Origin of the sequence: Methanolinea mesophila, assembly GCF_017873855.1 — an archaeon.
Lineage (GTDB): Archaea > Halobacteriota > Methanomicrobia > Methanomicrobiales > Methanospirillaceae > Methanolinea_B > Methanolinea_B mesophila.
On record NZ_JAGGKR010000001.1, the window covers coordinates 2,121,281 to 2,236,623 of the forward strand.

A 115,343-nucleotide genomic window follows, 5' to 3' on the forward strand; every position below is an offset into this window, starting at 1 on the left:
CGGCCCCGGCATCGGTCATCGCCTCGGCCCTGGACCGGACGTCAGCGGGCCGGGTAAAGGAACCGGAAAAAAAAGATTCGGGGCTGCAGTTGATCACACCCATCAGCCGGACGGGCGCCCCGCCCCCGACGGCCATCCCGTTCACACGACACGGGAACATATGATCCTTTTCGCGGCCGTGAAGGTGTTCTCCATCAGGGTGGCGATGGTCATCGGCCCGACGCCTCCCGGCACCGGGGTGATGGCCGCCGCCTTCTCCGCGACCCTGTCGAAATCGACGTCGCCGCAGAGCTTCCCGTCCACGTGGTTGATCCCCACGTCGACCACCGCGGCGCCGGGTTTCACCATCTCCGGCCCGATGAACCGGGCCTTCCCGATGGCGCTCACCAGGATGTCCGCCCGGGCGAGTTCGCCCGCAAGGTCCTTCGTCCTGCTGTGGCAGATGGTCACCGTCGCGTCCCGGTTGAGGAGGAGCGCCGCCATCGGCCTTCCCACGTCGATGCTCCTCCCGGCGACGACCGCGTGCGCTCCGGAAATATCGATCCCGTACTCGTCCAGGAGGGTGATGATGCCCCGGGGGGTGCAGGGGGCGAACACGGGGTGACCGGAGAAGAGTTTGCCCAGGTTGAACGGGTTATAACCGTCCACGTCCTTGCCGGGGGCCACCGCTTCGATCACCTTCTCCGTGTCGATCCGGCCCGGCATGGGGAGCTGGACGAGGATGCCGTGGATATCCTGGTCCCTGTTCAGCCTCCGCACCGCGTCGAGGACGTCCTCGGTGTTCGCGGTCTCCGGGAGCTCGATCCCCACCGAGCCGATATGCACCCGCTCGCAGGCACGGTGTTTCATACGGACGTACATCCGGGACGCCGGGTCGTCACCCACGATGACCGTGGCGAGCCGGGGGTACAGCCCGGACTCGTCGATCTCCTCCTTCAGGAGGTCAAGACGTTTCTCCGAGACTGCTTTTCCGTCCAGTATCATGTCACTCGGGATAGAGGGGGTACTTCCCGGCGAGCTCCTTGACCTGCCCGCCGATCTTCGAGATCGCGGTCTCGTTCCTGATGTCCTTCAGGATGGTGGCGATCCATTCGCCTATCTGCCGCATCTCCTGCTCTTTCATTCCACGGGTGGTGACCGCGGGGGTTCCGATGCGGAGCCCGCTGGTCACGAAGGGGCTGCGGTTCTCGTTCGGGATGGTGTTCTTGTTCACGGTGATCCCCGCCTTCCCGAGCGCGACCTCGGCCTCGAGCCCGGTGATCCCCTGGGCGGTCAGGTCGAGGAGGATGAGATGGTTGTCCGTCCCTCCGGAGACCAGCCGCAGGCCGTGGTTGTCGAGCACCTCCGCCATGGCCCGGGCATTCTTCACGATCTGCCGGTTGTAGTCGGTGAACGAGGGACGGAGCGCCTCCTTGAAGCACACCGCCTTTGCCGCGATGATGTGCATCAGGGGACCGCCCTGCATGCCGGGGAAGACCGCCTTGTCCACCATCTGTGCGTTCTCGCTGCTGCACATGATAGCCCCGCCCCGCGGGCCGCGGAGGGTCTTGTGGGTGGTGGTGGTGGTGTAATCGACGATGCCGACGGGGTTCTCGTGGATCCCGGTGGCGCAGAGCCCGGCGATGTGGGCGATGTCCGCCATGCAGCGGGCGTCCACCGAATCGGCGATCTCCTGGAACGCCTTGAAATCAATGGTCCTCGGGTAAGCGCTGGCCCCGCAGACGATCACCTTCGGGCGCACCTTCTTCGCTATCTCGGCCACCGCGCCGTAATCGATGGTCTCGGTCTCGAGGTCCACCCCGTACTGGGTCACCTTGTAGAGCTTCCCTGAGAAGCTCACCGGCGAACCGTGGGAGAGATGTCCTCCCTGGGAGAGGCTCATGCTCATCAGCGGGTCCCCGCACTCCATGGTCGCGAAATAGATGGCCATGTTCGCCTGGGTCCCGGAATGGGGCTGTACGTTGGCGTGTTCGGCACCGAAGAGCTGCTTCAAGCGGTCCCTCGCGAGGTTCTCCACCACGTCGTGGAACTCGCACCCTCCGTAGTACCGCTTGCCGGGATACCCCTCGGCATACTTGTTGGTCATGATCGAACCCATCGCCTCGAGCACCGCCCGGCTAACCAGGTTCTCCGAGGCTATGAGCTCCAGCCCGTACGTTTGCCGCATCCGTTCCATATCTATCACGTCTGCGACATCGCGATCTGTGGTGGCCAGATAGGACATGTAGATAAGAGTCGACCTGATCAGGTAATACTTTTTCTTCCCCCCGGAAAAAATTCCCCTTAATATGGCGTTTATTTATCGTATCGCACCGGTAACGCGGCTGATTTCCACGATCGCGGACACCGCCCGGCTGTTCCTTAGGATCGTAATCACCGGGATTCGGGAAGTTACAGGTGAAAAATGGCCGGATTCCCGATACAAAGCAGCATAATTATTATAGGGAATAACTCGCATGATTATCAATATGGGCTCTAATATTGCCGGATGATGCCAGGGGGTACTCACAGAGGGGAGCTCACGAGGAGAAAGAGAAGGATATGGAGATCATAAAAGACAAGGAGAATGCAATCCCGGTGGAGGACCGCGTCGCCAGCCTTGAAAAGAAGATGAAGGATATGGAAGCGCTGGTGAAGGGACTGACCGAGGAGTTGCTGGACTTAAAATCCATCGCCATGCGGCTGAACAAGGTGAGCGAGGAGCGCAGGGCCGAACTGCGCATGTCCAAGGCGCCCGCCGCGGCACCCGGAGGGCAGAGCACCGTGGTGGTACCGAGGAAACCCGCCACCCCGCCCCAGGTCAGGACTCCTGCGGCTCCCCCGGTCGAGCCCGAGAAGATGGACATGATCATGCAGCCCGACGGGACCCTCAAGCCCGAGAAGAGAAAATCGAGCGATTACATCGTGGCCTCCGCGGCGTACACCAAGAAGAACAAGCCGGGCCAGTCCGGCGGAAAATCCAGTGATCTTATCGTAGCCGAAGAGGAAGAGTCAGAGAAGAAGTAGGGGAGCCCGGCCATTGCATATCACCTCGCTGGAGATTGACAACTTCAAGTCATTTGTAAAAAAGACCAAAATACCCTTTTACGATGGCTTTACGGTAATCTCCGGCCCGAACGGCTCGGGAAAAAGCAATATTATAGACAGCATTCTCTTCGTCCTCGCGCTCTCCGGTTCCCGCACCCTGCGGGCGGAGAAACTCACCGACCTCATCAACCTCAACTCCGGGAAGAACACCGCTGAGGTCACCATCACTTTTTCGGACGGCACCAGGATACGGCGCCGTATCAAGCGGACGGAGAACGGATATTACAGTTATAACTACCTCAACGACCGGGTCTGCAAGCAGGCGGACGTGACCGCGTTCCTCTCCCAGTTCGGGATCGTCCCCCACGGCTACAACGTGGTGATGCAGGGGGACGTCACCCGGATCATGGAGATGAGCGATTACGAACGCCGGAAGATCATAGACGAGATCGCGGGGGTGGCCGAGTTCGACGCCAAGCGGGACCAGGCCCTCCAGGAACTCGAGGTGGTCCGGGAGCGGATCGAACGCGAGGAGATGATACTCCACGAACTCGCCGAGCGGATGGAAGAACTGGCGAAGGAGAGGGAGCAGGCCCTCGCGTACCGGGAATGGCAGGAGAAACTTGACTATTACCAGTCCTGCCGGGCGGCAGCGAGCCTCCGGGACAAGGAGAAAGAACTCGGGTCCCTCGCCAGGCTGATCGTCGATCAGCAGACTGCGCTCTCGGGAATTCTCTCGGATCGGGCCCTCGAGGAGCACGAGATCTCCTACCTCCGTGCCGATCTGAAAGAGATCGACGACCAGATCAACGAGAAAAGCGGCTCCGAGTACCTGCGCCTGATCGCGGACCTCGAGGAGGCCAAGGGAAGCATAAAGGTATCAGAACAGAGCATCTCCCGCCTGGAGAAAGAACGGGGGACGGTTCTCGAGTCCATCAACCGGTGTTTCGTGGACATGAAGCGGGCCGAGACCCGGGTCGCGGAGCTCACCCAGTCCATCCGGGAGCTCTCCATCGACCGGACGAACCTCGCCATGGAAGCGGCTACCGCGAGGGCGCGGGTGGAGAAGATCCAGGGGGAGCTCGAGAAGGAGAGCAAGGACACCGAGGGGGCGAGGGACGAGCTCTTCGCCCTGATGAAGGAGGTGGAGGAGAAGAGAGCGGGACGGTCTTCGGTCCTCCACCAGCAGGACATGCTCATCGAGAAGAGCCGGATGCGCACCTCGGAGAAGGAACGGCTGGAGGAGCGGCTCCGGGTGCTCGACGAGGACTCCGGGGCCCAGGCTGCCCAGGCGGAAGAGTTCGCCCGCCAGGTGAAAGCCCTCGAAGAGGAACGCGAGGACCTCGACCGGGAGCTCTCTGCCCTCGAAGGCGCGGTGTTTGCCCGCCGGTCGACCCTCGAACGGGCGAGGAACGAGTTAAAGGTCGTCGAGCAGGAGGTCATCCGTCTGGAGGCCCAGCAACAGGCCCGCGGGGAGGGAGGCTCCCGGGCGATGGAGGCGGTGATGGGGATGGAAGGGATTTACGGCACCCTTGCCCAGCTGGGAAAAGCCCCGCCGGAATATTCCACCGCACTGAACGTGGCTGCGGGAGGAAAGCTCCAGTATGTGGTGGCGAAGGACGACGGCAGGGCGGCCGGGGCGATCTCCTACCTCAAGGACCAGAAACTCGGCAGGCTCACCTTCCTCCCCCTGAACAAGATGCGGCCGCCCGAACTCCCCAGGCTGAAGGAGGAAGGGGTGATCGATTACGCGGTCAACCTCCTGGAGTTCGAAGCCGCCTATGCCGATGCGTTCCGGGTGGCGCTCGGCGGCACCGTGGTAGTGAAGTCGCTCGACCGGGCCCGCGCCCTGATGGGGAAGTACCGGATGGTCACCCTGGAGGGCGAGCTCGTGGAGAAGAGCGGCGCCATGACCGGCGGGTCGTTCAAGCGGCCCGTGAAGGGGTTCGGCGCTGCGGTGGAGGACGAGATCGGCAGGCTCCGCGCCCAGCTCGCGGAGATGGCGGAAGAGGTCCGGGAACTGGATCAGGGCGTGACCCGGGGCACCGCGGCGATAGAGGAGCAGCGGGCGAAACGGAACGAGATCACCCAGAACCTGGACCGTTCCCGTATGATGCGGGAAGAGTTCACCCGCCGAAGGGAGGGGTATGCCGGGGAGAAAGATGCGGTCAATGCCGATCTCGCCCGGATCGCGGAGGAGGTGAAGACGGGTGCGGCGGAGCTCGCCGCGCTCGAGGCATCCCTCGACGCAATGACCGAGGAGATCACCCGGGTAGGGAAGAAGATCGACCAGATCAAGAAACGACTGGACGACACTGCCATTCCGGCCCTCACCGACGCGCTCGAGAAGAAGCGGAGAGAGCAGGAGGATGTCGAGCGCCGTCTGCGGAACAAGGAGTCGGACATCGGCGACCTCTCCAGGGAACGCCAGCACTTCTCTACCCGGGTCGAGGAGCTCCGTGCGGAGAACGAACGGTATAACGAGAAGAACCGGGAGATCGATGCCGAAGTCGCGGGGGCGAAGGAACAGATCGAGGCGGCGCGGGAGAAGATCGGGGAGATCGAGGAGCGGCAGAAACAGTTCTCGTCGGAACTCGCGGAACTCCGGGCCCAGCACGACCGGGTCGCGGAGTCCATCGGCGCATCGGAGAAGAAGATCCTGGAGTTCGATGCGGCGGCAGAGAAGGTGCGGATCCAGGTCCAGGCGCTCGAAGAGCGCCAGGCAGCCCTTGCCGCCGAGATCGACCTCCTCAGGGCGGAGGTGGGTGACATCACCACCGACCTCACCCTGCAGGAGATCGAGGACCACGTCGCCGAGGCGAGCCTCGCCATCCGGAAGATCGGGGCGGTGAACATGCTCGCCATCGAGGAATACGACCGGGTCCGGGTGCGGGTGGACGAACGCACCGAGAAGAAAGAGGTCCTCTCCCGGGAACGCACCTCGCTGATCGAGCGCATCGAGCACTTCGAGAAGATGAAGTACGAGGCGTTCATGGAAGCGTTCCGGGCAATCGACGGGAACTTCCGTGAGGTGTTCGCGAGGCTGACCAGCGGGAGCGGGCACCTGATCCTGGAGAACGAGGAAGACCCGTTCGCGGGAGGGCTCTCGTTCGCGGTGCAGCCCCGGGACAAGCCGGTGCACCTCCTCTCCGCGCTTTCGGGCGGGGAGAAGTCGCTCACCACGCTCGCGTTCATCTTCTCCATCCAGCAGTACATCCCTGCACCGTTCTATGCGTTCGACGAGGTGGACATGTCGCTCGACGGGTCGAACGTGGAACGAATAGGGGATATGATCAAGGAGCTCTCGAATACCTCGCAGTTCGTGATCGTCTCCCTCCGAAAACCCATGCTCGAAGGCGCCGACCGGTTGGTCGGGGTGACCCTCCTCCCGGACAAGAGCACCTTCGTGACCGGCATCAAAGTAAATGACTGAAGAACCGGTTGAGATCCTGGTCCAGATGGCGGAGCGGGGCGAGATAGACCCGTGGAACATCGACATCGTCGAGGTCACCGACCGGTTCCTCTCCGAGCTCGAGCGGAGGAGGGAACTCGACCTGCGCATTTCAGGCCGGACCCTGTTCTTTGCTGCGATCCTCCTCCGGATGAAGTCCGAGGCCCTGGAGATGGGGGAAGAGGAGGAAGAGGGCGAACCGCTGGAAGACGAAGACGGGGACCTCTTCTCGTTCGGGGACGATGACGAGGAGCCGGGGACCTCACGCGAATCCGGTCCCATCGACCTCCTGGAACGGGAGATATCCCGGCGGCTCGACCGGAAAAAGCTCCGGAAGAGCCCGATCACGCTCTTCGAGCTGATTATCGAACTCAAGAACGCGGAAAAAGAGCAGCGTCGCCGTCACCGGTTCCGCTCCCCGTTCAGCGAGCTGATCACCGCGGAGGACGTGGTCGCCATCGCCCACGACGAGGAATACAAGGAGACCGCAGAGGCGGTGATGGAGCAGTGCGAGGACCATCTCGCAGGGGAGGAGGTCATGACCCTGCGGGAGATCGCTGCGCTGCTCGGAAAAGGGCTGCTTGACATCTACATCCCCCTGCTGTTCCTGATGTCCGAGGGCCGGGTGATGCTCTGGCAGGAGGAGTTTTTCGGTGAGATCTTCGTGCAGGCTTCCCGGGTAGAAGCAGAGTGAAGAGGGGGGGCCTCGGCCGGAAACGACCTCTTTATCATGGATACAAATCCGGCCTCTTCCTGATGCACCTTTTTTCATCATGGTCACCGGGGAAGCTGGACTTCTCGGCGGCATTCAGGTGAATCATCTTTCACTCTTGGGTTGCAGGTATGGAGAATTTTTTTCTGATTTCTCTGAACCGGGATTTTACCGCTACGAGTGTAACGACAAGAGCCGGGAGGATAAAACAGCCTCCCGGGATGGGACAACCTCCGCACCCGGCGCCACACGAACCCGGCAGTAAAAGTGCAAAAGGAGATACCGCGCTCGCGACAACGAACGCCCAAAACCCTCGGACGCTGCCTTTTCCCTGACCCGGGGGTGTCATCGTTTCCTTCCGTATTCATATGCCGCGTGTGGGCAGGCATTCGTGCATTCCTGGCAGGCGATGCATAAATGGGAGTCAACGGATTTATCGGCCGATATTGCCCAGGTCGGGCAGAAAACTTCGCATTGTGAGCAATTTTGGCACCTTTCCGCGTTATGGAATACCCGGTACATCCCGGCCCGCTTGCCTGCGGAATGGGACAAGTTCGAGAGGACACCGAGTGGACAGAAAAAGAGACACCACCCCCTCCCACCTGACATAAGAACTCCCCCAATGACCAGCCATGATATCAGGGCAATAAGTGAGCCGGTATGCCAGTATGAAACGGAGGATAACTGGCCGGTGAGGCCATTGGCGATGTTCTGGAGCACTGACGAGGTGCAATAACGGCAACACACACTGCTAAGGGATGCAATCCGGTACCCCACGATTACCGATACCGCAACGAACCCGGCAAAGAATCCATACCTCAGTCCCTTCGTTATCAGGGGATCTTTGATCCTGATTCTGTAATAATCGGGAAGCGGCGTTATCCTGCTTAAACATTCGCTCAATGAACCTACAGGGCAAAGCCATCCGCAGAATACCGGGCCGACAAAAAAAGCAATCAACACGACTCCAAGGATGAATGCAGCCGCGACGGATCCGAGCAAGGCATACCACCTCCCTCCAAAAAGCCAGTCTATTGGCATCCTGTAACACATGGTGTGAAGTGTTGGAGATGCCATATTGCCGGTGACACCGTAAGCAAGTCGTGCAATCACTGCGAAAGGCCCTACAAACAGGAAGAAACCCAGGATAAGTGCGAGATACCGCCAGCGGTTGTTGCGAATTGTACTGACGGGATTCCTCAATGACATTCGCCTCCTGTCGTATTTACGGTGTCTTTGCCGTTTACAATGGTTATCGGAAGGAAAGTGAGCATTTCGCCGCTGTCAGCATCGGAAAAGAGCAGGCCGCCTTCGCACACCACTTCGTTATAAAGCCGGTCGCCCGGTATCTGGAAAAACCAGTCGATTCCAAGATTGCCGACGGATTCCCCGGGGGGGAGCGGTTCCAGGAATGTGCGTGTATCGGGGTCGTAGGGAAGATTGGCGCTCATCTCCCAGCGTACCGGGATCGAAATATTCACGAGTTCCACCCTTATCCTGACAGGTGTTTTCCCCACATTGGTAATGGTGTGAGTTGAAATTCCCTCGATGTCTGGATTCAGGACTTTCTTCAGGTTGCCCCGCTGCTGCAGGTCTATCATGATCGGCGCCATCTCGATAGGTGCTCCTCCCCCCCTGACGATGGTGGACTTGGAGATAACACCCCCTGGTACTGCTACCTTGAAGTGGACCATCTCAGATTTCCCAAAATCGCTCGCATACGCTGCTGCTCCGAGAGTGAGAAAAAATGTGAATAACACGGCGATAATGATAATGCCAAATTTTTTCATGTCTTTTCCTCTTCGCAAAATTCACTCCGACTGCTCGGCACTGGAGGGCTTCATCCGGTTTAACTAAAAATAAGACAGAAATTATATAGATATTTCCTGGAATGCGGATATGCGTTGGGCGATATCACTCCCCGGATATACTATCAATCTCCGGGAATAACCGCGATGCACACCTCAATGAAGAATTCTTACCGGGCGGACGACTGTCGAACTACCCGGCAAAGCGTTGTTGAAGTCTTTATTCCGCAGGACTTCCTGATGCCGGAGTGGCGGGTGCAAATCTGGCGGGAGGAGTGTTTCGGGGGGATCTTCTTGCACACTTCCCGGAAAGGAGATCAGGATAACTCGAAGAGGGGGCCGGGTGTAAGAGACGGGCGGGTCGTTCCGGTTCGGAACATGATGCCGCTGCAGAGTGAGGATTCCGATTCCGGTCGCCCTTGTTTGTTTAATCCGATCTCCGGCATCCGCTCCGACCGAGACAAAAGGGGAAAAAGGAAGAGATTTTCAGGCCTGCTTGAACCACGCCTTGACCTGCGGCTGGAACAGGTACCAGAGGATGATGATGTCGATGATGATCCCGATGACGGCCGAAGCGGTGTTGGAGAGGATGGACAGGAGGTTGATGATGACGCCGATGATGGTGAAGATGACTCCCACAGGCCAGACCCACGGCCAGCCCTTGAAACAACCGATACCCAGGAACAGGAAGACGAGGCCGATGACGACAAAAATCACGCCGACCGCGGCACCGATCGCGCCGAGTCCTATAATCGCCAGTGCTGCACCGCCGACGGCTCCTCCGATGACGGTAAGGATGCCGGCAATAAACCAGAGAATTCCGATAATCGTAACCCCGAGGGGGCGAGCTTGATCTGCCATACAGCAGAGAGTTCATTTCCCTAATATATATAGATATGACGTGTTTTTCGAAGATATCGGGATGAGGGTCCTGAATTTATCCTCAAATCCCGTTGGATATGCGATCCGTGACTCCGATCCGTCTCAAACGAAAACGGACTCCGGGGCCCGGAAGCCTTGCAGGCTACGGGCTCATTCTCCCGCATTTTCTGTCAATCCCGGATCCTGATTTTGAGGCAGGCACCAAAACGGTTCAAGCGTTGCATCCTGCATGCGTGAGGTTCCTGCACACGCACAAATTCAGGAGATCAGGTTTCACGATGGAAGCGGGGTCAAAATATGGTTTTCCGACATCCCGGATCAATCTGGCGGAAGTTTCCATATCCTGGTAAGGCCTCCTGTTGGTGGCAAAGGCTGGGGGCAGCACTCTGAAAGGTCCGCCCCACCGGCCCCCGGGTTATCCGGGAAGGGAGACGCCGCCCTGGACGGCCGGGTCCCGGTTTAGTCCGGGACCGTGTCACCACGTCGCCTGCGGGGGAGCTCTCCCCGTCATCCGGGACTCGTGGGGGCGGAGCGTCATATTGCCTGCGATGCGGACTCCAGAGCGATCTGCGCGAAGACACGTGCCGCCGCGAGGTCCCCGCGTGCGCGCGAGGAGACCTCGTGCATGCGCGGGATCGCCGCATTGGCCGGAAAATTGCTGTCGGGACACTCTACTTCCCTGGTTCTTCCGGCGCCCGGGGGTCGGGAGACCCCCTCAAGGATCGCGGTTTCCGGGGAGATATCAATGCAGATTATCTGCGCGGGAGAACAGGAACTGCGCCAGGCCCGTTGCCGGCCTTCAGGCAATTTATCACGGATGTGGGTTCCAGATCATCACAGTTCCCCCCATAAAATGGAAATTTCCGATATCAAAGCAAAATTCTTTGATTTTTCCGCATCAACCCCAAGTATCAAGACTTATATACCAGTCGTGAGAACATAATATGGCTCCGGGGATGTCTGGAATACGACGCAATATGCGCCGTGTTTCGGATTCCGGATGAGGAACGCGTTCGCAAGGTTAATAACCTTCCGCGGACAACATGTGTATCCTCAAGTGAGTGAGGAACGTGGTCGCAAAGGTTAATAACCTTCAGCGGACAACATGTAGATCCTCAAGTTGCGATGAAGAACCGGATGAACAAGGACGATTCCGGCTCTGATGCATGATTCACCGTTCGCGGTGAACAAGTCCCGAACCGCGCTCCGTTCAAGGATCGCGGGGAGGATCAGGCCCGCCCGGAAACGGGAAAGGGAATGATTAAATACTCACAGCACTAACACTATTACCCTCTGTGATGGAGAACCAAGCTCCCCGGCAAGACCGGTTTTGGTTCTGACGCTGGTACTGGCAATGCGGAAATTTGTTTAGTAACCGCTAATTCCTCGAGAAAAAAAAGTACTTCAATAGTGTGCATTTACATTCTGGTTGATCCTGCCAGAGGCCACTGCTATCGGGGTTCGATTAAGCCATGCGAGTCGAGAGGTGTAAGACCTCGGCATACTGCTCAGTAACACGTGGACAATCTACCCTAAGGAGGGGGATAACCCCGGGAAACTGGGGATAATACCCCATAGGTTACAGATGCTGGAATGCACTGTAGCTCAAAGGTCCGCCGCCTTAGGATGAGTCTGCGGCCGATTAGGTTGTTGTTGGGGTAACGGCCCAACAAGCCTTTGATCGGTACGGGTTGTGAGAGCAAGAGCCCGGAGATGGATTCTGAGACACGAATCCAGGCCCTACGGGGCGCAGCAGGCGCGAAAACTTTACAATGCGGGAAACCGTGATAAGGGAACCCCGAGTGCCCGTAAATTCGGGCTGTCCACCAGTGCAAATAACTGGTGAAGAAAGGGCCGGGCAAGACCGGTGCCAGCCGCCGCGGTAATACCGGCGGCTCGAGTGGTGGCCACTATTACTGGGCTTAAAGCGTCCGTAGCTGGGTTGTTAAGTCTCCTGGGAAATCCACCGGCTCAACCGATGGGCGTCCGGGGGATACTGGCAGCCTAGGGACCGGAAGAGGTGAGAGGTACTCCAGGGGTAGGAGTGAAATCCTGTAATCCTTGGGGGACCACCTGTGGCGAAGGCGTCTCACCAGAACGGCTCCGACAGTGAGGGACGAAAGCTGGGGGAGCAAACCGGATTAGATACCCGGGTAGTCCCAGCCGTAAACGATGCGCGTTAGGTGTATCGGTGACCACGAGTTACCGAGGTGCCGAAGGGAAACCGTGAAACGTGCCGCCTGGGAAGTACGGTCGCAAGGCTGAAACTTAAAGGAATTGGCGGGGGAGCACCACAACAGGTGGAGCCTGCGGTTTAATCGGACTCAACGCCGGAAACCTCACCGGATAAGACAGCTGGATGATAGCCGGGCTGAAGACTCTGCTTGACTAGCTGAGAGGAGGTGCATGGCCGTCGTCAGTTCGTACTGTGAAGCATCCTGTTAAGTCAGGCAACGAGCGAGACCCACGCCAACAGTTGCCAGCTCGTCCTCCGGGATGGTGGGGACACTGTTGGGACCGCCTCTGCTAAAGAGGAGGAAGGAATGGGCAACGGTAGGTCAGCATGCCCCGAATTATCCGGGCTACACGCGGGCTACAATGGACAGGACAATGGGTATCGACACCGAAAGGTGAAGGCAATCTCCTAAACCTGCCCTTAGTTCGGATTGTGGGCTGCAACTCGCCCACATGAAGCTGGAATCTGTAGTAATCGCGCCTCAACATGACGCGGTGAATATGTCCCTGCTCCTTGCACACACCGCCCGTCAAACCACCCGAGTGAGGTCTTGATGAGGCTGCGGTATACGCCGTGGTCGAATCTGGGTTTCGCAAGGGGGGTTAAGTCGTAACAAGGTAGCCGTAGGGGAATCTGCGGCTGGATCACCTCCTAATGAAATTTCGGGGAGCGGTTGCTGAACAAACCGTAAAATAGCCGGTATCAGCGAGAATACGAACAGGGGGCTCATAGCTCAGCTGGAAGAGCGCGGCGTTTGCAACGCCGAGGCCATGGGTTCAAATCCCATTGGGTCCACTTTCGATGCACCTGGAGATGCGAGTCACCAGGGAAGGGTTGAGGGTCATCTGACCCGACGAAGCCGTGTAAAGGTTTGCACTCAGGACGTTATATGGGTTTGACGGAATACCAGTCTAAGCCTGTCAGTGGATGGCTCGGTTCGAGTGCCGAAGAAGGGCGTGCCAAGCTGCGATAAGCTCCGGGTAGACGCATGGAGTCTTTGATCCGGAGATCCCCGAATGGGACATCCCAACACTTCGGTGTTGATCCGTTGAGGATCGGTAACGCCCCGAATTGAAACATCTTAGTAGGGGCAGGAAGAGAAATCAACCGAGATATCGTTAGTAGAGGCGATCGAACACGATAGAGTTCAAACTGAATCCCGCAAGGGAGATGTGGTGTTATAAGCCCACCGTACGATACCTGAAGGTCAAGCGGAAGTCGTCTGGAAAGTCGCACCATAGAGGGTGACAGTCCCCTACGCGTACGCCAACAGGGTCAGGTGGTGTCTTGAGTACCGCGGGTCGGAATTCTCGCGGGAAATCGGGGGTCATCAACCTCCAAAACTAAATACAACTCGAAACCGATAGCGAAATAGTAGCGTGAGCGAAAGCTGAAAAGTAACCCTGGAAAGGTGGTTAAAAGCGCCTGAAATTGACAGGTGACGGTGGGTTACGGCATGAAAGGATCTTCCACACGAAGAAACCCGTCGCGAGGCGGTAGTACGGGTGTGGTTGCCGATGTCGTAACGTACGTTTTGAAGAACGGGCCAGAGAGTTTATTCTATAGGCAAGGTTAACCGCAAGGGGAGCCGAAGGGAAACCAACAAGTCCGTAGCTTTTGCATGGGACGACGTATTAAAAGTGCGTGGAGTCTATAGGATAAGACCCGAAGCCTGGTGATCTATGCGTGGGCAGGTTGAAGCGTGTCGAAAGGTGCGTGGAGGACCGCAAGCGGTTTTGATATGCAAATCATTCGCGTGACCTGCGTATAGGAGTGAAAGATTCATCGAACCAGGCATCAGCTGGTTCCTCCCGAAACATGCCGCAGCATGACCTGGCCGGAGATAGATGGTGAGGTAGAGCACTGATTGGGGGAGCTGGGGGAGAAATCCCTCACCCCCCTGCCAAACTCCAAACTCCCCATCGTCCAAGAAGGCTGGAAGTCCGGGCTACGGGGTAAGCTTGTAGTCCGTAAGGGAATCAACCCAGACCGTGGTTAATGTCCCTCAATGTAGGCTAAGTGTTAACACTGAAAGTGGTCCTAGGCCAAAGACAACTGGAAGGTGAGCTCAGAAGCAGCTATCCTTTAAAAAGTGCGTAACAGCTTACCAGTCAAGGTTTAGGGCGCTGAAAATGGACGGGGCTAAAGCCTACTACAGAGACCACGGAGCACCGAAAGGTGATCTCGTAGGGAGGCGTTCTGCATGGACTGAAGCTGGGGTGTAAATTCCAGTGGACCGTGTAGAAATGAGAATTCTGGCAGTAGTAGAAGCATAGTTGGGTGAGAATCCCAACCGCCGCAGGGGCTAGGATTCCTCGGCAATGTTCGTCAGCCGAGGGTTAGTCGGTCCTAAGTTACGCCGTAACTCGAGCGTAGCGAAAGGGAAACAGGTTAATATTCCTGTACCGTCCGTCTGTAACAACTTCGGTTGTCCTGACGCTTCGGGATATGTTGAGCAGGGTCGTCGCCCTGTCTAAGCATCTAACTCCGTGGAGTACCGTAATGGTGAGAAGCGGATGAAAGTGTGATGGAGTAATTCGACAAATTCCTGGAGCCCATGAAAAGGGAGACGGCGTCCGTACCGAGATCTGACACAGGTGCCCCTCGCTGAGAAGGCGAAGGCGTGTCGGTGATAATTGTGTTAAGGGAACTCGGCAAATTGGCCCCGTAACTTTGGGAGAAGGGGTGCCTGCCTGGAGATCAGGCAGGTCGCAGTGACCAGGGAGCTCTAACTGTCTAATAACAACATAGGTGACTGCAACTCGGAAACGACTAGTATAGTCACTGATTCCTGCCCAGTGCGAGTATCTGAATCCCGGTTTCAACCGGACGAAGGACTCGTAAACGGCGGGGGTAACTATGACCCTCTTAAGGTAGCGTAGTACCTTGTCGCTTAATTGGCGACTTGCATGAATGGATTAATGAGAGCTCTACTGTCCCTAACACAAAGCCGTTGAACCTTTTGTCCTAGTGCAGAGACTAGGGACTCCTATTGGGAAGTGAAGACCCCGTGGAGCTTTACTGCAGCCTGTCGTTGAAATACGGTATTACATGCGCAGCGTAGATGGGAGATGTTAATCCGTCCCTTGCGGGGGGCGGGGAGTCAACAATGAGACACCATCCTTGTTCTGCTGTATTTCTCACTCTTACGAGGACATCGATAGGTAGGCAGTTTGGGTGGGGCGCCACACCCTCGAAAAAATATCAAGGGTGCCCTAAGGTCAACTCATGTGAGTCGGAAACTCACAACGGAGTGTCAAGAGCAAAAGTTGGCCTGACGCGATTACGAAAAGCAAGTAATCGCGAGAGGAAACTCGGGTCTAACGAACCAATACGCCCTGTTGATGAGGGCTATTGACGACAGAAAAGCTACCCCGGGGATAACAGAGTCGTCGCCGGCAAGAGCACATATCGACCCGGCGGCTTGCTACCTCGATGTCGGTTCTTTCCATCCTGGCCGTGCAGCAGCGGCCAAGGGTGAGGTTGTTCGCCTATTAAAGGGGATCGTGAGCTGGGTTTAGACCGTCGTGAGACAGGTCGGTTACTATCTAATAGGAGTGTGTGGAGTCTGAGGGTAAGAATGAAATAGTACGAGAGGAACTTTCATTCGGCGCCTCTGGTCGATCGGTTGTCCGACAGGGCAATGCCGAGCAGCTACGCGCCAAGGGATAAAAGCTGAAAGCATCTAAGCTTGAAACCCGGCCTAAAAAGAGACTCCGTTGAGGACATCAGTAAAAGACTGGTTTGATAGGCCTGGGATGTACGCACGAAGGCAACGACGTGTTCAGTCCGCAGGTACTAACGTCCAATTACTGGTATTCACCACGTCAAACCCAGACGAAATTCTGAGTGCAAACCTTATAGCCAATGCTATCGTAGAGTATAGGGCTATCACGCGGCTGCCAAGGTGGCGGAGAGGCTACGCGGTTGACTGCAGATCAACTACACTCCGGTTCAAGTCCGGACCTTGGCTTTGGGTGATGGCGGCCATAGCAGTCGGGCAACACCTGGACTCATTCCGAACCCAGAAGTTAAGCCGACTCACGTAGAGTACTGTACTGAGGTACGCGAGTCCTCGGGAACTACTCCACGCTGCCATCACCCTTCTTATTGCATCGAAAAATCCAATCAGTTCTGCATGATTATTCCGTGAGCATACATGCTCGCGATAGTTTCTGAAGTGCAAACCTTTGAGCGGACACGCTCCCGGGATACTATGATCTTTCCGCCATGACCTTACAGGCAATCGGATCTTTTCCCGGACGCGGAGTTCAATCGCACCTGCATCGCAAGGGATGCCGGCAGGTTCGCGGCCTGCGGTGAATACTCAAAATTATAATTGCCAGTATCCGCAAAATTCTACCAGGAATTCCAGAAATTCCGGTTCATACCCGGGACCTGGTGTCGGGCGACGGCGGCCATAGCAGCCGGGCAACACCCGGACTCATTCCGAACCCGGAAGTTAAGCCGGCTCACGTAGAGTACTGTACTGAGGTACGCGAGTCCTCGGGAACTACTCCACGCTGCCGTCACCCTTCTTTGAATCAGCCTGAATTATGAATTAATTCTGGAAGGCTTTTCTCGTGGGAATATAGGCTCACGAAATTGCGTATTTTCTGAAGTGCACACCGGGTAGCGGATGCGTTCGCGGGGTTCCAGGATCCTTTCGGCCTGATGACAGTCGGGTTTTCTCCTGGAGAAGGAGGTTTTATTGCCTGCATCGTAAAGGATGCCGGCAGGTTCGTGGCCTGCAGCCGTAGTTTGGAAAATTATCCACAGAAAGCCAGTTGTTCTCCTGTATACAATTTCGCGGACAATGCTCCCGGAATCGTTATAGAGTTGATTGTCATCGCAACGGTTTCGGATTAAGGAAAAAGGTGTTTGGCCGGAGAATTCTCGATCCCGGCATTATTAATATCCTGGACTTCTGAGAATCTGACAAGAACCCGGTGAAAACCGTCATGCCGTATTATTCCGAATCCGAATCAAAAGAATTAAGGGAAAAATTCGAGGAGATTGTCCTTTCCTGGCCTGACGTAACGAAAAAGATGATGTTCGGCTCTCCGTCCTATGCACGCGGGGGAACAATTTTCGCGATGCTTGTGAGCGGGGGCATCATCCTTACGCGCCTCGATGAAGACCGCAAAGCGGCCCTGCTGAACGAGACTGATGCGGAGTATTTCGTCGGTCATGGAAGGGTGATAAAAAAATGGATTCATATCAGGATTAAGGATATTTCAGATGTCGATCGGTATATCCCCTTTATCGAGGCGAGTTATCGCTCAGCAGAAGAATAAAAAAGGGGCCGCAAATCGGGTATGATACCCTTAATTGATGCTATTTCCACGTTCTCCTGGACCTACTCTCCCAAACTGAACCGGATCGCCCGGTCATGAATGATGTCGTCGTAATCGGCACCGGAGGCCGTGTGCGGATTGAGGTAGGCCCGGTAACCGATCATTATCGGGTCATCGAGCCCGAGACAATAGCCGGGCTCTGCACAAGGATGTTCCGGGGTCGAGGTCGGCACCACGACATAGTATTTTTCGTTCGTGTCTTGAGGCGGCTGGCGTAGCACCTTTACCGCGTACAGGTAGGGAGCCATCGGGTCCCCGGGGATATATTCCTCTGCGCTCCCGGTGAAAACGTGACTGCTCATGCCTGTCACGCCGTTCCAGCTGCGGTCGCCGCACCCGAACACGTACTGCATCGGGTTGTCCTGGCACGAACAGGTGATCCAGTCTCCGTACACCCCGAAATTGGAATAGGTAGCCAGGCCGGTTGCCGCATGGTTGACCCCGTAGACCACCACCATATCGTCGTTTCCCAGCACGAAATTGGCCGCCTCGCCGGAGAGCGACGTCCGCAGGTAGGGCGTGTCGGAGCCTTCCCCGGCTACGAACTTGTGGTAAAGGGGCGAGCTCGGGTCGGTCTCCTCCAGCACATCCCTTGAATCGGCAAACCAGCGGATGGATTCATAGGATTCGTACGAGGCATTGGGCGTCTGGGCGATGATGGCGTTTTTCAATCGCTCCAGCCCGTTTTCCAGGTCGGGATAGAGCTCGCGCTCGCTCTTCCATTTACGGACCCGCGGGTCGGGCGTGGGGTAAGGGTCCAGTACCGGCGCCGTTTCGGGCGTAACCCGCCATACCCTGGCATAGTGGTTATCACTGAGGTATTGGTCCCCTTGGGTCTTGCTGACGAAGTTGGCCGTGCGCAACAGGATGATAAACGAATCGGCGAGCGGGGTCTCGGGATACACGCCGAGGTTCAGCAGCCCGGAAGGAATGATATAAGGATTGATCATGGATTCGGGATAGCCGGCCTCCCGGGCATGGGCCGCTACGCGTTCGTAGACACCCCTGTCCGGCGTGAAGATCACCATCGTCTGTTGGCCGAAGGGTGTGCCGCCCCCCTCGGTCTTGATCAGGGCGTTGTTGAGCGGGTCGTTCACGGCGGCGTTCATCCAGTCCCCTTTGGGAACGAGGCTGTCTTTGTGGCGGACCCAGAGGTAGACCGTGAAGCTGAAGTAATCGCACGGCGGGGGTGTCGGCCCCAGGTAGATCACCCCCTCGTCAGGCCTGAGCCGGAGAATCGTGATCCCCCTCTCGAAGGGATTATCTTCTCCAAAAGGCGAGACCGGGACCATCAGCACTTTGTAGGGTTGGCCTGCGTTGTTGCCGTTGGCCGAATCGCCGATGCCGGAGTCCAGCAGATCGACGATCGGATCGACGGGTGTCATTTGGCCGCTGTTGACAATAAATCCGTGTTCCTCAAGGGTTGCCCGAAAGATCTCAGCCCGATGCTCGTCGCTCATCTCAATCAGGGTGATAGGTGCCAGGACCTTCACTCCACCAGCCGGAACCGTGACGTTCGTGCTATATTGCGCGTATCCGGCGAGGGTAAGGGTGAGGACATGGTTCCCTGCGGGCAGATTGTTCACGAACCGATCGGTGATCCCGCTTATGTTGCCATCGATACGGATGGTTGCATCTTTTGGATAGGAGGCCACGTACAGGGTCCCGGTCTCCTCCGGCGATGGTCCTCCTTTGATGAGGGTGATGGGTGCCAGGACCTTCACTCCACCGGCCGGAACCGTGACGGTCGTGCTGTACGGCTGGTATCCTTCTTTCACCAGGGTCAGGTTCTGGTTCCCTGCAGGTGCGTCCGTCACGAATTTGTCGGTCATGCCGTGGTCGGTTCCGTTAATGAGAATCGTGGCACCCGACGGGTACGAGGCAACATACAGGGTTCCGGTGACCTCGGGCGACGGTCCTCCCCTGGTGAGGGTGATGGGAGCCAGGACCTTCACTCCACCGGCCGGAACCGTGACGGTTGTGCTGTACGGCAGGTAGCCTTCTTTCACCAGGGTCAGGTTCTGGTCTCCTGCAGGTGCATCCGTCACGAATTTGTCGGTCATGCCGTGGTCGGTTCCGTTGATGAGAATCGTGGCACCTGAAGGGTACGTGGACACGTACAGGGTTCCGGTTACCCCCGGCGACGGTTCTCCCTTGGTGAGGGTAATGGGAGCCAGGACCTTCACTCCGCCGGCCGGAACATTGACCACGGTAGTATATGGCTGGTATCCTTCTTTCACCAGTGTCAGGTTCTGCATACCTGCGGTAATGTTGGTGACGAACTGGTTCGTGACCCCTTGTTCTGCGCCGTTGATGAGGATGGTCGCCCCCGTTGGGGAGGATGCGACATACAGGGTCCCTTCCGAAGGGAGAGCAGTTGCTCCTGTGATAAGGATACAGAGGAATAGAACCAGAATTATATAACGAAATTTCATGAGATTCCACCTATATTTCGATCTTTTGGAGTTACAGATAATCTATTCTACCTTGGGTTCTGAAGGTGTAACTCAATGTTTTGGATAAAAAAGATATGCCCGTGTAGCGAATGCCCCAATTCACGTCATGATCCATTTTTTAGTGCCGGCAGGGTCACGACCCGGGATGGTTCACTCGTCGCAATATACCTGCGTCGGCTCGAGAATTCCCGGGAACTTCTCCCGGCAGGACTTCCGTGCAAGGTAGCAGAGGTGGCAGGCATCTGCAACCGTCGCCGGCGGAGTATACTCCAGGTCCCGGGCGAGTTGTGCAGGTCCCCCTTTCAGAAGCGGTCCGCAGATCGGATGGTTTTCTGGTGAATAGTTCCTGACGAGTTCTTCGAGCGGGTGTTTCCAAACATTTCCCATGCATATCCCCTGGCATATCTGGACATTCCCGAATGCATCCACGTGTACCCGCGAAGGTTCCCGTAAGTCCTCGTAGGGACAGGTCCTGAATTCCTGCCAGTCGCGGGCGTCGGCATACTGGCTCAGTTTCGCCGCAGCCCGCCCCCGGAACATGATGCTCCCGCCGGTGACGACTCCTTTCTTTTCCTCTCTCGGAGATCCCCTCATTTCCGGACCCGATGCCCCCGGCTCCAGGGCGAGGATTTTTGCCGGCAGCCCCATCTCCTTTGCTGCCCGGAATGCCCGCCGGGCGGCATTTTCCTCCCGGATCTCGTAATGGAAAACGTCTTCGCTGATACTGAGATCCGAAAGCCCGAGATTAGGAAAAGGTTCCAGGAAACACCGGGCGTTCTCTATGGAGGTGGCAAAGTACCCGTTGGTCACGATACCGACGGCGTATCCCCGGTCTCTGGCCTGACGTATGCCATTGAGCATAACCGGATAGAAGAGGAACGGTTCGCCGCCTTCGAAGTAGATCTTTTGCACGGTCCCCAGGGCATCGGTCTGATCGAGGAGCGTGGTTATCTGGCTGGGGGTGAACGTCCCCTCCGAATACGGGCTGCTGCAGACGAAACAGTGTTCGCACGACATATTACACATGTAGGTTGTAAGGATATGCACCTGGGTTATCATGACCTTGGAATCTCCGGAAATGAGCAGGATTATATCCGTAGGCCTTAAAACAGCTTGTCTTCGGGAACGTTACTAGTATGCACACTCGTATCGCAAAGTCAGAGTGGCTTATGTGGGATTCTATTATCTCTAAAAAATATTTGAAATGACCTTAAAATGATATGAGGTGTTACCTCATCACTCCCGCAAGCCTCCTCTCCACCTCGTTCCAATTCACAATATTCCAGAACGCCTCGACGAACTTCCCACGGTCGTTCCGGTAATCGAGGTAGTAGGCGTGCTCCCAGACGTCAAGGACCATGAGGACCGGGTAACCCGGGTACAGGTTGGCATTGTGTTTCTCGATCTGCACGATGAGCGGTCGTTTTGTCTCGGGGCAGTAACTGAGTACTCCCCAGCCTGATCCTTCCACGCTCGATGCGGCGGCAGAGAATTCCTTCTTGAACCGGTCGAATCCGCCGAATTCTTCGTCGATTGCCTTCGCAAGGTTTCCCTTGGGGAGTCCCCCGCCTCCTTTGCCAGCGGGCGCCATGTTCCGCCAGAAGAGGTCGTGGAGTTCGTATCCTCCGACATGGAACGAGAGTTCTTTCAGGGTCGCTTTCACATCGAAATCTGTCTTTTCTTTTCGGGCCTTGTCGAACTTCTCGAAGATGCCGTTCGCCCCGTTCACATATCCCTGGTGGTGCTTCGTGTGGTGCAGGGTGAGTTGGGTTTCCGAGATATACGGCTCGAGCGCCTTGTAGTCGTACGGAAGTGTCGGAAGCGTGTAGAACTTTTCCATGGTTACCACATTCCTTTATTCCCACGGTCATATTAATGCTATTTGTTACAGTGAAAAATGCAGTGAAAAAGAGGGTGAAGATGAAAGGACTTTGGATAAAATCCATATTAGGCACATAGGCTCGTATCAAATCAAATTAATCAGTACTACTATTCGAGCTTTACCGGAACATTACCCGTGACTTCGACCGCATTCGAGCGTGACATCTGATATCCGGCCTGACCGGACAGCCATCTCCCCCTTTTCTCGATTTAAGAACTAGGAGAACATACCCTAATGGCGGCAAGGTATTTAGTCCCTAGATCAGGAATACCCCCCGCGGAATCAGTTTAGTTTGGGTTTCAATGTAATCAAAAAATGGGTATTGCATTTTATTTATTTTATTGAGTAAACTAGTTAAGTAGTGAGAAATTAAATAAAAATGATAAAATTGTCATTTAATGATATAGAATTTGGTTTAGCCGCAGCAGAAAATGAAAGATCAAATAAACCCTATCTTTTGCTTAAAGGATTTTTGGATTCAAATGGATATATTGATCAATTAATGAATGGAGATAAATTCTTGGTTTTAGGCCCGAAAGGTTCAGGAAAATCGGCAATAGGGTCGCGAATTGAACTTCTATCCGATAGTCGTACCGTTTTTGTTAAAAGCCATTATTTAGAGGATTTTCCATTTAATCGGTTTAATGAAATTATTCCTGGTCGGGAAGAACCTCCTGAGGTTAGATATCCTTCTCATTGGGAATTATTAATTCTAATTAGTTTTATAGAAAATTTTTATTTAGATCGTGATATTGAACCCTATGAGAAATTAACAAAATTACAGTCAGTGCTCTCAGAATCGGGTGTATTGCCGAGTAAGAATTTATCTGAAATGGTGACAAAAGCTACAAGAAGAGAGTTCAAGGTAGGGCTACCGAAAATATTGGAATATGCATACACTGCTGAATCTGGAGGAAAAAAATTAGATATTAACTATCTAAATAGTGTACTGAAGGATATTTGCTATTCAATCAAAGGGAAAAATCAGCATATTGTAATCATTGATGGTTTGGATGATGTATTAACAAAAAGAGATAAACAATATGTATCTTTATCATCTCTAATCCTTGCAGCAGACAGAATTAATCGAAAATTTAAACAAAATTCAATAAGAGCCAAAATTATCATTTTATGTAGAACCGATTTATTTGAAAAACTTCCTGGAACAAATAAAAATAAAATTAAACAAGATTCGGCTCTTGTTTTGGATTGGTATCAAGACGTAACCGATATTAAATCTACGAATTTAGTAAAATTAATCAATCTAAGAGCATATGCATCACTAAATCGTGAAGTTGATGTATTTGATGAATATCTCCCCCATTATTATAAGGGAAATACAACGGTAATTAGACAAGTGTTTGATAATACCCGACACACACCGAGAGATATCATTCAATTACTAAATAAAATTCAAGAGCATTCTAAGATACAAAATCGAGAAAGACCTAGTGTTGAGAACATAAAAAATGGATTGAGAGGTTATTCATTAGATTATCTCGTACCTGAAATAAAAGATGAATTGGTAGGGTATCTGTCAAATGAAGAAATTGAAAAGATAATATTGTTATTGTCTGCAATGAGACGACCCACATTTTCACTACACGAAATCGAAGCTTTTTCACAATCAGATGTATCATTTTCGGATTTAACTTTAACCAAAATTTTACCAATATTGTATGATTGTAATGCTATAGGAAATATTGATAGAGCGGGTTTCGTTTCTTGGAAATATAGAAATAGGTATTCCAGCTTTGATCCGCATTCAAATATAATAATCCATAAAGGTTTAAGAAAAGGGTTAAGTCTTCCTTGAATTAAATATTTTGAGACCTCTTTGCCTTCCACCTTTTATCGAGTTCTGTAAGTATGTCATTCCTTTATGAGTCAAAACATAAAAAATAAAATTTAACATTCCTAATAGAGATTCATTGGGTTACGTTGCAGTAAAATGATTACGATGAGGAAGGTTATCAGGGTCATTTCATTGCCCGGTGTCCGGCCGAATCAACGTTTTCCATGCCAAATAACCACAATTAGCCCCAGAATTGCGAGTAAGGGAGCAATTACAAGAGGAATTTCCTGACTTGTCGAGGTAGCGCCTGGTGAGTCCTCCGCACCTTGTGAAACCTGATCAACAGATATAACCGGAGTAACAGTGGTAATAGGAGTAAACGAGGGCGTTTGTGACACTATCCCATCGCCAGTAACCTCATAACCCGCCAGTTTCGCGAGATAGATCTTTCCCGGTATATTTCCCAGGAAAAGCAAGTATTCCAGACCCGCCTCGTCCGCTGTAGTCCCGAGCACGATATATCCTCCATCGGGGGTTTCATGGACCTTTATTCCTTCATTGTAATTAGCTGCTGAAAGCGTGGAAGTCCAGAGAGTATTGCCCTGAATATCGGCCCTGACGAGCAGGATACCTAAATTGTAGGTTGTATTTTCCCTGATTTCAGCTGGTTCCTCATTAAAAATGGCAATTGTCCCGATCGCCAAAAACCCGCCATCCGACGTCGCCTCGACCGCCCGGCCCAAGCTCCAGTTGTGGGGTGGCGGCATTGTCCATTCCGGCTTCCCGGTGGGATCGGTCTTTTGGAGTAGGAGGAGTGGATACCGGTTCACCTGGGAGGGTGTAACCCCGGTGACAATCGCACCTCCGTCCGGTGCGAACCGGGTGTCAGCCAGAATCGTATCGTTATACGCCGACCAGATCACGTTTCCCAGTGCATCGGTGCGAACCAGGGCCGGTGCCCCGTAGATATCGAGGAGGTAACCCTCACTACTCGAACAATCGAGTGATCTCACTCCGCCGGGATCCCCCTCGCCATACGTTCCCGGAAACAATTTTTCCCACAGGATCCCGCCATTCTGGTCGGTTTCGGCCAGATATCCTGCTCGACCCCCGTAATCCTGGCCCTGGTCGGTCTCGCCGGCAACAATGAAATTCCCGTCCGGAAGTGCGCACACTGTATGAAGTGCATCGAACCCGGGGTTCGAATCGTAGTGTTTCTCCCATACCACATTCCCGGCGGAATCGGTCCGGACAAGGTACGGTCCGCATCGAGGTGATCCGGATCACTCGTATATCCGGCCAGGATGAAACCTCCATCCCGGGTTTCACCCAATGCATATGCTCCGTCGCTTGCGGAACCACCAAAGGTCCTGGCCCATAGTTCATTTCCATTTTCATCGGTCCGAATGAGAAACGCGTCGGAATTCTGGGGAGTCAGTTCGTAACTGGTAGTATTGTACGAACTATCTGAAACAAGGGTGACGCCTGCAATTGCATACCCGCCCTCACCGATCAGGACAATATCGCGGGCCTGGCTCTCAAGGCCGAGCGAATAGGTCCGTTCCCAGACGACCAGAGGTGCCGGAAGGGAGGATGCGAATGTAGGAGGGGCAATAAGGAAGGACACCAGGAGAATTACAGGGACAAATCGATGAATGTACATGACGGATCGATATCAGATAATCCGGGCGCCGAAAAGTAAAGATTCCGGTTTTTATATTCTGATTAAAATAGAAGATGCCCTGTTCTTTACCGCTGATCGCGGTTCTAATCACCTCTTTAAAAACTCTATCAGCGCCCTGTTCGCCTCGTCTGCATGGGTCCAGATCAGGCCGTGCGGTCCGCCCTTGATCACCGCAAAGGTGCTCCCCTTGATCGCGTCGTGCATCCGCTTCCCGGTGACCGGGAAGGGACAGATCCGGTCCGCATCGCCGTGGACGATCAGGGTGGGAATGGTGATCCGTGTGAGATCCCCGCGGAAGTCCTCGAGCCAGGCGTTGACGCATTCGTAGCTCGCCCGGGCAGAGGCCCCGGCCGCGACGTTCCAGGAGAGCTGTAGTGCCTGGTCGCTGATCCGCGTCCCCTTCAGGAGGTCCGCATTGTAAAAGTTCGCGAAGAACTGGGTGAGAAACGCCGGCCGGTCGGCGGCGAGACCCGCCTGGATCTGGTCGAAAACCGCCTTTTCCACCCCGGCAGGGTTATCGGGGGTCTTTAGGAGGAACGGCGGGATCGCCGAGATAAATACCGCCTTTTTCACCCGGTCGGGTCCGTAGGTCCCGAGATAGCGGGCGACCTCTCCGCCACCCATGGAAAACCCGACGATGGTCGCGTCCCGGATGTCGAGCTTCTCCAGCAGCGTGTGCAGGTCCCGGGTCATGGTATCGTAATTGTAGCCCGCCCAAGGCCTGGCCGATCGGCCGAATCCACGCCGGTCATACGTAATCACCCGGTATCCGGCGCTGATCAGGGCCGTGATCTGCTTCTCCCACGATGCACCGGACAGGGGCCAGCCGTGGATCAGCACGACCGGCGTTCCCGTACCGTGATCTTCATAGTACAGGTCGATATTTCCCGAATTTTCCTTCCCGACGGTAATATATGGCATGCGTTCTTCTCCTTCTGATGAACCGCATGCCCTTACGCAGTATCGATGATATAAGTATTGGCCGCAGGATAAAAATAAAAAAAAAGGTTACCTGGGAAACGGCCTCCCCCTAAGGTACGGCTCCCACCAGGCGAACCGCAGATCTCCTTTCCTCGAGTCGTAGTAGGCGATGTGCGGGCGGTTCTTGCTGTCGACCGCGATGGATGTCCATTGGGTCGGGGTAGTGTCGACCACCTGGGTGTACCATTCGGTGCCGTTCTTCGACGCATACTTCAGCTGCGCTCCGGTCGAATAACTGATGTGCGGCTCGTCGTTTAGGTCGATGACCAGCGAACTGTATTGTCCGGCCCCCCGCGTGGTGTCTATCGTCTCAATGGTCCAGTTGGAATCCTTTTTGGATGCATACTTGAGCACACCCCCGTCGTAAATTCCCTGGTAACTTATGTGGGGGTCACCTCTGCTGTCGTAGGCGAGCGAACAGTACGTCCCTGCGGGCGCGGAAGATCCGTCGACGACGTCATGGAGGCCCCCGTAGCGGAGATTGATATATTGCAGGGTCCCGTTGATATTGTCGTACCAGCATTCCCCATAGGCTACAAAGTTCCGGACATCACGTGCAATCGATTGACCTTCTCCTCTGTTGTTGCTGCCGACAACCCGGTTCTGGACCGTTGTCCCGTTGCAATTCTGGTTCAGGGGGTCAGTACAATTGTGAATTGACATTCTGCTCAGGCCTGGTGTCTGGAGATACCCGTTCAGATAGAGTATGTCCGTTACGATAGTGTAGGTATCATAATACCTGGAGATCGAGGTCGGGCCGGCGGCTATGATGTACCTTGTGGTCTCATCGGTCATCGAGATGATATAAGGGGCGTACCCGTCGCGCCCTGCCGGCCGGAACCCACCCTCGCCGAGATAAATATGGAATGAACTGTCCACGCAGGAGAACGCAAACCTCCTGCCGGTATCATTCACCCAGAGAGAGACCCCTTTTCCCAGGGTGCTCCCTGCAGGGGTTATCCGGGACCACGCGAAATACGGTTTGCCCGAGGCAGAGGCGGAATCCCACGAATATGGTTCCCATGCGAGGTGAAGACTATCGTCCGTCTCGGAATAATACGCGATGTACGCCCTGTCTTCCTCATCTATCCGGAGCGAACAATAGTAACCCAGGTCATCCCGCTCGGTGTCGATCGACCTGCTCTTCCAGAAGCCTTCGTCCGCCACGACCGGAGCGGCCAGCGCTCCGCAGAATATCATCGCGACAATCAGCGATACAAATCTGAGATCCATGTTTAATTTTCCCCCCGATACTATGGGTGTGTGATAGTGACTCAGAGGAGGTAAACATAATTTTATCGTTAGTATCCTTTAGAAAATATTCAATTTTAGAAATTATTCAAGGGAGACTCTTCGTAACAGAAGCTGCAATCACCCGATCTCCAGGTCTCTTTAGGAGTATGTTGCGTTCAATGATGTCTGACGGCTTTGATTCAGATCGACATCTCCCAGCCCTGCCCCATGTCGATCAGCGGGCGGATCTCCACAACATCGAAGGTCACGGTGGCATGCACCATGTCGGCCGCTTCCTTCCCCACGATCTGTTCCATCCGGGCCTTGAAGGTCTCGAGCAGCTCGCCCGAAGTAGCGAGCGCTTTCACCTTGAGGTAGACCCGAATCCCCTTCCAGTCCATGACCGTCTTCCCCGGCTCGATGATCATGAACACGGCATGGGGGTTCTGTTGCAGGTTTTCAAGGGTCCGGTTCGTCCCAAGCCCCATGACCACCGTCTTCGCATCGATCATTCTCGGGGAGCCGAATACGGCACTGTCGACGACTCCGTCTTTGTTCGCGGTGCTGAGCGTTCCGATCCTGTCTGTCCTGTTGAAGTACTCCATTAACTTGTCCGCCATCGGGGACACCTCCTATCCTGATCCACCCTTTAATGCGGGGGAGTAAATAGGCGTATCGGCCCGGATTTATTATGGCCCGGTGGGCCGGGTGAAAATTTTCATATCACGTTAGAATATCAAACGGGAGGCGTCAGGCAGGAATCGGGTCGCGGACCAGCCGGTACTAAAATCAAGTGGGAATTATCGTACCTGACCGGTTGTGGCCGGGGGATATGCCGTGGAATCCGTTTTATCACCGGGATCTCCGGCATATCCCCGGGGCGGAGCGGTTTTCGACCGGCCGGCTTTCTTACGTATGGACGGTGCCATCCCGCGGATACAACACGTATCCGGTTGAGACCCCTCCCGTGTACTCTTCCAGGTACCGTACACATGTTGCGAATGCCCCGGCAACCATCGCCGGGGCTATCCCCGGAACTCCGCATGAGACGATCCGGATATTGGTGGTGGCGGGAGTGACTTTCGTAGAATCCGAATCACGGTAAGGATAGACTGCGATAATCCGGGCATTATCGGTCATGACGACCTGGTTCTCCCGGAGGACGAGCGGTTTTTTCATCCCTATCCCGAGGAATTCCTCGCCATTCCGGGCAAACCGCAGTAAAAGACCGCCGGAGAGCGTATCGAGGTCGAACGCCGCTATCGGCACGCCGGATAGTGCGGATGCGAGGTTATAGGCGTCAACCGCAGTATTGATGACCGGGAGTGTTCCCCCTGTGAGGATCCTCCGCACCAGCGCCTCGGATGCGGGCCGGGTCTTTGTTGGATCGACTCCCACACTCCAGAAAAAGTCCCGGTATGCCCGGAATACCGGTTCGTTCCTGACATTTTCAAGGGTGTAACGACCTCGGACCCCCTCCAGAACCTGAATTTTTCCGGCCTCCAGGTCAGCCCTTTGCGGTTCGATGCGGACAGAACGGATGTCCCCTTCCGCAACACCGATACCGGGGAACGCTGCGAGAACTTCGGGCGAGAACTCCATAGATGAATCCCTGCACGAACTGACTTATACTTCCCGGTACCCCGATCTCCTATTCCGGAATGGCCCGTACCTTCGGTCCTGCAGTCATCACATCAACGATTGCGGGCCGAATGTGACCGTTCCCGTGGTCTCGCTGCTCCCTGCCGGGTTGGTGACATTCAGTGTCACGTACCACGTCGCCGCGACGGCCGGGTAGGAATGAACCGGGTTCTGCTCGGTCGAACTTCCCCCGTCGCCGAAACTCCAGGACCAGTGTGTCGGGGGGCCTGTGGAGGTATCGATAAACTCGACCGTATATGGTTGGGCCACGGTGGGAGGATTTGCGGTAAACGAAGCCCCAGGGGGTCGGTATGCGGGATTGACCGTAATGAAGTAATACTTGGTCTCCGAGTTGCTCCCGCCGGCGTTGGATACTACCAGGCTGACCGTGTAGGTCCCGGAAGCGGTATACACGTGGACCGGGTTTCGCTCGTTCGACGTGCTTCCATCCCCAAAGTCCCAGGCCCAATGGTCGGGTGAAAGGCTTGATTCGTCTGTGAAATGTACGGTGAGCGGGTCTACGCCTGAAACAGGGCTCGCGGAAAACTGCGCGATAGGGGGTGGGATCGATGCAGTCCGCGGGCTTTGCGTGGCAATGACGGTCAATTGCAAAGTGGTGCCTGCAGGATTGGGGGAGTTCGTGGCGGGCACTGTCGCGGGAGATGTCGGGACAGGGGAGACCGTGGGTGTAGCGGGACCGGTGGGCTGCGTGGTGCACCCGCTGAGCACGACGCCGAGCAGAATGAAGGAGATAACGCACACGGTCAGTGATTTCATAGCACCAGCTGTCCTGTATCGTTCTTAAATGTATCCCGTTTTTCCTGCGGCCCTCCGGTCCCGGCGATACCCCTGGTCCGAGGAAGGGTTGAAGAGCGTATAAAAAATGCCAAGAGTCTGAAATCCGGGATTGTGGGGGGGCGGAGAAAGGGTCCCACAACCGGGACCGGGGTGTCCCGGACCTGAGTCTTTGTTTCCGATCCCGGAGAGCGGAATCCAACGGGAAACGTTTATGGGGTGCCGGACAGAAGGACCGCTCATGGAACCACTCATCCTGGTTACGGGTTCGACGGACGGGATCGGAAAAGCGACCGCGGGGGCACTCGTCCGGCAGGGGGCCAGGGTCATCCTCCACGGGAGGAGCCGGGCGAAGGCGCGTGAGGTCCAGAGGGAATTGCAGGAAGTATCGGGCGGAGAAAAACCCGATATCCTCGTTGCCGATTTCTCCGCCCAGGACGAAGTCCGCAGTATGGCCGACGAGGTCGTTTCGACCTTTCCGAAGCTCGATGTGCTCATCAATAACGCCGGGACCTACCAGGAAGCCCGGACTCTTACGGACGACGGAGTCGAGATGACGTTTGCAGTGAACTACCTTGCGCCATTCCTGCTCACCGGCCTTCTCCTTCCCCTGCTCCGGGAGAGTGCACCCTCGCGAATCGTAAACGTGGCATCGAGCGCCCACGAGGACGTCTCCCGCATAGACTGGGATAACCTCCCTGATATGCCCCGCTACGACCCGTGGGAAGCGTACAGCCTCTCGAAATTCGGGGACATCGTATTCACCTATCTGCTCGCGGAAAAACTTGAAGGGTCGGGGGTTACCGTGAACTGTCTCCATCCTGGTGTGACCGACACAAAGATCCTCAACAACGCGTTCCCTGGCATGAGGGGCATCAGCCCCGAAGAAGGAGCCCGGACCTCCGTGTATCTGGCGGTCTCACCCGAAGTGGCAGGAGTGTCGGGAAAATATTTCGAGGAGATGCAGCCGGCCGGATCAACCGCACTCACGCATGACCGGGCCGTCCAGGAGAGGTTCTGGAAGATCGCGGAAGACCTGACCGGGCTTGAATGAACGGGATTCCCGGGAGATGTCACGGGGGGAGAGGCCGGGGAAGACCTGACCGGGCTTGAATGAACGGGATTCCCGGGAAATGTTATGGGGAAGAGACCGGGAAAGACCTGACCGGGCTTGAATGAACGGGATTCCCGGGAGATGTCATGGGGAAGAGATCGGGAAAGACCTGACCGGGCTTGAATGAACGGGATTCCCGGGAAATGTTATGGGGAAGAGACCGGGGAAGACCTGACCGGACCTAAAGAAAAAGATCCACGGATGCGGCCAGGAGGAAAGATCGTGGATGTATCCTTTTCAGGTCCCTGGTTTTGCCGGAATTCCGAGATCTTTTCGTGCGAGTCCGCGATGTAACAAATAGAGTGAGAGGATTACCGCAGGGACCAGGAAAAGTTCCGAGACGAACAGCGCCGCCCGGTATCCTTCGACTGTGATCACCGTTTCCGTCCCTGACAAGCGTGCAAACCCGGTGATCACTACGCCGGCGATGCTTACCCCGACGGCCGCACCTATCTGCTGGGAGGTGGTCAGGAGCCCGGCCGCGAGACCCTGGCGTTCGTGGGCCACCCCGGTCGTGCCGGCGATATTGAAGGAGACGATGGCGGATACGAGGCCAAGCGCCGTAAAATAATAGTACACCATCAGCAGGACGATCGACGAGGTGGTACCGATGGTCGCGAGTGCGATCACCCCCGTAATGAAGAGCACGAGCCCGCCGAGGATCATCAGCCGGTAGCCGATCCGCCTGATGATCCGCGGGGCAAGGGTCGCACCGGAAAGTCCGCCGAGTCCGGCGGGGATGAAGATAATGCCGGTCTCGAGCGGGGAAAACCCCCGGACTTCCTGGAGGAAGAGGGTGATCACGAAGACGAGTGCGGCGTTCGCCGCGAAGGTGAGGAACATCAGGATATCTGCGATTGCGATGAGGCGCCGGCGGAAGATGTCGAACGGCACCAGGGGGACACAGGCCCGCCGTTCCACGTACACGAAACTGGCCACGAGCACCACGGTCAATACCAGGAGGATCGCGAGGTGCAGGGGAGATTCCCCCGGGTTCGATGCCTGGGTAATGGAATAGATGACAAGGAGGAGCGAGCTCGTGATCAGCACCGCCCCGGTGATATCGAACCCCGCCTTCTCCTGTTTTGTTTCCGGTCCGGGGATGACGAGGACGCTCGCGATGAACACGAACGCCCCGATGGGGACATTGACAAAGAACACCCAGTGCCACGAGAGGGCACTGGTCAGGATACCTCCGAGGATAACCCCGGTGGTGAATCCTATTGCGGCCATCGAACCGAAGAGACCGAGGGCCGTGTTCCGTTCCTGTCCCTCGCGGAAGGTGGTGGTCACCAGGGACAGCGCGGTAGGGGAGAGCATGGCGGCACCGAGCCCCTGGATCGCCCGGGATACGAATATCATCTCCGCTGAAAAGGCAAAACCACCCAGCAGGGACGCGAGTGAAAACACGACCAACCCTGCGAGAAAGACATGCTTTCTCCTGAACATGTCGGAAGCCCGCCCTCCCAGGAGCAGGAACCCGCCGAAGGTCAGGGCGTAAGCACTGACCACCCACTGGAGGTTGAGAGGGGCGAGCTGGAACTGGGCCTGGATCGAGGGAAGCGCGACGTTGACGATGGAAAAATCGAGCACTATCATGAGTTGGGCGAGGGAGAGCAGCCCGAGGATGAGACGCAGCCGTTGCGGGGAGTCCGGGGCTTCATCCGACACAGGATACCATGAGAGAGCGGCATATATATAGCGTGTTCCCTTCTCCACCGCACCTTTCTGAAGGGGGCCGTCGGTCTAAACCCGGCCGACCCCGCATATCCCATCAGGGAATTCACCGGGGACGGCCCGGATGTGCGAAGGAGATTGCAAAAGCATGAAGGCGGTGCGGAATGCCGCGGATATGCGGATCCCCCGGGTCGGGAATGAACGGGTGGATGCAAGGGGGATCGGTTCGGTGCCGGTTCACGCAAAACCCCTTTTGAAAAAAGGAATAGATTCGTTTACCCTTCGATATCGGGGAACGACCGGCCCTGCTCCTGGCCCTCGTACGGCATGGAGAAGTGCAGCTGCTCGAAGATCCATCGTGCACCGGTATTCAGCAGTACTGCGGTGAACCTCCCGGTCATGGAGAGTCCGCATCCCTTGAACATCGCGTCGAACGTGCAGAGGCCCATCACCCAGACCACCCTTCCGTCGCCGTTGATGATCAGGTCGCAGAAGGTCACGTTTATACTGTCTGCCTGTGAGAGGTCCCTCCGGACCGCTTCGAGAAACTCGCTCCTGGAGGTGCTGATCTCGTCGACTCCGGTTCCGAATCCCATTGCATACTGGGAAAGGAGCGCCTTGAAGCCCTGGATATCGCGCTTCTCGTAGCACTCGGCATAGCGGGTGAAGGTATCCATGATCTCCTGGATTGTCTCTTCAGTGAATTCCATGAAGGGTTGTCGGCAGGAGAGGTTATCAATATGGCGGGATTCGACCGGGCGGACGGGGCCGCGGGCCATGACTTGTAAATAAATCGCACCTAACGCCACGTTTATCGAGGCCCGGCTCCAACGCTGCTCGCATGAAGAAACGGATTGCGGGAACCCTCGCCCTGGCGGCGGTTCTTCTCAGCGGAGTCCTCCTCATGGGGTGCAACGGATTCGCCCCCGGGCCGGAAGCCACTCCGGCGGAAGGAGGGCCGACAACGCCGGTACCGGGGGCCTTTCCCTCTCCCGGTTCGGAGGTGTACGAAAAAGCGGTCGTGGACGCGAATAACCGGTTCGCATTCGACCTTTATCACAATCTCGCGAATGATCCCCGGAATGCAGGAGAGAACATCTTCTTTTCCCCCATCTCCGTGTCTTCGGCACTGGCCGTGACGTACGAAGGGGCCCGGGGCACTACCGCGGAGGAGATGAGGGCGGTGTTCCATTTCCCGGAAAACGATACAATGCGGCGCGAGGGATTCCTCGCGGTCGGTACCGGCCTTTCCACTGTCGGCCGGAACTATACGCTGGATGCCGCAAACGCGCTCTGGGCGGAGAAAACATATCCTTTTCTCCAGGAATATGTCGATATCGCCCGGATCTACTACTCGGCAGACGTCAATAACCTGGACTTCATCGACCAGCCTGAGGCATCCCGCGAGATCATCAACCTGTGGGTGAATGAAAGGACCGCGGGAAAGATTGCGGATCTTCTCCCCTCCGGGTCCGTCGACCCGAGGACCCGTCTGGTGATCACCAATGCCGTCTATTTCAAGGGCGCCTGGATCCTTCAGTTCGATCCGGCAAAGACGACGGAACATGAATTCCGGACCGTCGGGAACGGGACTGTGACGGTCCCCATGATGTCGAGGACCGACGAGGATGCAGTCTACGGGTATACCGAGACCGACACCCTCCAGGTCATCAGGTTGCCCTATACGGCAGGGTACGGGCGAATGCTTTCCATGCTGGTCATTCTCCCGAGGGAAGACAATCTTTCTGCCGCCGGGGAGGTGCTGGATCCGGATGGCATTGCCAGGCTGCGAGAGTCCCTGACCGGGCGGCAGGTGAGGGTATACTTCCCGAAATTCACACTGGATACCGGATACCGCCTCCCCGGGACGCTTGCAGCGATGGGAATGCCCACAGTATTCACGATGAATGCAGATCTCTCCGGAATGGACGGCACAAAGAATCTCTATGTGAGCGATGTCGTCCATAAGGCACACGTGGACGTGAACGAGGAGGGGACCGAGGCCGCTGCTGCGACAGGTGTGGTTGTCAACCTGAAAGCGGTTTCCCCCACGGAACAGGTACCGGTATTCCTCGCGGACCACCCGTTTGTCTTCCTGATCCAGGATGACGAGACCGGTAATATCCTCTTCATCGGGCGGGTGGCGAACCCGGTCGCCTGAGTTCCGGATTACCGCCGACCCCTTTTTCCGGGGCCCGGCAGGTCGTATCCGGGGTTACCCGCGGGGGCTATCCCCGGTCATTTCCTTTCATCGATGCGGGTGCGTCATCCCGGCCTGCAGGGCTTGTCCGAGTTCTTCGGCCCGCCCGGAACCGAGCAGGATCTTTTTTCCGTTATTTTTTGTGATCCGGACTCCGCGGTCTCCCTGGATGTTATAGGCCATACCCCCCCGCCAGCCGAACCTTATGCCCCACCCTCCGAACTCGCGGAGAGGATGATACGTGACCGCCTCGGCGTACTCGATCTCGGAAAAGGGGATCACTCTCCATTTCAGGTGCAGCGGGAAGAACCGGAATGCAAGCCCTTCACTGGTAACCAGGGTCTCCAGCTTCATCATGACGAACCAGATCGGAAAAATGACACCGAATATTCCCCAGATGACAATTACCGCCCAGTCGGGGGCAGGGTTGCTCCCTGGTGACTCGCCGAACACGATCTGGGCGAGGAAAAAATACCACCCCAGTGCAGCGATGAACGCGATGAGAATCCATACCCAGGCCTGGTGAAACCGCTGGACCTCGTGAAAACGCACTGTTTCTTCAGGCGGTCGATCTTCCATTGCTATATGATCGGTGCTTCCAGGTCAAATGGATAACGGAACATCCGGGGCCGGCACCCTTTACGGGCAATGAAAACCTGCTCCCGTCGATCGTTCCGGGCTCCTGCACAAGGAATTTTTAACAAAGGTCCGCCGGGAATTATTGTGTCGATCCTGTAATATGCCGCCCTGCGTTGTTTCCGGAGTGTTTACGGGTGCCCGCCCCGGGCTTCCGGGGACCGGCCCGCGTGACGGCCCGCGAAGAACCGGAATATCACGAGCCCGGCCACCGTAAGGGCAAGGAGGGGGCCGAGGAAGACCAGGATAAGATAGATACCCGTTCCAAGCGCTCCACCAAGCGCCGGGACGAGGGAGAAGAGGACGATTAGTGCCGAGGCGAGCGCCAGAAACCCTGCCATGTGCCGTACCCCGAGGATCGTCGTCGTTCCAGGAATCCCGGCAAACACGGAAACCGGCCGGTCGAGCCAGATCAGCAGTACTACAACGAGATAGATGAGGACCGTGAGCACTATTGTCGGGGCCGGGGGGATTCGCCCGGGCAACAGGAAGAAGAAGGCCAGGAGGTAGAGCACGGCAAGATAGAGGAGCGCGAGGAAAAGCCCGTATTTTTTGAGTGAAAGTGAAGATACCGGGAAAAATCCCCCGGTCACTCCTGAGACGGCCATGTACAGGATCGCAACAATTCCCGCGCTGATCAGGAGAGTCGTAAGGGCTGCAGCCCCGTTGAAACCCGAGTTCATGGAGAGAAACGCCGCCCCGATGAGTGCGACCCCCGCGAATAGTCCGAAGGAACGCCTGCCTTTCGCGAGCAGCCACCGGTGACCGGGCAACAGGGGGGAGTCCTCGCGGGAAGAGGAAGAGAGCACTTCGAATGCAAGGAGCGGGAAGAGGAACGACATTACAGGGTGCCAGAAGAGGACGATTACCATGAACTCGGCGGGGGCGAACCCGAGCACGGTCCCCCACCCCGGTTCGGATCCGATGTACCCCGCCCAGGTCACCTTGGTGATCCAGGACTCGTACATCCCGAAGATCACCCCCCACAGGTAGAGAGAGGTGAACGAGGTGCGCCGGAACATCATGGCCAGGCTGAAGAGGAAGACCAGGTGGACCATGTAGAGGGGAAATGTGACGAGCCAGCCCCAGGCGGTGACGAACCAGAGCACCGAGGCCCCCGAAAGGACCTCCGCGAAGAGCATGGAGAGTGATCCTGCAAGGAGGACACAGAGGATGACCGCCGGAACGGGGAGGTCTCCTGAAGTGCTGCGGGTTTCCCGGAGGTCTTCCATGATGCGGTAATTTAGGGTATCATTGGTAATGTGGGTTGGTACAGGGGACGCGGGTATCAGGGTGTTCCGGTCCCGGCAGCGAAGGTCCCGTTACCCGATCGGAACGCACCGCCCTCTTCCGGTGGAGCGTCCTTCATATCCAAAGGATCATATAATGGAAGATAGTGCTGTTCACAGCAAGAGGAATGTGGCAAGATGGGAACACCTCCGGATTCCGGTAAACAGACGGGGATAAGGATTCTCCAGGGAATCCTGCCGATCGAGAGGTCGCAGATACCCGTGGAGATCCTCGCCGGGATCACCTTTGCCGCACTGGCTATCCCCGAGGTGATGGGGTACACCAGGATCGCGGGGATGCCGGTGGTGACCGGGCTCTACACCATCCTCTTCCCCATGCTGCTGTTTGCCTTTCTGGGATCCTCGCGCCACCTCGCAGTGGGGGCGGATTCGGCCACGGCGGCGATCATCGCGAGCGGCCTGGTGATCCTGGCGGTGCCGGGTTCACCGGAATACGTCGCGTATGCGTCCATGATCGCCATCATGGCCGCGATCTTCCTCTTCCTCGCCGGGATCATGAAACTCGGGTTCATCGCAGACTTCCTCTCCCGGAGCGTCATGATCGGGTTTCTTACGGGAGTCGGGATCCAGATCGCAATCGGCCAGCTCTCCGGGATGACCGGTCTTCCGGTGAGTTACGTGGGAGCCGGGCAGCAGCTGATCTCGTTCTTTTCCAACCTCTCCGCGCTGCAGCTCCCCACGCTTGTGCTGTCACTTGCGGTGATTGCAGTCACCCTTGCGGGGAGGAGGATAAGCCGCAGGGTCCCGGGAGCGCTGTTGGCCGTGACGGGGACAATCATCGTGAGCTGGGCGTTCGATCTTTCTGCACGCGGGATCGAGGTGATCGGCCCTGTCCCCGGAGGCTTTCCGGCAATATCGTTCCCCACGGTCCCCCTCGCCGCGTTTCCCGATCTTCTCGGGCTGTCTGCGGCATGTTTTATCGTCATCCTGGCCCAGAGCGCCGCGACTTCCCGGGCGTACGCTCTCAAATGTTCGGACCGGTTCGACGAAAACACCGATCTCATCGGCCTGTCCTTTTCCAATATCTCCGCGGGACTCACCGGGACGTTCGTGGTGAACGGAAGCCCGACAAAGACGGAGATGGTAGTGAGCGCCCTGGGCAGGACGCAGCTGACCCAGGTCGTCGCGGCGATCGTCGTGCTTGCCGTACTCCTGGTACTCACCGAGCCCCTTTCCTACCTCCCGGTCGCGGCATTATCCGCGATCGTTTTCCTGATCGGCCTGCGCCTCATCGATATCCGGGGTATGATCTCGCTCCGCAGCCGGAGGCCGGTGGAGTTCGGTGTCGCGCTGATCACGGCGGGAGCGGTGATCTTTCTCGGGGTGGGAATAGGGATTGCCGTTGCGGTGGCACTCTCCATCATTGCACATCTCCGGCACAGCTACCGGCCGATGGACATGCTGCTGGTGCCCGCACCCGGCGGGGGGATGAAACCGACACCCCTGGCCCAGGGGCAGCAGGCCGTTGAGGGGCTCGCGGTCTACCGGTTCGGGGCCGACCTGTACTTTGCGAACGAAACGAAGTTCACCGAGGAGATCGTGAACCTTGCACGGAACGCCGAGCCTCCCCTGAAATGGATCTGCCTCTCCGCCGTGAACATAAGCGACGTTGATTACACTGCGTCCGAGACGCTCAAAGCGGTCCATGCGGAACTGCAGAAGTATGGGGTGACTCTGGTGGCGAGCGATCTCTCCGAACTGGTGAGGACCGAGTTCGACCGGGACGGAATAACCTCGATGATAGGGACCGATCACATCTTCGAGACCGTCCACGAGGCCCTCGCGGCATACAGGATGCAGTACCGGGAAAAATCCGGAGGGTAGCAGGAACACCTGGAAGAGCATCGTGAGGATACCCCGGGGTCTTCCCCGGGAGGGACATGAGGTCGCGGATATTCCGTGAGTGCCGCGAAGAAGCTGCCTTCGGGTGAAAAATTAACCCGGTCTCCGGCAAATGACCGGGCGAACCGGGTGCGCTTCCCTGGCAACCCCTATACATGAAGCATGTGACAGGAAAGCATTGCGATAGAGAGGAAGAGAAGAGCCATGGGGATGGCATGAATAAGCGCAGCGGCACCGATCGCCCGACGGCTCCGGGATACCAGCCCGGCACAGCGATCCCCCGCCATTCTCTTCATTATTTCCGTATAGTCCATTTATCCTCCTGGAATGCGCTATAAAAAACCGCATCCGCCATTCAGGTAGGAATTGATCTTAAAATATTCGGGCAATGAGCCGGGTGCCAGGGGTGAACTCCCGGGGTATCCTTCCTGACGACGGGCAGTATGGGTTAAACCTGGAATTTCATTCCCCCATCCGCAGGAAACGAACAAAAATGCTGAGGTACCCGAACGCATCCTGGTTTCCGGGAAGCCTGGCGGTCCCGGAGCGGGATTTTTTTCTGAGTTCCCCGGACCCGCGGGAAGAGAAAGGGGGTTATGCCCCGGGCCCTCTGAATTCCCTGAGGGTTTCGGCCATCTCCGTGAGTTTTTTATCCACCAGGAAGTTCACCGTGTCCTTATCAAACGTTCCGTCGGCACGCCGTTCACCCGCTTTCACCCCGGTGAGCACCTCGATCCCCTCGTCGATGGTGCTCACCGGGTAGATTGAGAACTTCCCCTGTTTCGCTGCCTGGATGATCTCATCCTTTAACATCAGGTGCTCTACGTTGCTTGCCGGGATCATGACCCCCTGTTCTCCGGTCAGGCCCTTTGCCTTGCAGATATCGAAAAACCCTTCGATCTTCTGGTTGACACCTCCTATCGCCTGCACGATCCCTTTCTGGTTCACGGACCCGGTGACCGCGAGCGATTGCCGTATGGGAATGCCCGAGAGGGCGGAGAGGATGGCGTAGAGCTCCGTGCTGGACGCGGAATCACCGTCGACTCCTTCATAGCTCTGCTCGAACACGAGCCTCGCCGAGAGGGAGAGCGGTTTGTTCCTCGCATACTTGTCTGAGAGATACCCCGAGAGGATCATCACTCCCTTGGTGTGTGTTGGGCCGCCGAGCGCCGCCTGACGTTCGATATCGATGATCCCGTCCCTGCCCACGCTGACACTCGCGGTGACCCGCGACGGCCGCCCGAACTCGATATCTCCAAGACCGATCACCGAAAGCCCGTTGATCTGGCCCGGGGTCGAGTTTTTGGTATCGATGAGGTAGATATCCCTGGTAATGAACTCCTGGATCTTCTCCTGTATCAGGTTCGAGCGGTGGATCTTCTCTTCGATGGCCTTCTGGACGTGTTCGCCGGTGGTATATTTCGCCTTGTCCTGGGTGGCGTAGAAACTCGCCTCCCTTACGATATCGGCGATGCGGGCGAACCGGGTGGTGAGTTTCTCCTGGTCCTCTGCAAGCCTCGACCCGTACTCGACTACCCTGGCGATCCCGGTGGCGTCGAGGTGCTTCAGGTTCTCATTCCGGCACATGGTGCAGATGAACGCAGCGTATTTTTTGGCGTTTCCGGCGTTCCAGTCCATGCTCGTATCGAACTCGGCCTTGACCTTGAAGAGTTCCGAGAAATCGGGGTCCTGGGTAAACAGGACCTGGTTTGCGAGGGGTGTGCCGATCAACACCACCTTGATGTCGAGCGGGATCGGTTCCGGCTTGATTCCCTTGGCGAAGATATATCCCATCCGTTCGCCCGGCTCCTCGATGGCGAGTTTCCCGGTCTTTAATGCGTTCTTCAGTCCGTCGTACGTGTACGGAGTGCGGAACAGGTCTTCCACAGGGATGACCATGTATCCCCCGTTCGCCTTGTGCATGGACCCCGGACGTATCATGGTAAAGTCGGTGGTTACGACCCCGTACTGGACCTCCTTCTCGACCTTGCCGAAAAGGTTGGGATAGGACGCGTTCTGCTCGAAGATCACCGGTGCGCCTTCGCTCTCGGAGTTATCCACGATCACGTTCACCTCGTATTTGCGGAAGATCATCTGCCGATAAAACGGGTTCATGAGCGGAGACTGCTGCTGTTCCTGGGGAGTCTGCCCGGGCTGGGTGAGGAACAGTGGGAGGTTGTCCAGGATGTCGGTGGAAACCGCGGTGAGGTACTCGTTGATCTCATCGATACCGCCGTACGGGTCCTTCAGCTTCTTCAGGGCCGGGCTCATCGCGTCGAGGGAAACGTCTTTTGTCAGTTTCTCGACCGTTTCGTTCTCTTTCTGGTCGAGCTCCCGCATCAGGCGGAAAGCCTTCCGCATCTCCACGGCGAGCTCCTCACGCTGTTCCTGAAAGCGCTGCTGCTCCTCTTCCGGGAGGGCCATGAACTCCTCCTGGGAGAGGGGTTTCCCGTCTTTTGTGGGGATGGTCAGGATGCCGTTCGGGCTTCCCTGGATGGTGAACCCCTTCTCGTTGGCCTTGCTGTTGATCTCCTCGAACAATTTCGCTTTATCCTGCTCGATCTCCCGGAGTGCGGCCTGGCGCCGGTTGGCGTAGTCCTCGCTCTCAAAGACCTTCGGGATCACCCGCTGGACCTCGGCGACGAAATCGGCCATGCTTGCCCGGAACTTCTTCCCTATCCCAGCCGGAAGCCTGATTGCATTCGGCTCGTACTGGTCGCGGAAATTGTTCACATAAATCCAGTCGTTCCCCTTCGGCTTGGATTTGGCGAGCTCTTGTAAAAATTTGCACACAGCGGTCTTTCTTCCGGTTCCCGGAACCCCGGAGATGTAGAGGTTGAATCCTTTCTCCTCGATATTGAGCCCGAAGGTGAGCGCCCTCAATGCCCGCTCCTGCCCGATTATCTCCTCGACAGGGGTGAGATCCTCGGTGCTCTTGCAGGAAACGTCCTTTACATCGTAGGTTTTTCTATAGCGGCCTACTGGCAGTGGTTCGATCATAGGGTCTCCTCATAAATAACGCAATGGACGCTAATTATCGCCGGGACATAAAAGGGTTTTGGGTCGGATTCGACTCCCTGAAGGGTTTTCTCTTCCGTCGGGCGGTACCGTACGCCGACACCGGCGTACCCGTTGTCCCGGCCTCCGCAACCATTATCATGGTCATGGACCCCTCACCGGGTTGAGGATGATGCAGAAAATACGCATTATCGCCAGAGTCTTTGCCGCCCGCCCTACGGTTGAAGGGGCTGGAGTACACCTGAAACGGGCGCTCGGGTATGCCCAGGCCCCCCGCCTGGACCCGTTTCTTCTGCTAGACGACTTCCACTCGAACCGGCCTTCGGAGTACCTCCCCGGGTTTCCCTGGCACCCGCACCGGGGGATCGAGACCGTCACCTATGTACTGCATGGAAAGGTGGAACACGGCGACAGCATGGGGAACCGGGGGGTTATCGGCGAAGGCGACGTGCAGTGGATGACCGCCGGGAGCGGGATCATCCACCAGGAGATGCCGCGGGGAGACGAAAAGAATCTCCTGTGGGGTTTCCAGCTCTGGGCCAACCTCCCCGCATCCCATAAGATGATGGACCCCCGCTACAGGGGAATAACCCGGGAAGAGATCCCCGAGGTGATCACGGGGGAAGGGGCCCGGGTAAAAGTGATTGCCGGCGAGGAAGGGGGGATACAAGGTCCGGTGCAGGGAATCGTCACCGACCCTTCTTATCTTGATATCACAGTTCTGCCGGGGAAGACCTACAGGAGGTCCGTTCCCGCGGGCCATACCGTGGCGGCGTATGTGATCCAGGGATCAGGGTCGTTCGACCCCCGGGACGACCCATTCGGCTACGTGGTGGAAGGGGATACCTATTTCACTGATCTGCGGAAAGGACCGGGGATAGAGAAGGAGCACCTGGTCCTCTACGGCGACGGGGACGAAGTCATGGTGGAGGCGGGCCCGGAGGGAGTACGTTTCCTGTTGTTCTCGGGGAAACCTGTCGGGGAACCCGTGGCCTGGTACGGGCCGATCGTGATGAACACCCAAGAGGAGCTGAAGGTGGCCTTCGATGAGCTGGACAAAGGCACATTCATAAAAAAACCGGGAAACCGTCCCGGGGAACGTTGAGAGTGAGAATCACCGGCGCTAGGGTGGAGATCACCAGGTGGAACGAGAATTTCCGATCGTCGAATTAGGGGCCAGTTTACATGACATTTCAGCTGTATCCTGTTGGAGCACTGCAAGGGACGTGAGCAGTCCCTGGAGCGGCAGATGCTGCAGGTTTGTATTTTTCAGAATATCACCGGCGAGGCCTTTTAAAAGAGGTCCGTCAGAGATCCGCATAACCGAAGGAGATCGGAGATTTCAACAGAACTAAAAAATAGAGTTCATTAGCCCCTGCGAATCAGGAGGCACTCACATCGATTTTCAGATGGTAGGTCTGGTCGCCGGGCAACACTCCCTCCCAGGGCCGGATGTATGCCGCCGAGAACTCCTGTGTCCCGGGTGTCAAGGCCCGGAGAATCCACCAGTGCGTTCCCCCGACACCCACCATGCCCGAGGCATGCGCATCCTCCTCATACGTTTCGTTCACCAGTTCCAGGCCCGGAGATATCGTTGCGTTCCAGGAATACCCGGTGGTCGGGTTCTCCGCAAGGGAGACCGCGAACATGGAGCCCTGGATCTCCTTCACCGTAGTACCGTTGTCCGCCTCCGTGTAGGTCACCAGTTTCTTCCCCGGAGGAGTCTGGACCTCGCCGGCGATAATGGTGAGGGTCTGGTCTGACGGCGTCACCCCTTCCCAGGGCCGCATGTACACTGCAGAGAACTGCCCGGTCCCCGGTTCCGGCATTTCGACTACCCAGTAACGGGTCCCCCCCGCACCGGCGAGACCCGCGGTCTCCGGATTCCGGGTATATCCTTCCGCGGTATTGAGCAGTCCGGCGTTGAAGGTGGCGTTCCAGGAATAACCTGTAGTCGGATTTTCCCCAAGCGCAATCGCGATCCGCTCCCCGGGAGAGACGGTTATGGTCCGCCCGTTGTCACTTTCGTTATAGAGGGGAAGCCCTGTCCAGGGGACCTGGACGGGGGTTTCCGCGGGCACAGGGGTGGTGGTTGTCGGGGAAGGCGTCGGAGGCCCGCCGGGTGACATGGTGCAGCCGGCAACCACCAGGGCCAGGGCGAGCATCCCTGCAAGCAGGAGGGCCCAGGGCGTCTTTTTTCTTACCGTTGCAGTATACATGATCTACACTACACACACAGACGAGAAAAAAATGCCTTTGAGTGGAAATTTTTTCGCAGTGTTCGCAGTGACCGATATGACCGGATGCCTTGGCTTAGGAATCGTGGAACACACCCGTAATTTCATGGAGTGTGCCCTGAGGTGTCGCGGGATATTGCGATGGGCGACGGTCCCCCGGGTAAATGACCGTCTTTTTCTCATGTCCTGGCGATAACAGGGAATTATAATTCACGGATCATGGGACTTCCACCACTATCCCGTAACAGGCACACGGTACATGGTGAAGTGTGATCTTTCCGGCGACCCATCCCTGGAGTCCGGGCAGAAATCGTTGATCAAATTCCATTGCCGGTGGATTTGGAAAAAAGTGGAAAAGAGTCCCTGGGCTTATCCGATCAGCCCTCTTTCACAAAGATGCTCAACCGGTAGGTCTCCGCCGGCGGGCCGCTCTCGAACGACCTGGCGTAGTAGGCGTTGAAGGTCTGGCCGCCCATGGATATGGCCTGCACGATCCATGTGTGGGTGCCTCCGACCCCGGTCATCCCGGGAGCTGAGGTGTCCGGTGTGTAACTTTCATTGACCAGTTTCAGCCCGGAGGTCAGGGTCACGTTCCACTGATATCCCGTGGTGGGATTCTCGGGCAGTTCCACCGCGAAGAGGGATTCGTCAATAAGTTCCTTTGTAGTGTTGTTATCGGCCTCCGTATAGGTGGCGACCACCTGGTCCTGGGGCGGGAGGACCTGCTCGACCAGCACGTTCAACGTGAAGGTCTCGGCGGGGGGCACGGTCTCGAACGGTCGTGCGTACATCGCCGTGAAAGACTGGGGCCCCATCTCGTTGACGCCTTTTATGACCCAGTAGTGGATGCCTCCTGCACCTGCCATGCCCGGAGCCGGGTTCTGCACGAAATCTTCCGTGACCAGCTGGAGACCCTGGGTGAGCGTTGCATTCCAGATGTAGCCGGTGCTCGGGTTCTCGTTTAAGGCAACGACGAAAGTTTTTCCCGGCTTGACCGCGACGGTGGCGCCGTTGGAGCTTTCATTATACAAGGGGAGCCCCTCCCAGGGGGCCTGGGTCGGGGATACGGTGATTGTTGCCGTCGGTGTGGATGTCGCGGTGGAAGTCGGGGGGCCGCCGGGGGTCTGGGTGCAGCCGGCAGCCGCGAGCATGAAGACAAGGACGCCTGCGATCGCAAGGCTTCCGCAGAGCTTCAGATACGTGCGTCTATCAGGTTTCATGGATCAAGATAGAAATACCGATTGATAAAGCTGACCGTCAGTATCCCGGGTGACCGGTAGAGAGATTCCCTCGTTTTACGGCGGGTGCCCTGAGGGAATCCCGGGTTGAAAACCGACCTGTCACCCTGGATATCCGTGACTCCGGTGAAGTTTATTCAGGGAACTTTACGGCAGACTCTTCGGAACGGTTCCCGTGTCGCCTCCGGATTTCCCGTGTCCCGGGGTCGCAGAGATATTTTTGCGGATATTGCAGGAGGTGGAGTGCGTTGATCTTCATCCCCACCAGCTCGCCGAACCCGAAGAGCACCTCCTTCACCCCCGAGGGGGTCTCGACCCGGAGGAGAATTCCATTTTTCACCCGCTCGGCCCCTGCGATTCCGTCCATGGGTGGAATTTGGAAAGGCAGCTCAAAATGATTTGGGCGCCTTCCCCGGGTCGCCGGAAATAATCCCCATCAGGGGTCGTCTCTGTGAGTTCCCTCCCGGAACACCATGAGAGCCAGTGCTCCTCCCAGCGCTCCCGCAATCGCTGCAAGGGACAGCGGGGCAGGAGTGGGGGAGGTTGCCGCGGCCGAAGTGGGAGGCGAGGTCTCCGGAGAGGCGGAAACAGTCGGAGTCGGCTGCAGGGAGACCGGGACGAGCGCGACATTCACCGAAGTGGTCTCCCCCGCGACGACGGTCACCGTACTGGTGGAGTTCGCGTAGCCTGTAAAGCTTAGTACCACGAGGTGCTGACCTTCGGGGACCCCGGTCAGTTCGACCGGGGAAGTCCCCTGGAGAACGCCGTCCACCACGACCCCGGCACCGGCGGGGACAGACTCCACGACCAGGGTTCCGGTGGGCGGGACTTCGATCGTCGGGAGGGTCAGGGTGATGCTTATGCTGGAATAGACCGCCCTGGAAAGGTCATTTCTCCCCACGGGGGTGGTAGAGACGTAGACGGTATATGAACCCGCATCAAGGGTTCCTCCCGTGCTCCCGGTATACCAGGTATACTGCCACTGGCCGTTCGAGACAGGAGCCTGGGTGAATGTTGAGGGAACACCGGTGACGACCTCGGCGGTGATATCGTCGAGACGGACGCCGTTCGAGGGCAGGTTCGGGCCGGTGAGGAAGAGATAGACCGTATCGGCCACGGGAGCGGCCCCGGAGAGCGGAACCGGGTCCCCAAGCGGCACCGTGATCCCGAAAACCCCTGGAACGAGAGCGATGAGAACCAGGATCGCGGAGAGTGCGAGAAATGCATGTGTGCGGATCATGATGGATCCATGCGGCCCGGAATAAATAATAGTACCTGTGTGCTCCGGGATTGACCCGATACTTCGTGCGGACAGGGCAGATTTTCCGGAGGAGGTACCTTCGGGAACGAAATTATATAAATTTTTTTATACGAGCGGACATTTGTTCGGACCTCCATGACCTCGCCACCGGAATTACGGAAAAATGTCTCGTATGAGAGCGTTTTGACCGATAATTTCATGTGCATAGAACATATCAACCGGATCATCAGGTGAATAAAAAATCGTGAAATCTCCTGCCATCGTCCTCACCACGGATGAGACCATGATGAGCAGGTACCGGGGGGGAATATTCGTCGGTTTTGCCACCTGTATCCCGCAGGGAGTTATACCGGACTGGATTTTTTTCCATGCGGTGGCCCCCCCGGTGCCGCGAAAGAACGGGAGGGCGATATTTGCCGACCAGGGGACCAGGATGATCGAGGCGGCACTGCTCGAATCCGGATTTGGAGAAGACGAGGTGGCAGTGGTGCATCCGCGGGATCTCCCGAAGATGGTGGGCGAAAATACCGGTATTGTGTCGGTAAGCGGCCACGACCTCCTGGGAATCAACCCCCCCACGTCGACGTTTGCCGACCTGCTCCGCACAGGACCGCCCTATAACCGGGTCATGTTCCTGGAACTCATGAGGAACCCGGTGTTGAGGAACGTGACCACCGTGGTCGGAGGGAAATCCGCGTGGCAGGTCGCCGAAGAGGGAGTGATGGATCGGCTGGGGATTGACCATGTCCACCTCGGCGAAGGAGAGGTCTCGGTACCGAAAGCGTTCTCCGCAATTCTGGCCGGGGAGGAGGTCCCGAGGGTCATCCATGGAGAGGAAGTCCCCCTGGAGAAGATCCCCGTCCTGAAAGGGGCGACAATCCACGGGCTGGCCGAGATCTCGCGGGGATGCAACCGCGGCTGCAAGTTCTGCACTCCGGGAATGCAGAAGATCCGTCATAAGCCGATCGACCAGATCGCCGCGGATGTCAGGCTCAACGCGGCGGGAGGTAACTCGTGCGCCATCCTTCATGCCGAGGATGTGCTGGCCTACGGTTCGAAAAAGATCGAACCGGAGCCTGAAAAGGTGGCCGCCCTCTTCACCCGTGTCGCAGGAATAGAGGGCGTGAAGGGAATCGGGCTCTCACACCTGGCACTGGCCACGGCCTATCATAATCCGGCCCTGATCGAGACCATCGCGGATATTATCTACACGCTCCCGAACCAGAACTTCATCGGGGTGCAGACGGGCATCGAGACGGGGAGCCCGAGGATCATGGAGATGTACATGAAGAGTAAATGTGCTCCGTCCTCTCCGGGAGACTGGCCCGATATCGTAAAGAGCAGCCTCGGACTTCTGAATGATCACGACATTATCCCGGCGTGCACCCTTATAGCTGGGCTCCCGGGAGAGGAAGAGGAAGACGTGATCCTGACCATCGAGATGATGGAGGATATCCGCGACACCAGGTCCCTGGTGGTGCCGCTCAACTTCGTATCCATGGACCCCGCGGCCCTTTCGGATAAGGACTCGTTCACCGCAGAAAAAATGACGCCCTCGCACTGGGAACTCCTCGGCGTATGCATAGACCATGACATGCGCATGGTCAGGAGGATGAACCGGTACATCGTTGAAGGAAATATGGTGCTGACCGCGATAGCCCGCCTCGCGATGAGGTACATGGTCAGGGGTGCCGAGAAATACTCCCGCGAGATGAAGCAGGGTCAGCCGCCGGCGGGGTGGGATATCACGGCCAGGAATTACCTGGTCCCCGAGTTCTGATGCACGGACCACGGAGCGTGAAAACCAGGCATATTCCGGGGATCCGGGGATATGGCTCATATTTTTCATGGTGCCGCATCCCTGCATACGTCCTTTTAGGAAAAAATTATTCAGGGTTACAATGAGGGTATATTCGGGATACCCCGGATATCCGGATCGGCAGCAGGAATGCCGGGAATAGCGCGAAGGGTCTATAGTGAAGCTGCACCGCTTACAGACCCGCCTGTTCGCACGCACTCTTTTTTGCATCCGACCAGAGTTGCCTGTTCGGCGTCCCGGAGCGTGACGGACCGGTCTTCCTGCCGGTGCCCTTGAAGAACGTGTAACAGAACGTCCCGTCCGGTTCCATGGTCCTGTAGAGGTCGGATATTCCTTTTTCCCAGGTTTTTTCATCGATAAGCCCGAGGGCACGTGCCTCTGTCTCCACTCCCTCCACCATGGCGGTGAACGTGTTTTTGGTAAATCCTTCCACCAGGGCGGGCCTGCTTTCGTCGACGTAGACCATCCGGGGCGAGACCCTGACCGACCGGGCCCCCGCCTCGTTCATCAGGTGCCAGAGTTCCCTGCCTATGAGTGCGTTCCCTCCCGCTCTCCGCTGGACCTCCACAAGGCACTGGATTGCTTTCGTTGCCTCGTCGCTCCGGGGATAGAAGAAGGCCGATCCGTGGTCTCCCTCGATGACGGTGATCGTCCCCCCCGGCCTAAGCACGCGTAAAAGTCCCTCCAGGGCCCGTACAGGGTCGGGAAGATGTTCCAGGAGAAAGCAGACGAATACATGGTCGAACGCCCCGGGTGCGAACGGGAGATGGTATACATCGCCGGTCCGGAACGAGATGTTGGTGTATCCTTCACGGGCGGCCCGGTCCCTGGCTCTCCCGACGGAGTCCGGGGATATATCGATCGAGGTGATAAGGGCTTCCGGGCTGTTCCTGGCGAGGATGACCGACTGGGCACCGACCCCGCATCCTGCCTCGAGGACCGTGCTCCCCGGGGGATACCGGGTATCGTGATGCAGCAGGTCTTCGAGGGTTGCGGCCTGGTCGCCGAGCCGCATGGACTCGCGGTCGGAGCGGCCGTGCACGTACGGCATGTCTGCAGGAGGTCTGTAGTCGGTCAATCCGGATTCTCCGCGGGAGAGTATCGAACTCTTCGCACAAAAAACACATGGATCGACCGTGTTGAGGACGGGACCGGGAAGCATCGGGTTTCCGGGAACCTGATCCCGCACTTTCCCGGGGATTGCCCCCCGCGTCATAAGGAAGGATTCGCGGACCCTGTCCACGGGGCCACGGTCACGGCGGAGCCCGGCCCGTCCCTGAGTCCAGGAGAAGCGGATCGGATAGTTCAGGGATTGATAACCACGATCTCGGGAGTGGCGAACAGGCGGAGCTCCACCTCAAGGTTCGAGGTTCCCACCCCCCTTGTGATATAGGTCCTGGTGCTGTCGTCGGTGACCAGTCCGGAGAGCCTTACCAGGCCGTCAGAGGCGAGCCCGTCCACTCCCGGGGGAATGAACTGGCCACCGTGGGTGTGACCGGCAAGGATGAGATCCGCGTCCCAGTCGGCCCGGCACTCAGGCTCGTGGATCATATAGATCACGAAACCGTCGCCTTCGGGGTGTGAGGGGGGGTCCGCCATCCCCGCCCATCCGTCGTCGACTCCCACGATGCAGAGCGTTTTCCCGTCGATTTCCATCTCGGTATATTCGTTCCGGAGCACGTGGACGTCGTTTTCTTCAAGCACCGCGGTGAGGGTGTCCGCATACGCGTATCCCTCGGGATCCTCGTCCTTCATGCAGCCGAGGTCGTAGTGGTCAGGGTCAAGGTCGGCGCCACGGAGTGCGAGTGTCTTTTGGATTGCGCCGGTTCCCGAATCACCTGATTTATAGTCGTGATTGCCCAGCACCGCGTAGACCGGGGCATCGACCTCTTTCCATACTTCCTGGAGCGCGAGGTCCTCTCCCTCGCCGTACACGAAGTCGCCCCCGATAAGCACCACCGACGGGTGGAGCTCATTGATGGCGGCGATGACCTCGCGGATATGGTCCATATTGGCATCGCGAAGGTGCGGGTCGGCGATGAACACGATCCCGTGCGGGGCATCGGGAATGGTAAGCACGGTGATCTCGGTCGACGAACCCTGTTCGTACATGACCCCCACCGAGACCGGGATCAACGCCATGATGAAGATCGCGGCGAAATACCGGTTGAATGTCATCCGGGGGAGATGTGGTTTCTTCAAGAAGATCGAACAGTATCCTCCCTGGTGCTTAAAATTACCTCGTATTCCGGCAGCTGCGGGGTACCGCGTAATTGTGCCATGTATCCGGGAGTGACCCGGGGTTTCAGAGAAAGAATGAGAGTTTTTAGAGATCCGAAGTGCATTCGCCCGGGTGTCGGGATGACCAGGAGTTACCCGACGGGTTCTGTCACGGTGACCCTCTCATGCCCCATTCCGGCCACCGAGACCGTGCAGAGGATCGGGCCTTTGCATCGGTGACGCCTTCCGGGGTGATATTCAGCAGTTCCTCTCCATTCATGGAAGACCCCTCCGGCCATTCATCCCCTCGTTTTTCACCCTTATGCGAAGCTATGTCAAAATGCCGGGAGGAACGGGATCACGTAATACTCCCCATGAACAGCGAAAGGGCGATTCCTGTTATCAGCGCGACAAGGGCGTCCGTTGCGAAATAGTTCAGGGATAAGAGCTGGTCGATGGGAATCCCTCCCCAAAAATACCCGAGGATGAGGGAGAGCATCCCGCCGATCAGCACCGCGGCCCCAAGGTGGCGGAGCCCCCGGTAATAGTCGCGGTAGGTCAGGCGGACGAAGATCAGGCTCGCCAGCATGAACCCGCCGAAGAAGATCAGCCCGGTCTCGATATTGGGAGCGTGGGTGGTCTTGCTCGAGAAGACTCCGAACTCGGCGATAATGATATAGGCGACCACCGCCCCGATCCTCTTGTCGTTTTTCAGGGCTCTGAGCGAGAGCTCGTCCTTTACCCTCGTCCCAAAACTCTCCTTCATACCGGTTTTCTCCCGGGGTGGGCCCGGCGGCACGGGGGGCGGAGGAACCGGCGGTTCTTTCCCGGCTACGGGTTCCTCCGCACCGGCTGTACCTGGCGCTGGCGGCTGTCCTGCCCCTTCATCAGCCGTGGTCTCTTCCGGGAGTTCCCCTCCCCGCCGGAAGACCCGTATCGAGTGCAGCGCGACATAGAGGGCGATTGCAAACGCCGAAATTCCTATCACGAACCCTACGATCCCGAAGACCAGGGTGTCCGAGGTCCATCCCTCAAGCCTGATCTTTTCGAGCAGGACAATCAGGAACTGGGTAAAGGCAAGCCCTACCACGATGAGGAGGAAGATCTTTTTCAAGACCTTCACCAGCACGGTGGTCAGTTTCTGGATCACCCAGATAGCGATGTAAATCAGGATGAAAAAGATGAGGATCGCGAGGATGTCCCCCTGGAGGACCAGTTCCGGAAGGGAGAGAAAATACTGTATGATATTTTCCAGCGGGCCGGGAGCCTGGAAGATAGTCGCGGGTTCCACCATAAGGACGCCTGTTGGTAGAATTATGCTCAAAGGCCAAAGTCGTTTGCGTAGTGTCCGGGGGGGCCTTGCCACCCCCCGAAATGATCTGCCGGGACTCCGTCGCACCGTTACCGCTGAGTGCTGACCGGGACGAACAGCTCTTACGTCAGGTCTTACGCCATGGGACGGGTCGCTCACCTCACCCCCGCATCAGGTCCGGGCAGCAGGTCGACCCGATGCGTCTGCTGGCCGTATCGGTGGTGAAATGTGAGGAGAAGCAACGGCAGTGGGCCGATACGGGGGCGGGATTCATCATCTCCCGTGCAGACCTCCTGTACCAGAACCATGACGTCCCGCCGACGCCTCTTCATCGCGGCCCTGATCGCCGGGGGCATGTTCCGGCTGGGAATTCCCGGCATCGCCGACCTGGTCTCGTACGCATGGGCCCGTGCCGAGCCGGTATCCCGGAGCCTCCTCCCCGGCCAGGAGGGACTGATCGCCCTGGCAGGCATCGGGATCCTCGCATTCGTTGGGTATCTCAACTACGATATCTTCTTCAAAGGGGCAAAAAAAGGGAAGAGGGGGTTTTTACTGGTAATCTATGGGTTTCTTGCCGGTTTTTTCCTGGCTTCCGCAGGCATTGCCCTGGCAGGTCTGGGCTGACCTTCTCAGGCCTGCCTGCGTGGAGCCGTGATTCCGACCGACCGGGCGGACCCAGACCCCGGCGGACACATTCGTTTCCGGGGACCGCTTTTCCCGGGGAATGACGCCGTTCTGCCCTCACGGATCTTCAATTCAGGATTCAATGGGAAGTCTTCCATCCGGAACCATCCGGAAGATTCCGATACACGGCCTTATTCCCCGGCTGCGGGCGAATTTGCCTTTTGCTTCCCTGCCATTCCGGACCAGATCCTCGCATAAAGGATCCCCAGTACCGGAAAGCCTATCAGATCGGTGAACAGGCTCCCGATAAAGAACCCCGGGGGGTAGGTCATCGAGGTGTAGATGACGTAGAGGCTCGGGACCATCACGAGAAGGATCATGATCAAACCGAAGTGCAGCCCCTGCCGGATATCGGGCCCCTCGAGCGAGGTACGCACCATGCCGAACACTATCGCGGAGGTGAACGAGAGGACAAAGGGATAAAGGAAGAAAAACGCCAGGACCGGATCGGTTTCGCCTCTCATTCCGCCGATAGTCATGATATCGTACGGTGCGGTCATGGTCCCCGCGTTGCTCCCAAGATACGTCATGATGAAGAGCCATATTCCGCCGAGGATCCCGGCGGCAAGAACAGCTTTAACAGGTATATCGCTCATTTCCCTGATGTTCGACGGGCATGGCCAAAAAGGTGCGGGGAGTGATGAAAAATGAGTCTTCCCGGAACACGGCTCGTACCGGTGTCCTTTCCCTTACCCCTGAACCCCGGGGAGGTATCGGGAACCGGAACCGGAACCGCGATCGCGTGACTCCCGTGGCTTCCGGAACGGTAATGGGTACACGGGTAAAAATGAGTGACAGACGCGACTACTGGTGATACTCCGATGGCGACACTCTGGGAATTTACGGTACTGCTGATCCTGATACTGATTAACGGGTATCTCTCCATGGCGGAGTTCGCCCTGGTGGCGGCAAGCCCATTCCGGCTGGAAAGCATGGTCCTGGAGGAACGTAAGGCCACAAAGGCTGCCCGGACGGCGAAGTCGGCGAAAGCGGCGCTTGCCCTCAAGCAGGACCCGAACCGGTTCCTCTCTGCCATCCAGGTCGGGGTCACCCTGGTGGGAATATTCACCGGGGCGTATGCGGCGGCTTCATTTTCGCCGCTGCTGGTCCCGTTCTTCTCTTTGTTCCCCCTGACCGGGCCGTACGCAGAGACAATCTCGTTCGTGCTGGTCCTGGTGCTGGTCACCTACATCGCCCTGGTCATCGGGGAGGTCGCCCCGAAAAGGATAGGGATCCATAACCCCGAAAAGATCGCCGCGATGGTGGCCCGGCCGATCACCGCCCTGACTGTCGTCACTGCTCCGGTGGTTGCGCTCCTCTCAGTCTCGACGGATGGAGTACTCTGGCTGCTCAGGATACGGGAACGCCCCGGCCCCCGGGTGACCGAGGAGGAGATCCGGATTCTCGTCAGGGAAGGGACGGAGGAGGGGGTCCTGGAACGTGAAGAACAGGAGATGGTCGAAGGGGTGTTCAACCTCGGGGACCGGAAGGTCTACTCGGTGATGACCGCCCGCCCGGACATCGCGGCCATAGACCTTGCCGATCCCCTCGAGCAGAACCTCCGTGTTATGGAGACGAAGCGCCACTCCCGGTACCCCGTGTACCGGGAAAACCTCGACAATATTCTCGGGATCGTCTGGATTGGGGACGTGCGTGCCGCCGAGATCCGGGGAAAGGTGCCGGACTTCCGGGGTATCCTCAGGGAGCCGCAGTTCATCCCCGAAAATGCGCCGGTGCTCCGGGCCCTGGAGACGTTCAAGCACACGGGCGCGGCGTTTGCAGTGGTAGTGGACGAATACGGGGGCGTCGCCGGGATACTGACCCCCCACGACCTGATGGAGGCCATCGTGGGGGAATTCACCACCCAGGGGTCGCCGGATGAACGGATGGTGGTACAGCGGGAGGACGGGTCGTACCTGGTCGACGGGCTCTATCCAATCGACGGGGTGCAGGAACTGCTGGAGGCCGGTCCGCTTCCGGACCAGGAAAATTTCCATACCCTGGCCGGATTTGTGATGCTCAGACTGGGAAGGATCCCGGTCACGGGGGATCATTTCGACTGGGAGAAGTGGCGGTTCGAGGTGGTGGACATGGACGGTAGGAGGGTGGACAAGGTCCTTCTTTCACCGCTCGAGCCGGTTGAAACTCTAACCGCACCCGAAGAACGCAGCGAATAGACCGTTAGGAACGGGAAAGTACGGTCCCGGGGCCCTGCATTAGTACGAGGTTGAGGGTACCGCCGGCGTTCCTGCATGAACCCGGTGATTTTTCCCGTACAGGGCACACGTCGTATCGGAGAGGGCCGGCAGAACCCTGTGGTCGCGAACAAGGCGGGGGGTGCGGTCCCTCACAACACTTATCTCGCCGTCTCGTGCATCTTACTATCGGATTACGGCCTTTCCATGTCCAGACGGCGCCATAAACTTTCGAAGAAGGCAGGACTCCCTCCCGGAACCCTGGAAGTGACCGGTGAACCGAAGGGAGGACCGGTGAGAATCACGCTCTTCGACTACGATTCCGTCCATTTCGAAGAGCGGCAGGTGCAGAAGATCGAGGATTGCCTTCCCTACCGGGACACGGCCACGGTCACCTGGATCAACATCGACGGGGTGGCGAACGTCGAGGTCCTGGAAAAGATTGGGACGTATTTCTCCATTCATCCCCTGATCCTCGAAGATATCCAGAATACCGAGCAACGCCCGAAAATGGAAGACCTGGACACCTATCTCTATATCAACCTGAAGATGATCCAGGCCCCGCTCCCGGGAAAAGAGATCAGGCTCGAGCACGTGAGCCTCATAATCGGCCCGAACTACCTTCTTTCGTTCCAGGAAGACCCGGGAGACGTGTTCGACCCGGTCAGGGAGCGGATTAGGAAGGACGGGAGGATACGGAGGTTCGGTCCCGATTACCTCGCCTATGCCCTCATCGACAATATCGTGGACAACTACTTCCTGGTAATGGAGCGGATGGAGGAGCGGGTGGAAGACCTGGAAGAGGAACTCGTGGAGAACGCGACCCCGCAATCCATGGAGAAGATCAACGGGTTGAAAAAAGACATGATCTACTTAAGAAAGGCGGTCTGGCCGCTTCGTGAACTGGTCACCGGACTGGAACGTTCAGATTCTCCGCTCATCAAAGAAGAGACCCTGATCTATCTCCGCGACGTGTACGACCATATCATCCAGATTATCGACACCCTTGAGACCTACCGTGACATGGTGTCGGGAATGATCGATATCTACCTCTCGGGCCTCTCCTACAAGATGAACGAGATCATGAAGGTGCTCACCCTGATAGCGACCATATTCATCCCGCTTACCTTCATCGTCGGGGTCTACGGCATGAATTTTCGCAACATGCCTGAAATCAATTACCGGTACGGCTACTACGTGATATGGGGGGTCATGATCGGGATGGTGGCGATCATGCTCGGATATTTCCGGAAAAAGAAATGGATCTGAGCACCCCCTCTCCCGTATCGGGAATCCCCCGGAGGACGATTCCTAAACTATTTATTCCGGTCGCGCACCAATCCACTTCCCATACATGGACCTTTTCGTCCCGTTCCTGATACTGGCGATTGCACCCGGGTTGTTCTGGTTATGGTATTTCTATCACCGGGACAAGTACGAGCCTGAACCGCTCTCCTGGATCGCGATCGTGTATCTGCTCGGGATGACCATCACCATCCCGGTGGCCTTCCTGGAGGGGACTATCGGGCTTCTCCTGGGGGATTTCCTCATCGCCATCGCGATAGCCCCGGTGCTGGAAGAATATGCCAAGTACATAGTGGTACGGAGCACGGTCTACCAGTCGGTGGAGTTCAACGAGCCCATGGACGGGATCGTGTATTCGACTGCGGTGGGGCTCGGGTTCGCCACCCTGGAGAATATTATCTACGTGTTCACCTCGCTGGAGACATCGGCGGTATTTGCCCTCCAGACCGGGGTCATCAGGGCGATCCTCTCGGTCCCGGGCCATGCCCTCTTCTCTTCGATGTGGGGGTACGCGCTCGGCCAGGCGAAGTTCATGGCCCCCTCCGCCAGACCGGCGGTGATTGCCGGGGGGCTGATCGCGGCCATGATCTCACATTCGATCTTCAACCTCCTCCTCTTCTCGGATATCGGGGTGGCGGTGCTGGTCCTGGTATTCTTCCCGTTCATATGGTGGATCGCCCTCAGGCATATCAGGAGGGCCCTCGCACAGTCTCCATTCAACCACCCCCGTTAATGCATGACACGAGGGATCCCCCCGGCATAACTATCACAGGGGTCTGGGAATATTTCCCGAAAAACTACTCGTAGCCTGCCGTATTCAGGGAAAAAACCCTGTTCTCTTTTAGGAAGTCCGCGAGGGGATACATATAAATGGGATGAGGGTCCCTACGGATCCGGTAGTGGCGCGGAGAGTGGGGAATATTCTTGGTAGAAAAACGTACCTCGGGGTTTTTTTCCTAAAAAAAGGTTAATTCCGGCTTCTTTCTTCATTTTGATCGAAGAAATTATAATGTAGAAATATCATTGAGCAGTCCATGAATCGTTCTGAGAACATTCAATGGATGAGGGGTGGGATCATGGCCGTCCTTGCCCTCGCACTTTTAGCATGCATCGCTATGCCGGTGAGTGCATTGATTGACCCGGCGACTATTCCTAAATGGGAAAACACTATCACCGGCCCCCCGCCGGTATACGTCCCGGTCAGTCCGAACTATTACGAAGTGAACATGACCGTATTCTCACAGCAGGTCCTCCCTCCGTCGATGAGCCTGACCACCACGGTATGGGGCTATGGCGGGCTTGCCAAGGATGCGGTGACCGGGGCCCCGCTGGGGTTCGTGCGTAATTCACCCGGACCGAGCTTCGAAGCGGCCAAGGGGACGCCTATCAACGTTCGCTGGATCAACGAGATCAACACTCCTCACATGTTTGCGGTCGACCCGACCCTCCACTGGGCGAACCCCAATTCGATACCCATGATGCTCTCGCCCCCGTTCCCGCCATTCCCGCCGGGATTCGTCCCGGGGGCTCCCAACAACACCAACAATTACGATGCCCAGTCTCCCGTACCAGTTGTTGTACATCTGCACGGATCTGAAGTGACCGCCGCCTCCGATGGGGATCCCGACCAGTGGTTCACCGCGAGCGGGGTTCACGGATCGACGTACTATACCAATACCACCTTCCCCCAGACCGCGAATTCAGCGGTGTACGATTACCCGAACACTCAGCCTCCGGCTACATTATGGTACCACGATCACGCGCTCGGGATCACCAGGCTGAATGTCATGTCGGGGCTCGCAGGGTTCTATCTGCTCCGTGACCCTGTAGACCCCCTGGCCTCTTCCCTCCCGCAGGGAAAATATGAAGTGCCCCTGGTCTTCCAGGACAGGACGTTCAACGACGACGGTTCGTTCTACTTCTACACGGTAGGAAACGTACCGGACGTCCATCCCTACTGGAACCCCGAGTTCTTCGGCGATACCATCATGGTGAACGGGCTGGTCTGGCCTAAGATGAACGTGGACAAGGCCGCGTACCGGTTCCGGCTCCTCGACGGCTCGAATGCAAGGTTCTACACCCTCACCCTCTCGAACGGGATGAGCTTCACCCAGATCGGGACCGATGGAGGGTACCTGAAGGGGCCTGCGGTTATGAACCAGTTGACCATTGCCCCCGGCGAGCGTGCGGATATCATCATTGATTTCTCCCGCCTGCCCACCGGCACCGAGGTTATCCTGATGAACAGTGCAGCGACTCCGTTCCCGTCAGGTGATCCGGTTGATGCCAATACCGCCCAGCTGATCAAGTTCGTGGTCGGCCCAACGACCGGACCCCGGCCTGCCAGGCTCCCCACGTCCCTGAACCCGACACTTACGGGTAATTTCCCGAACCTCCCGGCTCCGACAAACACCCGGATTCTGACCCTCCAGGAGGTCGTGGACCCCGGCGACAACCCGATTGAGATCCTCCTCGACGGGCAGAAGTGGGCGGCGCCCATCTCCGAGAACCCCCAGGTCGGGACTACCGAAGAATGGGTCATCGTGAACCCCACCATGGATACGCACCCCATCCATCTCCACCTGGTCCAGTTCCAGCTCGTAAGCCGGCAGAACTTTAATGTCGATGCATATGAAGCGCAATGGCTCGCGGTGAACGGTCAACCGCCGCTGTCCAATGCGACCATACCGGTCGACCCGACACCGTACCTTACCGGTACCGCTACACCGCCGCGAGTGAGCGAGATCGGGTGGAAGGATACGATCCAGATGAACCCGGGACAGGTAACAAAGATCCGGGTGAGGTGGGCCCAGCAGACCGGGACCCCGTATCCGTTCGATGTGACCACAGGAGAGTACGTCTGGCACTGCCACATCCTGGACCACGAGGACAACGAGATGATGCGGCCGTACATCGTTACGCCGTAATCACCAAATCTCCTATTTTTTCTGAAATCTGTGCAGGCCGTAGCGTGAGATGCTGGCCTAACCCTGCCGCACACCGATCCCGCGGGGACCAGTTTATTTCCCGGTAATCAGGTTACCAGATGGAAAAGCTTTCACTCGTTACGCAGGGAGGCTCTCCCTTTCAGGATCTTCCAGGGGTACTTAAGGAGGAAGATCAGGAGCGCCGCGATGAAGATAAGCGCCGGGATAGGGACGAACGCTGAGATGAGCCCGTACTGGTCTGCGAGGTAACCGTTGACTGCCACCCCCACCCCCCCGGCTCCCATCGCGACCCCAAGCATGACCCCGGAGGCAAACCCGACCCGGTGGGGGGCCAGTTCGTGGGACATGGCGACGGTGATGGCGAAACTTGACCAGAGGAAGAACCCGAAGAGGATGAGTCCTGCGAGCGATGCCCAGCCGTCCGAAAAGATGAAAAGGAAGAACGCAGGAAGGGAGAGCCCCATCCCGGCCAGGACGAACTCCTTCTTTCCATAGACGTCCGAGAGTGACCCGCCGATCACCTGTCCGGCAACTCCGGCGAGGAGCATCAGGGTCACCGCGAGGTCCGCGACGAAGATGTCGTATCCCCTGGTCACCAGAAGCGGGGGGATGAAGGTTATGGCCGAAAATACCGCCCAGGCCCGAAACGTCGCCGCCGCGAAGAGCAGGGTGAGGGGTCGGAGTGATGCGCGTGAATTTTGCCCCGGGGACGGCTGAGGGACGGGGACCGGCTCTGTGCGGGGAAGGATTCTTTTGAGCAGCACCGCCATTACCACGGCAGGGACCAGGAGCACAAGCAGCCCCGGCAGGCCGAAGTACAGGACCAGGGCGCCGGCCAGGAAGGGCCCGAGGGAGTAGCCCAAATTCCCGCCCACCACGAACAGGGAGGTGATCCGCCCCCTGTTCTCCCCGGTCGCAATCCTGCTCACCAGGGAGAGGGCAGAGGGGTGGAAAGACGCATGACCGAGGGCTGCAATGGCGGCAAACGCCAGGAGGACGGCATACCAGGGGATAATACCCATGAACGAGATGAACGTCGCGGAGATGAGAAGGCTAATCCATATCTGGACCTGCCATCCCCTGTTGTCCGAGAGCCAGCCGAAGACCGGCTGGAAGAGTGAAGAGGTGAGGTTGTACGCCGTGACCAGGAGTCCCGCCATGAGGTAGGAATACCCGTAGGTGATAATAAGCAGGGGAATGACTGCCGATATCACCGGCATGTAGATGTCGGTGACAAGATGGGCCAGGAACAGGGAGGAGAGCGCCGGAACCTTGCTCGTCACATGACCCGCCTCAGCACCATGATCTCCACGGGGATCTCCCTGACCTCCCTGGTATGGAACGCGAAGGTCTTTTTTATCGGTATCACGCCCGCGACCACTTCATCCACCACGCCTCTCCCCTGCAGGTACGATGTGAGGAAGGAGCGGGACCCCGCATTGAAGATCCCGTACGTTACCGGTGCGAGCCGGAGGGCGGCATCGATGAAGGGCCGGTCTGCATGCAAAGTCTGGGCCCCGAACGGGGGGTTCATAACCACGGTGTCACCAGGGGGCAGCCCCGCGACCACCGCGGGATCCGCCAAATCCCCCCGCACCAGCCCGACCGTCACTCCCGCGCCGGTTGCATTCCTCTCCGCGACCTCGAGCGCAGCCGGGTCGATATCGATCCCTGTCACCTCGTCCGCTCCGAGGAGGGCTGCCCCCACCGAGAGCACCCCGGTGCCGCACCCCAGGTCGATTACCTTCTTTCCCTCGATATCCCCCCTGCTCCAGGCATGGAAGAGAAGCCGTGCCGCCAGGGGGGCAGGGGTGCGGTACTGCTCCTTCCCGGGATCAGGAGAGGAAAAGCCAGAAAGCCGCTCAAGTTTCATCTCCAGCTGCCGGAGCTTCACCTAGATCAGACCTCGTCTATGGCGTAATCTTCCCATTGGCGCACCCCGCAAAGGATCTCGAACTCCTGCGGGGTAAGTACCGGGACCGGGAACCGGACCTGGTCGTCGTACGAGAGGCGGGGGCATGCGGTATTGACGTACGCACCGAAGCCCAGGTTGAGAAGTTCGCCCGGATCGATCTCCCGGGCCACGACCAGAAACGCCCTGTCGCAGAGCCCGGCCAGGCGCTCTGCGAGTTCTCTCCGGCACTGCCCGGTCTTGGTGCTGACCAGGATACCGAAGCGGTCCGCACGCCGGGCTCGTTCGATAAGGGCGTGGCGGGTGCGGAGCAGGCGCGATGCGTCGATCACTGCCGAGGTCCCGGTAAAGGGGTCAAGGGCTACGACCCGTGCGCCTGTGGCGAGCTGGACCCCGAGGGGATGAAACACCCCGGTGCCGATGTACAGGATCTCTTTCACTCCCGGGACCCGTGCCGCGGAATAGGAGCATCCCAGGATCTGGCCGGGAAGCGGGGTACGTTCGCTCACCTCACCGATCCGTGCCTCGATCCCCCTGTCGCCAAGATACTCGGCCACGCGTGGGAGCTGGTGGGCGTGCTGGGAGGTGGTGACCAGCCCTACCAGGGATTCCCTGAGCAGCGGGATCGCGTGGTCCAGTGACTCGAGAGGAATGTCGACCTCCCAGGGCAGGAAGATTACATCGGGGTGCGTGCCGAGCGGAGTATGTCCGAAATGCACCAGCACGTCCGCAAAAGAAAGGGTGTCGAGGGCCAGGTCGCACGCGCCGTAACAGGGGTCGCCGCTGATCACCACGAAAAACCCTGCGGCCCTGAGGGTTCCGGCGATCTCTCCCGCCTGCCGCTTCAGCCCGGCCGGGAACTGGAGGGCGACCCGGCTGGCCCCACGCTCGTTGAGGAGAGTGACGAGCCTAGAAGTATCGGTCAATCACATGCACCCTGTCGGTGACCTCGATACTGACCAGCGACTTATACGGCCGGCCGATATCGGGGGAACCCCGCTGGATGGCAAAGCAGATGTCGGACACTTCGGCACCCGCGAGGTCGAGCGCACCGAGGATGGCTTTCATGGTTCCGCCTGTGGAGATCACGTCGTCCACGATCGCCACGCGGTCTCCCGGGGAGATGCCGTTCAGGTAGAGTTCGCCCTTCGAATACCCCGTGCTCTGATGGATGGCGATCTCCCCCGGCAGCTTGTATTCCCGTTTCCGCACGATGTTGAGGGGGATATCGGTCATGGTCGAGATAATCGAACCGATATGGATCCCCATCGCCTCGGCGACCAGGATCCTGTGGACCCCGTCGAGGTCGAGCACCTTGATCATGGCGGTGGACACCTCCCGGAGAAGGTCCGGGTCGACGACCGGGACCCCGTCGGTTATCGGGTGGATGAAATAATTATATTCGCCGCGCTTCACCATCGGGCAGGTTTCAAGAGATTTAACCAGTCTTTCAAGCATTTGTCTCACCAATATCCTTCAGGAATTTTTCAATGATGTCAGCGTGCACGTGGGGCATGCACACGATCCGCAGGTGCCCCCTGCGGGTCATCGAGATCCTCCATGGCGGGGGCACCTTCGCCGGGGAGAAGGTCGCCACGTTCACGTCCGGGGTCACCACCCGGGCGATGCCGTAGGCCTCCATACCGTCGATGAGCCGCAGGGTATTCTTCATGCACCCCCTGACGAGGGCCTCCATGCCTTCCCGGCCCAGGTACTCGAGTACCGCGAGCGCCCCCACCACCGGGGCCCCGGGCCGGGTCCCCGAGAGGGTGAACTCCTGCTTCACGGTGAGGTAGGGAGTGTCCACCGAGAGGGAGCATACCAGTTCCGGATCCCGGACAAGGAGGCACCCCGACGGGATGGTGGAAAGCCCCATCTTATGAGGATCCACCGCGATGCTCCGCACACCCGGGAGGGAAAAGTCGAACGGGAGGGGTCTTTCCAGGAAGGGGATCACCATCCCCCCGAACGCGGCGTCCACGTGCAGGTGGATATCGCGTTCCATCGCGAGCAGGGAGAGCTCGGTGAGAGGGTCCACCATCCCGTACTCGGTGGTCCCTGCGATCCCCACCAGGCAGCAGGTCTGGTCGTCCGTCGCTTCCGCGGCGGCCTGCACGTCCATCCTGTAGTGCTCGTCCAGGGGGATGCACCGCATCTCCATACAGAGTATTTCGCAGGCTTTTTTGAAGGAAAAGTGTGCGGATTCGGGGAGTACCACGTTAGGCCGGGTTTTCTTCGAGGTCATCTTCGCGATCCGCAGGGCCTGGATGTTGGACTCCGTGCCGCCCGAGGTGGCGTACCCGCAGGCATCGGGGTGATGGAAGAGCTCGCCCAGCGTCCGGATCAGCAGGTGCTCGAGACTCGAGGTGCCCTGGAACAGCCCGGGATCCCCGAGGTTGGTCTCCATGAACATGGTGTGCGCCCGCACCGCGACAGGGTGGGGGAGCGTGCACATCGACGAGAGGATGTACTCGTGGCAGGTGTCCTCTCTCTTTTTGGACGCGAGAAAAGAGAAGAGGTCTTCCTCAGTCCGCCCTTTATACCGCATTATTTCGTCTCGCGCTCTCCAGGATGATGCGCTGCTCGGTCCGGGCCACGGTCTCCCTGATCTTCGGGACGGCATCGATGTTCGCGGAAACGCTGGTGATCCCGTGCTCCACCAGCCATTCCACCATGGGGGGCTCGGACCCTGCCTGGCCGCAGATGGAGATCTCGACCCCGTACTCCCTGCAGACCTGTATTGCGTCGTGGATGAGGGAGAGCACCGCCGGGTGCTTGGGGTTGTACATCCCTGCAACGTTCTCGTTGTTCCTGTCTATGGCAAGGGTGTACTGGATCAGGTCGTTCGTCCCGAACGAGGCGAACTTGATCCCTGCCTGGACAAAATCCTCGATCATGACGGCGCTCGCCGGTATCTCGATCATGACGCCCAGGGTGGCGGCATCCACGTCCACACCCCACTCGCCCATCATGTCCCGTGCCCGGATGAACTCGTCGGGATGGGAGACCATGGGGAACATCACCCCGAGGTTGTCGTACCCCTGCTCCCACAGTCTCTTGAATGCCTCGACCTGAAGCCTGAACTGGTCCGGGCTTTGCAGGTCGCGGCGGATTCCCCGCCATCCGAGCATGGGGTTGTGCTCGATCGGCTCATCCTCACCGCCGGCCATGTTCCGGAACTCGTCGGTAGGGGCGTCGAGCGTGCGCACCCAGACCGGCTTTCCATAGAACGCATCGAGCACGGTCTTGATACCGAGGTACAGCTCCTGGACGAAGTCTTCTTCCTTGTTGTTGGCGATGAACCAGCCCGGGGTGCGGTTCAGGCCGAGGATGAGATGCTCTATCCGGAGCAGCCCGACCCCGTCCGCCCCCGTCGCCGCGGCCCGTGCGGCCGCTTCAGGCATGGACACGTTCACTTTCACGCTGGTGGCGGTGATAATCTTCGGCGCCGCAACCGCGACCTGCGCGGGGGCAGCCTGGGCCGTTTTCTGTTCCATGGCTCCCTCGTAGATCAGCCCCTTCTCACCGTCCACGGTGATCACCTGTCCGGGTTTGAGGATCGCGGTGGCTTTCTTGGTGCCGACTACCGCAGGAGTCCCGAGTTCCCGGCTCACGATCGCCGCATGGCAGGTCATGCCTCCTTCATCCGTGACGATCGCCGCGACTTTTCGCATTGCCGGCACCATGTCGGGATTGGTCATCCTGGTGACCAGGATGTCGCCGTCCCTGATCTTTCCGGAATCCTTGACATCGCTCACGATCACCACCTTGCCGCTCGCAATCCCCGGCGACGCTCCCTGACCCTGGAGGAGGATCCTGCCGGTCGAACCTTCGTGCCCTGCGCCCGCCGCGGACTCGCCCGATTTGATCGTGGTGATGGGCCTCGACTGGAGGATATAGATCTCTGTGCCCACGATGCCCCACTCCACGTCCTGGGGCACCCCGTAGTGGTCTTCGGCGATCTTTCCGAACGTGGCGAGGCGGGTGACCTCGTCGTCGGAGAGGAGGACCTTCTCCTGCTTCGCTTTCGGTACGGGGATGGTCTTTGTCCCCTTTTCACCGTCGGAGACGATCATGGTCGTCTTATGGGCAACGAGACGGTCGATGACCTTCTCGGTCCGCTGGTCGCAGACGTACTTGTCGGGCGAGACCGATCCCGATACCACCGCTTCGCCGAGGCCCCAGGACCCCTCGATGATGGTGAGCGGTTCGCCGGTCACCGGGTGGGAGGTGAACATCACCCCGGCTTTCTCGGAACGGACCAGCTGCTGGACCACCACCGCGATATTCACGCTCCGGTGGTCGAACCCCTGCCGTGCGCGATAGTATATCGCCCGCCCGCCATACAGGGAGGCCCAGCACTTCTGCACCGCATCGAGAAGGTCACTGCCCCCCCTGATGTTCAGGAAGGTGTCCTGCTGTCCGGCGAAACTGGCGTCGGGGAGGTCCTCGGCGGTGGCGCTGGACCGTACCGCGACCACCATGCCCGAGGGGTCCATTCTTTTATAGGCATCCAGGATCTCCTTCTGGATGTCTTTCGGCATCTTCGCCTTCATGACCGCGGATTTTGCCTTCTCTGCCGATTTTTCCAGTGCTTCGGCATCTTCGACGTCAAGGGTGTCCATCCCGGAGAACAGCGTGTCTTCGAGCCCGGTTTTTTGCAAAAATTTCCGGAACGCGTGGCTGGTCACCACGAACGCCCTCGGGACGGGAAGTCCGATGGCGAACATTTCCCCAAGAGATGCTCCTTTCCCCCCTACCGAAGCGATATCTTCTTTTCGTATCTCCTCAAGCCACAGGATATCCGGCATTTGTGTCATGCACGCACCACTATAATCTCCGCGTGATCTGGTTAATAAATTATCATCGCCCGCCCGATCGGAAACCGTTATCTGGTTATTCTTCCGTGGAAAGGATCGGGGGGAGAACAACCATGAAATGGTAGCAAGCCGATACATGGTAGGGTTTTATTGTGAAGTCTAAGATACTGGTCAGCGACCCGCTGGCCGAGGAAGGACTGGAGATCCTCCGGCAGGAGTTCGATGTCGACGTGAAGACCGACCTCACGGAAGATCAGCTCGCGGCGATCATCGGGGAGTACGACGCCCTCCTGGTCAGGAGCGGCACCGAGGTCACCGCCCGGATAATCGCGGCCGGGAAGAGACTGCGGTTTATCGGGAGAGCCGGGGCCGGGGTGGACAATATCGATATGGACGCCGCCACCCGGGCGGGGATCATCGTGGCGAATGCGCCGGAGGGGAACACGCTCGCGGCGACCGAGCACACCATGGCCATGATGCTCTCCCTGGCGCGCAACATTCCCCAGGCGAATGCCTCTTTGAAGAAGAAGGAATGGAAGCGGTCGAAGTTCATGGGGGTCGAGCTGAACGAGAAGACCCTGGGGATTATCGGGCTCGGCCGGATCGGGCGCGAGGTCTCGAAGAGGGCGCTCGCACTCGGGATGCACGTGGTGGGGTACGACCCCTTCATCACCAGGGAAAAGGCCGCCCAGATCGGGGTGGAAGCGATGTCGCTCGACGAGGTGATCCGGGTATCGGACGTGATCACCGTGCACACCCCCCTGATCAAGGAGACCCGGCACGTAATAAACGCAAAGAGCATCGCCACCATGAAGGACGGTGTGCGGATCATCAACTGCGCCCGCGGGGGCATCATCGACGAGAAAGCACTCTATGATGCGGTGAAATCGGGCAAGGTCGCCGGGGCGGCCCTCGACGTGTTCGAGGAAGAACCTCCGCTGGAATCTCCCCTGCTCGAACTCGACAACGTCGTCGTGACCCCGCACCTCGGGGCGAGCACCGTGGAGGCCCAGCAGAACGTTGCGGTATCCATCGCCAGGCAATGCGGCTCGGTACTGAAGGGAGGGACGGCGAAGTATATCGTCAACGCACCGATGGTCCCGCCCGAGCAACAGGACACCATCGAGTCGTTCGCCTACATCGCGGAGAAGATGGGCCGGTTCCTCACCCAGCTGGTCGAAGGGCGGATGGAGAAGGTTGAGATGATCTACTCGGGCGAGCTCGGGAAGGCAGGACAGAACACCCGGTTCATCACCCGCATGGCCTTAAAAGGCCTGCTCGACCCCATCCTCCAGGTGCCGGTCAATATCGTAAACGCCGAGTTCGTGGCGAAAGAACGCGGGATCGCCCTTTCGGAGACGAATAACGACGAGTCCCAGGGCTTCAAGAGCCTGGTGACCATCAGGGTAAAGACCGACAAGACGACCGAGACCATGAGCGGGACGGTCTTCATGAAGGGACGCAGCCGGATCGTTGCTATCGGCGGCTACACGATGGACATGATCCCCGAAGGGTTTGTCGTCGTTTCCCGCCACCTGGACAAGCCGGGGGTCATCGGAAGGGCCTCGACCATCCTCGGGAAAGGCGATGTCAATATCGCGGGAATGCAGGTAGGGAGAATCAACCCCGGAGAGGAGGCGATAATGGTCCTGAACGTGGACAGCGAGGTCTCCGAGGAGATGATGGACCAGATCCGCTCGATGCCCGGTATTTTTACCGCCAAGTTCGTACGGCTGTGATTATTCAGCCGGGATTCTTCAAATATTGGGCAGGATGGACATAATTGAATCCATCTTTGGATTTTTTATAAAATTGTATTTTTTGAAAATGTATTTTTTTTGAAAATATATAAAGCGGCATACACGACAATTGAACATAGTATAGGGGGGCCCATGAACGCTTCAGCGATACAAGAGAGATTGCCATTCTTAAAAAATTTCACCAGATTGATTTTTATTTTTTTTATCGTTTATGGCTTTATTACTAAATTTTTCATCTCTCTCTATCTGAGCCTGGATAGCGATTCTGTTGGAATGGGTCTTATGTCGATGGAAATCGGGAAACATTACAACTTTTTGTTGTCCGGGTACCACCTGCTCTCCACCGACAGCCTCGTCTTAACCGAGTTGATCCCATTTCAACTGGTTCCTCAAATCCTTACAAATTATAATCCTGTCGCACTAAAACTGGTTGTTTTTTTTATTTTCATCCTGGCAGTGTTCCTTCTTTCTTATCTTGTCTATCTTGTTACCAAAGATACAACGGCCACCCTTTTATTCGGAGCATTAGCGGCAAATATTCCTCCTGAAGGATACTTTTGGTATACATATCCGACTACCCATAACGCGACTATTGTGTTTGGAGCGCTAATCCTCATCCTCCTGTGTGTGATGAATACTCGAATGAGAACTCATAAGAAGGGCGAAGGTGCGCATAGGGAAATGAACAGTTCGAATCTGAATATTTCCTGGTCGCATTTCATTGCATTACTGGTACTGGTCTTTTTATCCGTTTTTTCCGATTCGATTATATTGGTCTGGATCCTTATACCGTGTATTATAGCCCATATCCTTGTATACCCGGCAAAAGGATATGCGGGGAATTTTATTATCCTTCTAATGGGGGTCGTGGCGGTTATCGCCTATGTAATCAAGACGTTTTTTATACCCGGTTGGATCAAGGGAAATTTTGGAATACATAGCATTTCAGATATTTTCCTGGTGAATATTCCCCTCTACCTGAAAGCTCAGGCAATGTTACTGAACACCGGGTTATACCATTTGATGGGCGGGAGGGAAATAAACATTGTCGATATTCTCTCAATCCTCCTGTTTGCGGTGTTAATCCTGTATACTCTCCTGAATATGGTGAAGGATTTCAAAAAAGGTTCCACAGGAAAGAGGTTTTTTTATACAATATTTGTCACATCGATTGTCCTGATTGTGGTATCTTTCCTCATCTCGACATATGTATACGATATAACGGGAGCACGATATCTGACGTTTGGAACACTGGCCATCCTCATACTTGTGGCTGCCTCCTCTTCGGAAGGAGGAAAATCGTTTACAGTGATTGTTGTGGCCTTTCTGATTCTTTCGGGCATTTCCAGTTTCGCATATGTATCCAACCTGGATCCCAACCCAAACGAGAGAGAATATGACCTTATCTCATTCCTGGAGGATCAAAACCTGATGTATGGGTATGGCACATACTGGGACTCAAATATTATCACATACCTTTCAAAAGAGAAAGTGACGATACGGCCGACGTATTTTTTACCTGACAGCATTCGCCCGTTCCTGCTGAACGCCTGTGACAGGTGGTGGGAGTACCGACCAGAAAGTGCTTTTTTACTGGTTGATACAACCAGAAACGATGAGTATCAGGCAGAGTTGCCTTCACTGAGAGAAAAATGGAATCTTTCAAAAGTGTTCCATTATAGAGATTACGATATTTATCCCATTACATTAAAATAGCGATAGTCCGGGGATGACGACACCTTCCCAGGAGGAAAAAGATTCATGGCATGGTACGGTCTTCCGCTCTGGTGCCGATTCATTCGGCCAGCGAGATTGAATTCCTCCATTTACCGCGAGTGCCTTGAGAAGATTTTGTGCCTTTTTCAGTTGAGCAGGATTCCCGGTATTTTGAAGTAAATGTTTCCCTTAGCCGGCTTAAAATGTATGATAGATTGAAATCAAAAAAATCGGTCCATATTGCCCCAGACACAAGAAAAGAAAATAATTTAATAGTACCGAGACCCACGTTAGAGAGCATCTTGCTGATTGATGCGGGCTCGTGGTCTAGCTGGCTATGACGTCGCCTTGACATGGCGGAGGTCAGGAGTTCGAATCTCCTCGAGCCCATTCTTTTCGAACGTCTTCTTATGAGATCTTTTTTTCCCGACGCGCCGCCACTTTGTGTGATTATGTCATCCCCGGGATTCGGAACAAAATGGAGATCGAAGACTATTTTAGTACATTTTCGGGTCTGCGGGTATCGCGATCTTCGCGTAACGCGATATGGTCCCTGCGATCATTACCCCGGGTGAAAAAAACGGGTAACGGTTATCGTCGCAGTATCCCGGCCAACACCGTGATCACCGCGATTATCAGGAACGCGACCCCTGCGTACCAAAGATTGAAGGTCAGGAAGAAGACGATGATAGCGATGATCGCGGCAGGAAGCAGCATCCAGATCACCCGGAGAATCAGGAGGATGATCAGAATGCCGATGATTACCAGCGCCAGGAATCCCACGGTTGCTGCGATGTCCATGATACCTCTTCGTTCAGGAGGTAAGGAATGAATAAATACCTTTCGAGTTTGGCATAGAGTGGACCACTCATGAGTTGCCGGATAGGCTGGTCTCAAATATTTCCCGGACAGAATATGCCTGAAACATGAATGACCGGCCATCGATAAGTGACGAGCGGGTGATGATGCGATGGATGCAGTTCGAGCTCGGGAAAGTCAACCGGGGCATCGTCACCGAAAGAAAGAGACTCTCCGACCTTCTTGCCGAGGACCGCCCGGTGTCAAGTACAAAAGAAGGGAAAGAATACCGGTTTGACAAAGAAGATCTCGCCCGTTTTGCAGAGGGGCTTTCCGAAGATCTCCGGAGGAGGCTGAAACTCCCGGTACTCTTTTACTGCACCGCGGATGTCCCGGACAGCTGCATGCTCGCCGATGAAGGAGCGGCGGAGGCGCTCCGGGCAAAAAACGAGATAAGCCCGCTCCGTAGCTTCGAGCAGGGACGGCTCTGGATATCCAGGCCTATCGCATTCGCCATACTCCGGAAATACCCTACCCTTTTCCAGATGGTCCTGAGATAGGGTTTTCTCTTCCGCGTTCCGTGGGAGATGCCGGGTCACGGAGTGCGCGGGGTCGCGGTCGGTTCATGTACCCGAATACCTTATTTTGACCTGTTGTGCACACTATATCATGCGCCGAATTGCCGTCGTCACCCTGGTTATTATCGGAATCGCCGTTCTTTTCTCTGTAGCGCCGGTTATCGCTTCGGACTGCGGGTGCGGAGGTCTCCCCGACAACAGCCCCCCCGACGGGTGGGATACTCCGGGGAGTTTCTCCGGGGGAGGGGGTTCCGATACGGGCGGAGGCAGTTCTGATTCCGGGTCCGATACCGGCGGTACCGGCGACGCGACCGGCGGGGATCAGGCGGGGGGTGATTCCGGCGGATCGGACGGAGGTACATCCGGCGGCGCCACCTCAGACGGCGGGTCGGACAGTTATTCCTCATCCGGAGGAGATTCCGGATCGTATTCCGGGGGTACGACATCCGTGCCGGGGGCCGGATCCGCGGAGGACGCGGCGCTCCTGGTGAGCAGGGCCAGGACCTCTCTCCAGCAGGGCAGTTACGACGAATCGCTCAAGGCGTTCAACATGGCAATCGCCGCGGACCCGGGCCTTATGGCAGCCTGGATGGGAAAAGCCGAGGCTGAGGAGCTGCTCGGGAACTACGCCGACGCCGTGAGGTCGTATACCCGGGCGGCCAGGCTCGACCCCGGCGATGCGGACCCGTGGGTGGGGATAGGAACTGCGTACCTTGCAGCAGGAGACTACCAAAACGCCATCGTCTCGTTTGACAGGGCGCTGGTGATCCACCCGGGTCTCGCGGAGGCATCGGAGGGCCTGGCCCTGGCGGACCAGCTGAACGTAACCGTAGGGGCCAGCACCGTCGTAATGGATGACGTCACTCCGGCTCCCGGTGACGACGGCCAAATCCAGGCCGACCCGACCGGGACATCGGCCCCGGCGGATACCCCGGGGGAGATCGAAGCACCCGGGGAACCTCTTTCGGTCTCCGTCCCGGGGAGCGCTCCGTCATTGCTGCCCATGCTCGCGGCGATCATGGCGTTTGCCGTGATCATGTACCGGAAGCGGGCGTCCTGACCGTGAACCCGGATATTCCCTCCCCCGGAAACCTCCTCGTCACCGGGCCTCCGGGAGTGGGAAAGACCACCCTCATCATCTCTCTCCTCCCGTACCTCGAATTATACCGCCCCGTGGGATTTTATACCCGTGAGATCAGGGAAGGGAGCGTACGGACCGGTTTCGAACTGGTGTCCCTGTCGGGTGGGACGATGCTGCTCGCCCACACCTCGATCCGAAGCCGGGACCGGGTCGGAAGATACGGGGTGGATGTCGTCGGTTTCCGCGGGTATATCGAAGGTCTCAGGGAATCACTGCCCGGTCACGGTATGGTCGTCATAGACGAGATCGGAAAGATGGAGGTGCTCTCCCGGGAGTTCCGGGAGATGCTGCTCGATGTCCTGGACCGCCCGACACCGCTGTTGGCCACGATCGCGAGGAAAGGAGACCATTTCATTGAGCGGATAAAAGAAAGGCCGGATGTGTGCATAATCGGGATAACCCGGGAAAACCGGGGTGAACTTACCGGAACCCTGCTTCCGGTCATCCGGGCGATGATGGTGCAGGCAGGAACCGGTTTTCCGGAAAAATCATGACAGACTTCTAAAAAACCTTTATTTTCCGGATCGTTCTCTAAAAACCATATCCCGGATTCATTCTGAATCGTATGCCGGTCACACGAGCCCCTCTTCCCGTGCCTGGAGGAGGAGGGTCACCACCTCTTCGTCGTGCAGGTCGTGCCATCGCCTGTAGGCGTCGGCCACCGCGAAACTGTATGAGGTCCTGATGTTCAGGCAGACGAGGGTGTCGGTAAATGGTGCGAGCCACTTTGCGGTGGAGAGCGACCCGGTGGGGACTGCGACGACCACCGACGAGGGCCCCTGCTCCCGCACCGCTTCTACCGCCGCCTTCATGGTGTATCCCGAGGCGAGACCGTCGTCTGTCAGGATCACTTCCCGGTCCCGGAGGGAGGGGAAGGGAGCGTCCCGGGTGAATTTGTGCAGGCGTTCCCTGACATTCTCCCTGCTGATCTCGAGGGCGGCATCGATCTCGGCCTCGGTAAGGCGCAAAGATTTCATCAGTTTCTCATTAAAGAGGACCCTGCCGTCCCAGGTCACGGCGCCGAACCCTGCCTCGGGGTTCCAGGGGATCCGGAGTTTTCTCACCACTGCCGGGACGAGAGGAGCAGAAAAGGCCCTTGCGACCTCGAGGCCGACCGGTACCCCTCCCGCAGGAATGGCACAGACGACCGGGGTAGTGAACTGCAGGCGTTCCTTTAGAAATCTGGCAAGGCTGCTGCCTGCGTCCTGCCTGTCCTGGAATACATACACCCTGTCACGGAGTTCCGTATCTTCGATGATCCCGGGCACTTCACCACCTCGTGAGTGAGCATCTCCTTCCTCACCCATTAATATTGTTGCGAGGCGGGGGGGCGCCCGGATTGCCCCGGAGAGGGAACGGATAAGAAGGAACAATGTAATAAATTCACGTGACTTGCCATGAATCCGATGAAATCCGTCATTCTTGCCGGCGGTGTGGGGACCCGGCTGTGGCCCCTCTCCCGGACGTATTATCCCAAGCAGTTTCTCCGGATCGACGGGTACTCGCTCTTCCAGGAGACGTACCTTCGCGCCCTCCGGCTCTCGAAACCCGGAGAGATCGTGGTGGTCACGAACGAAGTGCACCAGTACCTGGTGAAGAACCAGGTCGAAGACCTGGGGTACACCATCGGCGACGAGGCAATACTGAAGGAACCGGTGGGAAAGAATACGCTCCCCGCGATAACATGGGCCATGAAGGAGATCGCGGACAGGTTCGGCGACAGCCTGGTGGTGGTCTTCCCGAGCGATCACCACCTTGATCCGGTCGCCGTAGAGGAGATCCGCCGTGCAGCACCTATCGCCGAAGAATTCCTGGTAACCTTCGGGATCCCCCCCTCCCGGCCCCATACGGGATACGGGTATATCTCCCCCGGGACGCCGCTTGCGGTGGGGTGCAGGGTAAGTGAGTTCCGGGAGAAACCCGACCGGGAGACCGCGGAGCGATACATAAAATCCGGGTACCTCTGGAACAGCGGCATCTTCCTCTTCTCCACGCGGAAGTACTTCGAGGAACTGAAAACATACCAGCCCGGGGTGTATGACGCGTTCGCCGGCGACATGCCCGATTACGAGACCCTTCCCTCCCTCTCCATCGATTACGGTCTTTTGGAAAAATCCCCCCGGGTGGCCGTGGTCCCGCTCTCGGCGGAGTGGACCGACCTCGGCACGTTCCGGGCCTGGTACGAGTTCTACCCCCATTCTGCGGAGGACAATGTGGGAGACGCGGAGTACGTCGAATCGCGGAGAAATTTCGTCCACGCCCCGGGTAAGAAAGTGGCGCTCGTCGGGGTGAACGACCTCGTGCTCGTGGATACCGGCGACGCCCTGCTTGCATGCGACCTGGCGTCATCGGAACGGGTGGGGGAGCTGGTGTCGAAGTACCGGGAATCCGGCGACCCTATCGTCGATTTTCACCTCCAGGTGCACCGGCCCTGGGGCAGTTACGTTGAGCTCGAGAAGTCCCGGTTCTTCCGCATCAAGCGGGTGACCGTGAAAACCGGGAAAAAACTCTCACTCCAGATGCACCGGCACCGGAGCGAGCACTGGATCGTGGTAAGCGGGATGGCGGACGTGATGCTTGGTGACCGGACCATCCACCTGAGGCAGGGCGAGAGTACCTACGTCCCTGCAGGGACCATCCATCGTCTCGGTAATTCCGGGAAGATCCCCCTCGAGGTGATCGAGGTCCAGATCGGGGAGTACCTCGAAGAGGACGACATCGTCCGGTTCAGCGACGACTATAACCGTACCTGATCGGTCCCGGGACTCACTGGGGGGGCCGGGAATACCTTTTTAGAGAGAAATCTGGCGCCCCCGGGGCTACTAAATCCGGGAAGCCCGGGAGGAATGCGAATCGCTTTAACATACCGGCAGATCGGGATATCGTGCCGTATAACCCTGGTGTTCCGGCTTGAATGCACAGTCGGAGGGCCATAATCTGCCCGGAAGAGCTTGATTTTATGAATCACAAACAAAGATCAGTGTAGGAATGGTGCCTCCTCCCGACAAGTCCGTCCCTCCGGTCTCCTCATGCCGACTCATCCTTGTAGCCCACGGACCCGAGATCTTCGATAGGGGGGATATGCGGGACCTTGTCCGGGTCCTGGAGCCGGAGAGGGTCCTCGTCGCCGGGGTAATGGCGAGAACCGCGGCAGAAGAGTCCGGTGTCGTCGCGGAATTCCCGGGACTCCCGCCGAGCATCGTACTATCGCGCGCCGGACCCGGGGCGGTGCTGGTCAACCGGGGAAAGACCCCGGATTCGGGCCGGATCTTCGGGGAGCTCGTGGCATCGCGGCTTCCCGGGAGGGGGCTGGTCCAGGTGGAGTGTTCCGACGCGACCGTGTACGTCTGGGACGGAGGTGACCAGGCACATGCCGGACGGATCGCGAGCCTCCTGGGATTCCGGCAGGTAGCGGCCCGGGTCCGGGAACACACCGGGGGAGAGGTCAGGAAGATCCGTGGGTGCCTGCCCGGCGAGGCGGTCTACCTCAACGGGATTGTGATAGGGACCGCAACCGGTGGAGATGTGCTGCTGGAATGCCGGAACGGGCTGATAGTGCCGCGGGCGGGGATAAGGACAAAGCCCCATGGGCTCGAGAAGGCGCTCCGGACCGGTCCTGTGGACCTCTCCTGTGCCTGGTGCAAGAGCGGACCGGTGCGCATGACGACACCCGGCAGTATCGGGAAGGGCAGGCCGACAGGGAGAGTCATCCTGGTGGACCACTGCGCTCACGAGGTCTATGGGCACCTCTTTCCGGAAACATGCGGGATGGTGACGGTCGGAGACGATACCACCGCGGTGTGTGCCCATATCGGGGCCCATCTCGGTATCCCCGTGCTCGGGATCGTCGACGGGGACGCGGATAGCATCGTCCCGGCGGCGTTCGCTCCCGGTTCGGTTGTTGTTCACACCACGCGGGAGAGGGACGACGACCTCGGCAGGGAGGTGGCGGGGTGGATCGATTCCCGCGACGTCGAATGGACCGTATTCCGGGACGACGTGCTGACCCGCCTGGAGGGCCGGGTCCGTGTGATATGGCCATGACATGCGAATGGATGACCCCTGAAAAGACTGCCGGACCGCAATGGATTACCCGGTCCGGGATTCGAAACAGAACGGCCCGGGCCCGTGTTGTCGCCGGGCAACGTTACAGGTTACCGGAAAACCCCGATAATGAGAGTATAGGTTCCCGATTATTTTGACTGGTTCCGGTATCGTTCCCTGACGGAATCGAGGGTCTCTATCTCGTCCACAGACTTGTCGTCCCGGATGCGGATGAACCGGGGGAACCGGAGGGCGAACCCGCTCTCGTAATTCGGGCTCTTCTGGATCTCTGAGTACCCTATCTCGAAGACGAGACCCGGCTCGAAACTGACCTCTTTTCCCTGGCTCGCGATGACCCGGTCCTTGAGGAGATCGAATACCTCCCCGAGCTGTTCATCGGAGAACCCGGTTGCGACCTTCGAGAGGGGAGTCAAATCTCCCTGTTCGTCCTGGCAGGCAAGGAGGAACGACCCGAAATAGTGGGCCCGCTTCCCTTCGCCCCAGTCCGCCCCGATCACCGCGAGGTCCAGAGTGTCCACCGAGGGCTTTATCTTTATCCAGTTCTTGCCCCGGACGCCGGGGGTGTACGGTGACGCGACCACCTTGAGCATGATCCCTTCGTGGCCTGCATCGAGGGCCTGCTGGTAAAACGTCTCCACTTCCGCGGGGTCGTCGCTCACCAGCTGGGGGGCGACATGGGCGTTCATGGCCGATTCCAGCTTCGCCCGTCGCTCTGAGAGCGGAAGGTCGATCAGAGTCTCTCCGTCGAGGTAAAGGATATCGAAGACGTGGGGGATCAGCCGGATCTCTTCCCGCATGGATTCGACCCCGTATTTTCGCCTGAAACGCCGGAGCACCGTCTGGAAGGGCAGAGGTTTTCCGTCCCGGACTGCAATGACCTCGCCGTCGAGAATGACGTCGTGCCCGGTCGCGGATTCAAGAGCCTCGATAATGTCGGGCAGGGCAGTGGTCACGTCTTCGAGTTTCCGCGAGTAGAGCCCGGAGGCATCTTTCGACCTGTGGAACTGGAACCTGCTCCCGTCGTATTTGAATTCGGCGGCGACTGCCCCGTTATCCCGGATGGTTTCACCGATGGTCCCCTGCTGGGCGAGCATCATCTTGACCGGGTGGAAGAGGCGTATGTGCACGTCCTCTAATGCCCGGGCACCGGTCCTGGCCAGGATCGCGACCTCCCCGAGGTCGTTGATGGCCTGGTAGGCATGCTCCACGAGGGAAGGCTCGACCCCGAAGCCGCGGGCGATGGCGTCCCGCATATTCCCTTCTCCCATCCCGATCCGCAGGTCCTCCATCAGCAGCCTGGCGAGGTATCGTCCTTCGAGCGGAGTGATGTTCTGAAAGAGGTTCTGGATGTGGGAGAGCTTCGCCTGCTGGGACGACTTCCCCCCCGCCTCCGCGATCGCGGTGAACTCGCGGAAGACCGCGGGGAGATCGAAGTCCTGGGGAAAGAGCGACTGCTGGATCGTTGCCGTACCGGTGCGGCCACCTGCTCCCGACCCCTCGATCTTCTTCCGGGTCAGGATCTTCTCAACCGCAAGTCCCACATCACCGAGGCGGTTTATCTCTCCGATCACGTCCTCCCGCGTGCCGTCCACCACGAACGTGATCGCATCGTAGAGAAGGTTTGGCCCTATACCGAGTTTCAGAGGGCTCCAGTCGGGAAAGATCCTCCCCGAGATGAACCTTACAAAGAGGGGTAGTTCCCGGTCGTCCAGCGAGGGGAGAACCCCGGCTACCAGGTCGATCATCTCAAGCCTTCCACTGATCTTCTCCAGTTGCTCGCAATAGCGTGCAAATTCCAGTAACTGCATCCCGGTCCTGCACCACATTTCTCTTCTTCACCGGATAAGATTTCTCTTCGGTTGTGCCGGGAGAAGGGACGCGTTGTACGGCCCGGAAAACTCCCACAAACAATCTCATTTTTTATACCCCTACGATTCATGTACCGTTATGGATGAGGAATGGCAGCCGGATGCCATCATCGACCTCAAAATAGGCGAGGTAAAAAAAGATCTCTACGAGTACGTGGAGAAGAACCCGGACAAGATAGATTCCAACATCCCGATCTTTTTCGGGCACGTGGTGGCGATCCTCGAAAAGTCCTTTCCCCATATGAGCGACGCCGCACACGACCGTTTCATCGACGATATCACCGTGAAGGTCCTCCTCGGGAGCCCGCACGCCACGGACGTCGATTACATCGAGAAGCTCTTCCGCCACGCGATCCGGACCAGGAGGCGACCCACGGGAAGAGCGCTCTTCGATATCATCCTCGGGATCAAGATGATCGATCTCGGGCGGTACAACGAAGCGGTCGAGATCCTGATGAAGTACCGGACCCTCGATGCGATCGTCTGCACCGCGATCGCATACAGCTACCACGTCCTCGCCGGGGAATTGCAGGGCGGCGGGGAACGCCCCGCAAAGGCCACCCCGAGCCAGATGGACCTGAATGCACGGGAGCAGATGATCGAGCTCGCCCGCCTCCGGCCCCCGGTGAACCGGTTGAAATTTCCCCAGGTAGTCCAGGACCTGCGGGTGAACAAGATCTTCTGGTACATGCTCAGGCTGGGGATCGAGTGGTTCCCCCACGAGCAGGAATTTTTAAAGATCGGCCTGGAGAAAGCAAAAAAAGATGGAAACCGGGAGATGAGGGGGGAATTGCTGAAGATCGCTTCAGAGCGGTACTACAACGATATGTTCTTCCTCCGGGAGCTCTATCACTTCAAGCTCGAGGCGCGGGACCTCGGGGGAGCCACTGCCGTGGTCCGCCAGATGATGCAGCAGCACCCCGAGGAACTCGAACCGATTTATTACGGGATGCAGCTCTCGATCCTTTCGTCCCAGAACACCGCGTACCACCAGTTCCGGTCCGCGGCAATCTCGAAGAAGATGCCCGTCTCCCTGATACTCCTGCTCGATTGTGCATTTGTAGTGATGTCGGGGCAGCAGAACGACGTCACCGCCTGCATGGAGGACATGAAGAGGAAGATGACCGGGAAGAATCATTACCTGACCCTCATCGAGTACACGGTGCACGATATCTTCTCCGGAGATGATAAAAGAGTCAAAGCGGCCCGGAAAGCGTTCCTCGATTCGCTGGACCAGTACTGCCTGAAACAGATAGGGATGAAAGAGGGAATCGAGCTCTGAACACCGCCGCGGCTACAGGGTTATCCGTTTCGGCCAGGGGTGAGCGCATCCGGGATTAGTGGCGACGGTGATCTCCACGTGGTCGATGAACAGGCCGGCCCCCTCCCTTGCACTCGCGAGCGCCCTGTCGGGGGTATTATTAGTCTCGCTCAGGTGGGCGAGCATGATCTTCCCCACCCCTGAGGAGAGTTCTTTTATGCAGGCTGCGCAGGCGTTATTGGACAGGTGCCCCCGTTTCGATCGGATCCTCCGCTTCAGCATCTCGGGATATGGCCCGTTCTGGAGCATGGAGGGGCAATGATTACTCTCCAGGATCACCCCGTCGCACCGGTTCAATACGTCCATCACCGGGGCGGTGATCACCCCGGTATCGGTACAGACCCCGATGGAGAGGTCGTGATCGGTGACACAAAATCCGCACGGTTCCCGGGCATCGTGCGAGGTCTCGAAGGGTTCTATCTCGAAGTCCCCGATCCGGAAAATGTCGTGGTACCCGCAGGTGATGGTCTTCACCGGACTTTTTGCGGTCTTTCTCCGGACCAGGAATTCCGTGAGCGTCCCTTCGGTGGCGCACACCGGTACGTCGAGGGAACGGGCAAGGGTATCAACCCCTTTCAGGTGGTCGGTATGCTCGTGCGTGACCAGAATAGCGGAGACAAGGCCGGGATCTCCTCCCGCGTCCTTCAACCGGGTCAGGATCTCCTTTCGCGAAAGGCCGGCATCGATGATCAGCGCTCCACTGCTTCCCTCCAGGTAGAGGCAGTTACCGCTGCTCCCGCTGGCAAGGACGATGCACCGCATTGCTGCAGAATAGTAAGAGCCCTTCTCCATTAAGGGTAGCGTATCGGGACCATGTCAGGCGGCAGCAGGACCGGGGCCGAAAATTGATGAAGGCCCGGTATCGGACCTTCAAGAGAGGTAACGTGACGGTGAGGTGCTCCCCGGGGGAGGAGGGCACGCGCCGGTAGTGACGGTGAAGCATGAACGTAGTATTCAGGGACAGGAAATCCGGGAATCATCTGGCGCGTAGTCGGCGAAAATCAACTCCCCGATGATCGGGGCCGGAGGTGAATCTGCGGTTGCCTGTTCGTCAATTACTTTCACATAGCTTCTCCAAGAAATTAAGTTAATTTGATCACTCTTAAAATTTTTTACACGGGGTCTCAATCCGTGCCGCCGGAATTTCCGGTCACGGAGCAGGACAATGAGAGGGATTTTGGCGTGTGCAGCGGACATTGCGAAAAAGGGGGGGTGATTAAGGAGAAATCAGCGGTTCTTCTCCTCGCGGGCGACATAGATCGCGCTCGCCTTAAATGAGATATACACTTCCTGCCCCTTTGCTATGGTGAGGTCCTCGAACGATCGCCTGGTGATCAGCGAGGTAAGGACCGGCCCGCAATCCACTTTGAGTCTCACCATGCTCCCCATCGGGGTTATCTCCTTCACGGTTCCCTGCACGAGATTCCTTGCGCTTCCCCGATCGGTTCCCGAGGTGATCCATATCTCTTCGGGCCGGAGGTACAGTCTTACCTTCGTGAGGGGTGGAAGATCGGATACCGCCTGGATCGGCAATCCTGCAACATCGATGGTGGCGAGCCCATCCGACACCGTTGTTACTTCCCCTTCGAGAACGTTGTCGACCCCCACCATACGGGCGACATGGAGGCTCGCAGGTTTGTAGAAGATCTCGTAGGGTGTCCCTACCTGGCCCAGGGTGCGGTCGATGATGACCGCCATCCGGTCCGCGAGCCGTTGCCCCTGGACCATGTCGTGGGTGGAGAGAATGATCGTCACCCCGAACCTGCGGTGGATCTCGAAGATGAGGCTCTCCGCTCTCTCGGTGGAGATGGGGTCGAGGTTGGCGGTGGGCTCGTCGAGCAGGAGTATCTCCGGCCGGGTGACGATCGCCCGGGCGATCGCGACCCTCTGAAGTTCCCCCCCTGAGAGTGTCACTGCTTTTCTCTCCTCGTATCCCCCGAGCCCGACGAGCTCAAGGGCCTCGGGAACCCGGGCGGAGATCTCCTCCCGGGAGACGTGCCTGAATACGAGCCCTATTGCAACGTTCGAGAACACGTCCCCCCGGAGAGGAAGGGGTTTTTGGAACACCATGCTCATCCTCCTCCGGAGGGCCGTACGCGCCCGGTCTCCCACGGGTTCCTCTCCCTCGAACAGGATCTTCCCCGAGGTCGGGGTGTCAAGCAGGTTGATCAGGCGGAGGAGGGTGGTTTTTCCGGTCCCTGAAGGCCCGATAAATGAAAATACCTCGCCTTTCCTGATCTCGAGACTGATATCCTCGACGACCTTTTTTTCACCGAAATACTTGGACATATGGGAGAGTTCAATCATCCTGTCACCTGCTCTGGAAGAAATACACGATCGACATGACGATCAGCGCGATCAGGAGGAGGATGATCCCGAGCGCGATGGACAGGGGGATATCTCCGATGGAGGTCTCCAGTGCGATCGCGGTTGTAAGTATCCGGGTATATCCCTTGATGTTCCCCCCGAGGATCATCGCTGCGCCGACCTCGGATATTGCCCTCGAAAACCCCAGCGCCACACCTCCCAAAATGGCATAACGTGCTTCCTTTATGATGGTAAAGATGGTCTGGGTCTGGTCCGCCCCGAGGGAGACGATCGCGTCCTGCATACTCCGGGAGACCCCCGAGAGTGCGATGAGAGTCATCCCGATCATCAGGGGAACGATGAGAACGGTCTGTCCAATGATCATTGCGGTAGGGGAGAACAGGAGGCCGAACGACCCGAGTGGTCCCGCCCGTGAAAGGAGCAGGTAGACGAAGAGCCCGGCGATAACGGTCGGGAGGGCAAATAATGTCTGTATGATGGTGATAAGGACTTTTTTCCCACCGAACTGCCTGAAATGGATCAACCCTCCGAGGGGGATTGCGATCACGGAAGCGATGAGTGTGGCGGTCAGGGAGATATACAGGGACCTGATAGTGATGTCGACGACTTCCGGGTTGAGGGATACGATTAACTCGAACGCCTGTATGAATCCCTGCGCAATCTCGTCCATGCCTCACCCGAAGAAGATGGAATTGTCCTCCTGGAAAAAGGACAATTAATCAAGGATATTCTTATACAACCCTTTTGTTATGAATATTCCTATAACACGCCGATAAAAACAGACACAAATGGTTAACCTGCTGGTGTACCAACTGGTTCAGCTGGCTCCCGACGACCGTTCGATAAGCCTGGCCAGCAGTTCCTCCCCCAGGATCGCGATCGCCTCGTTCCGGTAGTCCCTGTTCATCAGGTCCAGGTACCTCCTGGTCCCGAGCGGCGTGGTGAGGATACCCACCCGTTCCGCACGGGTGACGAGTCGCTCCTGTTCCATCATCCCGAAGTAGGGGAGGACGTAATAATGGGGGACTTTAAGAAAATCGGCAAGACTGCGGGTGGTCGGGAATTTTATCAGGACATCCGAGGGGGTGAAGGTTATGGTTACCGCCCGGTCATGGAGCAGATGTATTCTCAGTGCCGCATCGAATACCTGGTCAATTCCCATTGCCGCCATAGTAGTAATGTTTCGGCGTCAGGTGTCTTAAAGAATCGGAGATCGGGTGATTACCGATCCCTTCGGATCCCTGACCAATGAGAAACCGGAAGATCAGTGTTTTTGCTTTTCCGCGTCGGGGATCTCCTCGAACCACACGATCTCGGCCCCGACATCCTTTGCGATCTCTTCCAGTTCGAATTTCCTCCAGTGGGTGAGCTCCATCTGGATCTCCCCCCCGGTCACCGCGACGACGCGGTACATGGGTTGCTTGACGCCCTCGCCGACCTTCATCCTCGGCCGGACATAGATCTTCATCTTCGCCATTTTCAATCACCTGGTATATCAGTTGTTTTGTACATCATATTGGTTACCCATTTATGCGATATAAACCTATCCTGAATGGCATGAGGCGAAGGTTCGAGGTCGAGAGCAGGCTGAAGGGTGAATCGCTGGTGAGACGGGAGATGCTCAGGTCGGTCTCCCCATCGGACCAGATCCGGCTGCTGCCGGATATGACGGTGGTCAAGATCGGCGGGCACGGGGTAATCGACTATGGTAAGGAGGTGCTGCTCCCCCTGGTCAGGGAGATAGGTGAACTCTCCCGGGAACACCAGCTCCTGGTGGTGACCGGAGGGGGGGTCCGGGTGCGTCACATCCTCGACATCGGGCTCGATCTCGGAATGCCTACAGGGGTGCTCGCGGAACTCGCGGGCAAGATCTCCGAACAGAATGCCACCATGATGGCTATCCTCCTCTCGCCCTACGGGGGGACGAGGATCCATACCGCAGATCTCCTCGAACTGCCCACCCTCCTGAAACTCGGCGTCCTGCCGGTCATCCAGGGCACCCCGCCCTACGGCCTCTACGAACAGCCGGCCGAGATCGGGGCGATACCCCCGAACCGGACCGATACCGGCGCATTCCTTGCCGCCGAGGTGCTCGGGGCAAAGGCCCTGGTCCTCGCAAAGAACGTTGACGGTCTCTACACGAAGAATCCCCTCATGTACGACGACGCCGAGTTTATTGCGGATATCACAGCCCAGGAACTTCTGGACCTGGATCTCGATGACCTGGTCCTCGAACCGAGGGCCGTGGAACTCCTCCGTTATACCAGGAACTTAAAGGAGATCCGGATCGTCAACGGGCATGTCCCGGGGAACGTCACCCGGGCAGTGAAAGGCGAGACACTGGGTACGGTCATCCGGGCATAACGGTGCTGCATGGCAGATCCGGCCGATCCCGCGATTGAAAGTAAACCTTCGCCCTACGCGCTCAGGTTCGGGATCTCCGAACTCGCGGGGAGTCTCGGGGACTTCGGGACGATCATCCCCTTAATTCTCGGCGTTTCCCTCGTTTCCGGGATGGACGCGGGATATATCTTCCTCTTCTTCGGGATATGGTTCATCATCGTGGGGCTGTATTACGGCCTTCCCATACCGGTCGAGCCCATGAAGGTGATCGCCGTGGTCGCGATCGCCCAGGACATGGGTGCCGGGGAGATCGCCGCGGCCGGGCTGATGCTCGGGGTGCTCTTCCTGCTGCTCGGGTACGGCACCATACTCACGACCATCGAGAAGTGGATCCCGCGAAGCGTTATCAGGGGAATACAGTTCGGGCTCGCGCTCCTCCTGATCAGGACCGCGATCGGGTTCCTGATCCCCGACCCCTTCGCGTTCGTCGCCGGGATGGCCATCATAGTTGCGGGATTTTTCATTGCCCGGAGGATGAAGGCGCCTGACCTGTCGTCCCTCGTGCTTATCGGGGTCGCGATAGGGGTGGGAGTATATCTCAACGGGATCCCCACCCCCACGCTCCTCTCCGTACCGCACCTGGTCATCCCCCCGCTCGACGTATATCCCGGGGCTCTGGTGACGCTTGTCGCCCCCCAGGCGGTACTGACCGTGACCAACGCCATCCTGGCCACAGCCCTCCTCTCCCGGGACCTTTTCTCTCCGGGGGTTGACTCGCCGAAACTGTCCAGGACTATCGGATTGATGAACCTGCTCTCCGTTCCTTTCGGCGGGATGCCGATGTGTCACGGTGCGGGAGGGCTCGCAGGCCAGTACCGTTTCGGCGCCCGGACCGGAGGGGCGAATATTTATGCGGGGCTAATCCTCCTTGCGGTCGCCCTTGTCTTCGCAGGCCCGGGTTTCCTGGATATCATATCGTCAGGTTTTTACGCAGCGCTGTTGGTCTTCGTCGCGATAGAACTGTTCATCCACGGTATGAAAACGGATTCTTACCCGGTGACAGGGGTGGTGGGAATCGTCGCCCTCGCGACCTCCATGACTGCGGGCTTCGTGGCAGGCATGATCCTCGCCTACCTGCTCCCGAAGCCCTACGGGGTCCGGGAGAAGAAGGAATCGTGATTTTTTCCCGGGGGCCTCCGACGGACCCTGATCGGTAGCCGGAGCACAGACGACCCGCGATTATAAGTTTCACTCTACGCCAGGTGCCGTGAGCGAACCGCACGGGTGTTATAGAATTTAGACCGCCCGGCTATTCGATAAAAAAGCCCCCGGTCACAGACCCTGTGCCTGTCGGGTCGGGGAGCCGCAGGGAGGTTTCGCCCTGAAGCATGATAAAAAAATCAGTATCCTTCTTCGTTCGCGATCCCGCTGAGATGCGGTGAAATGTAAATCCCAGATTTAATTGGAAGATCGGGGAGTCCGACAGGGCCCGATGCATCACGAAAGCGAGAAAAAGGGAAAATGGGAGGAACCCTCACGCCTTGGTGGGGGCCACCGAGGGCATCAGCAGGGTTGCCGGGGATGAGCAGTCGCAGTTGAACTGGCTGCAGTTCCCGAACATCGGGGTGAACAGCGGTTTTCCGTACTTGGATACCCCGTACTCCCCGATCGCGGTCTGGGTGTCAGGGGAGATCATCCAGTCGACGAATTCGTTTCCGAGCTCGAGTTTCTGCGGGGTGACCCCGGGGTAGTACACGGTCATGACCGAGTACCTGTTCAGCAGTGACGCGCCCGAGGAGATGACCGGTACCAGGTCGAGCTGGCCCTTGTATGCAAGGAACGTGCCTTCATCGGTGAGAGTGTAGGCACCCTTCTCGCTTGCCAGCTGGAGCGTCGCTCCCATTCCCGAGCCGGCTTCAACGTACCAGTTGCCCGATCCCTCGACCTGGGTGGCATAGTCGAGCTTTGCATTCTTCCAGATGGCCTTTTCCGCGGAGTGAGTCCCGGAGTTGTCACCGCGGGAAACGAAGAATACTCCGGGGGTACCTGCCATACCCTGTTCGCGTATCTTTAAGAACGCCTCTTCCGGGGTCAGGTTCGCCACACCCGCAGGATCATCCGCCGGTCCTACGATGATGAAGTAATTGTACGCAAAGCACCGGGAGTTCAGGCCCGAACCGTTTGCGATGAATGCCGCTTCCTGTGCAGGAGAGTGCACGGCGAGGATGTCGGCGTCGCCGTTGATGGCGAGTTCGATCGCTTTACCGGTTCCCTGGGAGGTGATCAGCAGCTTGACATCGTGCGTGCTTTCGTACATCTGCTGGAGATAGTCCCACAGGCCGGTGTCGTAAAGGCTCGTGGTGGTAGCGATGAGCAGCTGCGGGGTTTCACCCGTGGCGGCGGTCGGTGTCGGCGTCGCGGTCTGACTTCCGCCGGGGGCGGGGGTTGTAGTGCAGCCTGCAAACAAGGCCGCTCCAAGGAGCATTGCTACCATTGCTGTAGCAATAATAAGGAATTTCCGTGTCATGGTCTGACTTCTCACGGTTTAAGCTGTCTGGAAAACATGATTAAAATTTTCATTTAATAATCCATTTGTGTTAAATCAAATGGATTACCAACTGTTACATCAGGTGTACTACCAGGTAAAAGGGAGAAACATTAACAATTCTCCTGGTTGAATGTGATTTGACATGTGGCGAGAGGTAGGAATACAGGACTGGGTCCGCCGGAGGTCCTCCGGGCTGCTCTCCGCCCGGGACGCAGTGGAAGAGATTATAGGAATGGTACGGGAGGGAGGGGATAAAGCGCTCTTCGACCTCACCGAACGGTTCGACAAGCTCCGCCTCGATTCCCTCCTGGTAACGGATTCGGAACGCGACGCCGCATACGGCCAGGTGGACGAGAGGATTATCGAGATGCTTGTGGAAGCCGAGGCCCGTATCTCGCGGTTTCACGAACTCCAGAAGCCGAAGGAGCTCTGGCTCGAGGAGGTCGAGGAGGGGATTACCCTCGGGATGAAGATATCCCCGCTGGATCGGATCGGTGCCTACATCCCAGGCGGGAAGGCAGCCTACCCATCGACCGCACTCATGTGCGTGATCCCGGCGCGGGTTGCAGGGGTCCCCTCGGTATGCTGTTGTACCCCGCCGCCGGTTCACCCGCTTACCATGGTCGCACTGGACATCGCGGGTGCTGACGAGATATACCAGGTCGGGGGGGCCCAGGCAGTCGCGGCGATGGCACTCGGGACCGAGACCATCGACCCGGTGCAGAAGATCGTGGGGCCGGGGAACATCTACGTCACCATGGCAAAGATGATGCTCCGGGAGCACGCGGAGATCGACTTCCCCGCCGGGCCGAGCGAGATCGCGATCCTGGCCGACGAGACCGCGGACCCGGAGTATATCGCCGCCGACATCCTCGCCCAGGCAGAGCACGACCCCCACGCAGCCTGCCTGCTGGTGACTACGGAGGCCGGGATCGCGGATGCCGTGGGGAGACACCTCATCGATCAGGTAGCCGGAGCGAAGAGAGCGGGAATAATCGCAGAAGCGATGGAGAATGCAGGATACGTGCTGGTGGGATCTCTCCAGGAAGGAGTTGACATCATCAACCAGGCCGCACCGGAACACCTTTCAATCCAGGTCGCGGACCCCATGCGGGTGCTCTCCGGGGTTCGTCATGCAGGTTCAATGTTCGTAGGGCCGTATGCCGCGGTCGCCTGCGGCGATTATGCCTCGGGTACGAACCATGTGCTCCCCACCGCAGGATACGCCCATATGCACTCCGGACTCGATGTGCTGCATTTCTGCACCCGGTCCCAGATACAGTTTATAGGACGGGAGGGCCTGGAGAGTATCGGCGATATCGTGGAAACACTGGCCGATGCCGAGGGTCTTTATGCACACGGAGATGCGATAAGGATACGGAGAAGACCGCGGTAGACCGGATTTTTTGGTATTATTGCAGTAAAAGGACCGCAGGATTCCCGGGAAACGCGCCTGGCCCCGGGGATTTTTCCGGTCACCGGGGGTACATTCAGGAGACCCGGGGCACTCCACTGACTATTTTCTGCCCCGGTTCGGCACGACGAAAAGAATTCCCCCCAGCAGGACCGCTCCCACAACCGAGGGGAGTGCGAGGGGCACCGGCGGGGCTTCATCCGGGGCAGAGAAGGTGATGTTGACCGCGGCGTTATCCTGCCGGGACATATGCTGCATATTGACCGGTACACTTACCACATGCACGGTATAGGTCCCGGGGTGAAGTGACCCCACCATGTATCCCGTATTCCATTCGTATTCCCACCGGCCGTCGGGTCCGACATGGGCGGAACTGAAGTAGCCCTGGCCGGCGGGAAGGTTTAAGTTCTCCATGGTCACCCCCCGGGCGTCCAGGCCCGGCCCGGTGACCATGAGGTACACCGCGATGGTATTGTTCATGGAGGTCGTCCCCGATATGAGGACCCGGTCCCCGATCGCGGGAGCTTCGGGGGTCGCCCCTATACTCAGGGCAGCTGATGCACAACCCGTGAAAAATAGAAGGATGAGACAAAACAAAGCCCATATCATGGGTTTTTGCATGCGGTACTTATTCCCCCGTGTAGCCATTGAACCTTTGCATAAGGGATCGTCCCGGATCAGAACTCCACCACCATCACCGCTTCCTCCTCCTGGGTGAGCTCTCCTTTCAGGGCAGAGGCGTCGAACTGGTAGCTGGTCCATGGATCGTAATCCTCGTATAATTCGCATTTATCCAGGACATCGACGAACTCCTTGAGGAAGATACGGGGTATCACGTCCACTCTCCCCCCGAACCGGTTGGTGATCTTCTGGATCATCGCCCGTATGAACCGGTGGGAGACCCTGCTCTTATCGACCTCGGTATACGCCCGCGAGTAGATATCGCAGACTTTCTCGGCTACCTGCTGCAGTTTCTTCGCATCGAACCGGGAGAGGATGATCTGAGGCTGGCGGGGATTCTTGAACTCATCCTTCTGGACGACGGATATCCGGTCGTAAAGTGGCGGAAGCGAACGGATTCCCCGGGGACCTTCGAAGAATGCAGGGGTGCCGGTGAAGAGGAAATAGGTGTGGGGCATCTCCCCCCGGTCTACCGCATCGATGATCCGCTGGAGGGTGGTGTAGCCCTTCTCCCTCTGGTTCCTGGGAAGGGCCTGTGTGTTTTCTACCTCGTCCACTGCGATGGCGAGACCGGCATACCCGGAACCGACGATGATGGTGGTGAACCCCTTCAGGAATGTGAGCGCCACCGATTCGTCGATATCTCCCCGGATCCCCGCTTTTTGTTTGAAGTCCCTCCCGATATTCGGCTCGGCGCATATCCATCCGAGGGCCGCCTGGGCGAGCTGGAAGTCCCCGGCGTTATGGGCCTTGTAATAGGTGCGGAGTGCGGCGGCCATGGAGGTATTCATCTCCGATATTCCCGCGAGCGCATTCTCGATCTCTTTCGCGGTCGCCGTCTCCAGCGCCTGGTCCTCCACGGTGCTTCCGGAGACTTTCATGATCCGCTCCTCGATGCCGAAGAGCCAGGAGTCGATGATGGCTTTGGGGGCGTGTTCCTCCTCCCTGGTCCGCATCGTCGCACATATCTGCTGGTAAATGCCTTTCAGCTTGTAGAGAGGGGTGCTCGCGGAGATGGTCACGTGAGCGGTGACGAATCCCGCCTGCTGGGCAATCTCGAGGGACCTGGCGACCAGGAAGGTCTTTCCGCTCCCGTAGTCCCCCCGGATGAACTTGAGATCCGCCCCTCCCCTTCCGACATAGTCCAGTTGCCGGGCGATTACACCCTCTTCGACATCCACCCCGACCGCAATCCTCGAGAGCCCGCTCGCCGGGACTGTTCCCCTGCGGAGGGCGTTGATGATATTCTCGCTCTCCATGCGCCGGGGGTCCGCGTTCTCCTTACCCGGTATATTCATAGATCTCTCCATTCTCACCAACTCCTTTCTTTTCGATGATCCGAAGCCCCTTTTCCGCTGCTTTCTGGATGATCCTGTTCACCAGCCCCGCGACCCTTCTGGACTGCGCCACGGCCCGGAGATCCATTTCGGTACCCGTCCGGTGTGCCCGGAGGAACTCGAGTATCGCGGTTTCCTTCTCGTCGAGCCCGAGCAGCACCTCCGGCGGGGGAGCGGCGTCCGGGGCCGGTGGAGGCGGAACGGAGACTGGCGGGAGCACCGGGAGATCGGTCAGGCTTCGTGCCTTGCACGCCGCGAGCAGTCCGGTGAAATCGTCCGTCCCAATCTGCGTGGAATAGTGGGGGAGCACATCGAGTCCGCGTAACCCGCACCGTTTTGCCCCGGAGTAGTCCTTCTCCTGGAGACCGGCGCTGCCTTCGACCAGGAGGAGCACGGAGAGGTACTCCAGTCCCAGGGTGGGCAGAGTCTCAACCGTCGAGTCGAGCCTGGCAATAAGCGCTTCCCGGAGCCTTTTGTGCCGGTATATCCCGTTCTTCTCCTCGACCGCAACTCCGGCGAGCATGACCAGGTCACCGGTTTTCCTGAGGTTCTGCAGCACGTAGAGCAGGGTTTTTTCACATTCCCTCCCGTCTCCGTGGCGCTGGAGGAACCTGGCATATTCGATGCCCCCCCGAAGAAAGTCCGCCCTGAAAGAACGGTAGAACCATGCCCTGGCCTCCGTGGTGTCGCCGATCGCCTCATAGAACCTCCCGGCAGCGCACAGGCTTTCGGGATGGGTGTTCCCCAGGACCAGGTCACGGAACCTGTCGAGCGCTTCGGGAACGGGATAGTAGGTCACCAGGTAGTGCCGGTAGCTGTCAAAGAGCCTGGCGAGGAGGTCGGGGTGTTCGAGCCCGGCAAGCTCCTGGCGGATGATGCTCGCGTATATCTCTCCCGCCTCTTCCCGTCTTCCGAGGTCTGCGGCAATCTCCGCATATTCGAGCATATACAGCGGGCCGGGACCGGGTTCCCTCTGTTCGAGGAATGCCCTCCCGGCCGAAAATGCCTCGTCCTCATTCCCCGATGCCCGGAGCAGCCTGAGGTAGTCCCTGCAGAGGGTCGTGTCACCGGCACCTTCGAGGCAATGGGACCGGTATGCCTCACGCGCGGCCTCGCGATCGGTCATGGAAAGGGTGTGCAGGTAGCCGCGGAGGTCGGCAGGGTCACCATGACGGGTATACCGGTCCAGGAGAAGTTCCTGCGCTTTCCGGAACTCTCCGCATGCGATCAGCGCATCGGAGTATTCGGGCATGTCTTCCCTGCCTTTGAGGTGGACCCGGTGCACCTCCAGCGCATCACGGGCCCTCCCCGCCCGGACCAGCGCACCCATCAGCGAGCGGGCGTCGTCCTCCCTCCCCGACCTGGCAAGGAGTGCTTCAAGCACCGGGATCGCCTTTCTCCAGTCCCCCGAACGCATGACCCATGCCGAATATCGCCGGAGGGCCTCCTGGTTCGCCGGATCGAGCCGGACCGCCCTGGCATATGCGGCCACCGCCTCGTCGTCTCCTTTCATCTCCAGGATCCGGCCGAGGTAGCTCTGGACGTGGGAAGATCCCGGGAGGACGCGGGCAAGATCCCTGAAATGAGCCTCCGCATCGTTGTAGCGTCCCATGTAGAAGAGATTGGTGGCACAGAGCACCGCTACGGCCTCGTCTTTTCCATCCGGGGGGAGGGTCATGCAGGCTGCATACGATTCGTCGTAGCGCCCGTCTTCGAAAAGACGAAACGCCTCCCGCTTCCTGGATTCACCCGGTCCGGCCGCCATTCGTCACCCCTTCCACCGGAGGCGCATCAGGGCGGTGAACATTCCGAAGCCTTCCCCGCCCCGGAGCCGGGACTCGTCCCTGTTCGTCCATGTTATGGGACATTCCCGGACCCTGTATCCCGCCGATTCGAGCCTCCATAAGAGCTCCACATCGAACTCAAATCCCGTGGAGGTCATTTTTTCCAGTACAGCATCTATTGCCTCTTTTTTAAACACTTTTGCCCCGCACTGGGTGTCCCTGAAGGAGAGGCCGAAGAGCGCCCGGATAAGGAGGTTGAAAATGCGGCTCTGGACTTTCCTTGAAAATCCCTGGGGGACGGTGATCACCGAGTCGGGGAGCCAGCGCGAACCGATCACCCCGTCCGCGTGGTCGAGACCGTCCAAGAGCCGGGTCATCTGTTCGATCGAAGTGGAGCCGTCGGCGTCCATGTACCCTACTCGGGGGGTTCCGGCGAGTGTAAAACCCTCTTTAATCGCCCCGCCTTTCCCCAGCCGGTGGTCGTACCGGCAGGCGCTGATCCGCACACCGGGGTTTTCGGAAGCGAAACGCTTCACCAGGTCGGGGGTGCCGTCGTTTCCGTCACAGATCACCAGGAAGATTCCCGGGAAGCCTGCGAGGCTCCCGAGGAGCGGGCCGATCCGTCGCTCCTCGTTGTACGCCGGGATAATAATGGTATAATCGCCTGCCGGCTCGTGGGGTGTCGGGTTCATGATCGGTCCAATTCACCGGTCGCCGACCGGTCGAAGGGTGTCCAGGCACCGGGCGATGGTCTCGTGGGAGACTGCAGCCCGGCCGGTTATATCATAAGATTATGGGGAGATTTTGCCAATAACTTATTCGTGTCCGGTGAGGTGGGCCCGGAGGGTGGTGTCGGGATTGCAGCGCTCGGCGATGGAGAGCGCGATCTCCCGGATCCGGTTGTGGTCAGCGAGGCAGGATGCGGGCGGGGGAGACTTCCGGAGGATCGCGGAGGTGTTCTCCGTGATCTGGATGAGTTCGGTGGCGATGACCGCATTGAGCCAGACCAGGTCTTTTAACAGGGATTCCGTCTCTTCGTGATTCATGCGGCATAAGGGTCTTCCCGGATCGTCATAAGCGTGAGCCCGGGGAAAGATTATCCTCCGGGGGGCGAAAACTACACAGGCATGAATTATCTGGAGAAAATAAGGCAGTCCGGGAGAGATGCGAACCCTTTTTTCCGCCTTATGGACATCGAGATCGGGGACGTCTGCGAGGGGAATGCCGAGATATCCATGAAGGTCCGGCCCGACATGTTGAACGGGGAGGACTGGCTCCAGGGAGGCCTCTTTACCGCGCTTGCCGACGAAGCCATGGTGCTGGCCATCTACTCCCTGCTCGCTCCCGGTGAACAGATCGCGACGATCTCCGAGACCACGACCTTCATCGCAGGTGCGAGGGCGGGAGACCTCCTGGTGGCGTCCGGCAGGGTGATCAGGAAGGGGAAGAGGGTCGCCTTTGCCGAGGGCGATGTCCGTCATGCAGAGGGTGGGAACGTGATCCTTTCCCGAAGTTCCGCGGCTTTTGCAGTCCTGAAACAGCGATAGCGGTGTGCAAGCGCTCCTGGACGCATCTGACGACCGCAGCCCCGGGGAGAGGTTACGCCGGCACTCCACATACCGCTGGAATACAACTATCTTCTTTTATTTCCCAGTAGTACTGTCATCTGAACCGATTATGCGGGAAGTGGGAATACTGTGAAATATATATTTATCACCGGGGGAGTGATGAGCGGCCTTGGAAAAGGGATCACGGCGGCATCGGTGGGGCGGATTCTGAAGAACCGGGGGTACGAGGTGACCGCGGTGAAGATCGACCCCTACCTGAATATCGATGCCGGGACCATGAACCCGGCGCAGCACGGTGAGGTGTTCGTACTCGCGGACGGAAGCGAAGTCGACCTCGATCTCGGAAATTACGAACGATTCCTGGATATAGAGCTCTCCGCGTCTCACAACATCACTACCGGGAAGGTCTATCGCAGCGTGATCGAGAAGGAGCGCCGCGGTGACTACCTTGGCGAGACGGTGCAGATAATCCCCCACATCACCGAGGAGATCAAGAGCTGCATCCGCGGTGCCGCGGGAGAGGACGGTGCGGCGAACGGGAAGGCGGACATCTGCCTGGTGGAGGTCGGAGGGACCGTGGGAGACATCGAGAGCATGCCCTTCCTCGAGGCCGTGCGCCAGATGAGGGGGGAACTGCTCCCCACGGAGACCGTACTGCTCCACGTTACCCTGATCCCCGAGGATACTATGGGCGATTTAAAAACCAAACCCACCCAGCATTCGGTCAAGACCCTGCGTGAACTTGGGCTCCATGCGGATATCATCGTCGGGAGGAGCGAGCGCCCCATCGGCACCCACACCAAGCGGAAGATCTCCCAGTTCTGCGATCTTCCCCAGCAGGGAGTGATCAGCGCGGCCACCGTTCCCGACATCTACCAGGTGCCTATGGAGATGGAAAAGGAAGGTCTTCCGGACGTCCTTTCCAGGCACCTCGGCCTCGAGAAGAGAGAGGTCTCCGGAGACTGGTACCACGTCGTGACCAGGGAATATACCAGCAGGGTCAGCGTGGGGATCGTGAGCAAATACGGGATAGAGGACGTCTACCTCTCCATCAAGGAGGCCTTAAAACACGCCGGGCGGGCCCTGTCCACCGAGGTGAAGATCACCTGGCTCGACGCGGAACGGTGCGAAGAGAACCAGCTGCGCGAGTTCAACGGGATACTCGTGCCCGGAGGATTCGGCAAGAGAGGGATCGAGGGGAAGATAGACGCGATAAGGACTGCCAGGACGAGGAACATCCCGTTCCTCGGGCTGTGCCTGGGGTTCCAGCTCGCGGTGGTGGAATATTCGCGGCATGTCATCGGCTGGGAAGATGCGACGAGTGCCGAGTTCGGCGATGGCAGGCATGTGATCGCCATCCTCCCGGAGCAGGAGTCGGTCACGGACCTCGGGGGGACAATGAGGCTTGGTAATTACCCGGTCACCATCCGCGAAGGTACTATGGCAATGGACCTTTACAAGAAGGCCGAGATCGTGGAACGTCACCGGCACCGGTACGAGGTCAACCCCCAGTATCTCGCCCAGCTGGAAAAAGCGGGGGTCGTCTTTGCCGGAGTATATAAAAACCGGATGGAGATCCTGGAACTGCCGGGCCATCCCTTCTTCATGGCAACGCAGTTCCACCCCGAATTCCGCTCCCGGCCGGCCAGGCCCTCTCCCCCGTTCCTGGGGTTCGTGGAGGCCTGCAGGGCGGATGCGGGCAGGAGGTAAGAGCAACAATGGTGAATGCACAGAAGTTTATCGCGCAGGCCACCGAGGAGATCCGGCAGGAAGCAGGAGACGAAAGGGTGGTGATCGCGCTCTCGGGCGGCGTGGACAGCTCGGTCTGCGCCGCGCTCGCGTCACACGCGATCGGCGACCGCCTTGTCCCCATCTATGTAGACACCGGCCTGATGCGCAAAGGGGAGACCGAGAGGATATCGTATCTTTTCGGTGACATGAACCTCCACGTCGCCAGGGCCGGAGACGAGTTCTTCGAGGCGCTCATGGGAGTCTGCGACCCCGAAGAGAAGAGGAAGGTGATCGGGGAGCGGTTCATCCGGGTATTCGAGCGCGAGGCCCGGAAAACCGGGGCAAAATATCTTCTCCAGGGGACCATCTACCCTGACAGGATAGAGAGCGAGGGGGGGATAAAGAGCCACCACAATGTGGGGGGGATGCCGCTCCACATGGAATTCACGAAAGTCCTCGAACCTATCAGGGATCTCTACAAGGACGAGGTACGCGAGGTGGCCGGGGCGCTCGGCCTTCCATCGGAGATCCAACACCGGATGCCTTTTCCAGGCCCGGGGCTTGCCGTCCGGGTACTCGGGGAGGTCACCCCGGAGAAGGTCGCGGTAGCCAGGGAAGCCAACCAGATCGTCGAGGAGGAGCTGATAGAGAAATACCGCCCGTGGCAGTGTTTCGCCGCGGTCCTCGGCCTCGGGACCGGGGTTAAGGGCGACAACCGGGTGCACGGCTGGATCATTGCCGTCAGGGCGGTCAACTCCCGGGACGGGATGACGGCCGACCCCCTCCACCTCCCGTACGAACTGCTGGAACGGATCTCCTCCCGGATCACCTCCGAGATCCCCAGCGTCGCCAGGGTGGTCTACGACATCACCTCCAAGCCTCCCGCCACGATCGAATACGAATAACACAATCATCAGGTGAATAATGGAAATTAGCAACTCATACCGGGAACTGGATGCCCGGTACTATATGCCCGCATTCTCCCGGGAGATCATGCTCACCCGGGGGCTCGGGTCGAAAGTCTGGGACGCCGACGGGAACGAGTATATCGACTGCGTGGCAGGGATCGCGGTCTGCAGCACCGGGCACTGCCACCCCCGCGTGGTCAGGGCAATCTGCGACCAGGCCCGGGAACTGATCCACTGCTCGAACCTCTACTACGTCCCGCACCAGGGAGAACTGGCAAAGGTCCTGGTGGAGATTACCGGGATGCACAAGGCATTCTTCTCCAATTCGGGAGCCGAAGCGATGGAAGGCGCGATCAAACTCGCGCGGATCGCCACCGGGAGGAAAGACTTCGTGGCCTTTACCCACGGGTTCCACGGAAGGACCATGGGCTCCCTCGCGGTGACCCATAAGCCGGCCATACGGGAGCCTTTCATGCCCCTCGAACCCCGTTGCACCTTCGTCGAGTACGGCGATCTCGACGGGCTCTGCAGGTCGGTGAACGACCAGACCGCCGCAGTCGTCGTGGAGCCCATCCAGGGCGAGGCCGGGGTGATAATTCCCGGAGACGACTTCCTGAAGGGTGTCAGGGAATGCTGCGACTCGCACGGTGCGCTGATGATCGTCGACGAGGTGCAGACAGGCATGGGGAGGACCGGTAAATGGCTCGCAATCCAGCATACGAACGTCAGGCCCGACCTGGTCACCCTTGCGAAAGGCATCGCGAGCGGCTTCCCCATGGGGGCGCTCGTCGCCCGGGAAGGGCTCGAGTTCAAGACGAGCCAGCACGGGAGCACCTTCGCGGGCGGCCCTCTCGCGTGCGCTGCGGCGCTCGCGACCATCGAGGTCATCCGGGAAGTCCTCCCCGGGGTTGCGGCGAAGGGGGAGCGGTTCAGGAAGGGACTTTCCGCCCACAGTCCCCGCGCCAGGGGGCTGATGATCGGCGTTCCCGTGGGTGAGAGGTGCCCCGGGGTGCAGAAGGAGTGCGCAAAGAACGGGGTCCTGGTCAACTGTGCGGCGGATGGAAACCTCCGGCTGGTCCCCCCTCTGGTCATCTCGCCGGAGGAGATCGACCAGGCGGTCGGAGTGATCAATGGAGCGCTTGGTTAGGGAGTGTTTTCGGAGCGAGGGCTATGTCTTCGCCAGAAAGGCGGAGGAGATCGCAAAAGAGCGGGGGCTTTCCCGGATTGCGAGGCTCGCGAGCAACGAGAACCCGCGCCCGCCCTCTCCCCTGGCGGTGGAGCTCGGGTGCCAGGCCCTGCAGCGCGTGAACAGGTATCCCGACGAGAAGGTCAGGTCCCTGCTCGATACCCTGGAACGCCATTACGGGGACTACCACTTCGTGACCGGGGTAGGAATGGACGGGGTCATCGAGACCGTGATCCGCACTCTCGTGGACCCCGGGGACAGGGTGGCGATCTCTGTCCCCACGTTCTCCTTCTACCGGCTCGCAGCGGTCGCCCAGGGTGCAAGAGTCGAGGAAGTCCGGAGAAATGCGGATTTTTCGGTGAACGCGGAGACTTTCGTCCGGGCCTGCAGGGGTGCGAAACTCTCGTTCCTCTGCACCCCGAACAACCCCACCGGCACCATGACTCCACCCGGAGAACTGGAAACCATCCTGGAGGGTATCGACGGGGTGCTCTTCCTGGATAACGCCTATGTGGAGTTTTCCGGGGTCGACTATCTCCCCCTGCTGGAGAAGTACGAAAACCTGATCATCGGGCGGACCATGTCCAAGGTGTATTCCCTCGCTGGGCTCCGGATAGGATACGCGTTCGTTCCCGGATGGCTCGCGCCCTTCTATACCCGGGCCGCGACCCCGTTTACCCTGAACACCGTTTCGTCCGAGACGGCCCGGGGTGCACTCCTCGACCGGACGCACGTCGAGGAGACCGTAGCCCGTGTCGCCGTCTGGCGGGAACGTTTCGTACGGGAGTGCCCTCTCCCGGTCACCTCCTCCGGAGCCAATTTCGTGATGGTGGACGTAGCACCGCACACCGGTGACCAGGCGGTGGAACTGCTCGCGGAACAGGGGGTTATAGTCCGGTCCTGCCGGAGCTTCCGCGGGCTTCCCGATCACTACGTCAGAGTGAGCATCGGCGAGGACTGGGAGAACGAACTGTTCCTCTCCGCGGTGCGAAACCTATGATGTACGGCATCACGGGCACTCCCGGAACCGGAAAGACCTCGATTGCAGGGGAACTCGAGGGCCGGGGATATCGTGTGGTCCACCTCCGGGACACGATGGACCCTTACGTGATCGAGCGGGACGTGACCCGGGATACCCTGGTGATCGACGAGGAGCGGTGGGTCGCCGGGTTTACCCCGGTGGAAGGGTTCGTCGAGGGGCAGCTCGCACACCTGCTCCCCTGCGACGAGGTGGTGGTCCTCCGCTGCCGGCCCGACGTACTCGAGAAACGGCTCACTCTCCGGAACTATACTCCTGGAAAGATCAGGGAGAACGTGGAGGCCGAGGCGCTCGACGTGATCCTGATCGAGACCCTCGAGGAGCACCATGGCAGTCACATATATGAACTGGACACGACAGATAAGGATATCCGGGAATGCGCCGATTGTATCGAACGTTTCATAAAAGGAGAACTGCCCGCCTCGTTCGGGACGATCGACTGGTCGGCGTACCTGAAACCGTAGGAAGGATCCTGCCACACCTATCATGACGCTCGACCAGTTCCGCCCCCATGTGAAGGACTATTTCAAGCCGCTGATAGCGGTCTCCCTCAAACTGGGGCTCACCCCCAATATCCTAACCGTGGGATCCTTCATCGTGGCCGGATTTGCTGGAGTCGCATATTTTTACGAGAACGTGCTGGTCGGGACCCTCATGGTCCTCTTAAACGCGGTCTTTGATTCCCTCGACGGGGCGCTCGCAAGAGCCATGAACATCCAGAGCCCGAAAGGGGACTTCCTCGACCACGTTATCGACCGGTACGCGGACATCTTCATCATCGTCGGGATCTTTGCCGGAGGCCTCGCTCCATGGCCCATCGGGGTCCTTGCGCTCACCGGGGTGCTGATGTCCTCGTACCTGGGGACGCAGTCGCAGGCGGTGGGAGTCGGGCGGAACTACGGGGGCGTGCTCGGGCGAGCGGACCGGCTCGTCCTGATCCTTGTCGCTGGGTTCCTGCAGCTCGCGTTCCCCGACCCGATATTCGGCCTCACCCTCCTCGCCTGGCTGCTCCTCGTCTTCGGGATAATGGGGCACATTACCGCACTGCAGCGTTTCATCTTCACCTGGCGGGAAATGGGGAAGGGTGGGGAGAAGAAATAAAGATTTTATAGGCGTTTTTCCACTTTGTTGACATCCTTATCCACGTGACATTCTCGGGGGCTTCCCCGCCGTCCCTGCGGCAGCCCCCGACACGATATTTCGGTAAAATTTTGTCCTTGTCCGTTCTCGCTCAATTTCAAGTACCATAAAAAAAGAGCCTGGACTTACGACAGTTCAGAATATCCAGGCTCTCACGCTCTTCTCACAGAATCGTGAAAGAGATCAGAACCAGGCATCCAGCGTCTTCTGCCCGGTCTTTGCGCCCATACCTTCCAGCGCCTTCCTAATCCGGTCCTCAGAAAAATCGAAGTCCTCGCAGAGCATGGCGACAATCCCTTCCTTATCGGGGGGCTGCCATGCAAGCTCGTAATCGTCGGTGACCGGCGGGGAGGTGAAGAATTCCATTATCGGATCATAGTCCAGTTCGGGTTGCTTCCCGGCCATCGTTGAGGCGAAATCACCTTTCTGCACGATCTTGAGGGCAGTTTTCGCCCCGATCCCTCTGACTCCTGCGTTGAAGTCCGTGCCTACCAGGATCGAGATCTGTATCAGCTGTTCCCTGGTGACGGAGAGCCCGGCGAGGACCTCCTGGAGCTGGATCCGTTCCGGGCTGATGGTGATCGTCCGGCCGCGGACCTTCCGTTTCCCGCTCACGGTCAGGTTCCGGACGAGAGCAGGTCCCCCGAAGAGGAGGGTGTCGTAGTCCTGGGAGACGACGTACCTGGCGTTCCCCGAAGCCACCATGGCCGCCGCCTGGGCCTCCCCCTCGCTCGGGGCCTGTATTATGGGGATTCCCAGCAACCCGAGAAGTTTCTTCGAGGTCTCCAGCACCTGGTCGTCGATCCTCGACGAAGAACGTGCCTGCTTGTACGCCTCCTCGATATCCCCTTTCTCGAGGGCTTCCTGCCAGCGGTCCCCCGCTTCCTGCCGCACCGATCTCCGCTGGGCGACAGTCTCGCTTTTTAGTTCCGGGGGCTTCCCGTCGAATACGTACGCGGTCCGGATTCCTTTCTCCATGAAATTTACCGTGCGGAAGAGGATCCCGGAAAGATGCGAGGTGATCCTGCCCCGGTGGTCCATCAGCGGGGTCCCGTCCGGCTGGCGGATTATCGAGAGGAACTGGTACAGGGCATTATGGGCATCCACCACCGCAACTCCCCCGAGCGATTCCCAGGTGACCGGAACCTTGTAATCGGCGATGATGTCCCGTAACGCGACGCCCATTTTGTGTGTACTCCTGGAATTACCGGTAGACCCGCCGGGAAAACTCTTCTACCACGCCGTCGATATGCGCGATCGTGCTGTCATACTTATGCGCCATCTTGGCAGATATCTCCTCCAGGTTGACCCTGATCATCCGCTCCCTGTTGATCATGTTCTGCTCGATCACCCGGATCTTCCGGTGGATCATGAGCAGGAAAAGCCCGAGCGAGAGCGCCATCAGAAATCCGGAGGTCACTACGATCAGGTCGTAATACAGCCTGGAGATGAGGACCACCGCGGAGATGACCAGCACCGCCACCAGGATAATATCTCCTGCGTACTCCCGTACATCCATGTTTTTACATGATGAACACCTATTAATTAAACTAACTCATAATCAGGGGAAATACCATGAATTTCGGGAGAATAATGCCTCTTCTTGCCATGCCGGTGATGCTGGTGATAGTCGAAGTCGGAGCGATACTGCTCTCCCTCCCGCTCATCGATGCCGGGATCGTGGTATTCGAAAACCCGGAATCGCTGGTAAATCCCCTGATTTTCATTGCCATTCTCCTGGTGTTCACCGGGCTGCTTCTCCTGCTCATCCGGTACAAGGCTGAAAAGGTGATCCAGGCCATCATCCTGATCTCCATATTTTTCACCTTTGTTTACATCTTCTCGGGAATCACGTTCGTACTGATGGGTGACACCCTTACCGGGTCGGTACTCGCACTTGCTGCTTCGATCGCAGCGACCGTGGTCCTGTACCTGTATCCCGAATGGTACGTCCTCGATACGCTCGGGCTGCTGATCGCCGCGGGCGCGGCATCGATATTCGGGATCTCCCTCGACGTGATCCCCGTTGTCCTCCTTCTCGCGGCACTCGCCGTGTACGACGCGATCTCGGTATACCGGACCAAGCACATGCTCACCCTTGCCGAAGGGGTGGTGAACCTGAAGAGTCCCATCCTCTTCATCGTTCCCAAAAAGAAGGATTACTCGTATCGGCGCGACGGACTCGATACTACCGGCGAAGGGGAGCGTAGTGCGTTTCTTATCGGAATGGGAGACCTGATCATGCCCTCCATCCTGGTGGTCTCCGCCAACGTGTATACCGCCTCGGTCCGTCTCGGGCCGATCAGCGTACCGGCACTGGGAGCCATGATCGGGTCTGTCCTGGGACTGATATTCCTGCTCTCCTACGTGATCAAGGGAAAGCCGCAGGCAGGTCTCCCACCCATCAACGGCGGGGCGATAATCGGATTTTTAATCGGTTACCTCGTCACCGTTCTGTAACCTCCAACTGTGACCGGAATCGTTCCGGCCGTTATAACTGCAAGGTCCGGCTCTTGAAACAAGGCCGGGCCGTTTAATGATCAGATCTGATAAAAAAGAATTATTCCTGGATTTCCACGCACTCTTCCGGGACCGGCTCGGGTTTGTATGCAAGGAGGGTGTCCACGACCTCGAATACCCCGTCGCCGCTCTCCGTGGACATATTGATGTACCCGTCAAAGTATCCGAGATCCGTTTTGTTCGCCACCACGATGACCGGGACGTCCACCATCTCCTCAATCTCGTGCTGCAACCGGACCTGTTCTTCCAGCGAATATCCGCAGTGCTCGCTTGGATCAAGGATATAGAGCACCACATCGGCAAGGTTCACTATCGCAGTGAGTGCCTGGCGCTCGATCGCGTTCCGGTCCGCCGCCGGGCGGTCGAGAACCCCCGGGGTGTCGATGAACTGGACGCGGTCCCGTCCCACTTCCCGGTGCCCTACGATGATCCCTTTGGTAGTGAAGGGATAGGAGGCGATCTCCGGTGAGGCGGTCGATACCATCTGGATAAACGAGGATTTCCCCACGTTGGGGTATCCCGCCACCACCACGGTGAACTCGTCGCCCACGTGGGGGAGCTTCCGGAGCACGTTCCGTACCTCGTTTAAGAACACCAGGTCCCCGTTGATCTGGTGCACTACCGATGAGAGACGTGCCACGGCCCGTTTTCTCAATATTGCCGTATCTTCAGCCTTTCTGGTCTGATATGTCAGACCCGGCCCGTGGGTTCTTGCCCACCGGGCGGCCCAGCCCACTCCTCCCAGCGCCTGCCGTATCCTGTCCATGCCCCAGAGGATCTCGACGACCTCCCTGTAGAATACAGGAAGAGTTTCAAAATCGGGAAAAGCCTGCATTATCCGGACCAGGCGGTCATGCACTGCCTGGTTGACGGACCTGACAAACTCCTCGTTGGCGCGATCTTTGTTCTGCTTCAGCCTCATCTTCGAGGCAGCCCTGCGGAAACTGACGTCCAGAATCTCGTCTGCGGTGGGAATTGTGGGGATCTTCTCGAACTCCACGAGATTTCAACCCAATCTATATATGCCCACGCATAGGATAAACCATTATGGATTTGTCCCTTATTCAGAAGGACATCCTCATCACCCTTATCACCCTTTATCACCAGCACTCCCATCCCATCAAGGGGGAGGAGATCGCCGAGGTCATCAAGCGGAACCCGGGCACGGTCAGAAACCAGATGCAGGCCTTAAAGACCATCGGGCTGGTGGACGGCATTCCAGGGCCCAAAGGGGGTTACAATCCTACCGGAAGGGCGTATAAGGAACTGAACCTGAATATCTCCGACAAGGAGTACGAAGTGCCCATCTTCCGGAACGGGGAGCAGGTACCCGGCGTCAAAGTGGTGGAGATAGCATTTATCACGCTCTGCCATCCGGACATATGCCAGGCAAGCGCGAAGATCATCGGGAGCCTGAAGATCTTCGAGATCGGTGACGCAATCACCATCGGCCCCACCCCGGTGAACAAACTTTTGGTAAGGGGAGAGGTATACGGAAAAGATGAGACAGGGTCGACACTGCTCATCTCCACATCGGAGATGATCTCCCTGCCGAAGAAGCCGATCAGGTACTACATGTCGTCACCCCTGATCACCCTGAAGAGCGGGGACACCCTGGCATTTGCCCTGCACCTGTTCAACAGCAGTCATATCCATGGTGCCCCCGTCGTGGGGGACGGGAAGATGCTCGGTATCGTGACCATGAGCGACCTCGCACGGGCGATGGAGGAGAAGAAATCCTTCGATCTTCCGGTCTCCGGGATAATGACCCAGGACGTGGTGAAAGCCTCCTCCGATGTGCAGCTCTTCGAGGTCATCCGGAGGTTCAAGGAACGCGAGATCGGGCGCCTGGTGGTGATGGACGGCGACAAACCGGTGGGGATTCTCACCCAGTCGGATATTATCAAGGTATTCCCGTCCCTCTGACCAAATCTCCAGTTTTCTTTTTTTATAACTATGCCTTCGCCCATTTCATTCTGAACCTGCTCCATGCAATGGAATTATGTGATTTTATTCAAGGGGGGAACAGTCTTTTTGTAGTTGTACCCGAATAGAAGTAGAGGTGCTCTCAACCGGCGTTCTCCGGTGGGATACCCGAAAGTGAGACATTCCCATGACCGAACTACCTATAGCCCCTGTCGGCCGCCTGATCCGGCAGACCGGTGCAGAGAGAGTAAGCTCAGATGCCGTGACGGCACTGGCGGAAATAATGGAGGAATACGGGGTAAAGGTGTCAAAAGAAGCCCAGAAACTTGCCGCTCATTCGGGCCGGAAAACCGTGACCGCCCGCGATATCCGTGAGGCCCGCGATATCCTCTCCTGATGACCTTTCCAGACTCTCCTGCGCTCTGGAACGGGTTTTAAACATCTTTAAATATTAATAATTCAACAATCTTGTTCATGTCCCGCGTACTGGCCAGAAGTCTCTCCCGGAAGAAAATTGTTACCAATGAGGGAAAGGTCATCGGAACGCTGAAAAACCTGGTGGTCGATTTCGACACCGGACAGGTGGTCGATCTCGTGGTCTACCCCGATCCCTCGTTCGATACAACCGGATACCGGGTGGAAGGCGACAGGTTGTTCGTGTCCTTTGAGGCGGTGAAGGACATCAAGGACTTCATCGTCGTTGATCGTTATCTTTCACGGAAATAGGGAAATATCTCTCGACGGCTTCGACAAACCCGTCACCATTTTTACTCTCCGTGACCATGGTCGCGGTCTCTTTTAACTCCTTTTGTGCATTGGCCACCGCGACTCCGACACCCGCGTGGGAGAGCATCTCGGCATCGTTCATGGCATCGCCCACCGCAAGGAATTCCGACGCAGGAATTCCCAGGTCCTTTGCCAGGGCGAGGAACGCTACCCCCTTGTTCATGCCTTTTTCCTGGAGGTGCAGGGCAAAGCCGGTATCAAGGACTTTCACCGGCTGTCCTTTGAGGACCGCACGTACCTCTTCGGTTGGGACGGTCTTTGCAAAGGCGACGTCGGCAAAACGATAGTTAAAACTGTACCGCTCCAGGGTGATCCCCTTTTCACGGTAATAGTGTTCCAGAGTTTCAAGTGCAGCGAGGCTTACGGACCGGTCGCCTATAACCACGGGTTCGTTCCCGAACCCGATCCGGTACACCCCGCCGTTCTCTGCGATATAATTGCCCGAGGTACCCACCATGCGGCATACCGCGTCCATAAAGCAGGCGGTATTCCCGCTGGCGAGCACCACATCGATCCCGTGGTCGACCAACACCCGGATAGTCTCGACAGCCCTGGTGTTGATCCGCCGCCGGTGATCGGTGATGGTGCCGTCCACATCCGTCAGGACTGCACTCAGCACGACTTGATACCTGCCTCCTCTACCATGAACGCGGCCTCTCCTTCGGGGAGGTTGGGGCTGTCGACCAGGCGGGCAATACGCTTTCCGCCCTTGCTCTTGCGCAGGTAGATACGGAAGGTTGCGGTGTGCCCTACGATATTTCCTCCGATTGGTTTGGTCGGGTCCCCGAAGAACACGGCAGGGTTGGACATCACCTGGTTGGTCACCAGCGCGACGGCATTGTTCTCGTCAACCAGCTTGAACAGCTCGTGCATGTGGCGGTTCAGCTTCTGCTGCCGGGTGGCGAGCGTGCCCCTTCCTGCGTACTCCGCCCTGAAATGGGCAGTGAGGGAGTCGATGATGAACAGCCTGACCGGCCGGTCGGAGTTCCGCATTTCGGCCGCACGTTCCTTGGCGCTCTCCACCATGAGCATCTGGTGGTCCGAGGTGTGGGCCCGGGCAACGTGAATATTCTGCAGGAATTCCTGTGGATCGGCATCCGGGATCTCCAGTCCGAGCACCATCTGCTCGATACGCTCGGGGCGGAAGGTATTCTCGGTGTCGATGTAGATGGCGCTGCCGGCAAGGCCCCCCTCATCCTCGGGGAGCTGCACGTTGACCGCCATCTGGTGGACGATCTGACTCTTCCCGGACCCGAACTCACCGTAGAGCTCGGTGATGGCCTGGGTCTCCATTCCTCCGCCGAGCAGGGCGTCAAGTTCGGGGACCCGTGTCCTTAATTTCCGGATCTCCTTTCTCTGCTCGAACACGTCTCTGCCGGTCTTGAACCCGCCGAGGTCGACGAGTTCGCGGGCGGCCTTGATCATCTTTTTTGCGGTCGATTCACCGATCTCCGCGGTCTCCGCCAGGTCTACGGGGGATGCGGTGGCGATACTCTCGACGGTCACGAATCCGGATTCCCTGAGTTTTTCGGCGGTCGTGGGTCCAACTCCAGGGAGATCTTCAAGCTCAAGGGGGCCTGTAGTCAATTTTTACACCTCTTTCTGTACCACACGTTTCAGGGTCTATGATATACTTGGGCGCCATGCGGGGTGAAAGTATCTGATGCGGCCTATCCTTCCGGGTACCCCGTACTCTCCAGGCGGGCGAGGAACTCCTCCGCCTGCCTGAGCACCGCGGCAGGGTCCGGCACGACCGGCTCGCACTTCGCCGGGGTAATCCTCACTCCTTCGCGTGTCCCCTCGATATGCACGTCCTGCCCGTGGGGAAGATCTCCCACGACCAGGTAGCGGGTGCTCCCGTCGTCGACGAAGGTACCGTGGCGGGTGACGATCACCGTCCCGTCGAATGAAACCGCTTCTCCGTGCTCTCCCCCGACCACCAGGAACGCACTCCCGTTCCCCACGTTGAGTTCCACCCCTCCGAACCTGCCCGCCTTGGCCCGGGCGTTATAAACCTCCACCGTCTCGCCGGCCACCACGGGGCAGGATGCCCGGTCGCCCCACAGTGCCACCCTCACCTCGCCGGTCCCGTCTTCTATGACGACATTCCGTACCTGCGACCGCCCCCCGTCCCGGGCTGCGAAGCTCCGTGCCGGGCCGACGAACCGGACCGATCCCCGTACCGAGAAGGATCCCTCCTCCGCCAGACGGTCGAGGGGAGTAAAAGACGGGGTTATCGAGTGTTCACCGGGGATGACGGTGCTGCGGTCGTCGAGGTGGTATTCCTTCCCGCTGCGGGTGTACTTCAGCTGGACCCCGGCGACGTGAACCGGGGTCCCGGCGGGGATCCCGTCGAGCAGGGCGGGGGCCCAGCAGACCAGCCGGGCGCACCCCTCTTCGTCGGCTGCCACTCCCTCCACCAGCTCCCCGGGACTCCCGTCCCTCCGCGTGAATGTCCGCGGGGGTTCCAGGGCCAGGACCAGGAGGTCGCACTCCTTCTGTTCGGGAGGCGAAAGGTGCCGTGCAACCTCCGTCGCACACTCGATCTGGCACGGTGCCTTCCGGAGGGCGAGCACGGTGATCTCTTCCGCCGGGCGGGATCCAGGTTTCGCGATCACCTCGAGCACGTCTCCCTCCTCGATCTCTTCCAGTGCGGCGGCTTTTTCGTCCCAGAGGACCGCACGCACCTGGCCGGTCTCGTCTCCCAGGATGAGGTTCGCGACAAGGCCGGGGTCCCCGTCCTGCCGGGCGAACTCCCGGGGCGGGGACTTCGTCACCACCTTACCGAAGAAACAGAGGAGGCTCGGCCCTCCCGAAAAACCGCGTATCTTGATGTGGTGCCGGCCGCAGTCCTGGACGACCAGCATGGCAGCGGCGGTCTCGTCGAGAAGATCGCCGCATTCGGTGATCTTCTCTTCCACACGGCGCTCGAACTCTTCCCTGGAGATGAGATCGTCGACCAGCGCGTAGTGGAACTGCAACGCCGCGTTCCTCCTATTTCTGCCAGTCCGGGGTCACCATGGCCGCCGCCACGTCCTCGACCGTCTCCGCCCGGCGCATAAGGGAGACCCGTTCTCCCGAGACCACCACTTCCGCACAGCGGGGTCGGCTGTTGTACTGCGAGGACATCGCAAACCCGTAGGCCCCCGTGTCCAGCACGGCGACGATATCTCCCGCGGCGAGTTCGGGGAGGAGCCGGTCCGAGGCCAGGAGGTCCCCGGTTTCGCAGATCGGGCCGGCGATGGTATATGTCTCCTTTCCCGGCGACGATGCCTTGTTCGCCACCACCACCTCGTGGTAGGCATCGTACATCACCGGGCGGACCAGCAGGTTGAACCCGGCATCGACATTGACGAAGGTACGGTGCGCCTTCTTGACGGAGTTGACCCGGGTGAGAAGTATCGACGAATCGCCCACGAGGGACCTGCCCGGCTCGACCCATAACTGGGGTGAGATGCCGAGCTCCTCCACACCGTCCCGGAAGATCGGGACCACCGCCGCTGCATAATCCGCGGGGGTGGGGGCGACCTCGGTCTCGTGCCGGTAAGGGATCCCCAGACCTCCGCCGAGGTCGATGAACTCGAGGGCGACGCCCATCCGGGTAAGTTCCCCGGCGATGCGGATCATTACCCGGCATGCCCTGGCGAACGGGTCCGTGGCCAGGATCTGGGACCCGATGTGGCAATGCACACCTACGGGTGCGATGTTCCCGCAGGCGAGCGCCTCGCGGTAGGCATCGGGAATCCGCTCATGGGCGATGCCGAACTTGCTCGTAGCAAGGCCGGTGGCGATCTTGGGGTGTGTGGGTACCTCGAGTGCAGGGTTGACCCGGAACGAGATCCGGGCGGTCTTCCCGGCTTCTCCCGCGACACGGTCGAGCTGGTGCAGCTCGTCGAGCGAGTCCACCGATACTGCCACCCCCTTCTCCACCGCCAGGGCGAGGTCCGCAATGCTCTTCGAATTTCCGTTGAAGAGCAGTTTTTCGGGGGGAATTCCAGCCCGGAGGGCAAGGACGAGTTCTCCGGACGAGAAGACGTCGGCTCCGGCTCCCGTCATGGCGAGGGTACGAAGGACCGCCAGGTTCCCGTTCGCCTTTGCCGCATAGAGGACCTGGACGTAGGGGTAATAGGCGGCGAGCGCGTCGCGGTATTCCCGGTAACGGGAGATGATCCGCTGCTCGTCGGTCACGTACAGCGGAACGCCGAACCGCTCTGCCAGGGAGACGCAGTCGTGCCTCCCAATAGTAAGGTGGCCGTCCCTGACCCCGAGGTGCGGGGGGAGGTTCATGGCGAGATCCCCCGCATCCGTTCGATTGCCTCCTGTATGCGTTCGGAGGACCGGGTGAGGGCGAACCGCACGTACCCGTCGCCACCCTTTCCGAACCCGATGCCCGGGGTAACGACGATCCCGGCCTCGTCGAGCATCCGGGCGGTAAAGCCCATGCAGTCATCGACCGCCATCCACACGTAGAATGTCGCTTTGGGGGAGGTGACCTCGTAGCCGAGTCCGGAGAGCCCTTTCACCAGGATATCACGCCGTTCCTGGTAGATCCTGCAGGCGTCCTCCACCGGCTGCTGGGGGCCGAGGAGTGCGGTGATCGCGGCGTGCTGCACCGCGTTGAAGACCCCCGAGTCCACGTTGGTCTTCACCCGCCCGAGTCCGGCCAGTATTTCCGCATTCCCGCACGCCATCCCGATCCGCCAGCCGGTCATGTTGTAGGTCTTGGAGAGGGAGTGCATCTCGATCCCCACCTCCATGGCCCCGTCGGTGGAGAGGAACGACGGCGCCCGGTACCCGTCGAACGCGATCTCGGAGTAGGCGTTGTCGTGCACCACCAGGATGTCGTTCTCCCTGGCAAAATCCACCACTTCCTCGAAGAACCCGGGGAGGGTGATCGCGGAGGTGGGGTTGTTCGGGTAGTTGATGAACATCAGGCGTGCCTTCTTCCGGACGTCCTTCGGGATCAGGTCCAGCCGGGGCAGGAAGTCGTTCTCTGCGAGGAGGGGCATCTCGTGAACCTTTCCCTCCGCGAAAAGGGTGGAGGTCTGGTATACCGGGTATCCCGGGCTCGGCGCGAGGACGTAGTCACCCGGGTTGATAAATGCCTCCGGGATATGCGCGATGCCGTCCTTTGAGCCCATGAGCGCGAGGACTTCGGATGCGGGGTTTAAATCCACCCCGAACCTCCGGCCGTACCATTCCGCCACTGCCTCGCGATAGGCAAAAAGGCCCGCATAGGAGGGGTAATGGTGGTTCTCCGGGTTCCGGGCTGCGGTACAGAGGGCATCCACGATATGCGGCGGGGTGGGAAGATCCGGGTCTCCGACACCCAGATCGATCACATCCACGCCCTGGCTGATCTTCCTGGCCTTCATCTCGTCGATGCGGGCAAAAAGATAGGGGGGCAGGTCTCCCATTCGGCGTGCGTACATGTGAATACCTATTTGGGCTGCTCACTCATTAAATTGCCACCCGGCCCCGGGGAAAATATCCGCATTCCGTGTTTTCTCATAGATTCCGGTTCATTTCAAAGATTTTTCGTACCAAATTCTTAAGTATGCGTACTCCTATCAGTTAGATGAGCGGTTCCGGATGAGGAGCGGGCGCGGAAGCACAGGCGTGCCGGGCCCGGCAAGTCCTGCGAACGCCGGAGGAGATGATGGCAAAACCCGTGGTGATACTCTCAACGTCGGGCCCGGAACAGTCGGAAGAGATCGCAGGAGATCTCCTGGAGAAACGGCTCTGCGCATGCGTGAACGTTCTCCCGGTGCGGTCGCGCTACCACTGGAAGGGAGAACTCTGCAGGGAAGAAGAACACCTCCTGATCATCAAGACAACGGACGATCGATCGGACGCGGTAATCAGGAGGATCGGCGAAATTCATTCCTATGAGGTACCGGAAGCTATCGTCCTCCCGGTGATCGGGGGGTATGAACCGTACCTGCGATGGGTGACCGAGGAGACCTCTTCATGAACCTCTACCGCCACCGGGCGATCCAGGTGAGGGACGGGGATGTTCAGGTCATCGAGGACCAGGTCGCACGGGAGGAGAGGTTCCGGCTGTTCATCAACGGGGACCTCTTCACCTGCATGGTTGCGAGCGGGGACCAGCTCGAGGAGCTGGGTGCGGGCTTCGTGGTCTGCCAGGGGCTGGCCCCGTGCGTCGAAGGGGTGAGGGTCGAAGGAAACGATATCTTCGTCACCGCACCTGTCGTGGAGGAATGCATGAGGGAGATCATCTCCACCGGGTCCCTCGGTGCCCGGAACCCTCCGCCGGCGGTGAACTCGTCCTATACAATAGGGAAAGAGGACGTGTTCCGTATCACGCGCGAGATCGAGACCGAGACCTGGAGAAAAACGGGGGGCGTACATGCATCGGTGCTCTTCTGCGAGGGCCGGATGGCGGCGAGGAGCGGCGACGTGGGAAGGCACAACACCATGGACAAGGTGATCGGGCATGCAGTCCTCAACGGCCTCGACCGTTCACGCTGCGTCCTTGGATGCACCGGCCGCCAGCCCCGGGACATGGTGGTCAAATCGGCGCGTGCGGGGGTCCCGATCGTCGTATCTCGTGCGGCCTCGACCGACCGGGGGATCCTCACCGCCGAAGAGACCGGCATCACCCTGGTCTGTTTCTCCCGTGAGCAGAGGTTCACGGTCTACACCCACCCGGAGCGGATCCGGGACCTCTTCCCCCCCGACCGGTGCTGAACGTTTTTGGAATCACTTATCTCTCCCCGGATCCCACTACCACTCAACGGCGGAGACCTGCCGGCAACCCCGGGTGGACCCGGGGTTTTAGACCGGTGAAGGTGTTTCCTCCAGGAAACGAGGAGAACGGGACATGAATTCCCCATCAGAACAGAAGACCGCGGTCCTGCTGCTCGGCTGCCCGCAGGTGCCGGTACAGACCGGCATCGCGCTCTATCTCATATCCGCGCTCCGGAAGCGGGGAGTCCGCCCGACCGTGGCCGGGAACAGGGCGGCGAGGCTCCTGGTCGAGGTCTCGGACCCGGACCGGCACTACGTGGGAGAGGTGATGGATATCGACCGGTACGTGGGAGAACTGGCCGAGAAGAAGCGCGACTTCGATTATAACTTCGCATTCATTCACAACGACGCCGGTATCACGTATGCCGCGACGGTGCAGGCCCTCTCGGAAGGAGCCATGGTGGTGCTCGTCTATGGCGAGCATTACGAGGAGGTGGCCGCGGAGATAGAGTTCCCCTGCGAAAAGATATTGGCGAAGGCGGTGCACAACCCCTTGCCCCTGAAGAAGAAGATCGACGAGGTGCTCAATTGGGTTGTATCGAATCTATGAACTACGACATCCTGTTGCGGGATGCTAGTTTCAAGGAGTGCAGGGAGTATATCCGGAGTCATTTCCAGGAATACTACGATGTGGAGCCGGGCTTTGTTCTTTTTGAAAAACACATGATCGGGGTCCCTCCGATCACCATCGGGCTCTCCGGAGACGTGGTGATATTTCCCTATACCAAGCCGTGTTACGGCACCTTCCTCCTCCGGCTGGAATGCAGGGAAGAGGCGGACCGGCTCCGTGCGCTCAAGTCGGGAAAAAAGAAATAAATCCGTTTTCTTGGGAATAGTAAATTCCCGGCGCAACACATAAGTAGGCCATTCCCTATTGGAGTGTGTTGAGTGCATTATGATAGAATTCAGCACGCTTATCGGGGGGAAGGCCGGCGACGGGATCAATAGCGCGGGCTTCCTGGTGGCCCAGCTCTTCAACCGGATGGGATACTCGGTCTACAGTTATTTCGATTATCCCTCCCTGATAAAGGGCGGGCACAATTTTTCACTCGTCCGTGCCTGTGCGAAGAAGACCGGGGCCCATCGCAACCACTGCGACTTTGTCCTGGCATTGAACCAGGACTCGGTCGATCTCCACCCGGAACTCATCGGCGACGACACGACCGTGGTGTACGACTCGTACAAGGTAAAGTATCCAGACGGGATTCCGGTGGATATCGATACCATTCTCGCCGGGGAAAAGGCACCGGACGTGATGGGGAACTCGTGCATTATCGGTGCATTCGCCTGTGCGGCCGGGATCCCCTGGGAGACGCTCCGGGAGGTGTTCGAACGGCACATCCCCAAATCGCTGGACCTGAACCTCAGGGTCGCCAGGCGGGGGTACGATGCGGCGAGCCCGAGGAACAGCGTCCCCCGCCTCCCCGGGAACCCGGCACCCCTCCTGACAGGAAACGAGGCGATCGCCCTCGGGCTGATCCGCGGGGGGATGGACGCGTACGTGGCCTATCCCATGACCCCCGCCTCGAACGTGCTGCATTTCCTTGCCGGGGTCCAGAAGGAGACCGGGATCCAGGTGGTCCACCCGGAGAACGAGATCGGGGTGATCCTGATGGCCCTCGGCTTTGCCTACACGGGGAAGAAGACTGCGGTGGGCACTTCCGGCGGAGGGTTCTGCCTGATGACCGAGGGATTCTCCCTGGCGGGAATGTCCGAGGTCCCGGTAACCGTGGTGCTCGGACAGAGGACCGGGCCGAGCACGGGGCTTCCTACCTACACCGCCCAGAGCGAGCTCTTCTTCGCCCTTCACGCGGGGCAGGGGGAGTTCCCCCGCCTTATCGTGGCCCCCGGAGACGCGGAACAGGCGACAGCGCTCTCCGCGGTAGCGATGCAGATCTCCTGGAACTGCCAGGTGCCGGCCATCATCCTGGTCGACAAGACACTCTGCGAGGGGACCTACAGCTATGCGGACGACATGGTGGACATCCCCCGGCTCGCCCCCCCGTCCGAAACGGTTGGCGGGCCGTATCAGCGGTATGCCCCGACTCCGTCGGGCATCTCCCCGGCAATGTTCCCGCCGTCCCCCGGGGCGGTGATAAAAGTGAACGGGTACGTGCACGACGAAGACGGGATCACCACCGAAGACGCAGACATCACCGTGCGGATGGTGGAGAAACGGGAGAGGAAAGGCCTGACGCTGGAGAAAGAGGTGGAGAAACTCGACGCGGTCAGGGTATCCGGGAACCCCTCATCTCCGGACGTCCTCCTCTGCTGGGGATCGAACAAGGGGGTTGCGGGTGAGGTCGGGGACGATCTGGGGCTCAGGGTGGTGCAGCCCCTTGTCCTATGGCCGTTCCCCGAGGCGCAATTCCGGAACGCGATACACGGGTCATCGAGGATCATCTCGATAGAGGACAATTCCACGGGACAGCTGGGAATTTTGCTTTCCCGGTTCGGGATCCGGGTAGACCATCGTATCCTGAAATACGACGGGCGTCCCTTTGCGGTCGACGAACTCGCCGCCCGGGTGAAGGAGGTGGTATCCCATGGCTGACGAGACCTATATCACCGACGCGAAGAACACCTGGTGCCCCGGGTGCGGGAACTTTTCCATCGAGTTTGCATTGAAAAATGTCCTCGCAGGGATGGAAAAGGACGGGATCCCGAGGGAAAAGATCGTCCTGGTGAGCGGTATCGGCTGCCACGCCAAGATTGCCGACTACCTGAAGATCAACAGTTTCTATTCCATCCACGGGCGGACATTCCCGGTGGCTACAGGGATCAAGATTGCAAACCCGGACCTGCACGTCATCTGCTGTGCAGGGGACGGGGACGCGTATGCCGAGGGGCTCGATCACCTGGTCTTCGCCGCGAAACGCAACGTGGATATCACCGCGATTATCCACGACAACCGGGTGTACGGTCTGACCACCGGACAGTATACTCCCACGTCGTACATGGGCTTCCGGGGGAAATCAACGCCTCTCGGGAGTTTCGAGGAGCCGTTCAATCCCATGGAGCTCATGCTCTGCAGCGGGGCGACGTACATCGCCAGGGGATACACGAAGAAGATGGACTCCCTGCAGCGGGTGATCCGGGAAGGGATCGATCACCGCGGGTTCTCGTTCGTCGAAGTGCTCCAGATATGCGCAACCTACAACAATATGACCGAATATTACACACCCCGGGTCTACGACCTCGAAGCGCACGACCCTGCCGATTTCGAGCGGGCATGCGGGAAGATACGGGAATGGGACTATAACCACGATGGACGGATCGGGCTCGGGGTCTTCTACAGGGCAGCGAAACCCACCTTCGGGGAGAACATGAGGGAAAAGGAGCCTGTGAACGGGAAAGACCGGCAGTCCGCGATCGCGAGGATCCTGGAGTCGAAATCATGATGCGTCCCCAGCAAGGAGGGTGACAATGAACCGTTCCATCATTTCAGCAGATGAGCCGGGGTATCGGCGATGAGCGACGAGCCGAACCTTTTCGAAACGGTCAAGAAGCACATCTGCACCTGTTCTCTCGATCTCCAGCTGACTCCAAATGTCGAGGCGCTCCTGAAGCTCCCCATGCGGGAACTGCACGTATCGGTCCCCGTGCGGATGGACGACGGGACGATACAGGCGTTCAAGGGGTTCCGGGTGCAGTATAACGACGCGCTCGGCCCCACCAAGGGAGGGATTCGGTACCATTCCCGCCAGAATATCGACACCGTCCGCGGGCTCGCCGCCCTGATGACCTGGAAGTGCGCGCTCCATAACCTCCCCCTCGGCGGGGCGAAGGGAGGGGTCATCTGCGACCCGAAAAAACTCTCCAGGAAGGAACTGGAAATGCTTTCGCGTGCGTATATCCAGGCGATCTGCCAGATCATCGGCCCTGACCGGGATATACCTGCGCCTGACATGTATACCGACCAGGACGTCATGGCCTGGATGATGGACCAGTATTCCCTCTTCGCCGGCCGGACCACGTTCGGTGTCATCACCGGAAAACCCCTCTCCCTCCAGGGGTCGGAGGGAAGGCTTGACGCCACTGCCAGAGGGGGGTGGCACGTCGTCGGGGCACTTGCAAGGGACCGCGGGCTGGACCTTAAAGGTGCAACGGTCGCGGTCCAGGGATTCGGGAATGTGGGCTCTTTTGCCGCCGTCCTGGGCCAGGAACTCCACGGGTGCAGGATCGTGGCGGTGAGCGATAGCAGCGGGGGTATTTTCAACGCGGGCGGGCTTGATACCAGGGCTGTCCTTGCTTATAAGGAAAAGACCGGTTCGGTGAGGGATTTCCCCGGATCGAAGAATATCACCAACAAGGAACTCCTCGAGCTCGGGGTGGACATCCTCATCCCCGCCGCAATGGAAGGGGTGATCAACCAGGGGAACATGGACCGGATCAAGG

General features: G+C 58.2%; 102 protein-coding genes, 3 tRNA genes and 4 rRNA genes (2 of these 109 running past the window's edge). 51 read left to right on the forward strand and 58 right to left on the reverse strand.

What is annotated here, in order from left to right:
* The 3 genes in view from folP to glyA are tightly spaced (at most 1 nt apart) and all read right to left on the reverse strand, a layout consistent with a single transcriptional unit that may run on beyond the window.
* On the reverse strand, positions 1 to 160 hold the 5' end (the start) of the coding sequence (folP, locus tag J2741_RS10125) for a dihydropteroate synthase (protein WP_209675141.1). It extends 656 nt beyond the left edge of the window; the window shows 160 of its 816 coding nt (coding positions 1–160); the start codon lies at positions 158 to 160; its stop codon lies beyond the left edge, outside the window.
* On the reverse strand, positions 142 to 984 hold the full coding sequence (gene folD, locus J2741_RS10130) for a bifunctional methylenetetrahydrofolate dehydrogenase/methenyltetrahydrofolate cyclohydrolase FolD (RefSeq protein WP_209675142.1): 843 nt from the start codon (positions 982 to 984) through the stop codon (positions 142 to 144). The genes folP and folD overlap by 19 nt, the downstream gene beginning before the upstream one ends.
* 1 nt (position 985) lies before the next feature.
* Positions 986 to 2,224 (reverse strand): serine hydroxymethyltransferase, encoded by a 1,239-nt coding sequence (gene glyA, locus J2741_RS10135; protein WP_209675143.1) that lies wholly within the window; start codon positions 2,222 to 2,224, stop codon positions 986 to 988.
* Between the two features lie 317 nt (positions 2,225 to 2,541).
* On the opposite strand from glyA, the gene J2741_RS10140 reads away from it, so the two are divergent.
* From J2741_RS10140 to J2741_RS10150, 3 genes are read left to right on the forward strand one after another with little or no spacing between them, the layout of a single operon-like run.
* On the forward strand, positions 2,542 to 3,006 hold the full coding sequence (locus tag J2741_RS10140) for a hypothetical protein (protein WP_209675144.1): 465 nt from the start codon (positions 2,542 to 2,544) through the stop codon (positions 3,004 to 3,006).
* Between the two features lie 13 nt (positions 3,007 to 3,019).
* Positions 3,020 to 6,460: a chromosome segregation protein SMC gene (gene smc / locus J2741_RS10145; RefSeq protein WP_209675145.1), complete on the forward strand. Its 3,441-nt coding sequence runs from the start codon at positions 3,020 to 3,022 to the stop codon at positions 6,458 to 6,460.
* Positions 6,453 to 7,172, forward strand: coding sequence for a segregation/condensation protein A (locus tag J2741_RS10150; RefSeq protein WP_209675146.1), 720 nt, complete (start codon positions 6,453 to 6,455; stop codon positions 7,170 to 7,172). Before smc ends, J2741_RS10150 begins: the two co-directional genes overlap by 8 nt.
* 363 nt (positions 7,173 to 7,535) lie before the next feature.
* Here the strand turns inward: J2741_RS10150 and J2741_RS13135 are convergent, their stop codons facing one another.
* From J2741_RS13135 to J2741_RS10165, 3 genes are all read right to left on the reverse strand, one after another.
* A complete protein-coding gene (locus tag J2741_RS13135; protein ID WP_209675147.1) occupies positions 7,536 to 8,399 on the reverse strand; it encodes a 4Fe-4S binding protein in 864 nt (287 codons plus the stop codon).
* Entirely contained in the window at positions 8,390 to 8,980 is a 591-nt protein-coding gene (locus tag J2741_RS10160) for a hypothetical protein (protein ID WP_209675148.1), read from the reverse strand. The genes J2741_RS13135 and J2741_RS10160 overlap by 10 nt, the downstream gene beginning before the upstream one ends.
* 504 nt (positions 8,981 to 9,484) lie before the next feature.
* Complete coding sequence (locus J2741_RS10165; protein WP_209675149.1) at positions 9,485 to 9,859, reverse strand: hypothetical protein; 375 nt, start codon at positions 9,857 to 9,859, stop codon at positions 9,485 to 9,487.
* Between the two features lie 1,443 nt (positions 9,860 to 11,302).
* Between J2741_RS10165 and J2741_RS10170 the strand changes: the two genes are divergently transcribed.
* The 7 genes from J2741_RS10170 (at position 11,303) to J2741_RS10200 (ending at position 17,413) form a co-directional block, all read left to right on the forward strand.
* Positions 11,303 to 12,769 (forward strand): 16S ribosomal RNA (locus J2741_RS10170).
* A gap of 69 nt (positions 12,770 to 12,838) precedes the next feature.
* Positions 12,839 to 12,911, forward strand: a tRNA-Ala gene (locus J2741_RS10175).
* A 106-nt stretch (positions 12,912 to 13,017) separates the two neighbouring features.
* Positions 13,018 to 15,937, forward strand: a 23S ribosomal RNA gene (locus tag J2741_RS10180).
* A gap of 80 nt (positions 15,938 to 16,017) precedes the next feature.
* Positions 16,018 to 16,089 (forward strand) — tRNA-Cys (locus J2741_RS10185).
* 6 nt (positions 16,090 to 16,095) lie between these two features.
* Positions 16,096 to 16,217 (forward strand): 5S ribosomal RNA (rrf, locus tag J2741_RS10190).
* Between the two features lie 309 nt (positions 16,218 to 16,526).
* Positions 16,527 to 16,648, forward strand: a 5S ribosomal RNA gene (rrf, locus tag J2741_RS10195).
* Together the 16S, 23S and 5S rRNA genes with 2 tRNA genes alongside form the textbook arrangement of a ribosomal RNA operon.
* Before the next feature lie 429 nt (positions 16,649 to 17,077).
* On the forward strand, positions 17,078 to 17,413 hold the full coding sequence (locus J2741_RS10200) for a TfoX/Sxy family protein (RefSeq protein ID WP_209675150.1): 336 nt from the start codon (positions 17,078 to 17,080) through the stop codon (positions 17,411 to 17,413).
* A gap of 62 nt (positions 17,414 to 17,475) precedes the next feature.
* Here the strand turns inward: J2741_RS10200 and J2741_RS10205 are convergent, their stop codons facing one another.
* The 3 genes from J2741_RS10205 to J2741_RS10215 form a co-directional block, all read right to left on the reverse strand.
* Positions 17,476 to 19,908, reverse strand: coding sequence for a PEGA domain-containing protein (locus J2741_RS10205; protein WP_209675151.1), 2,433 nt, complete (start codon positions 19,906 to 19,908; stop codon positions 17,476 to 17,478).
* A gap of 171 nt (positions 19,909 to 20,079) precedes the next feature.
* Positions 20,080 to 20,988 carry a radical SAM protein gene (locus J2741_RS10210; RefSeq protein ID WP_209675152.1) on the reverse strand — a complete coding sequence of 303 codons (909 nt, stop codon included), beginning with the start codon at positions 20,986 to 20,988 and terminating at the stop codon, positions 20,080 to 20,082.
* 169 nt (positions 20,989 to 21,157) lie between these two features.
* Positions 21,158 to 21,769: a superoxide dismutase gene (locus tag J2741_RS10215; RefSeq protein ID WP_209675153.1), complete on the reverse strand. Its 612-nt coding sequence runs from the start codon at positions 21,767 to 21,769 to the stop codon at positions 21,158 to 21,160.
* Between the two features lie 421 nt (positions 21,770 to 22,190).
* On the opposite strand from J2741_RS10215, the gene J2741_RS10220 reads away from it, so the two are divergent.
* On the forward strand, positions 22,191 to 23,627 hold the full coding sequence (locus J2741_RS10220; RefSeq protein ID WP_209675154.1) for a P-loop ATPase, Sll1717 family: 1,437 nt from the start codon (positions 22,191 to 22,193) through the stop codon (positions 23,625 to 23,627).
* Between the two features lie 191 nt (positions 23,628 to 23,818).
* Here J2741_RS10220 and J2741_RS10225 read toward each other — a convergent pair whose 3' ends face one another.
* The 7 genes from J2741_RS10225 to J2741_RS10255 form a co-directional block, all read right to left on the reverse strand.
* A complete protein-coding gene (locus tag J2741_RS10225) occupies positions 23,819 to 24,619 on the reverse strand; it encodes a hypothetical protein (protein ID WP_209675155.1) in 801 nt (266 codons plus the stop codon).
* Positions 24,616 to 25,233: a hypothetical protein gene (locus J2741_RS10230; protein ID WP_209675156.1), complete on the reverse strand. Its 618-nt coding sequence runs from the start codon at positions 25,231 to 25,233 to the stop codon at positions 24,616 to 24,618. Before J2741_RS10230 ends, J2741_RS10225 begins: the two co-directional genes overlap by 4 nt.
* A gap of 144 nt (positions 25,234 to 25,377) precedes the next feature.
* On the reverse strand, positions 25,378 to 26,211 hold the full coding sequence (locus J2741_RS10235; protein WP_209675157.1) for an alpha/beta fold hydrolase: 834 nt from the start codon (positions 26,209 to 26,211) through the stop codon (positions 25,378 to 25,380).
* Positions 26,212 to 26,298: 87 nt separating this feature from the next.
* Positions 26,299 to 27,504, reverse strand: a complete 1,206-nt coding sequence (locus tag J2741_RS10240) for a hypothetical protein (protein WP_209675158.1) — start codon at positions 27,502 to 27,504, stop codon at positions 26,299 to 26,301.
* A gap of 200 nt (positions 27,505 to 27,704) precedes the next feature.
* Entirely contained in the window at positions 27,705 to 28,124 is a 420-nt protein-coding gene (locus J2741_RS10245; RefSeq protein WP_209675159.1) for a pyridoxamine 5'-phosphate oxidase family protein, read from the reverse strand.
* 289 nt (positions 28,125 to 28,413) lie between these two features.
* Entirely contained in the window at positions 28,414 to 29,106 is a 693-nt protein-coding gene (locus J2741_RS10250; RefSeq protein ID WP_209675160.1) for a B3/B4 domain-containing protein, read from the reverse strand.
* A gap of 87 nt (positions 29,107 to 29,193) precedes the next feature.
* Positions 29,194 to 29,922, reverse strand: coding sequence for a PKD domain-containing protein (locus J2741_RS10255; protein WP_209675161.1), 729 nt, complete (start codon positions 29,920 to 29,922; stop codon positions 29,194 to 29,196).
* Between the two features lie 259 nt (positions 29,923 to 30,181).
* On the opposite strand from J2741_RS10255, the gene J2741_RS10260 reads away from it, so the two are divergent.
* On the forward strand, positions 30,182 to 30,994 hold the full coding sequence (locus J2741_RS10260; RefSeq protein WP_209675162.1) for an SDR family oxidoreductase: 813 nt from the start codon (positions 30,182 to 30,184) through the stop codon (positions 30,992 to 30,994).
* 297 nt (positions 30,995 to 31,291) lie between these two features.
* On the opposite strand, the gene J2741_RS10265 is transcribed toward J2741_RS10260, so the two are convergent.
* Both J2741_RS10265 and J2741_RS10270 read right to left on the reverse strand, forming a co-directional pair.
* Positions 31,292 to 32,725: an MFS transporter gene (locus J2741_RS10265; protein ID WP_209675163.1), complete on the reverse strand. Its 1,434-nt coding sequence runs from the start codon at positions 32,723 to 32,725 to the stop codon at positions 31,292 to 31,294.
* A 281-nt stretch (positions 32,726 to 33,006) separates the two neighbouring features.
* Positions 33,007 to 33,441 (reverse strand): nuclear transport factor 2 family protein, encoded by a 435-nt coding sequence (locus tag J2741_RS10270; RefSeq protein ID WP_209675164.1) that lies wholly within the window; start codon positions 33,439 to 33,441, stop codon positions 33,007 to 33,009.
* A gap of 131 nt (positions 33,442 to 33,572) precedes the next feature.
* On the opposite strand from J2741_RS10270, the gene J2741_RS10275 reads away from it, so the two are divergent.
* Complete coding sequence (locus tag J2741_RS10275) at positions 33,573 to 34,892, forward strand: serpin family protein (protein WP_209675165.1); 1,320 nt, start codon at positions 33,573 to 33,575, stop codon at positions 34,890 to 34,892.
* 87 nt (positions 34,893 to 34,979) lie between these two features.
* Here the strand turns inward: J2741_RS10275 and J2741_RS10280 are convergent, their stop codons facing one another.
* The gene (locus J2741_RS10280) at positions 34,980 to 35,510 is read right to left on the reverse strand and encodes a DUF6141 family protein (RefSeq protein ID WP_209675166.1); all 531 of its coding nucleotides are present in this window, start codon (positions 35,508 to 35,510) and stop codon (positions 34,980 to 34,982) included.
* A gap of 188 nt (positions 35,511 to 35,698) precedes the next feature.
* Positions 35,699 to 36,799, reverse strand: coding sequence for a hypothetical protein (locus J2741_RS10285; protein WP_209675167.1), 1,101 nt, complete (start codon positions 36,797 to 36,799; stop codon positions 35,699 to 35,701).
* Between the two features lie 195 nt (positions 36,800 to 36,994).
* Between J2741_RS10285 and J2741_RS10290 the strand changes: the two genes are divergently transcribed.
* On the forward strand, positions 36,995 to 38,701 hold the full coding sequence (locus J2741_RS10290) for a SulP family inorganic anion transporter (RefSeq protein WP_209675168.1): 1,707 nt from the start codon (positions 36,995 to 36,997) through the stop codon (positions 38,699 to 38,701).
* A gap of 167 nt (positions 38,702 to 38,868) precedes the next feature.
* Here J2741_RS10290 and J2741_RS10295 read toward each other — a convergent pair whose 3' ends face one another.
* Both J2741_RS10295 and J2741_RS10300 read right to left on the reverse strand, forming a co-directional pair.
* Positions 38,869 to 39,033 (reverse strand): hypothetical protein, encoded by a 165-nt coding sequence (locus J2741_RS10295; protein WP_209675169.1) that lies wholly within the window; start codon positions 39,031 to 39,033, stop codon positions 38,869 to 38,871.
* A 280-nt stretch (positions 39,034 to 39,313) separates the two neighbouring features.
* Positions 39,314 to 41,719 (reverse strand): Lon protease family protein, encoded by a 2,406-nt coding sequence (locus tag J2741_RS10300; protein ID WP_209675170.1) that lies wholly within the window; start codon positions 41,717 to 41,719, stop codon positions 39,314 to 39,316.
* Positions 41,720 to 41,906: 187 nt separating this feature from the next.
* Here J2741_RS10300 and J2741_RS10305 point away from each other — a divergent pair, with 187 nt between their 5' ends.
* The gene (locus J2741_RS10305) at positions 41,907 to 42,842 is read left to right on the forward strand and encodes a pirin family protein (protein ID WP_209675171.1); all 936 of its coding nucleotides are present in this window, start codon (positions 41,907 to 41,909) and stop codon (positions 42,840 to 42,842) included.
* 277 nt (positions 42,843 to 43,119) lie between these two features.
* Here the strand turns inward: J2741_RS10305 and J2741_RS10310 are convergent, their stop codons facing one another.
* From J2741_RS10310 to J2741_RS10325, 4 genes are all read right to left on the reverse strand, one after another.
* Positions 43,120 to 43,956, reverse strand: coding sequence for a protease inhibitor I42 family protein (locus J2741_RS10310; RefSeq protein ID WP_209675172.1), 837 nt, complete (start codon positions 43,954 to 43,956; stop codon positions 43,120 to 43,122).
* Between the two features lie 395 nt (positions 43,957 to 44,351).
* Positions 44,352 to 45,194, reverse strand: a complete 843-nt coding sequence (locus J2741_RS10315) for a protease inhibitor I42 family protein (RefSeq protein WP_209675173.1) — start codon at positions 45,192 to 45,194, stop codon at positions 44,352 to 44,354.
* Positions 45,195 to 45,345: 151 nt separating this feature from the next.
* Positions 45,346 to 45,579 carry a hypothetical protein gene (locus J2741_RS10320; RefSeq protein ID WP_209675174.1) on the reverse strand — a complete coding sequence of 78 codons (234 nt, stop codon included), beginning with the start codon at positions 45,577 to 45,579 and terminating at the stop codon, positions 45,346 to 45,348.
* Positions 45,580 to 45,648: 69 nt separating this feature from the next.
* On the reverse strand, positions 45,649 to 46,452 hold the full coding sequence (locus tag J2741_RS10325; RefSeq protein WP_209675175.1) for a PEGA domain-containing protein: 804 nt from the start codon (positions 46,450 to 46,452) through the stop codon (positions 45,649 to 45,651).
* 265 nt (positions 46,453 to 46,717) lie between these two features.
* Between J2741_RS10325 and J2741_RS12960 the strand changes: the two genes are divergently transcribed.
* Complete coding sequence (locus tag J2741_RS12960) at positions 46,718 to 48,253, forward strand: B12-binding domain-containing radical SAM protein (RefSeq protein WP_209675176.1); 1,536 nt, start codon at positions 46,718 to 46,720, stop codon at positions 48,251 to 48,253.
* Between the two features lie 211 nt (positions 48,254 to 48,464).
* Here J2741_RS12960 and J2741_RS10335 read toward each other — a convergent pair whose 3' ends face one another.
* From J2741_RS10335 to J2741_RS10345, 3 genes are all read right to left on the reverse strand, one after another.
* Positions 48,465 to 49,370: a methyltransferase domain-containing protein gene (locus tag J2741_RS10335; RefSeq protein ID WP_342452258.1), complete on the reverse strand. Its 906-nt coding sequence runs from the start codon at positions 49,368 to 49,370 to the stop codon at positions 48,465 to 48,467.
* A gap of 227 nt (positions 49,371 to 49,597) precedes the next feature.
* Positions 49,598 to 50,494: a metallophosphoesterase gene (locus J2741_RS10340; protein ID WP_245249484.1), complete on the reverse strand. Its 897-nt coding sequence runs from the start codon at positions 50,492 to 50,494 to the stop codon at positions 49,598 to 49,600.
* A 376-nt stretch (positions 50,495 to 50,870) separates the two neighbouring features.
* Positions 50,871 to 51,806, reverse strand: a complete 936-nt coding sequence (locus J2741_RS10345) for a hypothetical protein (RefSeq protein ID WP_209675177.1) — start codon at positions 51,804 to 51,806, stop codon at positions 50,871 to 50,873.
* A gap of 324 nt (positions 51,807 to 52,130) precedes the next feature.
* Between J2741_RS10345 and J2741_RS10350 the strand changes: the two genes are divergently transcribed.
* Positions 52,131 to 52,448 carry a hypothetical protein gene (locus J2741_RS10350; protein WP_209675178.1) on the forward strand — a complete coding sequence of 106 codons (318 nt, stop codon included), beginning with the start codon at positions 52,131 to 52,133 and terminating at the stop codon, positions 52,446 to 52,448.
* 191 nt (positions 52,449 to 52,639) lie between these two features.
* On the opposite strand, the gene J2741_RS10355 is transcribed toward J2741_RS10350, so the two are convergent.
* Complete coding sequence (locus J2741_RS10355) at positions 52,640 to 53,104, reverse strand: hypothetical protein (RefSeq protein ID WP_209675179.1); 465 nt, start codon at positions 53,102 to 53,104, stop codon at positions 52,640 to 52,642.
* Positions 53,105 to 53,329: 225 nt separating this feature from the next.
* Here J2741_RS10355 and J2741_RS10360 point away from each other — a divergent pair, with 225 nt between their 5' ends.
* From J2741_RS10360 to J2741_RS10375, 4 genes are all read left to right on the forward strand, one after another.
* Positions 53,330 to 54,685: a hemolysin family protein gene (locus J2741_RS10360; protein WP_209675180.1), complete on the forward strand. Its 1,356-nt coding sequence runs from the start codon at positions 53,330 to 53,332 to the stop codon at positions 54,683 to 54,685.
* A gap of 75 nt (positions 54,686 to 54,760) precedes the next feature.
* Positions 54,761 to 55,972, forward strand: coding sequence for a magnesium/cobalt transporter CorA (gene corA, locus J2741_RS10365; RefSeq protein WP_245249486.1), 1,212 nt, complete (start codon positions 54,761 to 54,763; stop codon positions 55,970 to 55,972).
* Positions 55,973 to 56,057: 85 nt separating this feature from the next.
* Positions 56,058 to 56,741, forward strand: coding sequence for a PrsW family intramembrane metalloprotease (locus tag J2741_RS10370; RefSeq protein WP_209675181.1), 684 nt, complete (start codon positions 56,058 to 56,060; stop codon positions 56,739 to 56,741).
* A gap of 301 nt (positions 56,742 to 57,042) precedes the next feature.
* On the forward strand, positions 57,043 to 58,935 hold the full coding sequence (locus tag J2741_RS10375) for a multicopper oxidase family protein (RefSeq protein WP_209675182.1): 1,893 nt from the start codon (positions 57,043 to 57,045) through the stop codon (positions 58,933 to 58,935).
* A 131-nt stretch (positions 58,936 to 59,066) separates the two neighbouring features.
* Here J2741_RS10375 and J2741_RS10380 read toward each other — a convergent pair whose 3' ends face one another.
* From J2741_RS10380 to ppsA, 6 genes are read right to left on the reverse strand one after another with little or no spacing between them, the layout of a single operon-like run.
* Positions 59,067 to 60,239 carry an MFS transporter gene (locus tag J2741_RS10380; RefSeq protein WP_342452259.1) on the reverse strand — a complete coding sequence of 391 codons (1,173 nt, stop codon included), beginning with the start codon at positions 60,237 to 60,239 and terminating at the stop codon, positions 59,067 to 59,069.
* Entirely contained in the window at positions 60,236 to 60,850 is a 615-nt protein-coding gene (locus tag J2741_RS10385; RefSeq protein ID WP_209675183.1) for an METTL5 family protein, read from the reverse strand. Before J2741_RS10385 ends, J2741_RS10380 begins: the two co-directional genes overlap by 4 nt.
* Positions 60,851 to 60,855: 5 nt before the next feature.
* The gene (dph2, locus tag J2741_RS10390) at positions 60,856 to 61,794 is read right to left on the reverse strand and encodes a diphthamide biosynthesis enzyme Dph2 (protein WP_209675184.1); all 939 of its coding nucleotides are present in this window, start codon (positions 61,792 to 61,794) and stop codon (positions 60,856 to 60,858) included.
* Positions 61,778 to 62,326: a hypoxanthine/guanine phosphoribosyltransferase gene (gene hpt / locus J2741_RS10395; RefSeq protein ID WP_209675185.1), complete on the reverse strand. Its 549-nt coding sequence runs from the start codon at positions 62,324 to 62,326 to the stop codon at positions 61,778 to 61,780. Before hpt ends, dph2 begins: the two co-directional genes overlap by 17 nt.
* Positions 62,319 to 63,416 carry a tyrosine decarboxylase MfnA gene (gene mfnA, locus J2741_RS10400; RefSeq protein WP_209675186.1) on the reverse strand — a complete coding sequence of 366 codons (1,098 nt, stop codon included), beginning with the start codon at positions 63,414 to 63,416 and terminating at the stop codon, positions 62,319 to 62,321. Before mfnA ends, hpt begins: the two co-directional genes overlap by 8 nt.
* Positions 63,406 to 65,688 (reverse strand): phosphoenolpyruvate synthase, encoded by a 2,283-nt coding sequence (gene ppsA / locus J2741_RS10405; protein ID WP_280897446.1) that lies wholly within the window; start codon positions 65,686 to 65,688, stop codon positions 63,406 to 63,408. Before ppsA ends, mfnA begins: the two co-directional genes overlap by 11 nt.
* A 152-nt stretch (positions 65,689 to 65,840) precedes the next feature.
* Between ppsA and serA the strand changes: the two genes are divergently transcribed.
* From serA to J2741_RS10420, 3 genes are all read left to right on the forward strand, one after another.
* Positions 65,841 to 67,427, forward strand: coding sequence for a phosphoglycerate dehydrogenase (gene serA / locus J2741_RS10410; RefSeq protein ID WP_209675187.1), 1,587 nt, complete (start codon positions 65,841 to 65,843; stop codon positions 67,425 to 67,427).
* 153 nt (positions 67,428 to 67,580) lie between these two features.
* Positions 67,581 to 69,164 carry a hypothetical protein gene (locus tag J2741_RS10415; RefSeq protein ID WP_209675188.1) on the forward strand — a complete coding sequence of 528 codons (1,584 nt, stop codon included), beginning with the start codon at positions 67,581 to 67,583 and terminating at the stop codon, positions 69,162 to 69,164.
* A gap of 316 nt (positions 69,165 to 69,480) precedes the next feature.
* A tRNA-Val gene (locus J2741_RS10420) sits at positions 69,481 to 69,554 on the forward strand.
* A gap of 201 nt (positions 69,555 to 69,755) precedes the next feature.
* On the opposite strand, the gene J2741_RS10425 is transcribed toward J2741_RS10420, so the two are convergent.
* Complete coding sequence (locus J2741_RS10425; protein WP_209675189.1) at positions 69,756 to 69,965, reverse strand: hypothetical protein; 210 nt, start codon at positions 69,963 to 69,965, stop codon at positions 69,756 to 69,758.
* 125 nt (positions 69,966 to 70,090) lie between these two features.
* Here J2741_RS10425 and J2741_RS10430 point away from each other — a divergent pair, with 125 nt between their 5' ends.
* The 3 genes from J2741_RS10430 to J2741_RS10440 all read left to right on the forward strand — a co-directional run bounded on the left by J2741_RS10430 (position 70,091) and on the right by J2741_RS10440 (position 72,175).
* Positions 70,091 to 70,522 carry a DUF61 family protein gene (locus tag J2741_RS10430; RefSeq protein WP_209675190.1) on the forward strand — a complete coding sequence of 144 codons (432 nt, stop codon included), beginning with the start codon at positions 70,091 to 70,093 and terminating at the stop codon, positions 70,520 to 70,522.
* 109 nt (positions 70,523 to 70,631) lie between these two features.
* A complete protein-coding gene (locus J2741_RS10435) occupies positions 70,632 to 71,600 on the forward strand; it encodes a tetratricopeptide repeat protein (protein ID WP_209675191.1) in 969 nt (322 codons plus the stop codon).
* A gap of 2 nt (positions 71,601 to 71,602) precedes the next feature.
* Positions 71,603 to 72,175, forward strand: coding sequence for a nucleoside-triphosphatase (locus J2741_RS10440; protein ID WP_209675192.1), 573 nt, complete (start codon positions 71,603 to 71,605; stop codon positions 72,173 to 72,175).
* Between the two features lie 78 nt (positions 72,176 to 72,253).
* Here the strand turns inward: J2741_RS10440 and J2741_RS10445 are convergent, their stop codons facing one another.
* A complete protein-coding gene (locus J2741_RS10445) occupies positions 72,254 to 72,949 on the reverse strand; it encodes a phosphoribosyltransferase (RefSeq protein WP_342452260.1) in 696 nt (231 codons plus the stop codon).
* A 138-nt stretch (positions 72,950 to 73,087) separates the two neighbouring features.
* On the opposite strand from J2741_RS10445, the gene J2741_RS10450 reads away from it, so the two are divergent.
* Positions 73,088 to 74,434 carry a mannose-1-phosphate guanylyltransferase/mannose-6-phosphate isomerase gene (locus tag J2741_RS10450; RefSeq protein WP_245249488.1) on the forward strand — a complete coding sequence of 449 codons (1,347 nt, stop codon included), beginning with the start codon at positions 73,088 to 73,090 and terminating at the stop codon, positions 74,432 to 74,434.
* A 235-nt stretch (positions 74,435 to 74,669) separates the two neighbouring features.
* Positions 74,670 to 75,725, forward strand: a complete 1,056-nt coding sequence (locus tag J2741_RS10455) for a DUF2117 domain-containing protein (RefSeq protein ID WP_209675195.1) — start codon at positions 74,670 to 74,672, stop codon at positions 75,723 to 75,725.
* Between the two features lie 149 nt (positions 75,726 to 75,874).
* Here J2741_RS10455 and J2741_RS10460 read toward each other — a convergent pair whose 3' ends face one another.
* A complete protein-coding gene (locus J2741_RS10460) occupies positions 75,875 to 77,554 on the reverse strand; it encodes an ATP-dependent DNA ligase (protein WP_209675659.1) in 1,680 nt (559 codons plus the stop codon).
* A gap of 139 nt (positions 77,555 to 77,693) precedes the next feature.
* Between J2741_RS10460 and J2741_RS10465 the strand changes: the two genes are divergently transcribed.
* Positions 77,694 to 78,896, forward strand: coding sequence for a hypothetical protein (locus J2741_RS10465; protein ID WP_209675196.1), 1,203 nt, complete (start codon positions 77,694 to 77,696; stop codon positions 78,894 to 78,896).
* Positions 78,897 to 78,908: 12 nt separating this feature from the next.
* Here J2741_RS10465 and J2741_RS10470 read toward each other — a convergent pair whose 3' ends face one another.
* The 5 genes from J2741_RS10470 to J2741_RS10490 all read right to left on the reverse strand — a co-directional run bounded on the left by J2741_RS10470 (position 78,909) and on the right by J2741_RS10490 (position 82,731).
* The gene (locus J2741_RS10470; RefSeq protein WP_209675197.1) at positions 78,909 to 79,697 is read right to left on the reverse strand and encodes an MBL fold metallo-hydrolase; all 789 of its coding nucleotides are present in this window, start codon (positions 79,695 to 79,697) and stop codon (positions 78,909 to 78,911) included.
* 465 nt (positions 79,698 to 80,162) lie between these two features.
* Positions 80,163 to 81,242 carry an ABC transporter ATP-binding protein gene (locus J2741_RS10475; protein WP_209675198.1) on the reverse strand — a complete coding sequence of 360 codons (1,080 nt, stop codon included), beginning with the start codon at positions 81,240 to 81,242 and terminating at the stop codon, positions 80,163 to 80,165.
* A 4-nt stretch (positions 81,243 to 81,246) separates the two neighbouring features.
* Entirely contained in the window at positions 81,247 to 81,933 is a 687-nt protein-coding gene (locus J2741_RS10480; protein WP_209675199.1) for an ABC transporter permease, read from the reverse strand.
* Between the two features lie 147 nt (positions 81,934 to 82,080).
* The gene (locus J2741_RS10485; RefSeq protein WP_209675200.1) at positions 82,081 to 82,434 is read right to left on the reverse strand and encodes a hypothetical protein; all 354 of its coding nucleotides are present in this window, start codon (positions 82,432 to 82,434) and stop codon (positions 82,081 to 82,083) included.
* Positions 82,435 to 82,527: 93 nt separating this feature from the next.
* Positions 82,528 to 82,731: a hypothetical protein gene (locus J2741_RS10490; protein ID WP_209675661.1), complete on the reverse strand. Its 204-nt coding sequence runs from the start codon at positions 82,729 to 82,731 to the stop codon at positions 82,528 to 82,530.
* A gap of 89 nt (positions 82,732 to 82,820) precedes the next feature.
* Between J2741_RS10490 and J2741_RS10495 the strand changes: the two genes are divergently transcribed.
* Entirely contained in the window at positions 82,821 to 83,627 is an 807-nt protein-coding gene (locus tag J2741_RS10495; RefSeq protein WP_209675201.1) for an amino acid kinase family protein, read from the forward strand.
* 9 nt (positions 83,628 to 83,636) lie between these two features.
* A complete protein-coding gene (locus J2741_RS10500) occupies positions 83,637 to 84,785 on the forward strand; it encodes a putative sulfate/molybdate transporter (RefSeq protein ID WP_209675202.1) in 1,149 nt (382 codons plus the stop codon).
* A 355-nt stretch (positions 84,786 to 85,140) separates the two neighbouring features.
* Here the strand turns inward: J2741_RS10500 and J2741_RS10505 are convergent, their stop codons facing one another.
* Positions 85,141 to 86,100 (reverse strand): substrate-binding domain-containing protein, encoded by a 960-nt coding sequence (locus J2741_RS10505; RefSeq protein WP_245249492.1) that lies wholly within the window; start codon positions 86,098 to 86,100, stop codon positions 85,141 to 85,143.
* 196 nt (positions 86,101 to 86,296) lie between these two features.
* Here J2741_RS10505 and hisD point away from each other — a divergent pair, with 196 nt between their 5' ends.
* Positions 86,297 to 87,550 (forward strand): histidinol dehydrogenase, encoded by a 1,254-nt coding sequence (gene hisD, locus J2741_RS10510; protein ID WP_209675204.1) that lies wholly within the window; start codon positions 86,297 to 86,299, stop codon positions 87,548 to 87,550.
* A 120-nt stretch (positions 87,551 to 87,670) separates the two neighbouring features.
* On the opposite strand, the gene J2741_RS10515 is transcribed toward hisD, so the two are convergent.
* From J2741_RS10515 to J2741_RS10535, 5 genes are all read right to left on the reverse strand, one after another.
* A complete protein-coding gene (locus J2741_RS10515; RefSeq protein WP_209675205.1) occupies positions 87,671 to 88,189 on the reverse strand; it encodes a hypothetical protein in 519 nt (172 codons plus the stop codon).
* Positions 88,190 to 88,245: 56 nt separating this feature from the next.
* The gene (brxD, locus tag J2741_RS10520; RefSeq protein WP_209675206.1) at positions 88,246 to 89,547 is read right to left on the reverse strand and encodes a BREX system ATP-binding protein BrxD; all 1,302 of its coding nucleotides are present in this window, start codon (positions 89,545 to 89,547) and stop codon (positions 88,246 to 88,248) included.
* Complete coding sequence (locus tag J2741_RS10525; RefSeq protein ID WP_209675207.1) at positions 89,531 to 91,351, reverse strand: tetratricopeptide repeat protein; 1,821 nt, start codon at positions 91,349 to 91,351, stop codon at positions 89,531 to 89,533. The genes brxD and J2741_RS10525 overlap by 17 nt, the downstream gene beginning before the upstream one ends.
* 3 nt (positions 91,352 to 91,354) lie before the next feature.
* A complete protein-coding gene (locus J2741_RS10530; protein WP_209675208.1) occupies positions 91,355 to 92,062 on the reverse strand; it encodes a dolichyl-phosphate beta-glucosyltransferase in 708 nt (235 codons plus the stop codon).
* Positions 92,063 to 92,185: 123 nt separating this feature from the next.
* Positions 92,186 to 92,416, reverse strand: coding sequence for a hypothetical protein (locus J2741_RS10535; RefSeq protein ID WP_209675209.1), 231 nt, complete (start codon positions 92,414 to 92,416; stop codon positions 92,186 to 92,188).
* Positions 92,417 to 92,497: 81 nt separating this feature from the next.
* Here J2741_RS10535 and J2741_RS10540 point away from each other — a divergent pair, with 81 nt between their 5' ends.
* The 7 genes from J2741_RS10540 to J2741_RS10570 all read left to right on the forward strand — a co-directional run bounded on the left by J2741_RS10540 (position 92,498) and on the right by J2741_RS10570 (position 98,903).
* The gene (locus tag J2741_RS10540; RefSeq protein ID WP_209675210.1) at positions 92,498 to 92,917 is read left to right on the forward strand and encodes a PaaI family thioesterase; all 420 of its coding nucleotides are present in this window, start codon (positions 92,498 to 92,500) and stop codon (positions 92,915 to 92,917) included.
* Positions 92,918 to 93,067: 150 nt separating this feature from the next.
* The gene (locus tag J2741_RS10545; RefSeq protein WP_209675211.1) at positions 93,068 to 94,648 is read left to right on the forward strand and encodes a CTP synthase; all 1,581 of its coding nucleotides are present in this window, start codon (positions 93,068 to 93,070) and stop codon (positions 94,646 to 94,648) included.
* 8 nt (positions 94,649 to 94,656) lie between these two features.
* Positions 94,657 to 95,574, forward strand: coding sequence for a glutamine-hydrolyzing GMP synthase (gene guaA / locus J2741_RS10550; RefSeq protein ID WP_209675212.1), 918 nt, complete (start codon positions 94,657 to 94,659; stop codon positions 95,572 to 95,574).
* Between the two features lie 19 nt (positions 95,575 to 95,593).
* Positions 95,594 to 96,724 (forward strand): aspartate aminotransferase family protein, encoded by a 1,131-nt coding sequence (locus J2741_RS10555; RefSeq protein WP_209675213.1) that lies wholly within the window; start codon positions 95,594 to 95,596, stop codon positions 96,722 to 96,724.
* A complete protein-coding gene (locus J2741_RS10560) occupies positions 96,708 to 97,763 on the forward strand; it encodes a pyridoxal phosphate-dependent aminotransferase (protein ID WP_209675214.1) in 1,056 nt (351 codons plus the stop codon). Before J2741_RS10555 ends, J2741_RS10560 begins: the two co-directional genes overlap by 17 nt.
* On the forward strand, positions 97,760 to 98,266 hold the full coding sequence (locus J2741_RS10565; protein ID WP_209675215.1) for an adenylate kinase family protein: 507 nt from the start codon (positions 97,760 to 97,762) through the stop codon (positions 98,264 to 98,266). Before J2741_RS10560 ends, J2741_RS10565 begins: the two co-directional genes overlap by 4 nt.
* 22 nt (positions 98,267 to 98,288) lie before the next feature.
* Positions 98,289 to 98,903 carry a CDP-alcohol phosphatidyltransferase family protein gene (locus J2741_RS10570; RefSeq protein WP_209675216.1) on the forward strand — a complete coding sequence of 205 codons (615 nt, stop codon included), beginning with the start codon at positions 98,289 to 98,291 and terminating at the stop codon, positions 98,901 to 98,903.
* Positions 98,904 to 99,125: 222 nt separating this feature from the next.
* Here J2741_RS10570 and fen read toward each other — a convergent pair whose 3' ends face one another.
* Both fen and J2741_RS10580 read right to left on the reverse strand, forming a co-directional pair.
* Entirely contained in the window at positions 99,126 to 100,127 is a 1,002-nt protein-coding gene (fen, locus tag J2741_RS10575; RefSeq protein ID WP_209675217.1) for a flap endonuclease-1, read from the reverse strand.
* Between the two features lie 19 nt (positions 100,128 to 100,146).
* Positions 100,147 to 100,461 carry a hypothetical protein gene (locus J2741_RS10580; RefSeq protein WP_209675218.1) on the reverse strand — a complete coding sequence of 105 codons (315 nt, stop codon included), beginning with the start codon at positions 100,459 to 100,461 and terminating at the stop codon, positions 100,147 to 100,149.
* A gap of 56 nt (positions 100,462 to 100,517) precedes the next feature.
* Between J2741_RS10580 and J2741_RS10585 the strand changes: the two genes are divergently transcribed.
* Positions 100,518 to 101,402: a presenilin family intramembrane aspartyl protease PSH gene (locus tag J2741_RS10585; protein ID WP_209675219.1), complete on the forward strand. Its 885-nt coding sequence runs from the start codon at positions 100,518 to 100,520 to the stop codon at positions 101,400 to 101,402.
* A gap of 100 nt (positions 101,403 to 101,502) precedes the next feature.
* On the opposite strand, the gene J2741_RS10590 is transcribed toward J2741_RS10585, so the two are convergent.
* A complete protein-coding gene (locus tag J2741_RS10590) occupies positions 101,503 to 102,462 on the reverse strand; it encodes an NOG1 family protein (RefSeq protein ID WP_209675220.1) in 960 nt (319 codons plus the stop codon).
* A 47-nt stretch (positions 102,463 to 102,509) separates the two neighbouring features.
* On the opposite strand from J2741_RS10590, the gene J2741_RS10595 reads away from it, so the two are divergent.
* The 3 genes from J2741_RS10595 to J2741_RS10605 all read left to right on the forward strand — a co-directional run bounded on the left by J2741_RS10595 (position 102,510) and on the right by J2741_RS10605 (position 104,114).
* Positions 102,510 to 103,388, forward strand: a complete 879-nt coding sequence (locus tag J2741_RS10595; RefSeq protein ID WP_209675221.1) for a CBS domain-containing protein — start codon at positions 102,510 to 102,512, stop codon at positions 103,386 to 103,388.
* Positions 103,389 to 103,575: 187 nt separating this feature from the next.
* Positions 103,576 to 103,785: a histone family protein gene (locus J2741_RS10600; RefSeq protein ID WP_209675222.1), complete on the forward strand. Its 210-nt coding sequence runs from the start codon at positions 103,576 to 103,578 to the stop codon at positions 103,783 to 103,785.
* A gap of 77 nt (positions 103,786 to 103,862) precedes the next feature.
* Positions 103,863 to 104,114: a PRC-barrel domain-containing protein gene (locus J2741_RS10605; protein WP_209675223.1), complete on the forward strand. Its 252-nt coding sequence runs from the start codon at positions 103,863 to 103,865 to the stop codon at positions 104,112 to 104,114.
* Here J2741_RS10605 and J2741_RS10610 read toward each other — a convergent pair.
* The 5 genes from J2741_RS10610 to J2741_RS10630 all read right to left on the reverse strand — a co-directional run bounded on the left by J2741_RS10610 (position 104,080) and on the right by J2741_RS10630 (position 109,606).
* On the reverse strand, positions 104,080 to 104,793 hold the full coding sequence (locus J2741_RS10610; protein WP_209675224.1) for a phosphoglycolate phosphatase: 714 nt from the start codon (positions 104,791 to 104,793) through the stop codon (positions 104,080 to 104,082). The genes J2741_RS10605 and J2741_RS10610 overlap by 35 nt on opposite strands.
* Positions 104,787 to 105,761, reverse strand: coding sequence for a DNA repair and recombination protein RadA (gene radA / locus J2741_RS10615; protein WP_209675225.1), 975 nt, complete (start codon positions 105,759 to 105,761; stop codon positions 104,787 to 104,789). The genes J2741_RS10610 and radA overlap by 7 nt, the downstream gene beginning before the upstream one ends.
* Positions 105,762 to 105,844: 83 nt before the next feature.
* Entirely contained in the window at positions 105,845 to 107,155 is a 1,311-nt protein-coding gene (locus J2741_RS10620; RefSeq protein WP_209675226.1) for an OB-fold nucleic acid binding domain-containing protein, read from the reverse strand.
* 13 nt (positions 107,156 to 107,168) lie between these two features.
* Entirely contained in the window at positions 107,169 to 108,461 is a 1,293-nt protein-coding gene (gene lysA / locus J2741_RS10625; RefSeq protein WP_209675227.1) for a diaminopimelate decarboxylase, read from the reverse strand.
* The gene (locus tag J2741_RS10630) at positions 108,458 to 109,606 is read right to left on the reverse strand and encodes an LL-diaminopimelate aminotransferase (protein WP_209675228.1); all 1,149 of its coding nucleotides are present in this window, start codon (positions 109,604 to 109,606) and stop codon (positions 108,458 to 108,460) included. The genes lysA and J2741_RS10630 overlap by 4 nt, the downstream gene beginning before the upstream one ends.
* A 224-nt stretch (positions 109,607 to 109,830) precedes the next feature.
* Here J2741_RS10630 and cutA point away from each other — a divergent pair, with 224 nt between their 5' ends.
* From cutA to J2741_RS10665, 7 genes are all read left to right on the forward strand, one after another.
* Positions 109,831 to 110,148 carry a divalent-cation tolerance protein CutA gene (cutA, locus tag J2741_RS10635; RefSeq protein WP_209675229.1) on the forward strand — a complete coding sequence of 106 codons (318 nt, stop codon included), beginning with the start codon at positions 109,831 to 109,833 and terminating at the stop codon, positions 110,146 to 110,148.
* The gene (gene fdhD, locus J2741_RS10640; RefSeq protein ID WP_209675230.1) at positions 110,145 to 110,885 is read left to right on the forward strand and encodes a formate dehydrogenase accessory sulfurtransferase FdhD; all 741 of its coding nucleotides are present in this window, start codon (positions 110,145 to 110,147) and stop codon (positions 110,883 to 110,885) included. Before cutA ends, fdhD begins: the two co-directional genes overlap by 4 nt.
* Before the next feature lie 133 nt (positions 110,886 to 111,018).
* Entirely contained in the window at positions 111,019 to 111,495 is a 477-nt protein-coding gene (locus J2741_RS10645; protein ID WP_209675231.1) for a DUF1890 domain-containing protein, read from the forward strand.
* Entirely contained in the window at positions 111,492 to 111,761 is a 270-nt protein-coding gene (locus J2741_RS10650) for a DUF1894 domain-containing protein (protein WP_342452261.1), read from the forward strand. The genes J2741_RS10645 and J2741_RS10650 overlap by 4 nt, the downstream gene beginning before the upstream one ends.
* A 79-nt stretch (positions 111,762 to 111,840) precedes the next feature.
* A complete protein-coding gene (locus J2741_RS10655) occupies positions 111,841 to 113,499 on the forward strand; it encodes a 2-oxoacid:acceptor oxidoreductase subunit alpha (protein WP_209675233.1) in 1,659 nt (552 codons plus the stop codon).
* Positions 113,492 to 114,346: a thiamine pyrophosphate-dependent enzyme gene (locus J2741_RS10660; protein WP_209675234.1), complete on the forward strand. Its 855-nt coding sequence runs from the start codon at positions 113,492 to 113,494 to the stop codon at positions 114,344 to 114,346. Before J2741_RS10655 ends, J2741_RS10660 begins: the two co-directional genes overlap by 8 nt.
* 69 nt (positions 114,347 to 114,415) lie before the next feature.
* On the forward strand, positions 114,416 to 115,343 hold the 5' portion of the coding sequence (locus J2741_RS10665; protein ID WP_209675235.1) for a Glu/Leu/Phe/Val family dehydrogenase. It continues 323 nt past the right edge of the window; 928 of the gene's 1,251 nt are visible here — the first part of the coding sequence; the start codon lies at positions 114,416 to 114,418; the stop codon falls past the right edge of the window.

Bases quoted from the DNA above. Each gene is read 5' to 3' on its own strand.
- folD (WP_209675142.1), bottom strand. From the start codon at position 984: ATGATACTGGACGGAAAAGCAGTCTCGGAGAAACGTCTTGACCTCCTG.
- glyA (WP_209675143.1), bottom strand. From the start codon at position 2,224: ATGTCCTATCTGGCCACCACAGATCGCGATGTCGCAGACGTGATAGAT.
- J2741_RS10140 (WP_209675144.1), top strand. From the start codon at position 2,542: ATGGAGATCATAAAAGACAAGGAGAATGCAATCCCGGTGGAGGACCGC.
- J2741_RS10150 (WP_209675146.1), top strand. From the start codon at position 6,453: ATGACTGAAGAACCGGTTGAGATCCTGGTCCAGATGGCGGAGCGGGGC.
- J2741_RS13135 (WP_209675147.1), bottom strand. From the start codon at position 8,399: ATGTCATTGAGGAATCCCGTCAGTACAATTCGCAACAACCGCTGGCGG.
- J2741_RS10160 (WP_209675148.1), bottom strand. From the start codon at position 8,980: ATGAAAAAATTTGGCATTATCATTATCGCCGTGTTATTCACATTTTTT.
- J2741_RS10165 (WP_209675149.1), bottom strand. From the start codon at position 9,859: ATGGCAGATCAAGCTCGCCCCCTCGGGGTTACGATTATCGGAATTCTC.
- J2741_RS10200 (WP_209675150.1), top strand. From the start codon at position 17,078: ATGCCGTATTATTCCGAATCCGAATCAAAAGAATTAAGGGAAAAATTC.
- J2741_RS10205 (WP_209675151.1), bottom strand. From the start codon at position 19,908: ATGAAATTTCGTTATATAATTCTGGTTCTATTCCTCTGTATCCTTATC.
- J2741_RS10210 (WP_209675152.1), bottom strand. From the start codon at position 20,988: ATGATAACCCAGGTGCATATCCTTACAACCTACATGTGTAATATGTCG.
- J2741_RS10215 (WP_209675153.1), bottom strand. From the start codon at position 21,769: ATGGAAAAGTTCTACACGCTTCCGACACTTCCGTACGACTACAAGGCG.
- J2741_RS10220 (WP_209675154.1), top strand. From the start codon at position 22,191: ATGATAAAATTGTCATTTAATGATATAGAATTTGGTTTAGCCGCAGCA.
- J2741_RS10235 (WP_209675157.1), bottom strand. From the start codon at position 26,211: ATGCCATATATTACCGTCGGGAAGGAAAATTCGGGAAATATCGACCTG.
- J2741_RS10240 (WP_209675158.1), bottom strand. From the start codon at position 27,504: ATGGATCTCAGATTTGTATCGCTGATTGTCGCGATGATATTCTGCGGA.
- J2741_RS10245 (WP_209675159.1), bottom strand. From the start codon at position 28,124: ATGGCGGACAAGTTAATGGAGTACTTCAACAGGACAGACAGGATCGGA.
- J2741_RS10250 (WP_209675160.1), bottom strand. From the start codon at position 29,106: ATGGAGTTCTCGCCCGAAGTTCTCGCAGCGTTCCCCGGTATCGGTGTT.
- J2741_RS10255 (WP_209675161.1), bottom strand. From the start codon at position 29,922: ATGAAATCACTGACCGTGTGCGTTATCTCCTTCATTCTGCTCGGCGTC.
- J2741_RS10260 (WP_209675162.1), top strand. From the start codon at position 30,182: ATGGAACCACTCATCCTGGTTACGGGTTCGACGGACGGGATCGGAAAA.
- J2741_RS10270 (WP_209675164.1), bottom strand. From the start codon at position 33,441: ATGGAATTCACTGAAGAGACAATCCAGGAGATCATGGATACCTTCACC.
- J2741_RS10275 (WP_209675165.1), top strand. From the start codon at position 33,573: ATGAAGAAACGGATTGCGGGAACCCTCGCCCTGGCGGCGGTTCTTCTC.
- J2741_RS10280 (WP_209675166.1), bottom strand. From the start codon at position 35,510: ATGGAAGATCGACCGCCTGAAGAAACAGTGCGTTTTCACGAGGTCCAG.
- J2741_RS10285 (WP_209675167.1), bottom strand. From the start codon at position 36,799: ATGGAAGACCTCCGGGAAACCCGCAGCACTTCAGGAGACCTCCCCGTT.
- J2741_RS10290 (WP_209675168.1), top strand. From the start codon at position 36,995: ATGGGAACACCTCCGGATTCCGGTAAACAGACGGGGATAAGGATTCTC.
- J2741_RS10295 (WP_209675169.1), bottom strand. From the start codon at position 39,033: ATGGACTATACGGAAATAATGAAGAGAATGGCGGGGGATCGCTGTGCC.
- J2741_RS10300 (WP_209675170.1), bottom strand. From the start codon at position 41,719: ATGATCGAACCACTGCCAGTAGGCCGCTATAGAAAAACCTACGATGTA.
- J2741_RS10305 (WP_209675171.1), top strand. From the start codon at position 41,907: ATGATGCAGAAAATACGCATTATCGCCAGAGTCTTTGCCGCCCGCCCT.
- J2741_RS10310 (WP_209675172.1), bottom strand. From the start codon at position 43,956: ATGTATACTGCAACGGTAAGAAAAAAGACGCCCTGGGCCCTCCTGCTT.
- J2741_RS10315 (WP_209675173.1), bottom strand. From the start codon at position 45,194: ATGAAACCTGATAGACGCACGTATCTGAAGCTCTGCGGAAGCCTTGCG.
- J2741_RS10320 (WP_209675174.1), bottom strand. From the start codon at position 45,579: ATGGACGGAATCGCAGGGGCCGAGCGGGTGAAAAATGGAATTCTCCTC.
- J2741_RS10325 (WP_209675175.1), bottom strand. From the start codon at position 46,452: ATGATCCGCACACATGCATTTCTCGCACTCTCCGCGATCCTGGTTCTC.
- J2741_RS10345 (WP_209675177.1), bottom strand. From the start codon at position 51,806: ATGGTGGAACCCGCGACTATCTTCCAGGCTCCCGGCCCGCTGGAAAAT.
- J2741_RS10350 (WP_209675178.1), top strand. From the start codon at position 52,131: ATGACGTCCCGCCGACGCCTCTTCATCGCGGCCCTGATCGCCGGGGGC.
- J2741_RS10355 (WP_209675179.1), bottom strand. From the start codon at position 53,104: ATGAGCGATATACCTGTTAAAGCTGTTCTTGCCGCCGGGATCCTCGGC.
- J2741_RS10360 (WP_209675180.1), top strand. From the start codon at position 53,330: ATGGCGACACTCTGGGAATTTACGGTACTGCTGATCCTGATACTGATT.
- corA (WP_245249486.1), top strand. From the start codon at position 54,761: ATGAACCCGGTGATTTTTCCCGTACAGGGCACACGTCGTATCGGAGAG.
- J2741_RS10370 (WP_209675181.1), top strand. From the start codon at position 56,058: ATGGACCTTTTCGTCCCGTTCCTGATACTGGCGATTGCACCCGGGTTG.
- J2741_RS10375 (WP_209675182.1), top strand. From the start codon at position 57,043: ATGAATCGTTCTGAGAACATTCAATGGATGAGGGGTGGGATCATGGCC.
- hpt (WP_209675185.1), bottom strand. From the start codon at position 62,326: ATGCTTGAAAGACTGGTTAAATCTCTTGAAACCTGCCCGATGGTGAAG.
- mfnA (WP_209675186.1), bottom strand. From the start codon at position 63,416: ATGCGGTATAAAGGGCGGACTGAGGAAGACCTCTTCTCTTTTCTCGCG.
- ppsA (WP_280897446.1), bottom strand. From the start codon at position 65,688: ATGACACAAATGCCGGATATCCTGTGGCTTGAGGAGATACGAAAAGAA.
- J2741_RS10415 (WP_209675188.1), top strand. From the start codon at position 67,581: ATGAACGCTTCAGCGATACAAGAGAGATTGCCATTCTTAAAAAATTTC.
- J2741_RS10425 (WP_209675189.1), bottom strand. From the start codon at position 69,965: ATGGACATCGCAGCAACCGTGGGATTCCTGGCGCTGGTAATCATCGGC.
- J2741_RS10430 (WP_209675190.1), top strand. From the start codon at position 70,091: ATGAATGACCGGCCATCGATAAGTGACGAGCGGGTGATGATGCGATGG.
- J2741_RS10435 (WP_209675191.1), top strand. From the start codon at position 70,632: ATGCGCCGAATTGCCGTCGTCACCCTGGTTATTATCGGAATCGCCGTT.
- J2741_RS10450 (WP_245249488.1), top strand. From the start codon at position 73,088: ATGAAATCCGTCATTCTTGCCGGCGGTGTGGGGACCCGGCTGTGGCCC.
- J2741_RS10455 (WP_209675195.1), top strand. From the start codon at position 74,670: ATGGTGCCTCCTCCCGACAAGTCCGTCCCTCCGGTCTCCTCATGCCGA.
- J2741_RS10460 (WP_209675659.1), bottom strand. From the start codon at position 77,554: ATGCAGTTACTGGAATTTGCACGCTATTGCGAGCAACTGGAGAAGATC.
- J2741_RS10465 (WP_209675196.1), top strand. From the start codon at position 77,694: ATGGATGAGGAATGGCAGCCGGATGCCATCATCGACCTCAAAATAGGC.
- J2741_RS10470 (WP_209675197.1), bottom strand. From the start codon at position 79,697: ATGCGGTGCATCGTCCTTGCCAGCGGGAGCAGCGGTAACTGCCTCTAC.
- J2741_RS10475 (WP_209675198.1), bottom strand. From the start codon at position 81,242: ATGATTGAACTCTCCCATATGTCCAAGTATTTCGGTGAAAAAAAGGTC.
- J2741_RS10480 (WP_209675199.1), bottom strand. From the start codon at position 81,933: ATGGACGAGATTGCGCAGGGATTCATACAGGCGTTCGAGTTAATCGTA.
- J2741_RS10485 (WP_209675200.1), bottom strand. From the start codon at position 82,434: ATGGCGGCAATGGGAATTGACCAGGTATTCGATGCGGCACTGAGAATA.
- J2741_RS10490 (WP_209675661.1), bottom strand. From the start codon at position 82,731: ATGAAGATCTATGTCCGGCCGAGGATGAAGGTCGGCGAGGGCGTCAAG.
- J2741_RS10495 (WP_209675201.1), top strand. From the start codon at position 82,821: ATGAGGCGAAGGTTCGAGGTCGAGAGCAGGCTGAAGGGTGAATCGCTG.
- J2741_RS10500 (WP_209675202.1), top strand. From the start codon at position 83,637: ATGGCAGATCCGGCCGATCCCGCGATTGAAAGTAAACCTTCGCCCTAC.
- J2741_RS10505 (WP_245249492.1), bottom strand. From the start codon at position 86,100: ATGGTAGCAATGCTCCTTGGAGCGGCCTTGTTTGCAGGCTGCACTACA.
- hisD (WP_209675204.1), top strand. From the start codon at position 86,297: ATGTGGCGAGAGGTAGGAATACAGGACTGGGTCCGCCGGAGGTCCTCC.
- J2741_RS10515 (WP_209675205.1), bottom strand. From the start codon at position 88,189: ATGCAAAAACCCATGATATGGGCTTTGTTTTGTCTCATCCTTCTATTT.
- brxD (WP_209675206.1), bottom strand. From the start codon at position 89,547: ATGAATATACCGGGTAAGGAGAACGCGGACCCCCGGCGCATGGAGAGC.
- J2741_RS10525 (WP_209675207.1), bottom strand. From the start codon at position 91,351: ATGGCGGCCGGACCGGGTGAATCCAGGAAGCGGGAGGCGTTTCGTCTT.
- J2741_RS10530 (WP_209675208.1), bottom strand. From the start codon at position 92,062: ATGAACCCGACACCCCACGAGCCGGCAGGCGATTATACCATTATTATC.
- J2741_RS10535 (WP_209675209.1), bottom strand. From the start codon at position 92,416: ATGAATCACGAAGAGACGGAATCCCTGTTAAAAGACCTGGTCTGGCTC.
- J2741_RS10540 (WP_209675210.1), top strand. From the start codon at position 92,498: ATGAATTATCTGGAGAAAATAAGGCAGTCCGGGAGAGATGCGAACCCT.
- guaA (WP_209675212.1), top strand. From the start codon at position 94,657: ATGGTGAATGCACAGAAGTTTATCGCGCAGGCCACCGAGGAGATCCGG.
- J2741_RS10555 (WP_209675213.1), top strand. From the start codon at position 95,594: ATGGAAATTAGCAACTCATACCGGGAACTGGATGCCCGGTACTATATG.
- J2741_RS10560 (WP_209675214.1), top strand. From the start codon at position 96,708: ATGGAGCGCTTGGTTAGGGAGTGTTTTCGGAGCGAGGGCTATGTCTTC.
- J2741_RS10565 (WP_209675215.1), top strand. From the start codon at position 97,760: ATGATGTACGGCATCACGGGCACTCCCGGAACCGGAAAGACCTCGATT.
- J2741_RS10570 (WP_209675216.1), top strand. From the start codon at position 98,289: ATGACGCTCGACCAGTTCCGCCCCCATGTGAAGGACTATTTCAAGCCG.
- fen (WP_209675217.1), bottom strand. From the start codon at position 100,127: ATGGGCGTCGCGTTACGGGACATCATCGCCGATTACAAGGTTCCGGTC.
- J2741_RS10580 (WP_209675218.1), bottom strand. From the start codon at position 100,461: ATGGATGTACGGGAGTACGCAGGAGATATTATCCTGGTGGCGGTGCTG.
- J2741_RS10585 (WP_209675219.1), top strand. From the start codon at position 100,518: ATGAATTTCGGGAGAATAATGCCTCTTCTTGCCATGCCGGTGATGCTG.
- J2741_RS10595 (WP_209675221.1), top strand. From the start codon at position 102,510: ATGGATTTGTCCCTTATTCAGAAGGACATCCTCATCACCCTTATCACC.
- J2741_RS10600 (WP_209675222.1), top strand. From the start codon at position 103,576: ATGACCGAACTACCTATAGCCCCTGTCGGCCGCCTGATCCGGCAGACC.
- J2741_RS10605 (WP_209675223.1), top strand. From the start codon at position 103,863: ATGTCCCGCGTACTGGCCAGAAGTCTCTCCCGGAAGAAAATTGTTACC.
- lysA (WP_209675227.1), bottom strand. From the start codon at position 108,461: ATGAACCTCCCCCCGCACCTCGGGGTCAGGGACGGCCACCTTACTATT.
- J2741_RS10630 (WP_209675228.1), bottom strand. From the start codon at position 109,606: ATGTACGCACGCCGAATGGGAGACCTGCCCCCCTATCTTTTTGCCCGC.
- cutA (WP_209675229.1), top strand. From the start codon at position 109,831: ATGATGGCAAAACCCGTGGTGATACTCTCAACGTCGGGCCCGGAACAG.
- fdhD (WP_209675230.1), top strand. From the start codon at position 110,145: ATGAACCTCTACCGCCACCGGGCGATCCAGGTGAGGGACGGGGATGTT.
- J2741_RS10645 (WP_209675231.1), top strand. From the start codon at position 111,019: ATGAATTCCCCATCAGAACAGAAGACCGCGGTCCTGCTGCTCGGCTGC.
- J2741_RS10650 (WP_342452261.1), top strand. From the start codon at position 111,492: ATGAACTACGACATCCTGTTGCGGGATGCTAGTTTCAAGGAGTGCAGG.
- J2741_RS10655 (WP_209675233.1), top strand. From the start codon at position 111,841: ATGATAGAATTCAGCACGCTTATCGGGGGGAAGGCCGGCGACGGGATC.
- J2741_RS10660 (WP_209675234.1), top strand. From the start codon at position 113,492: ATGGCTGACGAGACCTATATCACCGACGCGAAGAACACCTGGTGCCCC.